This is a genomic window from Gardnerella sp. c12Ub_1 (assembly GCF_055804375.1).
On sequence record NZ_JANUZC010000001.1, the window covers coordinates 115,343 to 230,685 of the forward strand.

The following is a 115,343-nucleotide window of genomic DNA, read 5'->3' on the forward strand; positions in this document are numbered from 1 at the left end:
AGGTAACCTTGGTTTAATTCGTGCAGTAGAAAAGTTCGATTGGAAGAAGGGCTTTAAGTTCTCAACCTACGCAACTTGGTGGATTCGTCAGGCGATTACGCGTGCTATGGCAGATCAGGCTCGTACAATTCGAGTTCCAGTGCATATGGTGGAAGTTATTAATAAGCTTTCTAGAGTTCAGCGTCAAATGCTTCAAGACTTGGGTCGCGAGCCTACGCCAGATGAGCTTGCACGCGAGCTTGATATGCCTGTAGAAAAGGTGCAAGAAGTGCAAAAGTATGGTCGTGAGCCTATTTCTTTGCACACTCCTTTGGGTGAAGACGGCGATTCTGAGTTTGGTGATTTGATTGAAGATACCGATGCAATCGCACCTTCGGATGCAGTAGCATTCTCGCTTCTTCAAGAGCAGTTTAGGCAAGTTTTGGAAACTCTGGCTCCTAGAGAAGCTGGTGTTATTAAAATGCGCTACGGCTTGGAAGATGGCCAGCCTAAGACTTTGGACGATATTGGTCGCGTGTATGGCGTTACTCGCGAACGCATTCGTCAAATCGAGTCTAAAACAATGTCTAAGTTGCGTCATCCTTCTAGGTCGCAAACCTTGCGCGACTTCTTAGATCAGTGATTTGTTATTAGATACGCTCTAGTAGCTTTAATTGTTGTTGTATAAGGAGTAAAAGTGGCTTCTCTTAAAGAGCAAGAGCAATATGATGCCGACAGTTTGACTGTGCTAGAAGGCTTGGATGCTGTACGAAAGCGCCCAGGCATGTATATTGGCACTACAGACAGTCAAGGCTTAATGCATTGCCTTTGGGAGATTATTGATAATGCGGTTGATGAGGCTTTAGCTGGTGCTTGCAATCATATTATTGTTACTCTTCACAACGATGGTTCTATTGAAGTTGCGGATAATGGTCGCGGTATTCCAGTAGACGTGGAGCCAAAAACAAAGCTTACTGGCGTTGAAGTTGTTCTAACTAAGCTTCACGCTGGAGCAAAGTTTGGTAACGCTTCGTACAATGCTGCAGGCGGATTGCATGGTGTTGGCTCTTCTGTTGTAAATGCGTTGAGCTTGCGATTAGACGTAGAAGTAGATAGAGACGGAAAAACGCATCATATGGCTTTCCATCAGGGGCATCCTGGTGTGTATAGCGATGCAGATCCAGCAAATCCGTCTCCTGCTTCTCCTTTTAAGCGCACGCGCAAGAACAAGCCTACTGAGCTTGAGATTATTGGTACGGTTTCGCCAAAAACTACTGGTACTCGAGTTCGTTATTGGGCGGATCCTGAGATTTTTAATTCAACAGCTCGCTTTAGTTACGAACAGTTGATTGACAGAGTTCGTCAAACCAGTTTTTTGGTTCCAGGATTGCGCATTACTGTTATTGATGAGCATGTTCCAGAAGGCGAATTTAGCGATATTCAAGAGATTGATGTTAGCGCTAGTGATGATGCGAATGCTAATACTAGTGATTTAACAGATGATTTGGCTTTTAAGGATGAATCGCAAGCAACCGTAGATAATGAATCTAATGAGCTAAATCAATCTGAATATGAATCAGAAGAATCTGAATCTGATGGCGAATCGGAAGTTGAATCCGATGGCGAAATTGATAGCGAATCCGAAGAATCCGAAGAATCAGAAGAATCCACCGAACAATCTGTTGCAAATAGTGAGTCTGCTAGAGAATTGCAAAATAATCATCATCCTAGAGTTGTTGAATTTTTGCATAATGGCGGAGTAAAAGATTTCGTTGACTTTCTTTCAAAAGGTCAAGCAATCTCCGATATTTGGCGTATTTCTGGCGAAGATACGTATGTAGAAGAAACGCAAGCTGTTGATTCTGCTGGAGATTTGCATGCTCAACAAGTGACGCGTAAGTGCGGTGTTGACATTGCAATGCGATGGGTAAACGGCTACGATTCAACGATTGTTAGCTTTGTGAACGTTGTTGAAACTCCTGGCGGAGGCATGCACGTAGACGGATTCTTGCAAGGATTGACTAAGCAAATCCGCAAGGCTGTTGAAGACAATGCTAGAAAACTTAAAGTCAATCTTAAAGATTCAAACACTAAGATTGAGCGAGACGATATTCTAGCTGGAATGGTTGCTGTTGTAACAGTTCGCATAGCAGAGCCTCAATTCCAGGGTCAAACTAAAGATGTTCTTGGAACTGCTCAAGTTAAGCCAATCGTTACAAAAATGACGGATGCTCAATTCGGCGAGATGATTAGTGGGTCTAAGCGAGGATTCAAAGAGCAGTCTGCTAGAGTTTTAGAGAAAATTGTTTCCGAGATGCATGCGCGTATTCAAGCGCGTAAAACTAAGGAAGTTACTCGCAGAAAGAATGCGCTTGAGTCTGCTTCTATGCCGCCGAAGCTTTCTGATTGCCAGCCTGGAAACGACGATGTTGCAGAACTTTTCATCGTTGAGGGCGATTCTGCGCTTGGTACTGCAAAAGCTGCTAGAAACTCTGCTTTCCAAGCGCTTTTGCCAATACGCGGTAAGATTTTGAACGTTCAAAAAGCAAGTCTTGCTCAAATGCTCTCTAACAAAGAGTGTGCTGCAATTATTCAGGTTGTTGGAGCAGGGTCGGGCGCAAGTTTTGATATTTCGCAAGCGCGTTATAACAAGATTGTTATGATGACAGATGCTGATGTTGATGGTGCGCACATTCGTATTTTGTTGCTAACGCTGTTCTATCGTTATATGCGTCCGCTTATTGAGCACGGGCACGTTTATGCTGCAGTGCCTCCGCTTCACAGGATTGCGCTCGCTGGAAAGCGCAAAGGCGAGTATATTTACACGTATTCCGATGACGAATTGGCTGGAAAGCTTGATGACTTGCAAGCTAAGGGCATTGATTTTAACAGCGATATTCAGCGCTACAAGGGCTTGGGTGAGATGGATGCGGATCAGCTTGCAGACACCACTATGGACCCTAGAACTCGCATGTTAAGAAGGATTCGTATGGAAGATGCTCAGCAGGCGAGCGAAGTATTCGATTTGCTGATGGGCGATGATGTTCCTCCGCGCAAGCAGTTTATTGTTGATAACGCAGACGACTTTGATCGTTCCAAAATCGATACCTGATTTTGTTTTACTTGCGCGTTAAGTTACTTAATATTTGTAATTTTCTTCGCATTGCATGATGTGTATGACAAATTTTGAATTGTAATTACATTATGACATTTAGTTAAGTTATAATGATTTTATGATATAATTGCGAATGCAGGTTTGCTTCAATAGTGGAAGTGAGTCTGGGATTTTGCATTTACTGATTTTCTTAAAATTTGTTTTATAAGAGGGAAAAATGAACAAGAAAACTGTGATTTTATTATCGACTACGATGATGAGTATTGCTACTGCGGCTTGCGCTTTTTGCATGGCGCAGACCGCGAATGCTGCTGATACTTACGTGGATTCTGGCACTTCCACTGCAAAAGTTACTACCCCCCCCCCAATTGAAAATACTTCTTCTCAAGAAACCAATTCTTCTGAGACAAATGGCATAAAGTCTTCTGATCCTTCTGATTCTTCTGATAAAGATAATATAAAACCTGAAACGAATTCGAAACCAAATTCTAATACAAAAACTGAATCCAAGCTTGAAACTAAGAGTAGCGTAAAGTCTGATGCAAAGTCTGATGTCAAGCTTGATACAAAGACTAATGTAAACACTGTCGTTAAGACTACCGCTAAATCTAATGTAGATTCTGTTGAAAATACTGATACAAAAGCTGAATCAAACATTGATTCAAAGTCTAAAGTTAATGAAAACTCAGTTTCTCCAACAATTTTTAATCAAGCGCTTTTTGCTAGTAGTAAGCCAGCTCCTAATCAAAAAAAGCAAGAAAAAACCGAGCTTAAAGTAAGCCTTTGCTGGGAAACCATGAACAGCGATAATAACAAAGCATTTATTAAGAGCGATAGTGATTTTGGTCAATTGAATTTTGAGAATTGGGACTTTGGTTCCACGCTAGATTCTTCTAGGAAAGACGTAAAGGATGCGTTTGCTAAAATTGAATTTCAGATAAAAGATACAACTGATAACAAGGTAGTAGCAACAACTACTGGCACTTATGATCCTGATACTGCTACTAGTGCAACCAAAAGCTTGGGCAGCTATGATTCAAGCCATACGTACGAAGTGTCAGTGGTAAACAGCACAGTTCCAAGCCCGTATTATGTGACGTATAACAATGTTTCAGTCAATGAGGGAAACGAATTTGAAGGCGATATATACCACTTTACGTGGAATCCGTCTAAAGGGTCTAATAAAACGTATCAAAACAAATATTTCCGCCTGAATGTTTTGGAAGTTGTTTATGCCAAAGATGAATCGGTGGCAGACAAGTGCTTCTCGTACACGCAGCCTCAAAATACTGACGGAAGCTATCGCTCTGATGGTAACTGGAAGTTTACTTACACCACGGACAATATATTTGAACGTCTTCGTGTAAAAGATAATGTTATTCAGTTCCCGACAACTAATCCTACAAAAGCAGGTTACAAGTTTGTTGGTTGGCAGTTCTATGTTGCTAAAAAGAAAAACGGCAAACCGTATACGTCGTATGACCGTATGTTTGATGACGATAAAAAGATAATAGATAACACAACTGTTGACTATGTACCATTTAACGAACAAACTACTACCTACCCATATTTATTTGCTGTGATTAGAGATAGCAAGGGTGTAAATACGTTTGGAAGTAAACTAGGTACACAATATTGCACTACAAACCACACATTCGTTGTGTTCCCAAAGTGGATAAAAGAAGCTGATCATACAGTTACTTTTATGAATGAGGGCAGTGAGTATGCGAAAGTAAAAGTGCAAGAAGGTAAATCTATTAATAGCGATGAGTGGACTGATCAGTCTATGCCTGCTGATCCTTCTAAAACGGGTTATACATTTAGAGGTTGGAGCACGGACGAAACTGGTAAAGATAAAACCAAGGAATTTAGTGCTGCCACACCAGTAACAGGCGATATGACAGTTTATGCTATTTATGATTTGAATGCGACTGTTATGAATGTTGCTCCAACGCTTACTTTGCAAGATAAAACGATTACTGAAGGCGATTCGATTGATTTGAATAGTCTTATAGTGTCTGCTAAAGATCCGGAAGATGGTGATATAACCAGTAATGTAAAGCTAACCGATAACGGTGGTTTTGATAATACTAAAGTTGGCTCCTATAAGATTACGTTTAGTGTAACAGATAATGGTGGCGCTACTGCAACAGCATCTGCCACAGTAACTGTTACTAAGAAGCCAACGCCACCGACACCACCAGAGCCAGAGCCAACACCGGTTCCTGTTCCTGAGCCTGAGCAGGAACTTGAGCCAGCGCCAGCTCTTGATCAGCCTGAGCAGTCGGAACAGCAAAAGCAGCCTGAAGCTAAGCATGCTGCCAAGCATTTGCCTGATACTGGTGTTGGTGTTGCACCATTGTTTGAGTCTTTGTTTGAGTTTTTGTTTGCTGGTTTTGGTTTGTCTATGTTCAAGTCTCGCCGCAAGCATTAAATGCGAAACTCGAATATAATCGCGTATAAGAATTAAGAATATTGGAATAAGGCTTCTGATTAATGTTTTATAGCATCAAGTTAGAAGCCTTATTGCATGTGTAATTTTTGATGTAAACTGTATTAAAAGCTTGTTTTAAGAATTATTACTTTGTAGTCAGTGTTCTATTGTACTTTATCTTAAAAAGGAGGGTTTTATGGTTGGTAATAAGCAGGAAGTCTTTGACAAGGATAAGCTTGATTTTGCAATATTTTGTATTGAAAATGTTGCTAAGAAGCTTAATCAAAACCCTCGCGATACGTATGATGCTTTGACTAAGAAGAGTAATATTCTTATGTCTTATATTATTCCATCTTATGACGTTTTGCACACTCAAGGCAAAGAGTATATTACAAACGATATTATTTCCTTCATGCGCGAAAAAGGTGTAAAAGTATGATTGTTTATCACGGTTCTTTTATGCCTGTTGAATTTCCAGATGTATTGCATTCGCGTAAAGATGTTGATTTTGGCGCAGGATTCTACGTTACATCAATACGTAGCCAGGCTGATAATTGGGCGAAGAAATTTATTCGCAAAGGCAATGATGCGTTTGTTTCTTCTTATAATTTTGACGATGATGTGCTTAGTGAATTATCTGTTCTTAAGTTTGATTCATATTCTGAAGAATGGCTTAATTTCATACTTAGTGCTCGTACTGGAAATGATACAAGTAGTTTTGAAGTGGTAATTGGCGGTGTGGCAAACGATAAGGTTTATAACACACTTGAATTGTTGTTTGATGATTTAATTACTAAGTCTGAAGCTTTAGGCAGACTAAAATATGAAAAGACTAATAATCAAATATGTTTTAGAAGTCAGAAAGCTATTGATTTGTGTCTTACATACATAAAAAGCGAGTGTGTAAATAGTAAGTTTTTAGGGGAGTGATGGATTTTGATGGCGAATCCTATTTTGTTGCAAAAGAAGTATGCTAGGGTTGTAAGTCTTCTGGCTGAGCGTGCTGGGTTGAGTTATGAGCAGGCGCTTGACGTGTTTTACCATTCTGTTACTTACGATTTGATGCGTAATGGTATTTCGGATATGCATTGTATGAGCGACGGATATTTGGTTCAAGATTTGCTTGATGAGATGCACGAATCTAGTGAGAAAAACAATTTGTAAATGTTATAGTGCTGGCGTTTTTTAATCCTACCTAAATCCTAATACAAAAACTTATAACTCGTTTGATGAATTGATATGTGAATATGATTAACCTTCTTCTTGCAATTATCTATTTAGCATTTATTAGCTTGGGTTTGCCAGATGCTCTTTTAGGATCTGCTTGGCCGACTATGAGCCACGATATTGGCGCGCAAATTTCTTGGGCTGGCGGAATATCAATGGTTATTTCTGCAGGAACTATTGTGTCTGCTCTATTGAGTGACAGAATAACTAAGCGATTTGGCGTAGGAAAAGTTACTTCTGTATCTGTTGCTTTAACTGCGTTGTCATTATTGGGTTTTTCTTTTGCGCCGAATTACCTTGTGCTTATTTTTCTGGCAATTCCGTACGGACTTGGTGCTGGAGGAGTAGACGCTGCTCTTAACAACTATGTTGCTTTGCACTACGAAAGCCGTCATATGAGCTGGCTTCACTGCATGTGGGGTATTGGAGCTTCAGCTGGGCCTTACGTTATGGGTTTTGCGCTTTCTTGCGGATTTGGATGGTCTGCAGGGTATCAATATATTGCTATTGTTCAAGTTATATTAACTGTAATATTGTTTGCAAGTTTGCCATTGTGGAATAATCGTAAATCGCATAAATTACTAAAACCTATTCAGATATCTAAAGAATATTCTAAAACGCTATCTTTTGCAGAAGTTTTGCGCATTCCTGGAGCTAAAAATATTTTTATAATGTTTTTCTGCTACTGCGCTATTGAACAAACTGCAGGATTATGGGCTAGTAGTTACATGGTTTTGCACGGGGGAGTTAGCCGCGTTGTTGCAGCGGGTTGGGCAAGTTTATTTTATGTTGGTATTACAGCAGGACGATTTATAAGCGGATTTTTGACAATGCGTTTTAATGATGAAACCATGATTCGTCTTGGGCAACTAGTGATGATTTTAGGCGTTATTGTATTGTTATTGCCATTGCCAAATCATATAGCATTGGTTGCAGGATTTGTGATTATTGGTTTAGGTTGTGCGCCTATTTATCCATGCATTATTCATTCCACACCGCATTATTTTGGAGCTGATAAATCGCAAGCGATTGTTGGCGTGCAAATGGCTAGCGCATATATTGGATCAATGCTAATGCCTGCAATCTTTGGGTTTATTGGTCAAAACGTGTCTATGTCTTTGCTGCCAGCATATTTGATTATTTTGCTATCTGCAATGGCGTTTATGCATATGAAATTGATTCGGACTTGCAAAAGTTTAGTATGAAAATATTTTTGTGTGATTGTTTGCTGGTTTTGGTTTAAGATTTATTAAGATTATTGTGAGTTTGGTTACATTTGATTGCTATTGAAAGTGTAAGTTGTAGAATATGTGAAGATTCAAACTAATACTGTTAAGCTATGTATTATATTTGTTTTAATCGCTAATAATTTTAGAAGAGTTGGTTTTGCAAGAGGAAAAAATGAGTAAGAGAACTAATATAATTTTGACTAGCGCTATGATGGGTATTGCTACTGCTGCGTGTGCTTTTTGCGTAGCGCAAAGTGCTAATGCTGTTGAAACTTCAACTGCTTCTGGTGTTAATACGTCTGTAAATTCTTCTGCCGTAGATTCTAAAACATCCAATGGGGTGAGGGGAGCTTTAGATAGCACTTCCGTAAAACCTTCTGAAAGTATTAACTCTTCAAATTCTAACGAAACTGAAAAAACTAACGAAACTACAAAATCTGCTAAATCTGCTAAAACTTCTGAATCTGTAACTGATACTGAAAATTTTGAAACTAATAAGATTACGCAAACTCTTATAGATGTAAGCAATACTAATCTTCCAACAAATAATCATGAAGATAGAAGCGTAACTGCATCTGAAGAATCCAGAGCAGCATCAACTGATTCAACTGCTGCAAATGATGAATCTTTAACTTGGACGAAGGACGACTTTAATATTTCTGCCGATGGTAAAACTGTTGGTGGCAGGAAAGATGTTTATCATCCTGAAACGAATGAAACAGTAAATGAATATGTGGATGGACTTAGCGCCAAAGGCAAGGAAAAGCTTAAGAAAAATCATCACATAGTTATTCCTGAAGGTATTGAAGTTATTCATGAATGTGCTTTTACTGGAAGTGCAAAGCAGGTTGGGAATAAGCATGAACACATTGATGGCGAAACTTATATTGAGGGTGTAACTCTTCCGCAGTCTCTTAAGATTATAGAATATGGCGCTTTCGGTTGGAATAAAATTAAGGGAACTGTTGTTATTCCAAAAAATGTTATTTCAGTAAGCAATGCAGCCTTTGTTGCTAATGAAATTGAAAAAGTTGTGTTTGAAGGTGTAATTGATGGAACTGGCAAAGAGCATGATACGGATGCTGACCCGTATTATCTTGCTGGAGTTGGTAGTGTTGCTTTCCAAGGTAATAAAATTTCTGAAATTGTTGTAAAAGGTAATTTAGGACAATATAAGTTTCGCTCAGGGGAAAATGATTCACCGTTTGACAATCAAAATCCTGGACCTTTTACTATTGAGGTAGGAGAGGAATATAAGCGCCCTATTACAATTACTCAAGAAAGCTCTGGTCATACAATCAGTGTTATGGAGGGTTTTGAGGAGAATGGGAATCCCGTAACGATTGACCGCTCGCCATATTTTAAGAAAAACTCTGATGGCAAATATGTAGCAGTGAAGACTGGCACCCTTGAAGGTCAGTGTATATTTTATGATTTTGTTAATAATATGCCTAGGATGATTGGTAGATCGCACTTTACCTACAACATTATTCCTAAGGCTAAGATCTACACTGTTACTTTTGTAAATGGCAATAATTCTAATTATGCTTCTGTGCAAGTTAAGGAAGGCAAAAGCATAAGTGAAAACAGTGTTGCAGGTCAGATGATGCCATCGGCACCATCTAAAGAAGGTTATACTTTTGTAGAGTGGAATGCCGACTCTACAGGTAAGGATAAAAGCAAAATATTTACTGATCAAACTCCAGTAAAAAGTGATATGACGGTTTATGCTATTTATACACCTAAGCCAGCTCCTGCTCCGATTCCAACGCCTGTGCCAAAGCCAACGCCAACGCCAGATACGACGCCAGATACAGATGAAGAGCAAACTCCAGCTCCAGATTCTACGCCTATTACAGATTTTGTTCCTTCGCATGTGCAAGAATATACAAAGAATCAAGATTATTCGTTTGATGTAAAGAAACAAGATGAAGCGCCATTGAAAATGCAGATTCAAGCTAATTCTGCTAAGCATTTGCCTGAAACTGGCTCTTCAGTGACTATGGCCATGAATTCTTTGTTTGCATCTGTGTTTGCAGGAATTTTCGTACTTGTAGGAGCTAGAAAATCACTTCGTAGCTATTCCAAGCATGCTCGCAAAAACTAGTTACGAAAATTGCAGCTATAGCATACGTTGAAACAATGGCATAAATGGCGTAACTACACAACGTAACTAACCAATATGCGCAATAGGGGAGACTAGTTCGGTTCCCGAAGCATCCCTTCGCATATCTGGCTTAGGTAGCTCTACATTTGCTCCACGTTGTGTAGTCGCGTAAAGCGGATAGTTTCCAACGTATGCATGCAAAAGTGTATTTTGCCCCTTAAGGAATCGCTGCGATCGCACGCCTCCCGTGCCTCTGCCCTTTGTAGGGTACATTTCTAACGGTGTAATCTTTGCTGCTCCGTTTTCTGTTCCAGCAAGCGCGTCGCTGTCTCCAGCAAGAGTGAAAACTACGCTTCCAGAAGCAGAAAATAGTCCGTTTTGCCCTTCTTCGTAGTTCCATTCAACGTCATTTTTAGCAACTACAGCAAAAGCAGAAACAACGCATCCTTCGTTAAGCCTAATTCCTGCCATTCCAGCAGAGCTTCGTCCTTGTGCGCGCACTTGCTTTGCGTCGAAAGTAAGTAGGGAAGAGTCGCTGCTTATAAACACAATCCTGTCTTCGTCTTTTGCAAGTGCTGCTCCGATTACTGAATCATTATCTTTTAAGTCAATAATGCTCCAAGAATCCATTGTTGTTGGCGATTCAAAATTCCATCGTTTTACAACGCCATTATTTGTTCCGATTGCAAGAGGAGTTTTAGAAGATGTAGGAGTTTTAGAATCATCGCTTAGTGCAATAGCAGCTACGACTTTTTCTCCTCTAATCGGGTCTGTGCTTTGAGTAGAAGTTAGCAATTCGTTTGCGTTAACGCCATTAGAAATCGATTCTAAAACGTCTTCGTTACCTTGATTTAAGTGTGGTAAATCTGCAACATGCGCTATTACTAATCGCCCTGCGGATGTTATTAAAGCGTAGTTTGCGCGCGTTGTTGTTTCAAACACGCTTAAGCATGGAGTATCAAAAACATTTGAAGAATGTGATTGCCATCTATTAAACGTTTCAACGCTTGTTCTTGCTATAAGTCCAGACGTGCTCAAAGCTACAGCGCACGGATCGTCGCTTAATTGCAAAGCTATTGCAGAAGCATCACTGCTCCCAGACTTTTTGGCGGCCAGAGCGGCTGCTGCAACGTCTGCTTGAGTGCTTGTAATCTTATTCGCTGCAATAACTGCATCCATTGCTAAATCATTGTTTGCAACTTTAGTGTTTTTAGTGCAAACAGGCGTAAAACTGCCGTCTTCTTGCTCGTCTAAAAGAATCGTTCTGCGAGGAGTATCCCACTGTTTTACAGCGTAATCCATCTCTGCAATCACAACTTTGTCTAACTGATTTGCAGAGCTCAGAATCTCGTTAAGCTCATCTATTTTTTGCAATAAGTCGTTTTTTTCGCCTTCTAGCTCGATTCGACTCATTTTTGTAAGTCTTCTAAGCCTTAAGTCAAGAATGTATTGCGCTTGAATCTCGTCTAAATCAAATACGCTAATAAGCTTTGATTTAGCGGTTTCTGCATCTTCGGAAGACCTAATTACTTGAATTACTTCGTCAATGTCTAGCATTGCAAGAAGCAAGCCTTCTACAAGATGCAATCTTTCTTTGGCTTTGTTTAGTCTAAATTCGCTGCGCCTTCTAATAACGGTTCTTCTGTGCGAAATCCACACGTCTAGAAGCTCTCGAAGTCCCATTGTGTGAGGTCTTCCATCAACTAGTGCAACGTTGTTAATTGTAAAGCTTTCTTGCAGCGGAGTGTGCTTAAAAAGTTGCGCAAGAACAGCGTTTGGGTCGAATCCTGTTTTTATTTCGATTACGATTCGCGTTCCATTGTGCCTATCTGTTAAGTCGATTGCTCCAGATATTCCGTCTAGTTTGCGCGCTTTTATACCTTGAGATATGCGTTCGAGCACGCGCTCTGGGCCAACCATAAATGGCAATTCTGTAACAATAATCGCTTTTTTGCGTGCTGTAACGTTTTCAATATGCGTTTTTGATCTAGTTGTAAAAGCGCCTCTTCCAGTTTCGTATGCTTCGCGGATTCCGCTGCGCCCAATAATTATGCCGCCGCCCGGCCAGTCTGGTCCTGGAACTATTTGCATTAAATCGTCTAGAGTTGCATTTGGATGCTTCATAACGTATTTCGCTGCAGCTACAACTTCTCCAAGATTGTGAGTAGCCATGTTTGTAGCCATTCCAACTGCGATTCCAGAAGCTCCGTTTACAAGCAAGTTTGGTATAGCAGCAGGCAAAACCGTTGGCTCTTTTAGCTTATTGTCGTAGTTTGGCGCAAAGTCAACAGTATCTTCGTTTATGTCTGCATTCATTCCAAGCGCTGCTGGAGCTAGTCGTGCTTCTGTGTACCTGGATGCTGCAGGGCCGTCGTCTAAGGAACCAAAGTTTCCATGACCGTCAACCAATGGGAGTATAAGAGAAAACGGCTGAGCCAAGCGCACCATTGCTTCGTAAATCGCGGAATCTCCATGCGGATGCAGCTTTCCCATAACTTCGCCCACAACGCGAGCAGACTTCATATAAGCGTGCTCTGGCGTAAGATTCATGTTTCCCATTTGGTACACGATTCTGCGCTGTACGGGCTTCATTCCGTCTCTTGCGTCTGGCAATGCGCGTGCGTAAATCACAGAGTATGCGTATTCCAGAAAAGATTTGCTCATCTCTTCGTTAAGCGGCGTTTCAACAATATTCTCTTTAACCTTTCTAGGGTCGAAGGCTGCTTTTGTCGACTTGCTGCGTGAAGGCATAATTTTGAACTCCTTGAAGTGACTTACAAGCCTTTATAATATCAATTTATATGCACAAATGTTTATTAAATGCTTATTTTCTTGCCATTTTAGTGGTGATTTTTCTGGTGATTTTAGTTGCGTTTTTCCTTGCGATTTTTCTTGCGATTTGAATCTAACTTTAGCGCTAACTCGAATTTAACTTTATATGTAGTCTTTTTTAACTACAATGTAGCTTATGACTATTGAGATTCCACAATTGGATGACTTGTTGAAGTTTGTTGAAAATAGCAAAATCCGTGACGCATACAATAATCCTAAATCTGCTCTTCATCTATCTTCGATTCTTCCAGCTCTTAGTGCTTCTATAGGATCGCCAATTTGCACACAAATCCATAAAAATCCTGATTCTTTGCGAGATTTGTTTGGGTTTCCTAAAGTAAAAAGTGCTGTTGTTGTGCTTGTGGATGGTCTTGGATATTGGAATCTTGCTATTAGAAAAGGTCATGCTCCATATTTGCGTGCTCTTCTTAACAACAGCGCAAATCAGCGCCCTATAACAACTTGCGTTCCTAGCACTACGGTTGCAGCAATGGCCACTTTTGGCACTGGGACTTGCCCTGGTCTTACTGCAATGACAGGATACACTCAAAAAAATCCTAAAACTGGCGCATTATCTCAATTAATCCAATTTAGGGATGCTCCAAATCCATTAGATTTGCAGCGCCAGCCTACAATATTCGAGTCTCTTTCTAGCTTGGGTGTTAGAGCGAATCATGTAAGTCTTTCAAAATTTGAGGATTCTCCTTTAACTCAAGCAGCTTTTAGAGGAGCTAAATTTATAAGCGGAACAACTGCTAGAGCGAGAATTATGAACGCTGCAAACAGCACTAAAACGCCTGGTTTAACGTATTTGTATCTTAGGGATATTGACAAAATCGGGCATAATTATGGTTGGGAATCCGAGAATTGGGTTTCTATTTTTGAGCAGATAGACGCACAATTAAATCTTTTAAGAAAAAATTGTCAAAAAGGCACTCTAATCGTTATTACGGCAGATCATGGAATGATTGAGTCAAATCCAGATTTGAAAATAGATATTGCAAAAGATAGTCGTCTTACTAAAGGAGTTAAGCTTGTTGGGGGAGAGCCTAGGTCTGTTATGCTTTATGCGCAAGACGGCGAAAATCCAGAAGATATTGCGTTAAGGTGGACTAATGTTTTGCAAGATAAAGCGCGTGTTAGAACTAAAGAGCAAGCTGTTAAAGATGGCGTTTTTGGAGAAGTCAGCTCGCTTGCGATAAGCGTTATTGGAGATGTTCTTGTTCAAGCAAAGTCATCTGTAACAATCGTTGATTCTAGAATCGAAACAGAAAAAGCCATGAACTTGCCGAGTGTTCATGGCTCTATGAGCGCAATGGAAATGGATATTCCGTGCTTAGTTGATATAGCTTAATTTACGCTAAATCATCCTTATCATCCTTCGCCAAAAAGAATCTCATCCCAGCTAGGAACAGCTGCACGGCTGCTCTTTTTGGCTTTAGAATGTTCGTTTGCGCGCGCTTTAGCAGACTTTGGCGTTTGCGCAGACTTTGGCGTTTCTATCGAAACAGTTTTGTCTGCTTGAATGTGATTATCTTCTTGTTTTGCTTTTTCGATACTCGAGTCATTGTTAGAACTAGAGTCGTCACTAAAAAGCGCATCTGAATTGTTGCTAGATTTGCTCAAATCGGAATTGGACGAGTTTGCTATATTCGATGCGATTTGTACGGCATTTATACTGTTAGATACAGCATTTGCATCCACTTGGTTCTCGCTATTTGCAACTAAAGTACTTAGATTATTGTTTTGCTCGTAGCTTTGCAAAGAATCTAAAGGATTTGCGTTATTTTGGTCTAGTGATTTATTCGCATTGTATTGTTCTTGTGCGTTTTGTGCGTTTGCGTTTTGCGCATTTTGGTCTTGCTCATTTTTTGCATTTTGCGCTTGCATTGCAACATTTGCAACATTTGCAAGGTTCTCACTATTCCTCGATTCCCATTGAGAAACAGCGCGCTCTATTCTTGCAGAACGAATTGAGTTTCCTGGAAGATCTTCGTTTGCAAATGGGAAGCTAATGCTTACAGTATCTCTATAAGTTCCGCCAAATTGCGACTTTTTGGAAGAATCATTATTCATAACTTCTTCGCCAAGTAACAATCTTGCAGAAGGATTAGCGCAAGCAACGGAGTTATCGTGCATGTTCCAAGTCCACTCGGCTTTTATTGTGCGAGTAGCAGTGTTGAATTCTGCTGTTATAAGCCATGGCTCAAGTCCGCGTCTTGTAGCGCGCCACTTTACTGTTTCCATTCCAATATGCGCTTTTGCAAGAGTGCGTTCAATCAAATCCGAAAGAGTTCGCATATTGCTTTGCTTAGGTGCTGGAACAGTCAAGAATTGCTCAATAGCATATTGCTTTTCGGTTTCTACTCCGCTTGAGAATCGTCTAACTTGAGATTCGCTTACGTTGTAGCGCTTTGCAACATGTTCTGGTTCTAATCCAGCGCGTATTAAAGCTTGAATTTGAGATATAGGCAGAGTTGCTGTAGTTGCATTTGGCGAATCGTCCGATTTGCCAGTCGAGTTAACTGTATTTTGATTATTCACATCAACATTTGTTAGTTTTTTCGACTCGGCGATTGCGCGCTCCAGCGTGTCGTCAACATGAATTTTTAACGGCGTGTTTTCAAAAATAAAAATTAAATCGCCATTATTATCCACATGATCGAAACTCGCCTCTTTTGGCGGATTTTCAAGCATTGCGCACCACTTTCCTCGCTTTTAACGATACTTATAACATACTTTAGTCCATAGTATGCCTTCTTTGCCATTTTCTATTAATAAAAAAGCGAGTATTCTATGCGGGGTAGCTTTCATGTATGCTATGCGCGTAGGTAGATTTAGACTAATTGCTATAAATAGTGCTAATCGCTATAAATAAAGTAGAAAAGTAGTTTTAAGCAATAAGTAATCTTAAAAACGAAAGGACCATAATGGCACAGGATTATGATTCTCCTCGTAGTAAAGACGAAGACGAGGAGTCGTTGGAAGCATTGAGCAAAGGCTCTCAAAGTTCTGCAAACGATATAGACGATGACGAAAACGCTATTGCAGAAGATTACGAGTTGCCAGGCGCAGATCTTAGCAACGAAGATGCATCTGTCACAGTAATACCAATGCAAGGTGATGAGTTCATTTGCTCCGAATGCTTCCTTGTAAAGCACAGAAGCCAGCTCGCTCAAATGTCTCAAGACGGTCAACCAATTTGCAAGGAGTGCGCAGCTTAATGGCTTACGATGATACCTATACGGGCCCAGAGCAGGTGGAAGTTCTTATTAAATATTTGAACGATGGAACAGATAGCCAGGCTGCAATGGAGCATCTTTCTTACGCCCATGCTGGAGATGCTGGAGCGGATTTGCGAACTACGCAAGACGTTACATTGCGTCCATTTGAGCGTGCTCTAGTGCCGACTGGCGTTGCAATCGCCTTGCCTGCTGGATACGTGGCTTTGGTTCATCCGCGTTCTGGTTTAGCTGTAAAACAGGGTGTTACTGTTCTTAATGCTCCAGGAACGATTGATGCTGGGTATCGTGGAGAGATTAAGGTTCCATTAATCAATATGGATCCAAATAATACTGTGCAATTTAATCGTGGAGATCGCATAGCTCAGCTTGTTATTCAACGTTATGTTGAAGCTAGGTTTGTTGAAGCAAGTCAGCTTCCAGGCTCCGATAGATCCACTAAAGGATTTGGCTCTACTGGCGTGCAATGAGGTGACATTCAATGGGAGAATCTCAAGAAGATATTAAAGGCGCTAATATGCTCGGGTGTGAAATTAGCGAAGATATGCGAGACCCATTGCGTCCTATATTGCAAATGTGCAAGTGGCATCATCCCGATGAAAACATGGATATTTTGCATAAGGCGTATAAAAGAGCCGTAAAGCAGCATACTGGTCAAAGGCGTAAATCGGGAGAGCCGTACATTATTCACCCTCTTGCTGTAGCTCAAATTTTAGCTGATCTTGGAATGGGTCCTATTGTTGTTGCTGCAGGATTATTGCACGACACTGTAGAAGACACAGATTACACGCTAGAAGAGTGCAGAGCAGACTTTGGAGACACGGTTGCTGGCCTTGTAGATGGCGTTACAAAAATATCCAATATGGAGTACGGCGAAAGCGCTCAAGCAGAAACAATCCGCAAAATGGTTGTTGCAATGAGCCGAGATGTGCGAGTGTTAGTAGTAAAACTTGCAGATCGATTACATAATGCGCGTACGTGGAGGTACGTTAAGGCGTCTAGCTCGCATAAAAAAGCTCGAGAAACTCTAGATGTTTACGCTCCTCTTGCAAATCGACTCGGCATGAATGCCATTAAAACGGAGCTTGAAGAGCTAAGCTTTAAGGTTTTATACCCTAAGATTTACAACGAAATCGTAGTGTTAGTTGCTAGAAGAGCTGGCCAGCGAGAAGTCTACTTGCGTCAAATCCTAGAAGAAATCAACGAAGATTTAAATCAGCAGCGAGTAAAAGCTTCTGTTAAGGGGCGACCAAAAGATTACTTCTCAATTTACCAAAAGATGATTGTTCGCGGTCACGATTTTGAAAATATCTACGACCTTGTAGGCGTTAGAATAATCGTTGATTCTATTCGAGACTGTTATGCGGCTCTTGGCGCAGTTCACGCGCGTTGGAGCCCTGTTCCAGGCCGATTTAAGGACTACATTGCTACTCCTAAGCTAAATATGTATCAAAGCTTGCACACTACTGTTGTAGGCCCTGGTGGAAAGCCTGTTGAGATTCAAATTCGCACATGGGATATGCATAGGCGTGCTGAGTTTGGTATTGCTGCACACTGGAAGTACAAAGCGAACGGCCAAGCTGGTCGAGCTTTAAGCAAGCCAGATAAGGGTGATGTTAAGCGCGAGCAAGAAGAGAACAAAGAGCTTAGCGAATTAGATAACTTAAAGTGGATTCAGCAGCTTGCAGATTGGACCAGCGAAACGCCAGATTCCGACGAATTTCTAGGATCCTTAAAGCAAGATCTTGGAGCTTCAGAAGTCTACGTGTTTACTCCAAAGGGGAGTATTGTTGCTCTTCCGCAAGATGCAACGCCAGTTGACTTTGCTTATTCTGTGCATACAGAAGTTGGACACAGAATGATGGGCGCTCGCGTAAATGGAAAGCTTGTTCCGCTAGATACAAAGCTTAACAACGGAGACACTGTAGAAGTTCTTACGTCTAAGTCCGATACTGCTGGCCCTTCTAGAGATTGGCTCAGCTTTGTAAAAAGTCCTAGAGCTAGAAATAAGATTAGGCAATGGTTTAGCAAGGAACGCCGTTCAGAGGCCATTGAAGAGGGTAAAGACGAGCTTACGCGCGCTATGCGTAAACGTAACTTGCCTTTGTCTACTTTGCTCACTCCGCAGGCGTTAATAGGCGTTGCAGAAGAGCTTAATATTACTGCTAACGTAGAAGCTGTTTATGCTGCGATTGGCGAAGGTCAAGTTTCTACGCAAAATGTTATTTCTCGTCTTGTTAAAGATGCGGGAAGTGAAGAAGTAGCAGAAGAAGCGCAAGAAGAGGCGCTTCCGCTTAGAAGGGCAGAGCGTAATCGCAAGTCTAACGGCGTTCTTGGCGTTTCTGTAAAGGGTGTTGGAGACGTTTGGGTTAAGCTTGCGCGCTGTTGCATGCCTGTTCCAGGAGATGACATTGTTGGCTTTATAACAAGAAATCAGGGTGTTTCTGTTCATAGAACGGATTGCCAGAATATGATTGATTTGCAAAAGTCGCAATCGGAGCGTGTTATTCCTGTGCAATGGACTAGTGATAAAGGCTTGTTCCTTGTTAAAGTTCAAGTAGAGGCTTTGGATCGTCAGCATTTGCTTTCGGATGTTACACGAGTTCTTTCGGATCATGGCGTAAATATTCTTTCGGGAACGATTGCTACTGGAGACGATCGCGTTGCTACAAGCCAATTTACGTTCGAAATGGCAGATCCTCAACATTTGAACACTCTTCTTGCTGCAATTCGTAAGATTGATGGCGTTTTTGACGTTTATAGAATTACGGGTGCAAAAGATAGTGCGGAACCGCGACTTAGAAAAATGGAACGCGATTAAGCTGCGACTAAACAGTAACTAAATCGTAGCTAAAGCGCAACTAAACAATAAAACTTCCAGTCAAATAATGCTTTGGCTGGAAGTTTTATTATTGCAATTTTTATACTATTTTTGCTTTATTTTAGCTAATGTTTTTACTTAATAACATCAATGGATACGATTCCAACTGGCTCTAGTGGAGCGTCAGACCTATCTGTTGGAACAGATTCTAGCTTGTCTACAACAGCTTTAGACTCATCATCTACGACTTCTCCAAAAATTGTATGATGGCCATCAAGCCAAGGAGTTGGAACAGTTGTTATAAAGAATTGAGATCCATTAGTGCCATGCAAGCGACCGTCGCGTCCGCGTTGCTTTCCAGCATTTGCCATTGCGAGCAAATATGGCTTATCGAACTTTAGCGATGGGTCAATCTCGTCGTCAAATTCGTAGCCAGGGCCGCCCATTCCGTTTCCAAGAGGGCATCCGCCTTGAATCATAAAGTCTTTAATAATTCTGTGGAAAGTTAAGCCATTGTAGAAAGGCTCATTAGACTTTTCGCCGCTAAAAGGATCTACCCATTCTTTTGCGCCAGTTGCCAAGTCAACGAAATTTTTTACTGTAATAGGCGCTTTATCGTCAAAAAGATTAATCTTTATATCGCCTTCAGACGTATGCATATTAATAAGTGTCATATTGCGATTCTCCCATACATTAAAGACTGTTTATTGTTTATTTTGATTAATATCAGCGCTCGTGATGGTTGATTTTGTTGGATATTAAATCTCCAATGCTTTGCACTAATTGCACAAGAATAATGCACAAAATTACTGCTGCGCTCATAACGTCGTATTGGTAGCGTTGGTAACCGTAGCGAATCGCAATATCTCCAAGTCCGCCTGCGCCAACTGTTCCAGCCATTGCAGAGAATCCAAAAAGCGTAATAAAAGTCAATGCTGCTCCGCGAATTAGCGAAGGTAAGCTTTCAAAAAGCAATACTTTGAATACGATTTGTGTGTTGCTTGCTCCAAAACTTTGAGCAGCTTCTATAAGACTTCCGTCAACTTCTGCCAAAGATTGCTCAACAATTCTCGCTACAAATGGTGCAGCTGTTATAACAAGCGGAACAATTGCTCCTGGAACACCTAAAGATGTTCCAACAATAAGTCTTGTAAGTGGAATTATAGCAACAAGCAAAATTATAAACGGAACAGATCGAACAACGTTTACAATGCTTCCTAAAACAGTGTTAAGCAGCGCGTTTTTGCAAATTCCTTGCTTTGCGCTTGTTATAAGAAGAACTCCTATTGGAAGTCCTATTACGTATGCAAATAGTGTAGATATTGAAGTCATAACAATTGTGTCTTTTGTGCCTTCAATAATTAGTTCTCCATATTCGTCTATAAATTGTGAAATATTTTCTGGCATTTTATTTCACCTCGCTGTTTTTGCTGTTTTCGATGTTATCGCTGTTGTTTGTGTTATTGCTGATGTTTTTGCTGTTATCTCTATGATTTTCAACATTTTCGTTTGCAATAAGTGTTTTTAGAATATTGCTTTGCGGATTCTTAAAAAGCGTTGAAGTATCGCCGATTTCTACGATTTTTCCGCCATCAATCATTGCAACTCTATCGCAAATATTGCGTGCAACTGCAAGAGAGTGAGTAATAATAACCAATGTAACGTTAAGATCTCGGTTAATTCTTCTAAGCAAGTCAAGTATTTGCGCTGTAGTTGTTGAATCCAACGCGCTTGTAGCTTCGTCACAAAGCATTATCGAAGGATTGTTAGCAAGCGCTCGCGCAATAGCAACACGTTGCTGCTGGCCGCCAGAAAGCTGAATAGGGTAGCGGTTTGCTAAATCTTTTAATCCAACTAAGTCAAGCAAATATTTTGCTCGCTCTTCTCGTTCGTTCTTATTCGTGTGGTTTAGTTCCAAAGGAAAAGTCACATTTTGCAATACAGTTCGCTGCTGAAAAAGACTAAAGTTTTGGAAAATCATGCCAATATTTGACCTGATATTAGATAAATCGCGATTTTTAGCGTCTGTAATATCTTTTCCGTCTATTACAACTTTTCCGCTCGTAGGTCTTTCTAGAAGGTTTATGCATCTAACTAGCGAAGACTTTCCAGCTCCCGAAGAACCTAAAATTCCAAAGACTTCTCCCGATTCAATAGTCAAATTAATGTCTTTAAGCGCTTCGTGTTTAGTTTTGCCGCTTGAATAAGTCTTATAAAGATGTTCAATCTGAATCATTTTTCCACCGATTGTAGAACGAATTGTAAAACGAATTATAAAACAAATATGAGGCACGTGCCTCTAGTTTTTTTAGAGGCACATGTCTCTTTTTTTTTATTTGCGATTAAACGCTGTAATCACGTTAAAACACTGGAAGAACAGCGCCGTTGTAGTTTTTATTTATAAAATCACGAACTGCGTCGGTTTTTAGTGCCTTAATAAGAGCCTTGATTTTAGCAAGTTTTTCGGAGCCCTTCTTAACAGCAATAATGTTTTCGTATGTCTTAGCGGCTACGCCTCCAACTTTTTCGCTTGTAAGAGGATCTTTAGTTGGGTTAAATCCAGCTTGAATAGCGTAGTTTCCGTTTAGAGCAGCTAAATCAACGTCTTTAACGACTGTTGGAACCAAAGAGGCGTCTATTTCCTTAAACTTTAGATTCTTTGGATTAGAAACAATATCCTTCTTGGTTGAGTTAACATCCTTTGGATTCTTTAGCTTAAGAAGACCTGCGTCTTGCAAAAGAAGAAGTGCGCGAGCTTCGTTGGTTGGATCGCTAGGAACAGCAACTGTTGCGCCATCTTTTAAGTCCTTAATTGTTTTAGTCTTTCCTGGGTAAAGTCCAAATGGCTCAAAGTGGATTCCAGCAATAGAAATAATATGCGTTCCTCTTTCTTTATTAAAGTTATCTAAGTATGGCAAATGCTGATGGTAGTTTGCGTCTGCTTCGCCTTCTTCTACAGCAGTATTTGGCTGAACGTAATCAGTAAATTCCTTAACAACCAACTTATAGCCTTGCTTTTGCAAAATCGGCTTAACTACTTTATTCAAAATATCGCTGTGAGGAGTTGGGGAAGCTGCAACCTTAATCACCTTATCGTCTTTAGTTGCTCCATTTGCAGAAGATCCGCATGCGCTTAGCGAAAGACCCAAAATCGCAGTTAGTGCTGTAAAAGCTGCAATAATCTTTGTGTTCTTTTTTGTGATTTTCATGTTTTTCCCCTTGTCCTTTAATGTTTTTTGCTAGTTGATTATTTTGTTTCTTAGCAACGGAATATCAATATATGCGATTTTGCAGCCTCTTCGCTACCTATTTTCTATTTGTATAATTTATGACGAGTTAGTAAAGCTAATAAAATCAATAAGATAATCAACAATTATTTTTTGCATTTAGGGCTTGATTTTTTGTTTTTTGCGATTTTTCTACGATTGGCGTTTTGCGATTGTTCTATTTGCAAAGCTAAAACGTTTTATTGCAACATGGCTTATTCAACATGGCTTATTCAACATGGCTTATTCAACATGGCTTATAATAAAAACATGACTTCTTTGCGTTTAGCTTTAGCTCAAATTGACACTTGCGTTGGAAACATAAGCAAAAATACGGATGAAATATTGCGATTTTGCAAAGACGCAAGTAGGGGAAACGCCGATATTGTTGTGTTTCCAGAAATGACACTAACTGGGTATCCAATCGAAGACCTTGCTTTGCGTGCAACATTTAGAAAAGCAGCTAATAATGCCGCTTATAGTCTTGCAAAAAGCTTAAAAGATAGCGGATTAGGTGACTTATACGTTGTTGTTGGAACGGTTGGTGTAGACGATGAGTTAGGTAAGCCAAGAAATCGCTTGCTTGTTATTAACAACGGAAAAGTGGCACTTGTTTACGACAAACATTTTTTGCCAAATTATGGCGTTTTTGACGAATTTAGAATTTTCTCTTCTGGAAACGATTGCGGAATTCTAAACGTTAAAGGCGCAAAATTAGGATTTGCGATTTGCGAAGATATTTGGCAAGATGGCGGCCCAGTTGCGCGTCTTTCTAAAGAGGGTATTGATGTTCTAGTAACAATCAACGGTTCTCCATACGAAGAAGGCAAAACGGATATTCGATTAAAACTGGCTCAAAAGCGTGCAAAAGAGGTTGATGCTCCGCTTGTTTATGTAAATCAAGTTGGTGCTCAAGACGATCTTGTTTTTGATGGCGGCAGCTTTGTAGTAAATGCAGACGGGTCTTTGATTGAGCGTTCTAAGATGTTTGATCAAGACTTAAGTTTTGTTGATTTTAATACAGATTTAGATGTGCAAAAGTGCTCGACGATTGCTCAAAAATTAGACCCAGACGAAGAAGTTTATTGCGCATGCGTTTTAGGACTTAGAGATTACATGCGTAAAAATGGCTTTAAGGGAGTTTGCTTAGGACTTTCTGGCGGAATCGACTCTGCGCTAGTTGCAACTATGGCGGCGGATGCTTGCGGAGGGCAAAACGTTTGGGGAATTTCAATGCCAAGCATGTATTCTTCGCTTGGTTCTAAAGACGATGCTTGCGATTTAGCTAAGCGCCTTGGAGCACATTACGATATTCAGCCTATTGAGCCGCTTTTTAAGTCATTCCAAAATCAGCTTGATTTGCAAGGTGTTGCTGCAGAAAATTTGCAAGCGCGAGTTAGAGGCGTGATTGTTATGGCGTACTCTAATTCAAAAGGTTTGCTGGCTTTAGCTACTGGCAATAAGTCGGAGCTTGCATGTGGTTATTCTACGATTTATGGAGATGCGGTAGGTGGGTATGCTCCTATTAAAGATTTGTTTAAGACTCGCGTTTGGGCGCTTTCTAGATGGCGTAATCGCGCTGCTAAAAATGGCGTAGGTCTTGGAATGTTGCCTATTGCTGGCAGTGAAGATTTTTCTAAAGAAAATAATCCTAAAGAAAATGCTCCAAAAGATGGCATTCTTATACCTGTAAACTCTATTGTTAAGCCTCCAAGTGCCGAGCTTAGGCCAGGGCAAAAGGACTCGGATTCTTTGCCAGAATACGATTTGCTAGACAAAGTGTTAGAGGCTCATATCGAGCTTGCTCACGGCAGGGCGGATTTGCTTGCAGACGGTTTTGATGAGCGCACAGTTGATACAGTTATTCGGCTTGTAGACCGCGCAGAATGGAAGCGTAGGCAGTATCCGTTAGGGCCAAAAGTTAGTGCGATTGCGTTTGGCAGAGATAGGCGAATTCCAGTAACAACGGCGTTTAGGGAATAGGCGGAGGCTGGGAACGGATTGGTGAAGCTTGGGAAAAGTCGCAAGCAACCGCCCGTTCGCTACGCGTTGTATATGTGCTAGTTTGAGGATTCAAACTAGCATTTTTATTAAAAATAAGCTAAAAAACAGTAAAATGTGAGGTAACTCACGTTAAAAATGCCAAAAATCGACGTGTACTGTTTAAACATTGCTCTAACATAGTAGAGAAGGCGACGTGAAGAAGCGTCGTGGATACGAAAGGAGTCAAATATGGCATCAGTGGATGCATCCGTTCTCAGCGAAGAGGATCTTCGTGCAAAAGCGTGGGATGGATTTACAAGCGGCAATTGGGAAAAAGATATTGACGTTCGTGACTTTATCCTAAAGAATTACACTCCATACGAGGGTGATGAGACTTTCTTGGCAGACGCCACCGAAAAAACTAAGCATATGTGGAAGTACCTCGACGACAACTACTTGGCTGTCGAGCGCGAGCGCCGCGTATACGACGTTGAAACACATATTCCAGCAGGAATTGACGCAATGCCAGCAGGCTACATTGAAAGCCCAGAAGTAGATAACGTAATCGTAGGTCTTCAAACCGACGAACCTTGCAAGCGTGCTATGATGCCAAACGGCGGTTGGCGAATGGTTGAGCAGGCCATTAAGGAAGCTGGCAAGGAAGTAGATCCAGAAATCAAGAAGATTTTCACCGTTTATCGCAAGACTCATAACGATGGCGTGTTTGGTGTTTACACCAAGAATATTAAGATTGCTCGCCACAACAAGATTTTGACTGGTTTGCCAGACGCTTATGGCCGTGGTCGTATTATCGGTGATTATCGTCGTGTGGCTCTTTACGGCGTAAACATGCTTATTGAGTTCAAGAAGCGCGATAAGGATTCGATTCCATACCGCAACGACTTTACTGAGACCGAGATTGAGCATTGGATTCGCTTCCGCGAAGAGCACGATGAGCAAATCAAGGCTTTGAAGCAGCTTATTAACTTGGGCAACGAGTATGGCTTGGATTTGAGCCGCCCAGCTCAAACCGCTAAGGAAGCTGTTCAGTGGACTTACATGGGCTATCTTGCTTCTGTTAAGAGCCAGGATGGCGCTGCAATGAGCTTCGGCCGTGTTTCCGCATTCTTCGATTGCTACTTTGAGCGCGATTTGAAGGCTGGATTAATCAACGAAACCGACGCTCAGGAAATCATTGATGCATTGGTTATGAAGCTTCGTATTGTGCGCTTCTTGCGTACTAAGGATTACGACGCAATCTTCTCTGGAGATCCATACTGGGCAACTTGGTCCGATGCAGGCTTCAGCGATGATGGCCGTACCTTTGTTACTAAGACTTCGTTCCGTTTGCTCAACACTTTGACTCTTGAGCATCTAGGTCCTGGTCCAGAGCCAAACATCACTATTTTCTGGGATCCAAAGCTTCCAGAAGCCTACAAGCGTTTCTGCGCACGAATCTCTATCGACACTTCTGCAATTCAGTACGAGTCCGATAAAGATATTCGTGAGCACTGGGGCGATGACGCTGCTATTGCTTGCTGCGTTTCCCCAATGCGCGTTGGTAAGCAAATGCAGTTCTTCGCTGCACGCGTTAACTCCGCAAAGGCTTTGCTCTACGCGATTAACGGTGGCCGCGATGAAATGACTGGCATGCAGGTTATTGATAAGGGTGTTATTGACCCAATCAAGCCAGAAGCTGATGGAACTCTTGACTACGAGAAGGTTAAGGCCAACTACGAGAAGGCTTTGGAATGGCTTTCCGAAACCTACATTGAGGCTTTGAACATAATCCACTACATGCACGATAAGTACGCGTACGAGTCCATTGAGATGGCTTTGCACGATAGGGAAGTCTATCGTACACTCGGATGCGGTATGTCTGGCTTGTCTATTGCTGCAGATTCCTTGGCTGCTCTAAAGTATGCAAAGGTTTACCCAATCTACAACAAGGATGCTAAGACCACTGAAGGTCATGAGTATGAGTACATCGAAGGCGCAGACGACGACTTAATCGTTGGCTACAAGACGGTTGGCGAGTTCCCAATCTACGGTAACGATGATGATCGTGCTGATGACTTGGCAAAGTGGGTTGTAAGCACTGTTATGGGTCAGGTAAAGCGTTTGCCTGTATACCGTAATGCTGTTCCAACTCAGTCCATCTTGACTATTACTTCTAACGTTGAGTACGGCAAGAACACTGGTTCCTTCCCATCTGGCCACAAGAAGGGCACTCCTTACGCTCCAGGTGCAAACCCAGAAAATGGTATGGATTCGCACGGCATGCTTCCATCCATGTTCTCTGTTGGCAAGATTGACTATGACGATGCTCTCGATGGCATCTCTTTGACTAACACCATTACTCCAGATGGTTTGGGTAGAGATGAAGGCGAGCGCATTAGCAACCTTGTTGGTATTTTGGACGCTGGCAACGGCCACGGCTTGTACCACGCAAACATCAACGTTTTGCGTAAGGAACAGCTTGAAGACGCTGTTGAGCACCCAGAAAAGTACCCACATCTTACGGTTCGTGTTTCTGGCTACGCAGTGAACTTTGTAAAGCTCACTAAGGAGCAGCAGCTCGACGTTATTTCTCGTACATTCCACCAGGGTTCAGTTACTGACTGATTCTGATTGATTTATGAGTGCCGCCGGGAGTGAGCATGGTTTTGCTCCTGGCGGCTTTTCAAATAAAATAGACTTAAAGATTACCAAAGACGGTTATAGGAGGGCATGTAAATGGTTGAAAACACAGCTTTTCGCACTACGACTCAGCACATGTTAAAGGAGTCAAAAGAGTATGCCCGACAAACTTTAATGGGTGGTCTTTCTGGTTTTGAATCTCCAATTGGATTAGACAGAAAAGACCGCTTAGTCGCTCTTAAAACTGGCGATATTGGATTTGTGCATTCTTGGGATATCAATACTTCTGTTGATGGCCCTGGCACTCGTATGACAGTGTTTATGAGTGGTTGCCCGCTTCGTTGCCAATATTGCCAAAATCCTGATACTTGGAAAATGCGCGACGGCAAGCCAGTCTACTTAGATGCAATGATTAAAAAAGTAGACCGTTATCAAAGTCTTTTTAAGGCAACAGGCGGCGGAATCACATTTTCTGGCGGAGAATCTATGATGCAACCAGCTTTTGTATCTAGGGTTTTTCGTGCAGCAAAAGAGATGGGCGTGCATACTTGCTTAGATACTTCTGGCTTTTTGAATCGCAATTATACAGACGAAATGATTGACGACATTGATCTTTGCCTTCTTGACGTTAAATCCGGAACTGAAGAAACGTATAAAAAAGTAACTGGCGGCTTGCTTCAGCCAACTATTGACTTTGGTCAGCGCTTGGCGAAGGCTGGTAAGAAGATTTGGGTGCGTTTTGTGCTTGTTCCAGGTCTTACAGACAGTGAAGAAAATGTTGAAAAAGTTGCTGAGATTTGCGATTCGTTTGGTGATGCTGTTGAGCATATTGACGTGCTTGGCTTCCATCAACTAGGCCGCCCAAAGTGGCATGAGCTTAGGATTCCGTACCCTCTTGAGAATCAAAAAGGACCTTCTAAGGCGCTTAAAGAGCGAGTTGTAAACCAGTTCAAAGACCACGGTTTTGTAGTGTACTAGACTGCATTTAGACTGCGTCAAAGCTGTAATTGTAATTTAGGGAAATTTTGCGTATTTTATTGTTTTTTTTTTTAAAGGATTTTGTATAATTATACAAATAACCTTTTTTAGAGAAAGGATACGCAATGAAGCGCAGAATAGGTTGTTGGATTGCATTAGCTTTTGCATTAGCGTTAGCTATTTTTGCACGGTGTAACGATCAGTTTGGCTTTGGCACAGCGATTATTATTTTAATTGTTTTGCCGATAATCTTGCTGCCGGTAAATATAGTTGCAGCTTTCGATGAAAAACCTCTTATTGAAGTGCCAATAATATCTGTTGCTATAACCATTGCTACAGAACTTGCCACTTTCCCAATAAGAGATTTAGGTTTACATGCTCTCTACGTTATCCCAACAGTTTTAGTTTCGGCAGTCGCATTTACTCTTACTAGATTCCTTAAAACTAAACTTGTTAAGCGCATAACTCAATAAGAATCAAACAATAAAACAGAATGATTATTTAATTGATTATTTATTTTTGATTAGTCGTAGTTGTGTGCGAAAGTTGAAGCCGTGTTAAAAGATGCATAATCTATAACACGGCTTAAATATATCTTGCGCAATATTCTATAGAATGTTTTACGGATGTTTTGCAAAATAATATTCAAGCATTACAAAGTAAGATGCAAAAAGCGTAAGAATTTGGCTAAAGCGTACAATCGGGAGGCGTTCTTGAATAAGGAACCAAAGCTTTTAAAAGAGCCTAGAGAAGGAGTTCCAGAAGTCATTGATACGCTTGAAGCATATAAAGAATATTGTAATTTGTTGGCAGCAGGGTCGGGGCCTTTGGCTGCAGATGCAGAGCGCGCATCTGGTTTTAGATATGGTCACGAAGATTGGCTGATTCAGTTCAAACGCAAAGGTGCAGGAATTGGATTGCTGGACCCAATAGCTTTAGGAAAACTTGGCGTTGATTGGCATGAATTTAATGAGGCAGTAGGAGACGCGCCTTGGATTATTCACGATTCTATGCAAGATTTGCCAGGATTTTTCGATATTGGTTTGCGTCCGCGTGCTTTATTTGATACAGAAATCGCAGCTAAATTGCTTGGTAGAAAGCGCTTTGGATTAAGCTCTGTAACTGAATATTATTTGGGATTGACTCTTGCAAAAGAACATTCTGCAGCGGATTGGTCATATAGACCTCTTCCTAGAGATTGGCGAAATTACGCGGCTTTAGACGTTGAATTGCTAATCGAATTAGAAGAAGTAATGAGCGGTGAGTTAAAGAAGCAAGGCAAGCTTTTATGGGCAAATCAAGAGTTTGCACACTTATTAAGTAAAGGTGCGCAAAAGAAGGCTCCTCACCCAAATCCTTGGCTTAGAATATCTCATATAAGCGTTCTTATGCACGATAAAATCGGCTTAATGATTGCAAAAGAGCTTTGGCAAAAGCGAGATGAGCTTGCTTGTCAATACGATATTGCGCCAACTCTATTGCTTTCGGATGCTGCGATTATTGAAGCAGGAAAGCGAAAACCAAGTAATTCTAGGGAGTTTCGCTCAATTCGCATTCTTAACGAACGTGTTAGGATTCACACGGGCAGCGAGCAAGACAAGATGTTTGAACGCTATGCTCCGATTCAGCGCAAAATCAAGCCAAATGTGTGGAAAGCTGTTATAGAAGACGCGATTAGTCGCGCTAAAAGTGGGGAAGTTGCTATTGTTTCTAAGCTTGATGATTCAAGTAGTAAATATGGCAATTACAACGATGCTGGCGATTTTGGCGATACTGGCAATTCTGCGGATGCTGGCGATTCTGTTGATTCTAGCGACGCACAAGAATCGCAAGCAGCTCCACGATCTATGAAGTATTGGCGTGATCATCATCCCAAAAGATATGAGCGCTTACAAAATGTAAAGCAGTCTTTAATCAAGATTGCAGAAGATACGCACACGCCTACGGAAATCATTATTAAACCGCAAATTATTCGCAATCTTTGTTGGCAAGATAATATTGAGCATATTGATGTTAAGGAGTTTCTTGTAGAGCAGGGTGCAAGAACGTGGCAAAGCGATTTAATTGCTGAGTCCGTAACTCGCGCTATTATGTAACGGTTGTGCCATATGGCAGAAGCTAGAAAACGTAATTTCAGGAGCGCAAGCGTGAAAATCAGCGTCAGGAATCTTGAGCCAACTAAGGTTAAGCTCACCATTACCGCAGATCTCGAAGATTTTGAGCCATTTATGGATCAGGCTCGTAAAGAGATCGCAAAGCAAATCAACGTGCCAGGTTTCCGTAAGGGACACGTACCAGGCAAGATTGTAGATCAGCGAGTTGGCTTCGGAGCTGTTGCCGGTGAAGCTGTAAATTCTGCTGTTCCAGAGCTTTATTCTAAGGCTTTGGAAGAAAAGAAGATTCGCCCAATGGATCAGCCAGAATTTGATGTTCAGGAAGTCCCAGAATCTGCTAAAGACGAACTTAAGCTTAAGTTTGTTGCAACTGTTGAGCGTCGCCCAGAGTTCAAGCTTAACAAGTTTAAGGGTGTAGAAATCGAAGTAGAGAAGCCAGAAGTTAAAGATAGCGATGTTAAGGCTCGTCTTGAGGCTTTGCGCGCACGTTTTGGCACTCTTGTTGGTGTTGATCGCCCAGCTAAGAAGGGTGATTTTGCAAACATCGATTTGGAAGCTAAGATTAACGACGAAGTTGCCGATTCTCAAAATGGCGTAAGCTACGAGCTTGGTTCCAACACCATGCTTGATGGTTTGGATGAGGCTTTGGAAGGTCTTTCCGCTGGAGAAGAAACCACTTTTGAAGGCACTCTTGAGGCTGGAAAGAACCAAGGCAAGAAGGCTCAGGTTAAGGTAAAGGTTAACTCCGTTAAGGCTCAAGAATTGCCAAAGCTTGACGATGAGTTTGCTAAGGAAGCATCTGAGTTCGACACCTTGAAGGAACTTAAGGAAGACGTTCGTAAGTCTTTGGAGCAAGCAAATGAAGGTCGCCAGGCAACTCTTGCTCGCGATGCCTTTATTGCTAAGATTCAGGAAGAAGTTGAAATTCCTGTGCCAAAGGGTGTTAAAGATAAGGCTGTTGCCGAGCATCTTAAGGGCATGACTCCAGACCCAGAAAAGGCTACTAAAGAGCAAAAGGACGAGGCTGAAAAGGCTGCAGAAAAGGAGCTTCGCGACCAAATGGTTCTCGACGCTTTGGCAGAAAGCCTCGACGTTTCTGTTTCTCAAGCAGACGTTACCAACTTCTTGGTTTCTGTTGCTCAACAGTACGGAATGGATCCAAGCCAGTTTATTAACGCTATTGTTCGCAATGGTCAGCTTGGTTCTGCTGTTCAAGAAGTTGCTCGCTCTAAGGGCTTGCTTGCTGGTATGCGTGCTGTAAAGTTTGTTGCTGGCGGAGAAGCTCTTGATTTAAGTGCTTTCTTGTCGGAAGATGAAGAGCCAGAAGACGAAAGCGTTAAGGCTGCTTCTGCTGCTGCAGCTGTTGCCGACGAGCTTGCTGCTGAAAAGTAGTTAGAATCTTCTAAATTAGAATCTTCTAATAATCTTGTTATTTAAGACCTAGTAGAGCATAACTCTGCTGGGTCTTACTTATATTTAATTAAGCTGGGTCTTACCTATATCTAATTAAATAATTACGATAATTACAGGGTTATAGAATTACAGGACTACAAGGTTACAGAGAAATCTTAAGAATTGCGAGACATTATGGATAGTAGTGCTAAAACTAAGCATGAATCTTGTTGCAAGTTTGGCAAGTTTGACAAGTTTGGCAAATTCTGCAAATCTTGCAAATTATTTAGTTTTGCAATTCTAGTAGCGCGTTTTATTGCATCTTCGGTTGTTCTTGGCGTTCTTGTTGCCCTAGGAGCAACAGTTCTTACGCTTATTTTTTACGCTGTACAATACCTTGCTTTTGGCTCAATTGAATCTGCTGAAAATACTGTATTTTTAGGTCTTCCTTGGTATCGCTACGTGCTATCTTGCACAATTGCTATGACTATTGCTTCACTAGCTTGGTATTTTTTGCGAAAGAAGGAGAATCCTCCTCGAATCTTTACTATTCCACAAGCCGTTAGTGGCAGTAGAATGCCAATTTTTTCTACTATTGCACATGTTTTATTACAAATCGGCATTGTTGGCTCTGGAATTTCAATCGGAAGGGAAGTAGCTCCTAGAGAATTAGCTGCAATGATTGCTCAGCGTTGCAGCAGTATTTTTAATGTGTCTGTTAAAACTCAGCGTATACTAGTTGCGTCTGCTGCAGGTGCTGGCTTGGCTGCAGTGTACCACGCGCCTTTAGCTGGCACCGTGCTTTCTTTAGGTTTGCTTAGTAAAACTCAAGGTTTTGGTTTTTATGCGTGGCTAAATCGCGAAAATGGCTCTGTAATAGTTAATGCACTTAAAAATATTGCGCGCTCGGAGCGTTTGCATTGCTTGCCTTTTGCTCTTGTTATGAATTATGTTGCTGCGTTTGTTGTTGAGTTTTTATTGCATCATTCTAGATATTACAATATTTCGCAATTTTCTTGCGTGATTTCTTGGCAAATTTGCGTTTTAACTGTTGTTGTTGGTGCAGTGTGCGGCTTAGTTGGTTACGTTTTTCGCTTGGGTATTATTTGGTGTAGAACTCATGCTTTGCGTGGTATACAAATGCTGTGTTTTATGCCTGTAGCTGGCTTAGTTATTGGTGTTGCAGCTTGTTGGTTTCCGCATATTATGGGGAATGGTAGGTCGCTTTGCCAACTTGCGTTTTCTGTAGCTAGCTTTCCGTATATGGCAGAAAACTCGCATATTATGATTATTTTGTTGCTTCTTGCGCTAATTAAAATGGCTGCTACTTTGCTTGTTTTGCGCTATGGTGCTTCTGGAGGCGTTTTGCAACCGAGTATTTCAACTGGCGCTTGCTTTGGCGTGATTTTATACGCTATTTTTTCAACAACGGCGCTTTCGCAAGTTTTTGACATTTCGCAAGTTTCCGCAATTTCTGTATCTATTATTGGTGCTGCTTCTTTACTTGCGTCTTCTAGAAAAGCTCCGATTATGGCGTGGCTTTTAGTTGCGGAATTAGTAAACGCACCGTTTACATTACTTTGTCTTATGCTATTTGCAGTGATTGTGTCTAATTGTGTATCTAGTTGTGTGTCTAATTGCGTTAAGCGTTTTACTTCGCATTCTTGTTTTGCGGTCACACGCACACGATAGTCTAGATATATTCAAAATGTTTGTAAGGAGATAAGGTGACTGATCTGTTTACGGCTTCTCCCGTTATGCAAGAAGGGGAGCCACAAAATCCAACGGATTCGATTTTTAATCAACTCTTAAAAGATCGTATTATTTGGCTTGGCTCTGAAGTCAAGGATGAAAATGCCAATATTATTTGCGCTCAGATGCTTATGCTAGCTGCGCAAGATCCTAAGAAAGATATTTGGCTTTATATTAATTCGCCAGGTGGTTCTATTACCGCTGGAATGGCTATTTACGACACTATGCAGCTTATTGAGCCAGATGTTGCTACGATTGCTGTTGGCATGGCTGCTTCTATGGGTCAGTTCTTGCTGAGTTCTGGCACGCCTGGTAAGCGTTTTATTACGTCTCACGCTCGCGTGCTAATGCACCAGCCTTCTGGCGGTGTTGGTGGCACTGCTACAGACGTGCGTATTAATGCTGAACTTATTATGGATATGAAGAAAACTCTCGCTGAGCTAACGGCTCAGCAGACTGGTCATACGGTTGAAGAGATCTACCGAGACAACGAGTATGATCATTGGTTTACTGCTCAGCAGGCTTTGGAGTATGGCTTTGTAGATAAGATTGTTACCACTCCAGCTTCTATGCGTGGGGAGGAGTGATTTTAATGGCAAGTGAAGAAGCAAAGTTTGTTGCTCGCGCTAAGCGTTTGGGTGGATTCGGTCAGACCAGTGGTGTGTTTACGAATCGTTATGTTTTGCCTCAATTTGGCGAGCAGACTCCTTATGGTATGAAAACGCAAGATCCATACACTAAGCTTTTTGAAGATCGCATTATTTTTATGGGTGTTCAGGTTGACGACACTTCTGCTGATGACATTATGGCTCAGCTTTTGGTTCTCGAAAGCATGGATCCAAGCAGAGATGTAATGATGTACATTAACTCTCCAGGCGGTTCTATGACGGCTATGACGGCCATTTACGATACCATGCAATACATTAAGCCAGATGTTCAGACGGTGTGTTTGGGTCAAGCTGCTTCGGCTGCTGCGATTTTGCTTGCTGCTGGCGCTGCTGGTAAGCGTATGATTTTGCCAAATGCTCGCGTGCTTATTCATCAGCCTGCAATGGGTCAAGATTTTGGCAAGGCTACAGAGATAGAGCTTCAGGCTAAGGAAATGTTGCGTTTGCGTGAATGGTTGGAATCCACTCTTGCAAAGCACACTGGCCAAAGTGTTGATCGTATTCGTAAAGATATTGAGGTAGATACTATTCTTACAGCTCCTCAAGCTAAAGAATACGGTATGGTAGACGAGGTTCTGGAGCATAGGTCTTAAGGATTTTATGTTTTAGATTCTTGTGTTTTAGATGCAGACCCTGGCGATGGCGACACGCCAGGGTTTGTATTTTTGTAAAGATGGTTGTATATTAGTCAAGTTGCCAAAAACAACGGAAAGTTAAAGTTCCAAGTTTTTGGAGAACATGCGCCAGTAGCCCAACGGATTAGAGCATCTGACTACGGATCAGAAGGTTGCAGGTTCGAATCCTGTCTGGCGCACGATACACGCGGCTTATGCCGCGTTTTTTTTTATAATGGTTGTTATCAAAAGTGATTGATTAATTAATTGAGAAAAAGAGGCTATCTTATGCAACCTGAGAAAGTTAATCGTTATAGTTTGCGTAAGTTCGGACAACATTTCGTTTCTGCTGTGGTGGTAGTTGTGGTGGTTGGAATTTTGTTCTCTGGAATGGCTCTATCTCAAGCGACACTTGCTCACGCTGACATGGTGGGTAAAGATAATGATTTAAGGAATGGCTCAGAAAGTAGCCGTACCGCAGGTTCTGCAAACAAAACTAATCCTTTAACTAAAGATGATGATGGATATTATGATTTAATGACTGAAAAAACATCAGAAAATCTCTATCCAGAAGTTTTTTCAAATGAAGAATTGCAAAAAGCTGAAGCAGAAAAAGACGATAAAGTAAAAATTTATTTCACTCCAAAAGGAAAAGACTTTAACCCAAAAGGAAAAGATACCAAACAATTAACATTAATAGGATGGAGATTTGTAGATTGGTATCCACAAGATGGAACAGTTGATTACTTTATATTTTTACCAAAAAGAAATGTAGAGAGTGCAAGAGCACAAGTTGGAGCAGTTTATCACGCTTTTAACACCTTAGAAGAAGGCAATAAAATTTCTTTTAATGACGGTAAATATGCCGAAACGCCATTTTCTCTTTCGGTAAATAAAAAAGTCCTTGGAGAAAATTTAACAGAGGAAACTAAATTTAAAGTAAATCCAAAGCAAACTCGTGCATTTGTTAGAGTTAGCTATCAAACAACTAAAAATGACGATGCACTCTCACAAGTTTTTTATGTAGATAGATATGGAGAAGGAAATACTATATTTAAATTTTTTGTAACTTCTGTAGATGCAGATTTTCACTTTGTAGATGATAGTAGTTATAGAAAATTAACAAACCAAAAATTATCTTCACCTCTAAAAGAAAGAAGTGAAAGAGATAAAAATTCTTTTTCTAATGAAGCTTTTAAAAAGCTTGATCTAAAAGATATGCTTAACATTGTTAAAACAGATAAAGCTTTCTTTGGAAATAATCCAGTCTATAGTGCCGATTTGTCCACTCCTTTATTGTCATATGATGGTGATGAAAAAAGTTCAATAAAAAGACCTACTTTAGATCAGTTAAAAGCAAAAACAATTCCGGGATATATTTACTGTGATAATGATATAGATAAGCCAAAAACAAAAGAATTTAAAAAAGATGACGCTACAACGAAAGAAAAAGGCAATCATTATTTAACTTATGGCTATGATAACGATAGAAATATGTTGACTACAAAACATTATTATGTCACTTATCGCGCCATGCCAACAGAAATTGTTGTTCGTCAATTTAAAGAAGATAAAAAAACATCTTTAGATAATAGTTTTGATCTTTACCGTGTGGAAGATAATAAAGAGGTTTTAGTTAAATCTGCTATTAAACCTAATTATTCTCGTGCGAATGAAAAAGAAGATACTATAAATTCTATAGAAAAAATGATGAAAAAAAATACAATAAACGATCAAGGCTATTACGAAACAAATAATCTTCTTTATTTAGAACCAGGTAGTTATGTTTTAAAAGCAAAAAAATTAACAGAGCCATACTATAACGAAAAAGAAAATCAGGAATTTACAGTTAGTCTTTTGGATAGTAATGATAAAAAAACAAGAATAACTGTAGACTTTAATGCTTTATTAAAACATAAAGTAAGCTATAATTTCAACTCAAAAGATGACAAAAAATTACCAGACAAAGTTACAAACTTACTGCCAAAAAATGAAAATACATATAAAAAAGGCGAAAAAATAACTCCAGCTGACCCAACGCAAAAAGAAATATCAGTAGACGGAGGGAAATGGACATTCCTAGGATATGATACTGAAGAGCAAACAGTAGAAGATAAAGATTTAACATTCACAGGAACATGGAAATTTACTAGCATAAAACCTCTATCTACCCTAGACGAAGCACCTCAATTAGAAGTAGCTGACAAAGAAATAATGGTAGGAGAAGATTTAGATCTAAAAACACTAATAATAAGTGCAACAGACAAAGAAGACGGCGACTTAAAAGAAAAAGTAGAAATAGTAGATAAAGGTGGTTTTGACAATAACAAAGTCGGCACATATAAAATTACATATAAAGTAGCAGATAGCAAAGGAGCAACTGCAACAAAACAAGCGACAGTAACAGTAAAAGAAAAAACAAAATCAAATCCACAGCAAGAGTCACAGCCGCAGCCAAAGTCGCAGCCACAGCACAAAGCCACTTTACCGCGGACAGGAACGACCGTTAGTAGCTTAGTATTGATTGGAAGTGTATTAGTTGCGATTGGTGTTTTGCTTCAAGTAAGTAAACGAAAAGATTAATGTTTAATAGTTGAACCCCTCTATCCACAGATAGAGTGGTTATAGGCCGAAAAGTGTGTAAAGCTAAGCTGATGAATATTCTGGAAATAGAATTAGTCAGCTTGGCTTTTTGATAATTACTTGTACTACAGATTTACGTCCTAAATGAATACCATCAACGTGAATGTAATCATAAACTTTGTCTACAAATGGTACTTGCGGCCATAAGTCCCATAAAAGCTTATTCTTACGTCTTAAGGTACGGGCTGAGAAATCGTATGAATACTTATCCTGAGTCTTATTAGATAAAAGCCAATTTAAGCCAACTGTTAAATCGTTTGATTGTTTATCATACGCCCTACTTTTAGAAGCCCCACAGTTAGTACAACGGTATCTAGTAGTGCCAGCATTGGTGTGACCATTCTTGCTCATTTTATGATGACAGTTATTGCATAGTGGGTTATTCATACAAATGAAGAATAACCCACATTCGATATACCACGAGCCCTACTGCCATAAGGCTTATGAGCTTATTTTTTACACACTTTTTGTCCAGGTGGCGAATGCGCAGAAAACAGATTCGATTACCGCAAAACGCTTGTATTGCAAGGTCTAAGGCATGATTTCTTACACACTTTTTGGCCTATAACCCCTAATCCGAATAACCAGTACAAGAACCACAATAACAATGTTGTTGATGTATAATCGCTTTTGATAGTCTTTCCCGCATGCGCGGGTGTGATCCTTCTGTGTTTCGTGTTCTATCGTCTTTCTCGCATTGGCGAGGCATTATCTGAGCTTCAAATGCATGTAATATGTTTGAAGCTCAGATAATTATAAATAAATATTCAATACAATCTTCCTTAAAACTTTTATTAAGAGTATATTTACCATTATTTAGTAATCATTGTAGATTAAGGGGATAGTAGGTATGAGATGTAATCATATTGTTAATCCTGCATTATGGGGTAAAAAGAGAGAAGTTAATGGAGTAATGCAATGGCTTCCTCTTGCTCAACATCTTGAAGATACTGGAAATATTATTGGCCAATTATGGAATCATTGGCTTAGTGATGGTCAGCGAAGATTGATTGAATCCTCATTAAGTAAACATGTTGATGCAAAAAAATTATCTCAATTTTTAGGTTGCATACATGATATTGGTAAAGCTACTCCTGTTTTTCAGTTTCGCAAATCGTATTCAAATTCAAAAGATTTAGATATTGCGTTAAAAAATAAGTTAGCTGCTGTTGGTTTCACAAATATTGATGATTTTATTCTTAAGACAACAGATTGGTCAAGTAGTCATCACACTATAACAGGTCAAGCTATTCTTTCTAATGCTGGAGTTCCTGAAGGGATTTGTGGAATCGTTGGCGCTCATCATGGTAAGCCTTTAGATAATAATTACGTTTATGAACATAATGAGTCTTCATATGCTGACCATTACTATCAAAGTGAAACTGAAAGTGAGAATAGTAAATTATGGAAAAAAATGCAGAATGATATTTTGGATTGGGCTTTAGAAAGGAATGATTTTTCTAATGTAGATAATCTTCCTGAAATAAGTGAGCCAGCACAAGTTTTATTGTGTGGATTAGTTATTATGGCTGATTGGATTGCTAGTAATGAAAACTATTTTCCGCTTATTTCAATAGAAAAAGATTTAATAGAAAATCATGAAGAAAGATATAGAAGAGGCTGGGACAAGTGGTTACAACATGGTTCTAAAGATGTATGGGAATCATTAAATTGTTATAGCGATATTTCGCAAATATATAAACATCGTTTTGGTTTCTTGCCGAATGATGTTCAGATAGCGTTGCACGACGTTATTTCTAATTGCGAAGAACCTGGAATTTTTATTCTTGAATCAGCGATGGGTTCAGGTAAAACAGAAGCTTCTTTGATTGCTGCTGAGCAATTGGCAAATCTAACTGGAAGAAGCGGAGTATTTTTCGGTCTTCCTACTCAAGCCACTTCTAACGGAATGTTTAGGCGAGTTGAGAATTGGCTTAAAAGTGTGAATTGTGATTTTCAGGGTGAAATTGGTTTACGTTTAGTTCATGGTAAATCTGAACTGAATGCAGATTATGCGCATTTGCCGCGTGGAATGCAAAATATGAATGATGGTTGTGAGAGTAGTTCTAGTAATAATGATGCGAATAATAATGGAGTAATACTTAATGATTGGTTTACTGGGCGAAAAACAGCAATGTTGGATGATTTTGTAGTTGGTACAGTAGATCAATTTTTGTTAGCTTCGCTAAAACAAAAACATCTTATGCTTCGTCATTTGGGTTTAAGTAAAAAAGTTGTAATTATTGACGAAGTGCACGCGTATGACGCTTATATGAATAAGTATCTTGAAGAATCTCTTATTTGGATGGCAGCATATGGTGTTCCTGTAGTATTGCTTTCTGCCACCTTGCCTGCAAAGCGTAGAAAAGAACTTATAAAATCTTATCTGTTGCGCGGGTTGGGATTTAAATGGAGTGAATGTGATAAGTCTAATGTTGATTTTGAAACAAATGGTTATCCTTTAATCACATACAGTGATAAAAACTGTGTAAAACAAAAATTTATTGAAAATGATGCTAGTGACAATAAATCTGTTTCTGTAAGAAAAATAACAGACGATAACTTACATGAATCACTTGTTAGTGAGCTTAAATCTTTATTAAATAATGGAGGTATTGCTGGGATTATAGTAAACACCGTTAAGAGAGCTCAAGAAATTTATAATGCTTGCGTTGATGAGTTTAGTGATGAAGAAGTGATAGTTATTCATTCGCAATTTATTGCTACGGATAGAGTTAGAAAAGAACAACAGATTTGCAATATGATTGGCAAGAATGCCCATAGACCTGCTCGTGCAATAATTATTGGTACGCAAGTATTAGAACAGTCACTTGATATTGATTTTGATGTTTTGTTTACTGATCTTGCTCCTATAGATTTATTACTTCAACGTGCTGGCAGATTACAAAGGCATACTATAGAGCGCCCAGATTCTCTTAAAGAACCAATTTTATATGTGTTGGGAACCAGTGAGCGGTATGAATTTGATAAAGGCTCTGAGTCTATTTACAGTAAATATTTACTTATGAGGACTCAATACTATTTGCCAGATGTTATAAACATGCCTCAAGATATTTCTCGATTAGTACAAATAGTTTATGGTGATAATCCTTTAGAGTTACAAGAAGATTTGACAGATGCTTATGTTGCTGCAAAAAGAGAATATGATTCAGACAGAAATAACAATGAAAGTAATGCTGAAACATATAGAATTGAAAATCCAAAAACAGAAATCGGTAAAAAATCTATTGTTGGCTTGTTGGAGAATCCAATTGTAAAAGAGTCTGATGAATTTGCACATGCTCAAGTTCGTAATAGCGGTGAATCTATAGAAGTTATTGCTGTTAAAAGAGTTGGATCCGGCTATGGAACTTTCCATGATTGTAAAGATATTTCACAAAATATTGATGATGTGGAAGTTGCAATGAAACTTGCTCAAGAGACAGTAGGATTGCCGTGGATGTTTACGATAAACAGCAATCGTGTTGAAGAAACAATTGCAGAATTGGAAAGAATGCGAAAACAAAAGCAATTCCAAAATTGGGATGATCAGCCTTGGCTGCGAGGCTCTTTGGTGCTTCTATTCGATGAAAATAATATTTGCGAATTATCGAAATACAGAGTTGCGTATTCTGAAAAAAGTGGTATTGTATGTATTAAGAGTTCAGAAGAAGACAGAAAGGAATTAAAAGGTGAGCAGATTTAATTTATTGGATGAGCCTTGGATTTCCGTCATTGTAGACGAAAAAGGCCACAATAAACTCGTATCAATAACAGATGTGTTTAAGAATGCATCTGAATATAAAGCTCTTGCTGGCGATATGAAAACTCAAGATTTTGCATTACTTCGTATTCTTCTAGCTGTACTTCATACTGTTTTTTCTCGATATGACATTCAAGGAAATTCTCGTGAATTTGATTCAGATGAAGAGGATAAAGAGGATTTTAATGAAGAAACAATGAATATTTGGCGCGAAGTTTGGAATTCAAAAAAATTTCCAGATGTAGTCTTCAAATATTTAGAACAATGGCATGATCGTTTCTATCTTTTTGATGACAAATATCCTTTTTTACAAGTACTTAAACAAGATATCGATAGTAAAAAGCTTGGTGGTAAATCTCCTAGCGAGATATCTGGTAAAAATATAAATCGATTGATTTCTGAAAGCAATAATAAAATTGCAGTATTTTCTCCAAAAGATAATGTTGATAATAATAAATCGTCACTTACTGAAGCACAATTAGCAAGATGGATTATTACCTTACAGTCATATGCTGGATTGGCAGATAAGACCATTTTTGGTACGGAAAAATATAAAGCTTCTAAAGGTTGGCTTTTTGATCTCGGCGGTATTGAGATAGTAGGGGCCAATTTATTTGAAACTCTTATGCTCAACTGCGTGCTTGTTGGTGAAATACAATCTCCTGAGAAAAGACAAAAGCCATGCTGGGAATATTCAGGAACAGAAAATGTTGAAAATTCATTTTACGAAACATTTATCGACAATATTTCTCAGCTTTACACTCGATGGAGTAGGGCAATATATATAAATCCTGATACCAGCATTGACAAGCCTATATCGGTCTCTATAGTGAAACTTCCTGATATTAATCATAAAAATGCTTTTATTGAGCCAATGACAGTATGGCAGTATAACAAGGAAGGTGAAAGTAAGGACAAATACACTCCCAGGAAGCATAGAGCAGAAGAATCTATGTGGAGATCGTTCGGGTTACTTACGTTGCAAGAATCAGATGATGGGATCCTAAAAAATCACAAACCGGGAATTATGGAATGGCTTAACAAAATTAAACATGATATTGCTGGTTCTTCTATTTCACTGCAAGCCATAAGTATGAAAGATGACGGCAATGCTACATCTTGGGTCCCTACAGATGAAATATGCGATACTTTGCATATTGATGAAGTTGTAGTAACTGATAATGCTGACAATGGATGGGTATACAGAATTAACAATGAAGTCGAGTATACAAGATCTGCCATAGGATTTATTTACAGGCAATTTCTTCTCGACATATGTGAAATACGCAATAGAAATAAAGATGATGCAACTAAATATTCTGCTAAGTACATTAGTCAGGCTTATTTCTTAGTTGATCAACCGTTTAGAGAATGGTTAGCAAATATTAAACCAAAAGATTTAATGAATGAACGATGTACTCAATGGAGAAATACTTTGCATAGCATACTTATAAATGAAGCAAAAGGCATGTTGGAAAATGCTACATTGCGTGATTTTACAGGTAGGCCTGCTATGCAAAGTGAGAAAGAAACTACAAAAAATATAGTTACGGCTTACAGCATTTTTACTAGTCGATTAAAAAAATTATCAAAAAAATAAAGACATAGAAAGGAGGCTATTATGGCTGAAAATCAAAGCAAATCTGTTGAAGTATCTAATGCTGTTAGAAAAATTATCAATCAATTTTTGAATGGCTCAGATATTGCATCAAGGCGAGCTATGCTTGCTCAACTACGCAACACAATTGGTAAGCCATTAAGTCAGTCTGTAGAAATATGGCCATGGATACTAAGCAATGTTCCAGAAAGCTTTATCAATAAATATGGTGAAGTTAGCTATCAAATGCGATCTGTTATAAACACTTTGCAAATATACGCATTGTATGAACAAGGTAGTGTAGAAAAATCAAGTTATAAGTATTTGAACAAATCTGAAGATTCAGAAAATGAAAAATCTTATAACAATATGGGAACAGCTTTAAGAGCACTAAGATGTGACGAAGGTGTGCGTGGAGCGATGGATAGACGCTTTAGTGTTATGATTACTGCAAGCGATTACGAAAGTTTTTACTATTACCTTCGTCAACTAGTTCGACTACTAAAAAGCAGAACAAAAGAAAATCAACAAGCGATTGATTATTCTAAACTAGCACGCGATTTATATTTACTTCAGTTTGAAGATTCAGAAAAAGTAAGACTTTCCTGGGCGCAAGAATATTATCGCTTAAGCAAGTAGCAATAACTTTTTAGCAATATCACATATTTTAAAAATTACATATTTCAAAAACAACGTTATTAAACAATTAACTAAAATTTAGAAAGGCAAAACAATGGACGCTCATTTATTCTTAGATATTCAAGCAATCCAAGCTGTTCCACCATGCAATATTAATCGCGATGATGCAGGTAGTCCAAAAACTGCTCAATATGGCGGTGTAACTAGAGCTAGAGTAAGCTCTCAATGCTGGAAGCACTCAATGCGCGAATATTTCAAAGAACACAGCGGAGATTCTAATGTTGGAATACGAAGCAAAAACATTGTTAAGTACGTTGCAGATAAAATTGTTGCATTAAAACCAGAATTATCTGAGCAAGAAGCATTAGATTTAGCAAATAAAACGTTAAATAATGCTGGCGTTAAAACTAAAAAAGATAATGATGAAATAGTTCCTACAGCAAAAGCTTTATTCTTCTTAGGAGAGACTCAAGCAAATTCTCTAGCGCAAGCAGCAATCAATAATGTTACTGACAAGAAGCAACTGCAAGAAATCTTGAAAGATAATCCACCTATTGATATTGCTTTATTTGGTCGCATGCTTGCAGACGATCCATCGCTTAATGAGGATGCTTCTTCTCAAGTTGCTCACGCAATTTCCACTCACGCTGTTCGTGCTGAATTTGATTACTATACTGCTGTTGATGATTTATCTACTGAGGATAATGCTGGAGCTGGAATGCTTGGAACAATAGAATTTAATTCTTCAACGCTTTATCGTTATGCAAATGTGGCAGTACATGAGTTTAGCCATCAGTTGAGCGATAACAAAGAATCTACAATTAATGCTCTTAGACTTTTTATTGAAGCTTTCGCTAACGCTATGCCTACTGGAAAAGCAAATACTTTTGCGAATCAAACTTTGCCGCAAATGCTGGTGGTAACTTTAAGAGATGACAGACCAGTGAATTTAGTGAGCGCATTTGAAGATCCAGTAAAAGCAAAAGACGGATATGTTTCAAAATCTATTGAGAAACTATCTCAAGAATACGAAAAAGTTCAAAAATTCGTCAATAAGCCACTTGCATCATTCTATGTAACAATGGATTCTTCAAATGAGAATCTTAAATTAGGAGTGGAAGAGCAAAGTATGCAGCAATTATTGGATGATTTTTCTTCTAAAGTCTCCGAATTTCTTCAGTAAATTCCTTAATAAATAACACTTATTAGTTGATATTTAGTGTTTAATAGTTAGGAAGCTTATGAAAAGTTTATTACTGAAGTTTTCTGGACCGTTGCAATCATGGGGTACGGATTCGCATTTTGAGACTCGTCACACAGACTACTATCCATCTAAAAGTGCGGTAGTAGGTATGATTGCTGCAGCTTTTGGATATAGAAGAAGCACAGATTGTGATGAAGAGATTGCAAAGCTTAATGATTTAGATTTTGCAGTACGAATAGATCAGCAAGGAAATTTGCTTAGAGATTATCATATTGCTGCAAAATATAAGCCTAACGGTGACTTTGAAAAAAATTACGTTACAAATCGTTACTATCTAGAAGATGCCATATTCCTAGTTGCAATAGGATCCGATAATGAGCAACTTATTTACAGTATTAACGATGCGTTGCGCTCGCCGTATTTTCAATCTAGTTTAGGCAGAAGATCATTGCCTCCTACAGCTGATTTTATTCTAGGCGTAGAAGATTGCGGAGTAATTCAAGCATTATTAACGTATGAGTGGCTTGCAAACAAGTGGTCTAAAAAAAGATTTAATACTTCTAGACTATCTGAAGCATCAGAGTCTTCTATTGAATCGTGCAATGAAGTATTTATATCCTTATACGCTGATTCTGATTTAGTAGATAAAGCTGCAGCAGAATTAGTCAAAGACGATACTAGTACTTATAAAATTCAGGAATCAGTTCGTAGATTACGCAAGGATTTCGTTAATTCTTTCTCTAACAAGGAAAGAAAATTCGGATTTCGTTACGAGTCAAAAATGGGAATACCTATTAAGAGAATTCTCCACAATAATTCGGATTCGGAAGGTATTTCATCAGATAGTAAGCATGTGAAATCTACTGGAGATTTTATTGCTGAGCATGATGCTTTTTCTGGATTGGAGTCTTAAATGTCTTATTTAAGCAGAGTTGAAATTGATTATAAAAAGCCCTCATCATTGAGAGATCTTAAATCTGTTGGTGCCTTTCATAACTGGGTTGAGCAAAGTTTTCCCTACGAATGGGAGAATCATGAAAGAATCAGAAAGCTATGGAGAGTTGATGTTTTGCATGGAAAACATTACTTGCTTATCGTAAGTGATTCTAAACCAGATTTGCAACGTCTAGAGATGTATGGTGTTGCAGGAACAGCGTCAAGTAAAACTTATGATAAGTTTTTAGACTCACTAATGAATGGCATGAGAATGCAATTTCGTGTGACGCTTAACCCTGTTGTTTCTATTTCTGATAATGCTGAAACTCGCACTACTAGAGGTAGAGTAGTACCACATGTTACTTATGATCAGCAGATGAATTTTTTGTTTAATCGCGCACAAAAATTAGGTTTTTCGTTGAACGAAAATGAATTCGCTATTGTTGAACGTGGATATAGCTTATTTACAAAGTCAGAAAAACCTATTCGATTAAGTAAAGCTGTTTATCAAGGTATTTTAACAATTAACGATGCAGACACTATGCGTAAAACACTGCTAGAAGGAATTGGCAAAAAGAAAGCGTATGGCTTTGGAATGATGACAGTAATTCCTTTAGGTAATTAAATAAATGACGCTATTTTATTAAAGGCTGTAACAGTATGAAAAAGAAATTCGGTGCTCAAAAAGCTGAAATATCAGAGCTTCCACGTATAAGCGACAGAGTGAGTTTTATATACGTAGAGCATGCGAAAATTAATCGTCTTGATAGTGCTGTTACAGTCTTTGATGCAAATGGAACTATAAGAGTTCCTGCTGCAATGATTGGCGTTTTACTTTTAGGTCCTGGCACGGAGATTACTCATAGGGCAATGGAATTACTTGGAGATGTTGGCGCAAGCATAGTTTGGGTTGGTGAGCATGGGGTTCGCAATTATGCTCATGGTAGAGCATTGTCAAGAAGCTCAAGATTGTTGGAAAAACAGGCAAAACTTGTTACGAATAATAGGTCTAGATTGAGTGTTGCGAGAAAAATGTATCAAATGCGTTTCCCTAATGAAAATATATCGTCATATACTATGCAACAATTAAGAGGTCGAGAAGGAGCTCGTGTAAGAAGCATATATAGGGAGATGTCTAATAAATACAATGTTCAATGGAATGGCCGCGATTATAAAGTCGATGATTTTGAAAGTGGTACTGTTGTTAATCAAGCATTGTCTGTAGGTAACGTATGCCTATACGGTTTAGTGCATAGCATAATATCTGCTTTAGGTTTAGCGCCTGGATTAGGTTTCGTGCATACTGGCCATGATCTTTCTCTAGTATACGATATTGCAGACTTATATAAAGCTGAATTAACTATTCCTGCATCTTTTGAAATTGCTTCTCAGTGTGAATTCGACGATGATATTGAACGGTTAATGCGTTTGAAAATGCGTGATTGCTTCGCAAATTGCAACATAATGTCTCGTATTGTTAATGACATACAAAATCTTCTTGAAATACCGATTGACGATCAAATTACTGTTGATGTAATACATCTTTGGGACGATAAGGAAATTCTAGTAGCTTCTGGCGTAAATTACAGTGAGGTGAATTGATATGCCGTTAACTGTGATTACGATGACTAACTGCCCACTATCTTTAAGAGGTGATTTAACCAAGTGGATGCAAGAAATAGCTACAGGCGTTTATGTCGGCAATTTTAACAGTAGAATCCGTGAAGAATTATGGAAGCGTATAGAAAACAGTGTTGGAAATGGTGTTGCAACAATGAGTTTTTCTTCCAGAAATGAAATTGGCTACGATTTTAAGACTATCCATTCGCATCGTGAAGTGGTTTATTCGGATGGATTACCTCTGGTACGTATTCCAACAGTTGATACATTAGAAAACGCTATTAAACATGGATTTAGCGATGCAGCACATTTTCATAACGCAAGGAAATTTTCAAATGCTAGGCGTAAAAGTATTAATACTACTTCTAATAAAATTGAAGATAATCTTACAAATGAGAATATTAGTAATCTAAGTTACGATAATATTTCTCGAACTGCAAACTTTACTACGAATAATGAAGAAATAACTTGTACAGATTACTGGAAAGATTTTATTGGTAAAATAAGTAAGAATTTTGTTGTAATAGATTGCGAAACTACGGGTTTAAATAGCAAAGTTGATAAAATCATTGAAATTGGAGCCGTTAAGTTCATTGATGGGAAAATTGAAGAATTCCAAAAACTAATAAAGATTAATTGCGATAGCGTTAGTAATTTTAATAAAAATAATTTTATTCCTAATAAAATTATTGAGCTAACTGGTATTACAACTAATATGCTTGAGTCTTATGGTGTAGGATTAGATTTAGCATTAAGAGAATTCATTGATTTTATCGGAAAATTACCGATACTTGGATACAATATACAGTTTGATATGTCATTTTTGAATTCTGCTTTATCTTCATTAGGTGAAAGATTTGACGATTCTCTTTTAATTAATAAAATTTTTGATATCTCTCGTTTTGTAAAGAAAGAAAAGAAATTTTTAAAAAATTACCAGCTAAAGACGGTGCTGCACGAATACAACATTTCTGAATCCGTTCCGCATAGAGCTCTTCTGGACGCTAGACTAACAGCGCATCTTGTTTTTAATTTGAAAGGATTGTTAAAATTTATTTCATAAAAATAAAATACTGTTGTACCATGTTCTGTGATAGGTTGAATTTGAAAAGTAAATGAAATTTGACTGTTTCTGTTATGGAAATGGCCATTTTTATTGGGATTTTAAGTGTCTTTCCCGCATACGCGGGGGTGATCCTTTCCTAGTTTTTTTATTAGAAAGGTTAAAAAGTCTTTCCCGCATACGCGGGGGTGATCCCTATTACGCCTGTTGAAACACAAAATGTTGAAAGTCTTTCCCGCATACGCGGGGGTGATCCCGGTACGATATGAAACTTTAGCCAAATCAACATGTCTTTCCCGCATACGCGGGGGTGATCCTTGGAAACTCTGGAATAATAACGGTACGATATGGTCTTTCCCGCATACGCGGGGGTGATCCCATCTGGTACATTCTTTGATTGTATGCAGCACTGTCTTTCCCGCATACGCGGGGGTGATCCCGATAACCAGCCAGAATAAAAAGACAATAAGGAGTCTTTCTCGCATACGCGGGGGGGATCCCACGTCAATTTTCATATTTTCCAAGCCATTTGTGTCTTTCCCGCATACGCGGGGGTGATCCCCAGTAGACTTGCAATCGCAACAAGTATTTCCAGTCTTTCTCGCATACGCGGGGGTGATCCTAATACATCGCGCGTAGAAGTGACGCGAATCGAGTCTTTCCCGCATACGCGGGGGTGATACTATATAAATATTGTGATACAGTATAACCAGCGTGGGGACCTCGGCAACCAGCTTTCAAGACTGGAACATCAGTCTGAGGAGCACCCCACGTTTTTCAGTTTTTTGCAACGATTGAGCGAGAAAAGAAAAAAGGGTGGCGCGTTAATACCTTGTTCTCAGTTGTGGAAAATAAGAGAGGAGTGAAAAGCTAATGGATATGATGAAAATTTGTTATGACATGGTTGAGAAACTCCGTCCATATGCAGAACCTAACATGGATAAGCTCTCTAAAGAAGCAGCCAATAGTGCTATTCGAGCGGGCGAACCGTCTATTGCAATTGATTATTATTTAGTAGAAGCATGGATGCACAAGAGCGCACCTAAAGAGTTGCTAATAGAAGCCTATAACCTGCTAGATCCTTATGAATGCGGCGATGATTATGACGATATAGCAGACGATTTAGGTGTACCGCGTAAAGTTCATTCACCAGATGAATAAAGAATAAATTTTATATTAAATTAACAACTATCAGATTTTAGCTACCTTGCAAAAGGTGGTAAGCAATTAAAAGTATGCGCGTTAATACCTTGTTCTCAGTTGTGGAAGATAAGAGAGGGGTGAAAAGCTAATGGATATGATGAAACTTTGTTATGACATGGCTGAAAAACTTCGTCCCTATGCTGAGCCATATATGAGTGAATTTTCCAAAGAATTTGCTAATGATGCTATTGACGCAGGAGAACCGTCAGTTGCAATTGATATTTATTTAGTAGACGCGTGGCTGCACAAGAGTGCGCCTAAAGAGTTGTTAATCGAAGCATATAACCTGCTAGAGCCTTATGAGTGCGGCGATATACATGACGATATAGCAGACGATTTAGGGTTGCCGCGTAAAGTTGATCCATTAGACGAATAAAAAATAAATTTTGGTCTATAACCCTAGAACCTATAACCCTAGAAAATATGCTTAGAATGAAAATTGCGAGGAACCCCTCGACTAACAATCTGACGTAAACGGCAGCTGCGAGGCCCTCGCGTTACATTCATTATAGCGTTATTTTTTAGAATATCCAATGTAACAGGGGCTTCAATAAATACTATTCTTCAAAAACGTTTATCTAGAGAAGATACGAAACTAAATTGCGTTTGCATAATAGAAAACGGGAAAATTAACTATTACAAAAGAGCTGGTCATTTCCCCAAACCCACCCCGTGAAGGGTCAAGGGTAAGGGGGAGCCCCAGCTCTCAATTCGATTCTATCATATGGTTTTTTTACATCTTTCTAGTGCTAGATGGTAAATCCCTCAATAGTTCGAATCCCACAGGGGGCACATGCAATCATTCTCACATTCGTGTTAATGACCCAAAATAAGGGCTAATTGCAAAATCTGTAGCTATGCTAACAAAGTTCTACGCACAGTTTTATCGCACAGTGCTACGCGTAGCTTCATTACGCAGTTTTGTTACGTAGCCGTCTACTTAGCTCTATTTATAACCTGATACCCGTGTTTAATTAGCACAGATTCGAGTTGAGAAAGATACGCAAGTGCTGCAGGAGAAAGATTCGTGCGCTCATTCTTAATCCACCCAACGAGCATTGTTTCTTCGCAATCCAGCGGAATGGTCACGATTTTCTCGTTGTTCAAATCGCCATTGTCGATTCCAGTGCAAATCGTAAAACCATTAAGGCCAATAATAAAGTTCAAAATGGTTGCGCGGTCTGTAACATTAATCTTTTTAGGCGGATGTTGAGGCCATACCGCTTCCTCTGTAAAGAAGAAGCTCCCGTCTTCTCCTTGCTCGTACTGAATAAACGGATATGGTCGCAAATCCTCCAAAGTAAGCTTCTTGCGATTTGCGAGCGGATTATTCCTAGAAATAAAAACGTGCAAATTAGCGCGGAAAAGCGGATGAAACTCAAGATGCTTTTCTCGAAGCATTTTTCCAATAACGTCTTTGTTGTAGTCGGAAAGATAAAGCAAACCAAGATCTGCGCGCATTGAAGTCACTTGATTAATAATGTTTTTTGTGCGCGTTTCCCTGAGCGAAAACTCGTACTCGTTAGAATCAATGCTGCGAATCATGTCTACAAAAGCCTCAACGGCAAACATGTAGTGCTGAGTCGCAACGCTGCAAAGCTGTTTTCTAGGCTTAGTGCTGTTGTATCGCTCTTCTAGCAGATCTGCTTGGTCTAAAACTTGGCGCGCGTATGTTAAAAACTCAGCTCCGTCAACCGTTAATGCAATTCCTTGAGAAGACCTTGTAAAAATCTCAATTCCAAGCTCTCGCTCTAGCTCTTTTACGGAAGAGCTTAACGCTGGTTGTGAAACAAAGAGTTCATGCGAAGCTTCGTTCATAGATCCGCACTCTACGATTTTCACAATGTACTTTAATTGCAGCAGCGTCATTATTAAGAGCCTTCCGATTTTTGGGATTTATACTTGACTATTTTTTATACTTGACTATTTCCAACTATTACAACTATAACAACTATAAACTAACGCCTATAATCTTGCGATTAATGCCTATATTTAACGCCTATAATCTTGCGATTAATGCCTATATTTAACGCCTATAATCTTGCGACTTTGGCTTAGCGCTTATAATCTAACGCTTATAATCTAACGCCCAGCGATGCCAAATCTTCTCTAGCTTTTTGCGCTGTAGTAAAAACAAACCCATGCATTCCAACGTTATGCGCGCCATCGATATTTACTGGCTTATCGTCGAAGAAAACAGTTGTTTGCGGTTTTAACCCAAATCTGCTCATAGCAAGCTCAAAAATTTCGGGCTGTGGCTTATGCAATTTTTCAACGCCAGAAATAACCGTACCCTGTAAAAGTGTGTTCAATTCTGGGAATTTACGCAATGCTAGTGGGAAAGTTTCTTTAGACCAGTTAGTCAATCCCCAAACGCCGTAGCCAGCTTTGCGCAAATCGTGCAATAAATCAACCATTCCAGGCATCATGCGTGTAAGAACTTGATCGTAGTGTGCGCAATACCATTGAAAAGCGTTGCTAAGATCCTTGCCAAATCGCCTATCGTATTCTGGCAAAAGGTCTTTTAGTAGTTCGCCGCCGTCCATTCGGTCTTCAAACTCATAAAATCCAGCCAAATCGTCTTTTCCAAAAGTGCCATTAGGGCAAATCGTGTCTACCAAATCTGGGAACTGTTTTTGCAAGCAATTTCTGCAATTCCACTCGAGCAAAACTTTGCAATAATCGAACATTACGTCGTGAATTTCAACAGATTCTGCATTTTTATTTGTGTTGATATTTTCGCTTGTCATTTTTCTTCTTTCACTAATCAAGATTCATTAAAAATCCAAGAGCATAAGGCAATGCATCAATAATATCGCTTGCGACTATTGGATGCTCAATATTTTCGTAATTTTTGTAATTTTCGTAATTTTCGCAATTGTAAACACTTTTTGCATACGACTTTGCGTCTAACTTTTCATACGACTTTGCAGCCAACTTTGCAGCCAATCCATGGATTACAGCCGCGCTCGCTGCGATTAATGCGTAGTTTGCGTTTTGATTTAGTTCGCAATTGTTCTGTGCAAGAAGCGCGCCTAAAAGTCCAGCAAGAACATCTCCAGACCCTGCGGTTGCAAGCCAAGATGGCCCATATTTGCAAGTAAATATTGGCAAGTTCAAGTTCTTTGCAGACGCAACAACAGTTGTAGAGCCTTTAAGAAGAACAGTTGCTCCAGTAAGATTTGCCGCTTTTTGAGCGAATTCTACAGGATTTTTTGCAATATTTTCCGCGCTAAAATCAAGGTTATAACGTTTTAATAGCTTGCTTAATTCTAAAGCATGAGGAGTTAAAACAACTTTTTCACAAACTTTTTTAGGCAGTAAATCAAGCGCTCCAGCGTCTACGCATACAGGCGGTAGGTTTGTGTTTTCTTGATTTTGTGCGCTACATGCGCTATGTGCGCTATATGGTTTAAGCAAGTCTAAAATATAGTCTCGTTGCGATTTTGTTGAATCATCATTGCAATGCTCATAATCTGGGATTCCAGATCCAACAGTTATAGCATTGACTTTTCCTTGCAAGCAGTCTGAAACAACGGCTTCTGGAACTGCTTGTAAAACAAGATTTTGCGCTCTAAATGGCCCCGCGTAGCGAACCATGCCAATGTTGCTGCGTGATGCAGATTTTGTGCTTAAAACAGCCGCTCCTGGGTATGCGTTTGATCCTGTTATTAATCCAAGAACGCCTCTAGAGTACTTATTGCTCGATTCGTTTGGTTTTTTTAAGCATTTGCTAGCATCTTTTACATCTATACTGGCTGTGTTTAGAAGTGGAGTCATATTTACGATTCTAGTGAATATATGCGATTGTTGATTGTGTGCGATTGTTGATTATGTGTGATTATTGCTTGATAGTAGTGACAATTTTGCGTTCCTATACATCATTTATTGGCAAATCGCAAGAAAGGTCGCAAGAAAAATCGCAATTATATCAAACAAAAAAATTGCGACACGCTGTTTTATAAAAAATTCCGATAATTTTTTGTGATTTTATTGACCAAGCTTTTTATTTTCTCTATGCTTAAAGCGTTATTGCTAACGATAATCTTTCCTAATTACAAGATTAAAAAAGATAGCACAAGTTAAAGTGCATAGGAAAACACAAGAAAAATTGCAATAATGTGAATTTCAATAATGTGAATTCATAGATTCCGGAAAGGAAAATAGTGAAAACTGCACGAATTTTTGCCACCGCAGCCACCGCCGCTTTGCTAACTGTTGGCTTGTGCGCATGTGGATCAACAGCTAAGACAGCAGATCAAAAGACTAACGGCAATCAAGTAAACGTAGTTGCAACAACCACGCAAATCTGCGATTACGTAACTCAAATCGCATCCACTGCAGATGCAAAATCTGGATTAAGCCTTAATAAAACCGATTCTCAAGGCAAAAAGTCTGTGATTGGCGCGCCAGCAAACAAAGCAAAGTCAACAATCAACCTTACATGCTTGCTTGCTCCAAACGCATCTGCTCACGAGCACGAGATGACTCCAGCCCAATCCAAAGCGCTTTCTAAAGCAGATTTAATGCTTGTTTCTGGAGTAGATCTTGAGCACTTCTTAGATCAGGCTGTAAAAGCTACTGGATTTAAGGGCACAATGGGTGTAACTTCGGGCATTCTTACCGCAGACGAAATCAAGGATTCCAAAGCGCAAGCTGCTAAAGAAAAGAATCTTCCTTACAAGATTGACCGCGGTGTTGAAAAGGTTCATGCCGAAAAGTGGCCATTCCCACCAGAAGAAGGCGAGAAGGAGCCAGAATTCCAGTATGATCCACATATTTGGACCAGCACTAAGAACACTATGATTCAAGTCAAGAATATTGGTAACTTCCTTGGCAAGGCTCTTCCAGAAAGCAAGTCAATCTTCGACGAGCATGTTGAAAAGTTTGTTAAGTCGCTTACTGATTTGGATTCTTGGGCTACGGAAGCTTTGAACAGTGTGCCGCAGGAACATCGCGTACTCTTTACTTCGCACGACGCATTCGGATACTTCTCGCGCGACTACAACGTTAAGTTTATTGGCGCAGCGCTTTCTGACTTTAACAGCCAGCAAGACGCAACCGCAGACCATATTAAGGAAGCTGCAGAAGCTGTTAAAAAGTCTGGTGCTGTAGCAATCTTTGCCGAAAACTCCAACAATTCCAAGTCAATTAAGGCCGTTGCTGCTGCTGCAGGAGTAAAGGCGATTATTGGAGACGATGCGCTTTACGGCGATTCGCTTGGTCCAGTTGGCTCGGCTGGCGAGACATATATTGGTTCTATTGTTCACAACGTTCAGACTCTTGTTAAGGCTTGGGATGGTAAAATTCCAGACCTTCCAGAATCTGTAAAAGATGCGCTAAAAAAGTAGTTAATATGTAGCTACAGAAGTAGCTGAAAATAATAAATCACTACAAAAGTAGTTACAAGAAGTAGTTACAAAAGTAGTTAAAAGAAGGCTAATTTATAGTGAATAAGAGCGTTCTCGCAATGAAAGATTGCGACTTAGCGTACGGTTATAAAACTGTTGTTACTGGTCTTAACGGAAGTGTAGAAGCTGGAGAGGCTTTAGCTTTGATTGGGCCTAATGGTTCTGGAAAAACAACGTTTTTGCAGGCGATTATTGGTATTGTGCGAGTGAGTAATGGAAGCTTAACAATGCCAAAAACGGTTTCTATAGGCTACGTTCCTCAACAAGTTGATTTGGATTTGACTTTTCCAATCACCGCTCGTCAAGTTGTAGCAATGGGCTTAAGCAGGCAAACTGGATTCCTGGGTTTGCTTAAAAAAAGCCAGAAAAAAGCTGTTGAGAGCGCTCTTAATCATGTTGGTTTGCTAAATAGGGCAGATGTTAGATTTGGTGATCTTTCTGGAGGACAGCGTCAGCGAATATTGCTTGCACGCGCTATTGTTGCGCGACCTACGTTGATTCTTTTAGACGAGCCTTTTAATGGATTAGACGAGCCGAATCGAAAAGAGTTGCTCAATATTATGAAGTCCGCTAAAGAAGATGGGATTTCGTTTATTGTGTCTACTCACGACTTGGTAATCGCGGACGCGATTTGCGAAAAAGCTCTGCTTTTGGCTGGTCGTCAAGTGGCTTTTGGACCTCTTAGAAAAGTCATGACTAAAGAAAACATATCTTTGGCTTATGGCGGAAGTATGCCAGCTGCAAGTGCGGGTCTTACTTTGAATCAATTAGCAAACAAAGATGATTCGTTAAATGATTCGTTAGATTCTGCTTTAGGAGACGAATCCAATGCTAGCTGAATTGGTTGAGTCTTTGCGCAAAATCCTCGAGCCTATACCAGGATTTGACTTTATTGCGTCCGCTCCCTACATTTTTAGGCCTTTCTGCCTTCTTATTGTTCTTGCGGTTGCTAGCGGAATAGTTGGCGTGTTTGTTAACTTAAGATGCGCCGAGTTTAATGCGGAGGCTTTGGTTCATGGGATTTTTCCTGGAATCGTAGTTGGAGCGTTGTATGGAGGAATTGGGCAAATCATTCCAGGAGCTTCGATTTGCGCAATTTTTCTGGTCGCAGCTCTTGTGTGGGCATCTAGGTCTCAAAAAATCAACGAGTCAATAATTGCAACAGTTTTAACAACATTTTTTGCGCTTGGAATCGTAATATCTCTTAAAAAGGGAGATATGTCTGGTCAGCTTGAATCACTTATGTTTGGACGTTTGCTAGATGTTACAGACGATAGAATGACTCAAGCAATGCTTATTTGTTTATTTGCAATCGCATTGCTTGCGCTAACTTGGAAGAAGCAGATTGTTGTTGCGTTTGACCGCGCTAGTGCTCCTTTAATGGGTGTTAATACTTTACTTGTAGATATTGTTCTAAACGTTGCAATTGCAGCTGTTGTAGTTTCTGCATCTTCGGCTGTTGGCGTACTTCTTGTTATTGGATACCTTGTTATTCCTGGAGCCAGTGCAAGATTGGTTGCGCGCACTGTTGGGCGTATGGTGGCTGTTGGAGTTGCGGTTGGTATTGCTGGCGTTTTATTGGGCATGTACGTTATGAACTTGGAACTTGATCATCCAGTTTCTCCGCAAGCTTCAGTGGCACTAAGTATTTGCGCAATGTTCGTAGTTGTTTTGATTTTAAGATTCTTATACAGAGTTACATGCGCACTAGTGTTTTCTAAAAAGAAAAAGTCTAGCGCAATAGAGGCTGGTGGAAAGTAATAATGGTAAGTATTTGGCAAATTATTGCTCTTCCGATTGTAGAAGCAATCGCCGTTGGAGCATTATGCGGTTTTGTTGGATCTTTGGCTTTGCTTAATCAGCGTATTTTCTTCACCGAGTCTATAACTCACGCTGCTTTCCCAGGAGCTGTTATCGGAGTTGTAGTTACATCTGTTTATACGATTGACCAAAACGTTTTATCTATTGGTCTTTTTATCGGCGCTGCTTTGGCTTGCATTGTTTTGTCTTTTATGATGCATGTGCTTTCTAAATTAAAGGGCATATCTTCTCAAGCTTCTGCTGGAATAACTCTTACTGTTGGTTTTGCTAGCGGCTACTTTTTGAACAAGTGGTTTGCTCCTCTTCCATTGCGAATTGAAGGATTTTTAACAGGGTCATTGCTTAATTGCACTCCTGCAGACGTGATTTTTGCGATTATTGCATTCGCTCTTGCACTAGGATTGTGGAGTTTTAACAGTGCTAATTTGATTCATTGCTCTTTTGATCCAACAAATTACAAAGCTTTAGGTGGCAGAAGTGGATTAATGCAAGGAATTGTTCTTGCGCTAATAATCATTACGGTTTCGGTGATTATTCCAGCTGTTGGAACTGTTGTTTCGGTATCTTTAATCGCAGCTCCTGCAGCAGCACTTAAAAGCAGAATGCGTTCCATTAACAAATTTGTGTTTGCGTGCGTATTGTCTTCTATTTTTATAGCGCTTTTAGGACTTGCCTTAGCGGTGATTTTAAGACTTTCTGCTGGTGGAACTATCGCGATTTGCGCTGGCTGCTTCTTTTTAGTTGTAAAGCTTAGCGAAAGCATCTTTTTGAAGATTCATGAGATTTATTCTAGTTTTTGCAAAAAATCGTTGTTAAAAAGTCGCTCTGTTGTTCTAGAGTAACAGAGAATTGCGCGTGAAAAATGCGTGCGATTGACGTCGTTTTTGCGCGTTTTATTTATGTTTAATCGCGTAAGTTTATCGACGCCACACAAGTCCAGGTCTGCACATTAGTAACGCAAGACCCCGATAGAAAAGGACAATTATGGCTGAAAATACCATCTCCATCACCGTAAATGAGGAACGCAAGGAGGTGGATGCAAGCTTCACTGGCGTTGAACTTTTCGCGGAAGATAAGAATATTATTGCCGTGCGTTTAAATGGCGAGTTGCGTGATTTGTACACGCCTCTTCATAACGGCGATACCGTGGAATCAGTAGCCCTTGATAGTGAAGATGGCATCGCAATCATGCGTCATTCCGCTACTCACGTGATGGCTCAAGCTGTTCAAGAAATTCGACCAGACGCAAAGTTGGGCGTAGGTCCTGTAATTAAAGACGGCTTCTACTATGATTTCGATGTTGATACTCCATTTACGCCAGACGATTTGAAGCAAATCGAAAAGCATATGCAGCGCATTATTAAAGAGTCTCAGAGCTTCCGCCGCCGCGTTGTAACAGAGGATGAAGCGCGCGAAGAAGAAGCAAATCAACCTTATAAGTTGGAGTTGATTGGAGATAAGGAAGCGGCTCTTGATCCTGCGGCTGCTGGCGAAATCAGCAAGCATGAGCTTAGCATGTACGACAATTTGGATCGCGAAGGAAACAAGGTCTGGAGCGATTTGTGCCGTGGACCTCATTTGCCAAATACGCGTTATATTAAGGCTTTTAAGCTTGAGCGTGTAGCTGCAGCTTACTGGCGTGGTTCGGAGCATAATCCTATGCTTCAGCGCATTTACGGAACTGCATGGCCTAGCAAGGAAGAGCTTAAGGCTTACACATCTCGCATGGAAGAGGCTGCTAAGCGCGATCATCGTAAGCTTGGTCAAGAGATGGATTTGTTCTCATTCCCAGACGAGATTGGCCCAGGCTTGGCAGTGTTCCATCCAAAGGGTGCTGCGATTATTAACGCGATGGAAGATTATTCCCGTGAGCAGCACAGAAAGCATCATTACAGCTTTGTGCAAACTCCGCACATTACTAAGGGCGGATTGTACGAGACTTCTGGCCACTTGCAGTGGTACAAGGATGGCATGTATCCTCCAATGAAGCTTGACGAAGAGCGCGACGAAAACGGTAACGTAACTCGCCAGGGTGCTGACTACTACTTGAAGCCAATGAACTGCCCAATGCATAATTTGATCTTTAAGTCTCGCCAGCGTTCGTACCGCGAGCTTCCTTTGCGCTTGTTTGAGTTTGGTACTGTGTATCGCTACGAAAAGTCTGGCGTTGTGCATGGCTTAACTCGCGTGCGTGGCTTGACTCAAGATGATTCGCATATTTACTGCACTCGCGAGCAAATGCGCGATGAGTTAAAGAGCTTGCTTAACTTTGTGCTTGGTCTTCTTAAAGACTTCGGTTTGAACGACTTCTACTTGGAGCTTTCCACTAAGGATGAGCACAAGTTTGTTGGTTCCGACGAGATTTGGGAAGAAGCAACAAACACTTTGGCAGAAGTTGCTAAAGAGTCTGGTTTGGAACTCGTTGACGATCCAGGTGGAGCTGCATTCTACGGACCTAAGATTTCTGTGCAAGCTCGCGATGCAATCGGCCGCACTTGGCAGGTTTCTACTATTCAGCTCGACTTCAACTTGCCTGAGCGCTTTAAGTTGGAGTACATTGCAGCTGATGGTAGTCACCAGCGCCCTGTAATGATTCACCGCGCACTCTTTGGCTCTATTGAGCGCTTCTTTGCTATTTTGCTTGAGCATTATGCAGGCGCGTTCCCAGCATGGTTGGCTCCAGTTCAAGTGACTGGCGTTCCTGTTGCAGACGAGTTTGCTCCGCACTTGCAAAAGTTTATTAGCGATTTGGAAGAGAATATGGTTCGTTGCGAAATGGACAGCTCCGACGATCGCTTTGGCAAGAAGATTCGTAACGCTTCCAAGTCTAAAGTGCCATTCACTTTGATTGCTGGCGAAGAGGATGTGAACAACAATGCTGTGAGCTTCCGCTTCCGCGATGGTAGCCAATTAAACGGTGTTCCAGCCCAGCAAGCTAAAGAGTGGATTTTGTCCATTATTAAGCAGCGCGTTCAAGTGAATACTGCAGAAGATTTCGAGCGCTACACAAAGTAGCATTCGCGATGCAACTTACGTAGCGTAAATCAACGCAAAACAACGTAAGTCAACGCAAAACATAAACCCGCACTTCTTAACGTTGTGCGGGTTTATGTTTATTCTTGATTTATTGCGAGTGACTTAGTTACTTAAGCAGCGCGCGAATTACTTCGACTTGCTCGCTATTAACTTGACTTGCTGGCTCGCGAACAAGCGTGCTAATCGGCAATCCCTTAAGATTTACAGCAGCTTTAATCGCAGAAATAAACAAGTCAGTAGTGTTGTAAACTGCCATCAAATGACTGATTCTTTTAGCGCATTCAATAAGATGCGCAAAGTCGCCAGCCTCATACGCTTTATGCAAAGATGCAAAAGTCTCTGGCTCTACATTAGTAAGTCCACAAATCACGCCATTTCCTCCAGCAATCCTGTTAGGAGTGTAATACTCATCAAAGCCAGAGAAAACAACAAAATCTGGGTTTACGCGTCTAGTTGCTTCAATCATTGCGCGCGTATGGCTTATAGTATCTACCGTATCTTTAATACCAACAATATTCGGGTATTTTTCAGCAAGATTTGCAACTAAGCTTGGTGTTAAATCGCTGCCAGTTCGAGCAGGGAAGTTGTATAGAATAACAGGCAAGCTAGTTGCGCTCGCAATTGCGCCAAAGTAGCGTTCTGCGGTTTGTGCAGTTGGTCCAAAGTAATATGGAGACACAGCTACAACAGCGTCTGCTCCGCAATTTTGCGCAAACTTAGTAAAGTCAAGTACTTCGTTAAGATTTGTGTTTCCAACGCCTATAAGAACTGGAACTCTGTGATTAACGTGTTCAATAGCAAACTTAGCAGCTTCCTTTTTTACGCTAAGCGGATATGCGTAGAACTCGCCAATGCTGCCAAAAATTAATATGCCATTAATCCCAGCATAAATCAGATGGTCTAAGTGCTTTGCCCATAAGTCGTAGTCAATGCTTCCATCATCTTTGCTTACAGTTATTGATGGGCAAAAAACGCCCTTAAAAGCATGCAAGTCGAGCTTTGCGCTATTAGAAGTAGTCATAAAATTCGTCCTTTTATTTAATTATTTTGTGTATTTAATTATTCTATGTATTGAATTATGGGGTATAAGACTTTAACTTGCAAAATCTTATACCCCATAAGCAATGATTGCTAAAATCGACTATTAAAATCGACTATTCAAATAACTTAATTAATTACAGTTTAATACCATACGCCTTCTTTGCATTATTCATAAAGAAATCTTCGTCGTCGCCGAAAAGCTCCACCATTAAGTCAAGATGCTGCTTAAGTGAAGAATTCAACTTAACAACTGGCCAATTAGAGCTAAAGAGTAGGCGATCAGGGCTAAATGTGTCTTTTACAAACTTAACAATATCTGGATTTACTGGATTATCTCCAGAAATCTTAATATAGCTGTGTGGAAGCTTTGCAAACGCACGCAAAGCAGCGCAGGAATCATCGTCTAATCCTGGAACATTGCCCAAATGGTTTAGAACAACAGTCACTTCTGGAACTTGCTCAAAAGCTTTAGCCATATCTGAAAGCTCTTCGCCACGATTGCAAAGCTCAAAAGGCATGCCCTTCTTTGCCATTGCCTTAAGGCCGCCAATAAACGAAGGCTCTAGGCAGCGTCCGCGTGGCTCGCTTGGAATATGAAGAGGCTCGCGAATACCAGTTGCGTGAATTGGCACGCGCATAAATGGATCCAATGTAACCCTAAGCATTTTAGCTAGAATCTTAGGATTAGGATTTTCGCCAATAAGCCTATCTTCTAGCTCGTGGTCTGCAGCGTCAACCTCAACGTATACGCCGCCAAGGAAGTCAACACCCAAGTCTGCATACTCTTTTTCTAGCTGCTCTAGAGTAAAAGTGTGGTTTAGCTTGTCTAAGCCATCAAGCCAAGGCAAGACTTGCTTTGTTGGATCCCAAATATGAAAATGGGAATCTAAAATACGAAGTTGAGACATAATAAATTTTCCTTTCTAAAGTCTTTCTAAAGACTTTCAAATAAAGACTTTGTAGTTATTCGCGAATTACTTAGCTTCTACAAGACCAATCTTGGAGCCCCAAAGAGCGTACCAAGCAACATACAAGAATCCTGGAACGGTGAGCAGCACTGCAACCTCAATGCCAGCAAAATCTTGTACAAATCCAAGGAATAGTGGGATTATAGCTGCGCCAACAACGCTCATAATCAAAGCGGAAGAGCCAGTCTTTGCAGCAGAGCCATGAATTCCCTTTAAGGTAAGTGAGAACACAGTTGGGAATCCAATAGACACAAACAGGTAGGAGATAATGTAGGCCACTACAGAAATCTTGCCGAGTCCAAGGAATGCAACAAACATTAGCACTGCGCTCAAAACCATGTAGATTCCAAGAATCTTATCGCTATCAAACTTTGTCATAAGAGGCGTTGTAATAAAGCGACCAAGAGTAAACATTAAGGAAACGATTGCAAGCATAGACGCCGCAATACCAGTTGTTACTCCAGCACCCCAATGCTTAAGAGCAAACGATGAGAACATTGCCATTCCAACAACCTGAAGGCCTACAAATACAAATTCTGCAATAACGCCAAGTGTAAAGTATGGCTTCTTAACAAGATGCAAGAATGAAGAATCGCCCTTATTTCCTTGATCTGCCTCAACATCTCCTGGAGGTGTAGGAAGCTTAAAGCAGAAGAAGATTGCAATAACCGCAATAAGAACAATGCCAATAACAATGTAAATCATGCGAGTATCGCTAAGGAACTTCGACTTAGCAAATTCAAATCCTGGTTCGCCTTGCTTAACGGTTTTACCAATAATGTTGCCAAGAATAAGCGGGCCAACAATGCTGCCAACGCCGTTAAAGCTTTGTGCCATGTTGATTCTAAAGGATTCGCCCTTTTCGTCGCCAAGCTTTGTAATGTATGGGTTGCAGTTTGTTTCCAAAGTTGCAGCACCAAGAGCAATAATAAACATTGCTATAAGGAACATAACATAGCTTGCTGTAGCGGTTGCAGGAATTACAGCAAATGCGCCGATTGCAAAGAGTGCAAGACCGCTAATTACGCCGCCCTTGTACCCAAAGCGCTTTGCGATTAAACCTGCAGGAATAGCCATTACAAAGTATGCGCCAAAGTATGCAACCTGAAGCAGCGCTGCTTCTGTGTTGTTTAGATTTAAGTAATGTCCAAATGGGGAATTAAGAGCATTGACCAAATTCATGGTCAAACCCCATACGAAGAACAAAGATGTTACCAATACGATGGCAATTATAGTTTTTGAGCTACTTTTGTTATTGTTAACAACCACGTTGTCGTTTTCTTTTGTAGTCATCGTCACTCCAGTGTGAGAATAATTCAAAGAGTTTAAGATTTTAAGTTCTTAAATGATTTTGTGCAATGGTGCGCAAGCACACATTTTGCATTGCGCACCATCGACTAGTTAAATTGCACCGAATCTTAAATTTGCATTTGTGATTTAAGACAAAGCGCGATCAAGATGCACGTAGCCGCCATCAACGAATACCCACTGACCAGTGGTGTGCGAAGAGCGATCCGAAAGCAGGAATGCAGCTTCGTTTCCAATTTCTTCCGTGGTAGTCATACGGTTTTCCAGAGGAATCTTGTCGGTAATAACCTTCAAGCGAGCCTGCTGAGCGGCTTCATCGCCAAAGGTCTTAATCCAATCTGCATACAGTGGGGTCCAGCATTCAGAGACAACAATTGCGTTTACGCGCACGCGGTCATGAACAAGTGCTGCAGCCCATTCGCGAGTCAAGCCTAAGATTCCGCCCTTTGCAGCAGCATAAGCACTAGTCTTACCCTGGCCAGTTAGAGCAGTCTTAGAAGAAATATTCACAACAGCTCCGTGGCTTTCCTTTAAGTACTTTACAGCAGCATGAACAGTCTCGTAGTAGTGGGTAAGGTTTCCGTGAATCGACTTCTCGAAGTCGCGCCAAGAAGTGGATTCCAAATCCTTGTTGTCGTTAACGCCAGCGTTGTTTACAATGCCGTCAATATGACCATACTTCTTGTAGGTTTCTTCAATAATTGGTGCAATCTCGTCCGTGTCGTTTAAGTCGAGAAGATAAACATCGTAGTTCTTTGTATATTGCTCAATATCCTTGCGGAATGTCTCTTCTGCAGGGTCTGCGCGGTTAATAACTACTGGAATTGCGCCCTCTTGTGCAAGCTGAAGCGTAATGCCCTTACCAATGCCCTTGAATCCACCTGTTACGATGAAAACTTTGCCTTCCAAATGCAAATCCATAATGAACTCCTTTGTTAAATGATGTGGTTTGCTTTTTGAATCTTAAATTATGAATCTTGATTGTTTAATTAATAATTGCTTAATCAAATAATTGCTTGATTAAAGTGGCTAGCAATTTAAAATAAACAGCTTAATGTAAACTGCTAGCCACAATTGCATAACTATCCGCGATAAAGATACTTTTCAGCCGTTTCCAGCGTCATTTCAGTGCCATTACCTGGGGCAGTTGGTGCAACATAATTACCATTCTTGATTTGTGTTGGATGTACAAAGTGCTCGTGCTGATTGTCTACGTATTCAATCATGCGGCCTTCCTTTGTGCCAGAAACTGCAACGTAATCAAACATTGCAAAGTGGCACACGGCTTCGCACAATCCAACGCCACCTGCGTGTGGGCAAACTGGCTTGTTAAACTTACGCGCAAGCAAGTATTCGAGAACAACTTCTTGTGGACCTGCAACTCGAGTTGCGTCGATTTGCATGATTCCAAATGCGTTTGCTTGCAAGTATTGCTTGAACATGATTCTGCTTTGCATTTGCTCGCCAGTTGCCACAGGTATTGGGTTGATTGCGCGAGCAATTGTTGCGTGGCCAATAACGTCGTCTGGGCTTGTTGGCTCTTCTACCCAAGCTAAGTCGAAGTCGTGGAAGCGATTAATCCAAGTGATTGCTGTTGGAACATCCCACACTTGGTTTGCGTCTACTGCAAGACGAACGTCTGGGCCAATTGCTTCGCGAGCAAGTGCGAGTCTTCTCAAATCGTCATCTACATTTTGACCAACCTTAAGCTTAATTTGCTTAAAGCCTTTAACTTGCGATTCTTCCTTAGCGATTGCAACCATTTTCTCGTCGCTGTAACCGAGCCAGCCTGCAGCAGTGGAGTAGCCTGGGTATCCGTTTACAAGCAAATCAGCAATGCGCTCTTCCTTGCCTTTTTGACCATCTTGCAAGAATTCGATTGCTTCTTCTGGCCTTAAAGCGTCTGTCATATAGCGGAAGTCGAGCGTAGAGACTAATTCCTTTGGATCCATCTCGGCAAGCAAGCGCCACAATGGCTTTCCAGCTCGCTTTGCTTTAATATCCCACAATGCGCTCAAAATAGCGCCAATTGCCATGTGTTCTACGCCTTTTTCTGGGCCTAGCCAGCGAAGTTGTGAGTCGTGAACAAAAAGATCCCATGCAAGACGCATGTTGTCTAGTAATTCTTCTACGTTTCTGCCAATAAGCACTTGAGACATGGAGTCGATTGCTGCGCAAACAACATCGTTGCCGCGGCCAATTGTAAATACAAATCCAACGCCTTTAATGCCATCGTCTAGGCTGGTTTTGATTTCTACGTATGCGGATGAATAATCTGGATCTTTGTTCATTGCGTCGGATCCAGAAAGCGTTTGCGACGTAGGGAATCTAAAATCATAGGTTTTTACTGATGTAATTGTACTCATAACGATTTGTGCTCCTTTGCTTTAAGATCGTTGTGACCTACATTTGTAATTTTATATCAAAAGAATGGAAAAATGTTGTAGTATGAGCAGAAATTTTCGTAAAGCGATTTTTGCGAATATTTCGACAATGGCACAATGTGATAAATGTCATATTTTTGATTTTTTGATTATTGAAAAATTGAGCTTTTTAGTAAGGAAAATCGCGTATTTGGTCAGCGTTTTGCTTGCGACTAATGGCAAATAATTTTATTATTCGGCGTGTCGTAAGAAATTTTCGCATTTTTTGCGCGTTAAATGCGAAATAGTGTATTATGGAACCTGTAATAGCCTTGATAAATCAAGCAATAATTCTATTTTTCAGTTTTTCTGGCAGCTTGTATTATTGCGGATAATCTTAAGTATGTATGCGAATTTTTCTTTAAGATTAGGATTTAGATAGAAAATGATTTAGATGGAAAATGCGTTAAGCAAAAACGCGTAGAATCTAGAAAGGGAGAAAATGGCCATAAATAGCAAACAAAGTGGTTTAGAAGAATCTGAATCGTCGAAGCCTAGAATTACAGAACTTGCTAAAGAAGCTGGTGTTTCTCCGTCTACAATATCGAAGGTAATAAACGGTAGGTCGGGAGTGTCGGAAGAAACTCGAAGACGCGTAGAAAAAGTTCTAGCTAAAAGTGGGCGCGATTATTCTCTTGTTAGCACTAAAATTTCTCCAACAGTTGAGCTACTCGTAGATTACGTTGCAAATAATGGCACGATTGAGATGATTACTTACGCGTCTCACTGGGCGCAAAAAGAAGGATTAGCGCTTACGGTTGCTCAAACTAACAATGGCAAAAAGCGCGAGGAATGCTTGCGTGGAATAGTAGATAGAAATCCTTTGGGTGTTATATCGCAAATGTCTGATCTAGAAGAAAAAGATAAAGATTTTTTGCGTATGCGCAATATTCCGCTTGTGATTATTGACCCAGTTTCTATAGGAAGCGGCAACGATCACACGATTTCTATTGATAATTGGACAGGTTCCTACGAGCTTACTCGGCATTTGATTAGTTTGGGTCATAAGCGAATTGGCGTTATTACAGGTCCGTTAAACGTTCAATCTGGTGTTGCTCGCTTTGCTGGATACAGTGCTGCTATGGAACAAGCTGGTTTGAGTGTTGATAAAGACTTAGTAAAAGAGGGCGATTATCTTCCAGAGCTTGGATACAAAATGGCTTGTAGTCTTTTGGATTTGCCTAAAGCCAAGCGTCCAACTGCGATTTTTGCTTGCAACGATATTACTGCTGTAAATGTGTATCGTGCAGCTCGCGAGCGCGGAATTAAGTTAGGAACAGAGCTTTCGGTTGCAGGCTTTGATGACGTTTATCCTGCGCAATATTTGATGCCTTCTTTAACAACTGTTAATCAGCCTTTTGATATTATGGCAAAAAATGCTGTTAGTATGATTCTTGCAATTAGAGAAGGCAAGGAGATTGAAAGTCAACTAGTTCTTCCTGCTCATGTTGTTATTCGAGACAGCACTCAGCCAGTTATTGATTAATAGAAAACTTGTAGATATAGGCTTTATGACTTGTTACATACAAAATGTGGACGCAACTTAAATCAAGATAAATCAAGATAAATCAAGATAAATTGCGTCCACAAATTGTTTGTTCTAAATATTGCGTATTTATTTATTGTTTGCTTATTTTTAGAAGACTACGCAAAGAGACTACATCAAGCTTGTGTAAATCTTGCGAATATCTTCCAAAGTGGCCTTGCGTGGGTTTCCTGGAGTGCAAACATCTGCCAAAGCGTCGTGGCTTAAGCCTTCAATATCTGCCTCACTAGCTCCAACTTCGCTAATCTTAGTAGGATTTCCAAGCTTAACCGTTAAGTCGTGAACTGCCTTTACAGCAGCATTACGCACGGTTTCGAGGTCATCGGTGTATGCGTTTGGAACGTCGAATGCTGCAGCAATATCGCGATACTTTTCGCCAGTGTAATCCTTGTTATATTCCATAACAGGAGCGAGTAAAATTCCGTTTGCAACGCCATGAGCAACGCCAAGGCGACCACCGAGTGGGTGAGCCATGCCGTGAACCAAGCCCAAACCAACGTTGGAGTATGCCATGCCAGTTATATAGCTTGCGTAAGCCATTTGTTCGCCTGCTGGAACATCTCCGTCTGCGCTCTTTGCAAGGTTTTGTGCAATCATGCGAATTGTTTGCAAAGACAAGCAATCCGAAAGGCTCCATGCGCCTGGAGTAATGAAACCTTCGATTGCGTGTGTGAGTGCGTCCAAACCAGTTGCAACCTTAAGCGAGCGTGGCATGGAATCGGTTAAGTCTGGGTCTACGAATGCAACGATTGGAATATCGTGAGGATCTACTGCAACGAACTTGCGAAGCTTTGCGGTATCGGTAACAACATAGTTGATTGTTGTTTCGGACGCAGTTCCTGCGGTTGTTGGTACGCCAAAGATTGGTACAGAAGGATTCTTTGTATCTGCAACGCCTTCTAGAGAAAGAACATCGCCAAACTCTGGGTTAGCTACAATAATTCCAATGCCCTTGCAGGTATCTTGCGGAGAGCCGCCGCCGAGTCCAATAAGGAAGTCTGCGCCAGATGCCTTGAACTTTTCTACACCGTCTTGAATGCATTCAACAGGTGGATTTGGCTTTACGTTGTCGAATACTTCGTATGGAAGACCAGCGGATTCTAGAACGTCGGTAACTCTTTTAACGGTTCCAGTCTTTACAAGAACAGGATCTGTTACAACAAATGCTTTTTTGAATCCATGTGCTTTAGCAACGTTTGGAATCTCTTTGATTGCTCCACGACCAAAGTAAGCAGTCTGATTAAAAATCATTCTATAGACCATGCGAAAATCTCCTTTGAGTTTCTTGTTGGCTTATGCCAAATTTTTGGTAGTCGATTAATATTTTACAATATTGCATGACATTTGGCGAGTGTGTAAATAAGCGTTTTGTTACTAAAATTAACAAATAAACAATTAAAATGAACATAAACTAACTAATTTTATGCATTTTTATTTATTTTAGATATAAATAAGCACATTTATAAAAATTCGAGCACATGATTTGTAATGCTTATTTTGAAGGAAAAATATTAAACATGTTAAGAAAAATTCTTTAATTGATGGTGTTGTAGTTGCCAAATTGACTTATTTTGCATTAAAAATTGACTTATTTTGCATTGACTAATCGCGTGAAATGCAAATTTGAGCTTGTAGCATTAACAATCTTATGCAAGCTTCTCATACTAAAGTATGACGATTTTACATAAGAGCATTTTTATATCAAAATTTAATATCAAAATCCCTATTATTCCAATGAAAATATCAGCCTTACGCACTATAGAGAATGCGTTTTTAATCACGTAAATTGTAATTGTAAGGTAATCACAGAAGTATGTGAGGTGCAAAATGAGTGTTGAAAATAGTCAAGATACGCGTTTTACGCAAATGAATTATTCCGCTCAAGAAGGTTTGATTGGCGAGACTGCGGTTGCAGCTTTGCATGTTGTTAAAGATTTTGGCAAGGGCGCAGGCATTGTTCACGCTTTGCGAGATGTTAGCGTTAGCTTCGAGCGCGGCAAGTTTACGGCGATTATGGGTCCTTCTGGTTCTGGAAAGTCAACTTTAATGCATTCTTTGGCTGGTCTTGACAGCGTTAATTCTGGAAAAGTTTTGGTAGATGGCCTAGATATTACAGGTATGAGCGATAATCAGCTTACGCTTATGCGCCGCGAAATGGTTGGGTTTATTTTCCAAAGTTTTAATCTTCTTCCAATGTTTAGCGCTGAGCAAAATATTCTTATGCCTCTTACTTTGGCAGGCAAAAAGCCAGATAAGCAATGGTTTAATACTTTGATTAATACTCTTGGCTTGCAAGATCGCTTAAAGCATAGGCCTGCTGAGCTTTCTGGTGGTCAGCGCCAACGCGTTGCAATCGCTCGAGCTTTAATCTCTAAGCCTTCCGTAGTTTTTGCAGACGAGCCTACTGGCAATCTCGATTCTGCTTCCAGTTTGGAAGTTTTGCATTTTTTGAAGAAGTCTGTAACGGAACTTGGTCAAACTGTGATTATGGTTACTCACGACGCTGTTGCAGCGTCTTATGCAGATAGAGCAATCGTGTTTGCAGATGGTCAAATCGTTGAAGACGTGCAAAATCCTACTGCAGAAGGAATGAGCAAGATGCTTATGGAACGCAGCGAGGCTGGCGTTAATAATCAGCCTGCTCAATTGCAATAAAAGGGGTGAAGTTAGAATGTGGAAAATCGCACTAAAACTTATGCGTAAAAGCGTGCGCATGTTAATCGCCTCTGGAATTGCAATTCTTATAGGCAGCATGTTTATGAGCGCTACTTTGCTTTTTGCAAACAGCGTTGATGACTTGATGGTTCGTAACGCAACAAATGAATTCGGTAGCGCAAATTATGCAATCTCATTTAGGAATCCTAACAGTTCTCCGAGTAGTAAAATTCATTATAAAGACCTTCATTTAGACGAAATATCGAAGATGCCTGGTGTTAATGGCATTCGTAGTGATGATGCGACTGCTCTTGTAAGAGTGGAAAAAGGTGATAAATCAGTTACGAGTATTGCTTGGTCTAATGGTTTGTATGGAAATCTTCCTGTGTATAAATCAACAGAAGGTAGAGAACCGCAAAAAATAGGTGAAATAACTCTTATTAAAAGTATTGCTAAATCAATACATGCAAATATTGGCGATACTATAACTTTGGTTAAAGTAGATGACACTGGCGGAGATAAAGAAAAATCGTACGATGTTCGTGTGGTTGGTCTTGTTGATGATGGAGAGCATTCTCAAATACCATTTTCAAATCGCGGCACATATCTTGGTGGCGTAACGAATGATTTTTGTGCAAAACTCAACAATCTTAAGAATTTTGACAATGAAGTTGTGCAAAGCAAAGTGTACATGAGTATTGATGAATCTAAAATAAACGATTTATCTCCTAAGATTAACTCTTTGCTTCCTTCGAGATTCTCTCTTATGTCTAGGCATGAAGTTGGCGTAAGAGCTGTTCGAAATGTGTCTAACGGTACCAATTTTGTAACCATGTTCTTGCTATCTTTTGGTATTCTAGCGTTGCTTATTTCTTCGCTCGTTATAGCAAACACATTCCAAGTTTTGGTTGCTCAACGCAGACGCACTCTTGCACTTTTGCGCGTAATCGGTGCACAATCGCACCAGCTTTATGCAGCAGTTTTGCTTGAAGCTGCAATACTTGGAGTTATTTCTGCGGCTGTTGGCGTGCTTTGTGCAATCGGATTTATGGGCGCAATTAGTAACGTGAATATTAATTCTGGACCGTTATCTAAGATTCCTTTGATTGTTTCGCTTCCAGCGGTTGTGTGGCCAATAGCAATTGGCACGATTGTAACAGTTCTTGCATCTATGGGTGCTGCGAGGTCGGCTACAAAAGTAACGCCTATGGAAGCGCTACGACCAATGGATTTGATTAAAGATAAGCGTGCAAGCATTATTCGCGCTGTTTTTGGTGTTGTGTTTATTGTTGTAGGCATTTTAGCTACGGCTTTAAGTGCTACTTCTTTAGCAAGCATGATTGCGAGGAGGTCTCCTACTGCTGGTTCTGACTCTTGGATGACTTTGCTTGGAGCAATGTTTGGTTGCGCGCTTGTTTTTATTGGTATTGTTATGACATCCATATTCTGGATGCCGTTTGCTATGAAGGCAACTGGCGCAATCATGGCACTTTGTGGTCCTGCATCTAAAGTTGCTAACGCAAACGTGCAAAGAAATCCTAGAAGAGTTGCGGCAACTGGAACAGCTTTGCTTATTGGCGTAACGCTTGTTTCTACAGTAGTAACGGGCGCAATGTGCGGTAAAGCAACTCTTAAAGGTGTTGTTGATGATCATTACAGTGTTGACATTATTATTCAAGGCAAGAATGTTGATGAATCTCTAGCTGCCGACATTTCAAAGATTAGTGGAATAAAGCATACTGAGTTGCTTCCTGCAGTTCCTATGACTTTTAAGAACGCTAAGGGCAAAACTGAGTATGCTATGGCAGCTGGAGTTGATAATGTAAATCAACTTAAAAATGTAATGCACACTGACCTTGATGGCGTTAACATAAACAAAGATTCTATACTTTTGCCTAAGTTTAATAACGAAGGCGGCGAACCTTTTGACCTTAAAAAAGGAAACCTTAATCTGCAAGCTTACGTAGAAAAGTATAGTTCTGGTGAAACAGACAGTAATAATATTACGCCATTTACTGGCATGAATACAGACTCGAGTAATAACGATAAGAGCATTACTGTAAAGCAAGTTCAGTTTAAGAAGTATAGAAATGTTAATATATACTCAAGGAATACTGCTTTTGTTAGCAAATCTTACTTCAATAACTACCTTAAGCCTACAACGCATATTTTGCTTATTTCGGTAGACTCTAGCAAAGCTAATCTTGTAGATATTGTTAAAAATATTAGAAATATTACATCTAGCTATGCGGAGGTTATGGCTGGTGGAAGCGTGTTCCAACGAGCGCAGTGGGAGAGTGCTATCGACATAATGATGATGTTGCTTGTTGGCTTAATAGCAGTAGCTGTTGTGATTGCTTTAATAGGCGTTGCAAACACATTAAGCTTGTCTGTTATTGAGCGAACCAAAGAATCTGCAACTTTGCGCGCAATCGGCATGACAAGAGGACAGGTTAGAAGATCTCTTGCGTTGGAAGCAACGTTGATCTCCCTAACAAGCACTGTTTCTGGCTTGATTGTTGGAACAGCGTTTGGGTGGATTGGATCCTACATGGTATTTAGCGCAATTGGCAAAGTTCCGTTTGTAGTTGATTGGGCTATTTACGCGGTTCTCGCTCTAATCGCTTTGCTTGCAGCGCTTCTTTCCAGCGTTCTTCCAGCTCGTAGAGCAGTGAAGTCTTCGCCAGTAGTTGCGCTTGCGGAGGACTAATCGCTAGAAACGCAAAACAAAATGCGGTTGCAATTTTAATCATTCAATTAAGAATTGATTAATTTGCAGCCGCATTATTTTTATAGAAAAGATTTATTGTCTATAAGAACATTCGCATTGTTTTTTATTTTTATAAAAATAGTTAAACAAGACTGTTTTCGTAAGCAAACACAACAGCTTGGACTCTGTCTCTTGCATTGATTTTTCCCAAAATATGCGCAACATGCGTTTTAACTGTTGGCAAGCTAATAAACAGTTTATTAGCAATCTCTTGGTTAGATAGTCCGTGAGCAATCTCTACAAGAACTTCGCGCTCGCGATCTGTTAAATCATTTAAGCAAGAATCGTACGTGTTTGCGCTTTGCTCGTTTTTAGTCGCAATCTCTTCTTTTGATTTTTCTTCATCGTTAGGCTTAGAGATCATTGACTCAATTAAGCGCTTTGTAGCAGTTGGAGCAATAATTGCGTTTCCTTGATACACAGTTCGTATTGAATTAAGCAATGTTTCTGGCTCTGTATCTTTAAGCAAAAATCCCGATGCGCCCGTATGAATCGCAGCCATAACGTATTCGTCTAAATCAAAAGTTGTTAAAATAATAATGTGCGTATTGCTATTAGCATCTTCTTGCAAGATTTTGCGCGTAGCTTCCAAACCGTCCATGTTAGGCATGCGCACGTCCATCAAAATAACGTCTGGATTTTCCTTTGACGCAACTTCTACAATTTCATTTCCATTCGCTGCTTGCGCAACAACTTGCATATCTTTTTGCGAGTTGATTACCATAGCAAATCCTGCGCGCACAAGCTCTTGATCGTCTGCTATTGCGACTCGAATTACTCCATTGTTTTCCATATTTTCCATGTTTTCCATACTATCAATTTATTCGTGCTTGTTGGCAAGTCTGTGTTGAATTTGTTCATCAAGCGAAGGAGCGGGGCGAACCGCAATCTCAGTTATATTTGCACTATTATTTGATGAATTAACACTTGAACCTGTTTCTCGCAAAATTCCAAGTAGTTTTCGCATGTACCTAAGTGCTGAGCGACCTTCATCTCCAATGTTTTTAAAAGCTTTACTAATTGCTTCAATTTGTTCCTGCTCTAGTTCTTGCTTTTTCTCTTGCTCTAGTTTTGTTGACTTTGGCTTTTCTGCATTGCTATTTGATTTTTCGTATTCATTTAGCATATATATTCCACTATTTGCAGCATCAATTACTTTATGCAATGTAACTGCAACTTTTTGCTGAATGTTTGCACTAATACGCTGCCTTTCGGCATTTGCTGCAAGTACTTCTAGCTGTTTTTGCTCTTGCTCTAATTCTGTTCTGCGCGCTTTTAGAATCAGCAAATTATTGTCATCGTTTCTGCGGTAATAAGCAAATGCAATGGCAATAAAACAAATTAACGCAACTATAAAACCAAAAATTAATCCTACGGACGCCATTTGCATAATGTCATAAAAATTAGTTGTGTACGCATTAGAAGTAAAAAATCGTATTGGAGTTTCATTTTGCGGAATATTTCTTGATGCAACACCAATTTTTACAGCAAAAATAGCAGATTCGGCGAGTACTACAGCACTAACCCACTGCCATGCGTGCTTTTTACCATAGAGCACAGCAGCATAAACAATGGCTGGTATAAAGAAATTAGCGAATAAAATATTAGGTAAGCATATAAGCTGTATTGCAGAAAATACTGCTGCAATAATTGCGCACATAGTTGGAGCTTTTCTGCGAAACATGAATGGCACCATGGTTGTAAGAGTAAATACTATATAAAGTATTTGTACTAAAAGTGAGCTGGAATATTGTGAATGCATTACATTTCCAACAATAAAATCGTAAGTTGGTATAAAAAGCATTAGAACAGTCCAAGGCGATGCATAAATAACATCTCCAATAAGCCAATGTTGTTCAAACCATTGCGATACTTTTTCAATCCTATTTTGTGAATCATTTGCTTCTGGCAAAACTTTTGATGAGGTTTTATCGCTTGTATTTGCTGGTTTTTCTTGCACTGATAATGGATTATTAGCTTTTGCGTTTTTATAAGTAGCGTTAGGAATACTGTTTAATACAGAAGCAGTAGTGTTTGATTGGTCTGTGCTGTAAGAGTATGGAATAAAAGCAGCAATACTAAATGTTCCATCGTTTTGTATTCCATAATCAAGTGTTCCATGAAGATTTTCAATGCGTTCTTTCATGCCAATCAAACCATAACCATTTTTATGTTGCGCATTGCTATTTTGCGTTTGGTTAACTTCAAGCTTGTGTACTTCGTTTGTGATTTTTAGTGTTAATCCTTGTTCGTTCCATTCTTCGTGAATGTCTATTTTGATGCCATTTCCTGCGTGCTTTCGAATATTAGTAAGAGACTCCTGAACAACGCGGTATGCAACGGTTTGTGCATCTTTGTTGAGTTTATTAGAAGAATTTATGCCATCAACAGTGTGCCAAAAAATATTTTTAGGAGATGCGATTTTTGCTTGCTCAATAAGCGAAGGTATGTGATTGAAATCCAATTGAGCGGATGGAGCGTCTGTTAAAGCTTCTAGCAGTCGACGCATGTCGTGAACGGCGCGCTCTGATTCGTTTTTAATAATATGCATTGTTTTTTTAGCAAGAGAAATATCTTGTGTTGCTGCATAGCGACCACCGTCTGCTTGAACAATAATAATAGAAAGCGTGTGAGCAACAATATCGTGCATATCCCTAGCGATTCTAGCGCGCTCTGCAGTAACAGCAATATGCTGAGCTTTTTTTCGGTACGCGCGAATAGCGTTATTGTTCTCTTGTAAAAGTTGAATAGTGTGCACGTGAGTGCGCTGCCAGTAGCCAATAATAACCGTAATTGTAGTAATAATAATCGCAAAAATTATAGTAGGAATTGCAAAATCAAGTATAATTGAAACGCAATTTTTTATGTTACTACTATTTATATTTTTTACGCTGCAAGAATAACTAGCTTTTGAATGATTGTTGCCATATATTGGCCCCATTACAATATTCCACGATATTACTGCGCAAGATAATACGGTTGTTACGTAAGCTGCAATAACAAAAGCTTTTGAATGCTCTGGATTTCCGCGTGCAATAGCATTAACAAGTAGCACAAAGCCAAAGAAATCAGCAAGAAGTTGAGTAGGGCCAAATATTACTTGCAAAATGCATGCAACAATAAAAATAACAGCTGTGTGTTCGGGCCATATTCTTCGTACTGAAAGTAATGATGCAACAACAATATTTATAAGCAAGGTTGTAATTAGCGAACTTTGCGTCAAGAATCCGTCAACATTGCTTATAATAGTATACCGATTGTTTGAAAGTGTAAAAAGAATAAGTGGAATAATGCCCCACAATATATCGTTTAGCGTAAGCTCAGTGCGTAAGCGTTGTATGGCTTTGTTAAACGTGTGAGATATTTTCATACCTACTAGGCTAGTACACGGTACTTTATAGAACAATCGAACTTTAGTATGATTTATATAAGAGTGCGAGTTTGCGTATGTGATTTGTTGTTGCAATGTTGCATGCGAGTGCAGAAAGGAATGTTTACAATGGCACTGCTAACAAAGTATTACGTACCAGGATTGTATGTAGAAGAGCGCGCAATCGATGTTCCTTTAGACTGGGAGCAAAATACTCCAGGCGATTCTATTAAAGGGGAGACGATTCGCCTATTTTGCAGAGTTATTTGCGCTCCAGAACATGTGCATGACGATTTGCCTTTGCTAGTGTTTTTGCAAGGAGGTCCAGGCGGCCAGTGCCCTCGTCCGCTTTCGCCGTCTAGCGATGGTTGGATTCAAGAGGCAATTAAGCATTTTCGTGTTGTTCTTCCAGACCAGCGTGGTGTTGGGCGCTCTTCTAGGGTAGATGCTTCTACGATTAAGCGCATGGCAGACGACGGCGTGAGTGTAGAGAGGCAAGCATGGTACTTAAAGCGATTCTTAGCAGATTCCATTATTCGCGATTTTGAGCATTTGCGCTTAACTGAATTCAATGCAAAGCCGTGGGTTTCTTTGGGTCAAAGTTATGGTGGATTCTTAACGCTTACGTATTTGTCTCTTTTCCCACAGGGCTTACTTGCAAGCTTTACAACGGGCGGTATTCCTCATGTTCCAGCTAGTGCGCGTGAAGTTTACGAGCACACATTCCCACGTATGGCTAGAAAAACTGAGCAATTCTACGAGCGTTATCCGCAAGATGTTGCGCGCGCTGCAGCTATTGCAGATAGGATTTCTCAAGGAGATGTTTTCTTACCTAATGGCGAAAAGTTAACGGTTGAGCGATTCCAGACTCTTGGTTCGTCTTTTGGCATGAAGCCAAGCTTTGAAAGGGTTCATTGGCTGATTGACTCCGCTTTTTCGGATGGAGATGGCTCTCTTAAGGCGTTTAAGCATGGTGGTGGAACAGCAGATGGCTATTTAAGTGATGAGTTTCTTTATGGTGTTATGGATGCAACATCTTCTAGTCCGCTATATTGGCCGCTGCAAGAATTTATTTATGCTGATGGTGAATTAGAGCACCCGATTTTGTGGGCAGCTCAGCAGGTTAGGGAAACAATGCCAGAGTTTTCTGGTAGCGCGCGTCCGCTTTTGTTTACTGGAGAAGCTGTGTTTCCGTGGATGTTTGATCAGCAAAAAGCTTTGCAACCATTCTTGCCAGCAGTTGATTGCATAATGAACGATATGCAATTTGGCAAGATTTACGATTTAGATCAGCTTGCAAATAACGAAGTTCCTTTGCAAGCAGCGGTTTACTTCGACGACTTGTATGTTGATTCTGGTCTTCAGCTAGACACTTTGTCTCATATTTCTAACTCTCATTATTGGACAACTAACGAGTTTGAGCACGATGGAGTTCATGGCGACTTTGTGTTCCGTCATTTGTTGGAAGAAGCAAGGAATCGTGGAGATTTAGAGTCTATATATAAGTGATATAAGTGATAAGTAACTTTTGATTAAAGTACCTAACAAATGATTAGATATACAAGTTATATATACAAATGATTAGATACTTAATAAAAAGTTAGTGTTTATTTTAGTGTTTATTTATTAAGGGGATTTGTTAATGAGTTCTAACTCAATTGGAACCGTTGGATTTATTGGCTTTGGAAACATGGCTCAAGCGATTGCGCAAGGCTTGATTCGCGCTAATGTTTTACAAGGCAAAGATATGGTTGCAAGCGCGGCGCACTTTGAAAAACTTGCTAATAATGCAAGCAAATTTGGCGTAAAAGCGTTAAAAAGCGCGTGTGAAGTTTGCGATTCTAGCAATGTTTTAATTTTGGCTGTAAAACCAAATCAAATAGAAGAAGTTTTGCAACCTATTGCAAAAACTATTGTAGAAAGAAAAATCGCAATTATTTCCGTTGCAGCAGGCTGGACTCTTAAGCGTTACCAGAATCTACTTGGCAAAGATGCTAACGTGCAATGCATTATTCCAAATACGCCAATCGCAGTTTGCCAAGGAGTCACTCTAGCAGAAAGTGAAAATACGCTAACAGATAGTCAACTAGAAGCTTTTAACGCGATTTTTGAGCCTATATCTTTAGTTGAACGAGTAGATAGCGAGCACATGAATATTGCAATGTGTGTTTCTAGTTGCGCTCCAGCTTTTACTGCTATGTACATGGAAGCTTTAGCAGATGCTGGCGTAAAGTATGGTCTAAAGAGAGATTGTGCATATCGCTTGGCTGCAAAGATGATTGAGGGAGTAGGCGCGTTGTATATGGATACTCGCGTTCACCCAGGGGCTATGAAGGACGCAGTATGCTCTCCTGGTGGAACTACGATTCGAGGTGTTGCAAAGCTAGAATCGTGTGGTTTTAGGGGAGATGTTATTAGCGCTGTTGACGCAATTCAACAAAAATAAAACAGTACGAGTATAGTAGTGTAGTCACTTCCGCTAGCTGGTCTAAAGTAGGTAATATGTCTTTAACTATTGGAATCGTAGGTTTGCCTAACGTTGGTAAATCAACTATGTTTAATGCGCTAACACGAAACAACGTTTTAGCGGAAAATTATCCGTTTGCAACAATCGAGCCAAATACTGGTATTGTTCCTTTGCCAGACAAACGTTTGCCTGTTTTAGCAAAGCTTGTTAAAACCGAGAAAATCGTTCCAGCAACCGTTACATTTGTTGATATTGCAGGAATCGTTAAGGGTGCAAGCGAAGGCGAAGGCTTGGGAAACAAGTTCCTTGCTAATATTCGCGAAGCGGATGCTATTTGTGAAGTTGTTCGCGCGTTTAACGATGATGACATTGTGCACGTTAATGGCAAGGTAGATCCTGCAGACGACATTGACACAATCAACACGGAACTTATTCTTGCGGATTTGCAAACAATCGAGAATGCTTTGCCAAAGTTAGAAAAAGATTTACGCGGCAAAAAAGTTACTCAAGAATACGTTGGCGCAGTGAACAAAGCTAAAGAGATTCTTGAATCTGGAAAGACGATTGATCAGGCTCATAATGAGAAGTTGATTAATAAAGACGACGTTTACGATTTGCACTTGCTTACCGCTAAGCCTTTTATTTACGTGTTTAACGTTGACGATTCAGAGCTTTCGGATGATTCTTTGAAGTCTAAGCTAGCGGAGTCTGTAGCTCCTGCAAAGGCGATTTTCCTTAACGCGCAATTTGAGTCGGAGCTTACTGAGCTTGATGAAGAAGATGCTAGAGAGATGCTTGCAGATGCTGGATTGCAAGAATCTGGATTGGATCAGCTTGCGCGCGTTGGCTTTGATATTCTAGGGCTTCAAACCTATTTGACTGCTGGCGTTAAAGAAGTTCACGCATGGCAAATTCATAAAGGTTGGACAGCTCCGCAAGCTGCAGGCGTTATTCACACAGATTTTGAGCGTGGATTTATTAAAGCAGAAGTTGTTTCTTACAATGATTTTGTTGAAGCTCAAGGTTCTATGGCAAAAATCAAGGAAGAAGGAAAGCTTCGTCTTGAAGGCCGCGATTATGTTATGCAAGACGGAGATATTGTTGAATTTAAGTTTAATGTGTGATTAGTTAAACAATAATCATATTAATGTGTAACGGCGCTGCTTAGGTACTATAGTATAGTATCAAAGCAGCGCCTTTATCTTGTTTATTATGGAGATTTTATGAAAATATTTTATGCTTTCAAAAGCGTTCTAAAGTCGCTTATTGCGCGATTAGTGAAATATGTTATTAGCTTAAATCTCCAAAAAATCGCAAAATTTTCTACAAGCGTGCGCTCGCTTTTCTAATTGTTTTGGTCTTCTTTAGTTTTGTTGGATTCCAAGTATCGCATGTTGTTCAAGAAGCTAATAAGCGTATTTTTGTAAATCTTAAAGCACAATATTTTAAGTCGCATAATCTTGATTCCGCTTTGAGTAATGTAAAAAGTAAAAAAGGCGATAATTTTGGCGCAAAGTCGAAAGCAAAAAAGACGCCATTAGAGCATAATGATAAGTCTAAAGATGAGTCTAAAGATAGCTCTAATGTGCAAAATCAAAATGCGAATGCAATTGATTTTTCTAACTTATGGAAGATTTCTACAGGTGGTCAATATCCAAATCTTTCTGGGATAGATGCAAATCATTTGCAAGTAAATGTAGACCTTAAAAAACAACGTGTTTATATTTATGCGAATAATAATATTGTTTACACAATGATTGTTAGCTCTGGAATGAATAACTCCACACCTAAAGGCGATTTTAGAATAGGCCGTAGGGGATACCACTTTTACAATAGAATCGAAGGAATGGGTGGAGACTATTGGGTTGGTTTTATAGGAACAACGTATTTGTTCCACTCTGTTCCAACTCGCGCTAATTTTGGCGATTATATTGTAGAGGAAGCGCAAAAACTTGGGGCTCCTGCATCGCACGGATGTGTGCGACTAAGTGTTCCAGATGCTAATTGGTTTTATACGAATATTCCAGACGGAACAGCAGTACATATTGAATAATCTGTTTTAGAGTTATGTGAAGCATTTACGCAAGTAAGAAATATAAAAAATCAGGAGATTTCAAAATGGAATCCCCTGATTTTTGTTTGTGTTGGTTTTATCTTCTCTTGTTTATTAGAAGAACAAAACGCTAGCTGCACAGGCCAATGCAGTTAGAACTATAGATGCCAGGAAGCTTGCTAAGAATGCTGCTTTTCCTTGCTTGAATATAACTCTAAAGTTTACGTTGATTCCAAGAGCAGCCATAGCCATTCCAAGGAAGACGTATCCTGCGTCAACAAGGAGGGATGCGTAAGACGAAACAAAAGGCACATACGTACCAATAACGGATGCTGCAATAAATCCAAGCATAAACCATGGGAAGTTGATTTTGCGCTTTCCGTTATCTTCTACTTGGCTGTGGCGAGCATTCCACCAAATTGCAATAAAGATTGATGTAGGAACAAGCATAAGAACTCGTGTAAGCTTCATGATTGTTGCAATATCGATGCTTCCAAAAGCTCCGCCTGCTGCAACAGCGTGTGCGATTTCGTGAAGCGATGCGCCGGCAGCAATTCCAAGTTGCTGTTTAGTCATTCCAAAGTGAGGAAGAATAAAGATTTCTGCCAAAGCGTAGATTGTGCCCATTATTGCAACTGTTGCAACAGCCATAACTTCGTTTTGTTCTTTTTCGTCCTCTTCTTGTTGAGGAACGGGCATAGATCCCGAAAGACCCATAACAGCTGCAGCTCCGCAAATGCTTGTGCCTCCTGCGGTTAGCATTGCAAGTTGAGGGCTTACTTTAAGAAGTTTTGCAATATTATATGTAACGCAAACCATAACAGCAACGAGTACAGCTGCGATTGGCAAGCACTTTAATCCTTGAGTAAATAGAACGTGCAAATTTAGCTTAAAGCCAAGCAAAATAATGCCAAGTCGAAGTAGCTTATTTGCGATTAGGCCAGCAGATGCTTTAACGCCTGCTCGTCTAGAATCATTGTTCAACTTGTATACGTGCAAAGGCAGCTGCAGAGCCATACCAATAAGCAACGCAATAATAAGAGCTCCCAAAAGGCTTAGGCCTGGGAACTGCTTGAGCCAGCTGCCGATTAAGGAAGCTAGAAGTGTAAGCACAGCTATAAGAGCCATGTTTGTTGTGCAGATTTTCTTTTTCCATGTATCAAAGAAATTAACCATTTAGCCAATTATTCTCTCATAATCGGACAAAAACGAACAAAAAATCAAAAATATTTACACATTTTCTAGCATTTTGTTGTAATGGCAAGCGACACGCCTATATAAAAATCACATAATAAAACATATTCGATAAAAATCTATCGTAGTTTTGTATTAGTTCCATTTACATTGTGATTAATTAAATCTTGTTGAAAAAAATCATAATTGTGTAATCATTATATGTAGTTAAAGAGGTAATTATGTGCAATATTAATATTCAAATTAAACGCATTTATGAATCGTTTGATGAACATGATGGCTTGCGGGTATTAGTAGATAGATTGTGGCCTAGAGGAATAAGTAAAGAAAAGGCAAATCTTGATTTGTGGTGTAAAGATATTGCTCCATCAAGTGATTTGCGAAAATGGTTTAGCCATAAGCCTGAGCGCTTTAACGAATTTTCTAATCGTTATATTGAGGAGCTAGACGAGAATCAAGATTGTGTAAACCAAATCGTAGATATATGTAGAAAAAGTAAAAAAGTAACGTTTTTATATGGAGCGAAAGATCCGCGTATAAATCATGCAATTGTGTTAAAAGATTACATTCAAAATGTTTTGCAAAATTAAGATTGTAATAAGCGAATCTAATACATAAGCAAAAGTTTATGTTTATAAACTTTTATGAGTAATAATTAGTGGTGTTTGATGCGTTTTCGACACACCGATTTTCCTTGATATTTCAACAAAACAAATTTATAAATTTATTATTTTTCAAATTGTCTCGACACTTTGTGATTAGTACATTAGAATGACCACTTGGCTAGGGGGCGGCGGTTGGTATAGCCTCTGCAAAATCTGCCAAACCTGCGCACAAGTAGTGCTTGTTTTTTTTTAAGCTGGCGCTTGTTTTGGTGGTTGTTTTTCAATCACAAACGTATATATAAACTTGTTTTATGCAAGGAGAAAACGATGAAATCGTTGTTTACATGGCAGCTTCATGGAGACGGAAAAACTTTGAAGCCAGGAGAAGTAGTAGAGCCAGATGAGCGTTTAACTTGGACTCGTACTGCTGGTATTGGCGCTCAGCATGTTATTGCTATGTTTGGCGCAACATTCTTAGTGCCAATTCTTACAGGCTTTGATCCGTCTACTACTTTAATGTTCACGGCTCTTTCCACGGCACTGTTCTTACTTATTAACGCAAATAAGCTTCCTAGTTATTTAGGAAGCTCTTTTGGTCTTATAGCACCTGTTATGGCTGTAACTGCAGCCCATAAGGGCATTGCTGTAGCAAGCTTTGGCATTATGTGCACTGGTTTGCTTCTTGCTTTAATCGGTGTGCTTGTGCATTTTGCAGGAGCAAAGTGGATTGACATTATTATGCCTCCTGTTGTTAACGGTGCAATTGTTGCAATCATTGGCTTTAACTTGGGTCCAGCTGTTTGGGGTAACTTCCAAAAGGCTCCAGACACTGCTTTGGTAACTTTGGTTGCAGTTATGCTTATTGCAGTGATTTTCCGCGGTCTTCTTGGACGATTGAACATTTTGCTTGGTGTTCTTGTTGGCTACGCGTATGCATGCTTCCAGGGTCAAGTTGACTTTAGTAAGATTGAGCAAGCAGCTTGGATTGGATTCCCTAAGTTCCACACTCCGCAAGTTGACTTCTCTGTTTTGCTTATGTTCTTGCCAGTTGTGCTGGTTCTTATTGCAGAAAACGTTGGTCACGTTAAGTCTGTAGCTCAAATGACTGGACGCGACTACGATTCCAAGATTGGTACAGCTTTGTTTGCAGACGGCTTAGGAACTGCAATCGCTGGCTGCTTTGGTGGTTGCGGTACTACAACTTATGGCGAAAACATTGGCGTTATGGCTGCAACAAAAGTGTATTCTACGGCTGCTTATTGGTGCGCTGCATTCTTTGCATTCGTATTAAGCCTTTGCCCAAAGTTTGGTGCAATTGTAAACTCCATTCCAGCAGGCGTTTTGGGCGGTGTAACCACTTTGCTTTACGGCATGATTGGCATGATTGGCGTGCGCATTTGGGTAGAGAACAAAGTGAACTTCGATAAGCCAGTTAACATTATGATTGCTGCAATCGTTATGATTATTGGCATTGCTAACTTCCAATTTGCTGTTTCTGGAATTCAGTTCAACGGGATTGCAATCGGCACAGTTGTTGTGTTGGTTGTGTACCACATTATGAAAGCTATTGGAAAGCTTACTGGAACAATCGCTAAAGACGATCCAGATGTTGCTTAGCTTAAATGCTTATATGATTTAATTTAATCAAATTAGGCGCGTTCGCTACTTTGTGAGCGCGCTTTTTGTAATTACTTTTGACTACATAACAAACACAACGAACACAACACGTAGATTGGGAATAATTAGTATAGTATTATTAACCTTATGTTGAAAGTCATCATAGAAATAATCATTGGCGTTGCATGGGCTGCTTTTGGCGCTTATATGGCTAAAAAACCTAAAAACACTAAAGTGCATAAGCGTTCCGATTATACAAGCGATGGAAAGAAAAAGAGCAATCAAAATAATGATTCTGCCAATACTTCTGCCGATACTTCTGCAGATGATTCTATTGACCAAGATGTAGTTATAGAAAGCATTGATGAAGATAATAGCAATGCAAATGTTGTTGCTAAAGATGCTTCTAAAGATGAGTCTAATAGTGAAAACAAAGATAAGACTTCTTCAAAGTTTGCAAAAAAAATAAAAGATTTGGCAGACTATTATAGTGACGATGATGACCTTGGTGACCTCTTTAGCGATATATTAGAAGCTAAGAAAAAATTAGAAAACGAAGGCGACTCGCCAAAAAATAGCGATACTAGCGATGCTAGCGAAGATAGTAAAGATAGTAAAAGCAATAAAAGCGATATAAAAAACTCAAATAGTAAGGAGAATAATCGCTATATGAGAATAGATTTTGATGTAAATAAGTTTGTTGGAAAATCAAGAAAATGGCGTTGGATTATTGTTGCAATAGTAGTAGCAATAGCGTTTATATGCTCAATTATTTTTGGTTTTTCTACTTTTATTACAGATTGCATGTGGTATGCGCAACTTGGATTTGAGAGCGTAATCTGGATTCAACTAGCCGCTAAAATCGGCGTTTGGGCTTTGTATGCTCTGCTTATGGCTGCGTTTGGGTATTTGTCTGCATATATTGCGATTAAAAAACGCCCTGGAAGCGAAGATGGCGTATATGTTAAAGAAAAAGGCAATATTTTAGACACTAAAAAGGGAATAAGCTCTAAGCTTGCAATGCATGTTGCAGGAGTTGTGTCTTTGATTGTAGGCGCTGTGTTTGGAATGCAATTCTACAATCATTGGGTGCAAATTTTGCTTATGTTTAACTACCAATCATTTGGTATTAAAGATCCGCAATTTGGATTTGATAACGGTTTTTATGTGTTTACTTTGCCAGGCTTGCGACTTTTTACAAGAGCGTTTATTGTTCTTCTTGCTGTTTCTTTGCTATTTAGCGTTATAACAAACGCTTTGATGGGAGCTGTAAGAATTACGCTTCCTGTAGATGGAAAGGGCATTTTTAGCATAACTAAAAGCGCAAGGCGTCAAATTTCTGCGTGGTTTATGCTTGTTATTATTTTCTGGTCCGTTTTGCAAATATTAGATGTGTTTGCGATTGTAAATTTGGATGGTTCTAAGATTACTGGCGGATCTTACACAGATATGAATGCTGGTGTGCCTTCCAGCATTGCAATGGCTGTAATAACACTAATTGTTGGAATTGTTATAACAGCGTGGTTGCTAAAATCTCACGCTCTTAATGGAAATGTAAAAATTGGCACGCGATTTGTTGTAGCTGTTAAAGCTTGGCGCACGCCTGCTATAGCTGTTGCATCTTTAGTTGTATGCGCTATGGTGTTGTCTTTTGCTTGGCCTGCTCTTTTGCAACGTTTTAAGGTAGCGCCGAATGCACAAGAATTAGAAGCCACTTATATTCAGCGAAATATTGATGCAACTAAGTTTGCGTATGGCTTAAATAATGTTAAAAAAGAATCGTATAACGCTACTTCGGAAGGAAAGTCGGGAGCGCTAGCAAAAGAAGCGGAGTCTACTGCACAAATCAGGCTTTTAGACCCTCAAGTCACTTCTCCAACATTCCGCCAATTGCAGCAATCTAAGCAATACTATACTTTTGCAGATACTCTTTCTGTAGATAAGTACGACATTGATGGCGTGAGTCAAGACACGGTTATTGCTGCGCGCGAGCTTGATTTAGCTGGAAACGATAATCGAAATTGGGTTAATGACCACACTGTTTATACGCACGGGTATGGCGTTGTTGCAGCTTACGGAAATAAGGTTACTGCAGATGGTCAGCCGCAATTTATGGAGTATGGAATTCCAACTCAAGGAAAGCTTACAAAGTTGAAGAAGTATGAGCCGCGTATCTACTTCTCGCCAAATGCTCCAAAGTATTCGATTGTTGGTTCTCCAAAAGGCTCTGCTCCTTGGGAATTTGATTATCCAACTGGCTCAAATGGTGCTTTAACAACGTTTAAGGGAAATGGTGGACCAAGTGTAGGTAACTTCTTCTCTAAGCTGCTGCACGCTATTCGTTTTGAATCAGATCAAATCTTATTCTCGGATAGAGTTACTGCAAATTCTCAGATTTTGTATGATCGCGATCCTAAGACTCGCGTTTCTAAAGTCGCTCCATACTTGACATTAGATGGGCGCGTTTACCCAGCAGTTGTTGACGGACGAGTTAAGTGGATTGTTGACGGATATACAACGTCCGACTCTTACCCATATTCGCAAATGACTGATTTTGGGCAGGTGACTCAAGATTCTACAACAACAACATCTCGTTCGATTAAAGGTTTGACTAATCAGCGAGCAAACTATATTCGCAATTCAGTTAAAGCTACTGTTGATGCGTACGACGGTTCTGTTGACTTGTATGTGTGGGATAAAAAAGACCCTGTGATTAAAGCTTGGAGATCAATATTCCCAGGGCATTATCACGATATTTCTAAGATTTCTGGCGATTTGATGAGTCATATTAGATACCCAGAAAGCTTGTTCAAAGTACAAAGGCATTTGCTTGCAAAGTATCATGTTGACAGCGCAAGCCAGTTCTTCTCGGGAGAAGACTTCTGGCAGACTCCAGTAGATCCTACAGAATCTCAAAGTCTTCAGAGAGAAGATATTTTGCAACCTCCATACTATTTGACTTTGCAAACTAGAGGAGCAAACAAGCCAGTATTTTCGCTTGTTTCTACATACATTCCTGCTGGAAGATCTACTCGAGAGATCCTAACTGGATTCTTGTCTGTAAATTCAGATGCTGGAAATGTTGCTGGAAAAGTAAGCGAAAATTATGGCCAACTAAGACTTCAAGAGTTACCTAAAGTTTCCAATGTTCCAGGACCTGGTCAAGCTCAAAACAACTTTAATGCTAATGCAAATGTTTCTAAAGAGTTGAATTTGCTTGAATCTGGATCAACTAAAGTTAAGCGTGGAAACTTGCTTACATTGCCACTTGGCGGTGGATTGGTTTACGTAGAGCCTGTTTATGTACAATCTAGCGGATCTACTAGCTACCCATTGCTTAAGAAAGTATTGGTTGCTTTTGGAGATCAAGTTGGATTTGCAGACACTTTGGATGAAGCATTAAACCAAGTATTTGGAGGAAACTCTGGCGCAAATGCTGGAGATGCTTCCAATAATTCTGGCGTAAACAATATTGCTTCTAATCCTAAGCAAAAAGATTCGGCTAAGAATAACGAAAATGGCAATAAAAATGCCAATGCTAAGGCAGACGCTGATTTTAGTGCAAAAGCAAAAATGGCTCTTAAACGAGCAGCTCAAGCGCTAAAGGATTCGGATGTTGCAATGAAATCTGGAGATTGGCAAGCGTATGGCAAAGCTCAAAAAGAGTTAAGCGATGCGATTAACGATGCTATTAAAGAAGACTCTGGAAAGTAAAAGCAAAAGTCAAAGAAGCGCATAAAGCAGCTTTAGATTAATAAAAATAATGCCGAGCATAGTTTAGATTATGTTCGGCATTATTTTATGTGTTGGCTTTATGCGTTTTTACATTTGATTATCTGGGTCTTCGTCGTCTTCTACAGGACCGAGCAATAATCGCTCGCTTATATTAACTACGCCCATCAATATTGCTGTAAACGCAATAATTACGAATGTTGCAGAAAAAATAAGCGGAGTGCGGAAAGAATTATATGCAGCTTGCAGCCAAATACCTAATCCTTGACGAGCGCCAAGATACTCTGCAGTAGTAGCTGCGCCAAAAACGTAGGCTGTGCTAATGCGAATTCCACCAAAAATTTGTCGAGCTGCAATCCTTAATTTTACGTGCCAAAGCGTCCAAACTCGTCCCGCTCCGCATGTTAGAGCTACATCGCTATAAAAACTTGGAACTGCATCAAGACCTCTAATTGTTTGAACAGCAATAGGGAACATGCTAAAAATAGCTACGATAACAATTTTTCCAGACATTTCGAAACCGAACCATATAAGAAATAGCGGGGCAATCGAAATAAGTGGTAACGTTTGTGCAGCACAAAGAAGGGGGAACAAAGCTGCGTGAACCAGCTTGCATACGTGAAAAAGTACGCCCAGTAAAATGCCGCACACAATGGCAAGACTAAAACCAACAATTGTCTCTTCAATAGTTGCAAGGGTTGCAGGCCATAATTGTGGCCACACTTCACAAGTTGCTTTAGCAATATCTGTAGGAGTTGGAATAGAATTTTCTGGAATTTTATAGAATTCGCAAGAAAGCTGCCAAAAAATTAGTAATGTAATAGTAGAAATTATTGTTGGCAGATAATTGTGCAGTAGTGTTTTCCAGCGCGCGCGCGTCATGGAATATCGTTCCTTTCAGTACACAAGCCATAATGCTTGTTGTAGCTGCTTGACTGCTGCCCCAATCAAACAACGTAAAATTTTACAAACTTTCTTGTATGAAAATATCACATAGCTAGTATGTAGTTCGCAAGCGTGTATTTTATGCGTATTTGTCTTTCGATTAGTGCATAATTTAGTCGTTTCGTGAGTCAATGTGTGGCAAACCAAAAGTTCTAATTTTTTGGGGGCATTGAACGGCGCGGGCTAGGCCCTTGATACCGTTTTCTGCCAAGTTCGTGTCACATTCCCAGAAAGCGGTTATTTATAAGAAAGCTAGGGAATTCATGATATGCGAATTATGGCGCAATGTGCGAGCTTTTTGTTTGAAATTTAATAAAAATATTATGCGTGCAATAGCAGTTTTTATAAGCTCATGCTGTATTCTGTCTTTGTGCGCGTGCGGATCAAACAATAGTAAGCAGAATAGTAAATCTGGTCTTCAAAACGTTTCGTTTATGCTTTCGTGGATACCTGATACTAATCATATTGGCATATACGTGGCAAAGCATATGGGATGGTTTAAGCAAGCTGGTTTACACGTGAATATTTTGGCTGTGTCTCAAACTGGTGCCGAGCATGCTGTTGACTCTGGTGCTGCGGATTTTGCTTTAAGTAATATTACTAGTCTTGCAGATTTCAGTACAAAAGGCACTAAATTGAAGGAAGTTTTGCAAGTTCAGCAAAAGCCTAGCGCAATTTGGTGCTCTCTTTATAAAAATACTAAAATTCATTCTCCTAAAGACTTTGATGGTAAAACTTTTGCAACCTTTGGATCTGCAGAAGGTGATGCTGTGATTCGTAGAATGATTCAGCATGATGGTGGCAAAGGTAAGTTCGATAAGGTTACTGTTGGTACTTCTACGTTCCGTACGCTTGAATCTGGAAAAGCTGATTTTGGTGGTTTTTATGGTACTTGGGAAGGTGTGCAGGCGGAAATGTATGGTCCAAAGTTGCGTTGCTTTAAGACAGCGGATTATGGAGTCCCTGGTCAGCCAGATACGATTGGTGTTATTACTAACGCAAACACAGTTAAGCGCAATCCGAAGCTTGTTCGCGCTTTTGTTAAAGCCGTTAAGCACGGTTATGAATACGCTTACAATCATCCAGATGAAGCTGCGAACATTTTAGTAAAAGAAGCTCCTGAATCTAATCTTGATGTGAAATTCGTTAAGCGAAGCATGAAGATGATTGTTGACGGGCAATATTGGGGTAATCGTGCAGACATAAAAAGCGGCAAGTTTGTGTTCGGCACAAATGATGTTAAGGGTGCTCAAGAATACTTCGACTTCCTAAGCAAGGAAGGTGCGTATACGGATTCTAAAGGCAAAGTAACATATAAAACTCCTCAAGCAAAAGAATTAACTACGGACGAATTTTTGAAGTAGTTTACGCAATGACTTGAGTCTTGCTAAAATAAAGTACAGTATATGAGGGCGTATCGGGTAGTTGTATAATCCAGCTTCAATCGGTACGCCCGTTTTGTTGTTGAGTTTATAAGATTGGGTGTGAATTATGGCTTCGGATTTTTGGCTTATTGCTGGCCTTGGCAATCCTGGATCTAAGTACGAAGGTACTCGTCATAATATGGGATTCATGGTTGCGGATTTGCTCGCTGAGCGATGGTCAATATCTTTTTCTGATCATAAAGGCTTGTCTAAACTTGGCAAGGGAGTTATGAATTTAGACGGTAAGTCCGCAAAGTTCTTCCTTGCTAAGCCGCTTACTTTTATGAACGATTCTGGAGCTGCAATATCTTCTATAAGTTCTTATTATCAAATTGAGACTGACCATATTGTGATTGTTCACGACGATATGGATTTGGATTTTGGGCGCATTAAAGTAAAAGCTGGAGGTTCTGCTGGAGGCCATAACGGTATTCGTTCTATTGATCGCAGTCTTGGAACTCCGCAATATGCGCGCGTAAGAATGGGTGTTGGGCATGCTCAGCGTGGTGCTCATGCTCACGATAATACTGTTAATTGGGTTTTGGGCGGATTTGCTGGTGCGCAAAAATCTGAACTTCCTAATTTTTTGACAGATGGCGCAGATGCTGTAGAAAGTGTGATTTTCCGCGGGCTTGCAGCCACTCAGGAGCATTTTAATGGCAGATAAGTATGATTCTTTTGCTAACAAAATGCTAGATTCTAAAGATTTTAATATTTCTGATGCTTCTTTTGAAAGCATACTTAAAGATATTTTTAAGAAAAATGATTCGTTTAAGTCTTTAGCTTTGCTTGAAGAAGATTTTTCTAATCCTCTTAATGTGTATTGTCCAAGTGGAGCTAGATCTGCTGTAGCTGCTGCAATGGCTACTAAAAAGCCTGTTGTTTTAGTAGTTCCATCTGGTAGAGATGCTTTGGAATCACTTGAATCAATACGAGATTTTTATAATGGGAACCCTAAAGATATTGCTAATCTTGAAGCTTGGGAAACTCTTCCGCACGAGCGTCTTTCTCCTAGAGCAGATACTGTAGCAAGCAGAATGGCGGTTTTTAGGCGATTAAAGCATCCGCAAAGTGGGGAAGATAGCAAAAGTGGCAAAAGCGGCAAAAGTGGCATGTTTAGCCCAATTCGCGTTCTTGTTATGCCAGTTCGATCCCTTATTCAGCCAGTTGTTAAGGGTCTTTGCAACGTAGAGCCGCTTGTTTTTGAATGTGGCAATGAGATTTCTATTGAGGTTGCTACAAAGCGACTTGTTGAAAACTCGTATAATCGCGTGGAACTTGTTATGAATCGCGCTGAATTTGCTGTTCGAGGCGGAATTATAGACGTTTTTCCTCCAACAATGGATCATCCTGTGCGTATTGAGTTTTTTGGAGATGAGATTGACGCAATCAAACAATTCCACGCATCTGATCAGCGCACTTATGGGAAGAATATTAATAGTGTTTGGGCTACACCTTGCCGAGAATTGCAACTTACAAAAGATATTCAAAAACGAGCGAAGTCTTTGATTGGTAAGATTCCAAATGCTCAAGATATGCTTGAATCAATCGCAAATGCAATACCCGTAGAGGGTATGGAGTCTTTGATTCCAGCATTAGTTGACAACATGGAACCAGTGGAAAATTTGCTTGATAAAAACGCAATAATTTTGGTTTCCGACTTAGAAAAATGCAAGCGCGCAGCTAATGATTTAGTTAAAACAGCAAACGAGTTTTTGGCTGCAAGTTGGCATGTTGCTGCGTCTGGTAAGGGTGCTGGCGCTCCAATAACATTCGATAAAGCGAGTTTTCTTGATTTTGGCAGTGTTTTAGAAAATCTTGAAAATAACAATCATCAAGTAATTAACTTAAACAGTTTTGCAATGGATTCAACGAGTAAATCGCAAGCAACCGTTGATTCTAAAGAAGAAAACGAAAATAAAGTCGTAAAAAATAACTATTTAGACTTGTGCATTAAATCTCCTCAAGAATTTAGAGGAGATAGTGAGAAGATTTCTAGCGGAATATCTGGTCTTATTTCTAACGGATACAAGGTTTATATTAGCGCTGCTTCAAGTGGAATTTTATCAAGGCTTGCGCGAGCTGTACGTGCAAGTGGCGTATTTGATTTTTCGGCAGTTCAAACGAAAATAGTTGATGGTTTTATAGATACGCAAAGTAAAATCGCAATTCTTAGCGAAAGAGATTTAACGGGAAAGTCTTCTTCTGCAAGTGGTTTTAAGTCGCCAAAGCGTAGAAAAAAAGAAATCGACCTTCTAGACCTTAAGCCAGGAGATTTTGTTGTTCACGAACAGCACGGAATTGGCAAATTTATAGGCATGAGGCAGAGGAATGTAAAAACCTCAAACGGAGAAGCTACGCGCGAATATTTGGAAATTGAGTATGCTCCAAGTAAACGCAATGCTCCTGCAGATAAGCTTTTTATTCCAACAGATCAGCTTGATTTGGTTAGCAAATATATTGGCGCAGAGATTCCAAAGCTAAATAAGCTTGGAGGTGCGGACTGGGCTGCTACAAAAGAAAAAGCGAGAAAAGCTGTTCAAGAAGTTGCTCAAGACTTGATTAAACTTTATTCTGCACGAGCGTCTAGCAGCGGATTTGCTTTTAGTGCAGACACTCCATGGCAAAAAGAGCTTGAAGATGATTTTCCATACCAAGAAACTCCAGATCAGCTTACGACTATTGACGAAGTCAAGCAAGATATGCAAAAGCCAATTCCAATGGATAGGCTGATTTGCGGAGACGTTGGTTTTGGCAAAACTGAGATTGCTGTGCGTGCTGCTTTTAAGGCAGTTCAAGACGGCAAGCAAGTGGTTGTTCTAGCGCCAACAACTCTTTTAGTTCAACAACATTACGAGACTTTTACTAATCGTTTTTCTGGATTCCCCGTAACTGTTGCTGCAATGAGTAGATTCCAAAGCGAAAAAGAGGTTAACAATACTATTCAAGGCCTTGAATCAGGAGAAGTTGATGTTGTTATTGGCACGCATAAGCTTTTGAATCCAAACATAAAATTCAAGGATTTAGGTTTGGTGATTATAGACGAAGAGCAGCGTTTTGGTGTTGAGCACAAGGAGACTTTGAAAGCTTTGCGTACAAATGTAGACGTTCTTAGTCTTTCTGCAACGCCAATTCCTCGAACGCTTGAAATGGCTGTTACAGGTATTCGCGAAATGTCTACTCTTGCTACGCCTCCGGAAGACCGTTTGCCAGTCTTGACTTATGTTGGAGCTTACGAAGACGCGCAAGTGGCAGCTTGCGTTAAGCGAGAGTTGCTTAGAGGTGGCCAAGTATTTTATGTGCACAATCGAGTAGAAGATATTAGTAAAGTTGCGACTAATATTCAAAAACTTGTTCCAGATGCTAGAGTTGCGATTGCGCACGGAAAAATGGGTGAGAAGCAGCTTGACACTATTATTCGTGATTTTTGGCATAGAGATATTGACGTTCTTGTTTGCACTACGATTATTGAAACGGGATTAGATATTTCTAACGCTAATACGCTTATTGTGGATCATGCAGACAGATTCGGCTTAAGCCAGCTTCACCAATTGCGCGGGCGCGTTGGCAGAGGTCGTGAGAGAGCGTACGCATACTTTTTGTACGATCCTACTAAGCCGATGACTCAACAAGCGCATGATCGCCTTGCAACAATTGCTCAATATACTGCTCTTGGATCTGGATTCGATGTTGCTATGAAGGATTTGGAGCTTAGAGGCACTGGAAATTTGCTTGGCAATGCGCAAAGTGGCCACATTGAAGGCGTTGGATTTGATTTATACGTGCGAATGGTTTGTGAAGCTGTTGAAAAATACAAAGAGCCAGAGCATAAAGAAACTGTTTCCACGTCTATTGATTTGCCTGTTGAAGCTTCTCTTCCAGTTGATTATATTGCTTCCGACAAGCTTCGTTTAGAAGCGTACCGTAAGCTTGCTTCCGCTAACAATAATAAGGATTTGCAAGAGTTGCGAGATGAGTTGCTTGATCGTTTTGGTGAGCCGCCTGAAGCGTTTAGCATATTGTGCGATGTTGCTCGCTTGCGTTTTAAGGCTCGTGATCTTGGTATTACGCAAATTAGCTCTCAAGGTAAATCGGTTCGTGTTATTGGTTTAGATCCAAAAGAATCATTGTGGATGCGTTTGCAAAGGATTTACCGCGGAGTTAAGTATCGTCCGCTTACTCATACGCTTATTATTCCATCGCCTTTTGAATCTTTACTTGGAACTAGCGCAATGAGTGAGCGCGAAATACTTGATTGGGTGCGCCAACTTCTTGAAGATTTAGCTTGGTAAGGTAAATCTTGCACTGTTTATAAATAAAGGCGGCCGCTATTTTTGCAGTCGCCTTTATTCACATTATTTTTGCGTTACTTATTGCAAAGCTTCTCTAAGCTCATCTTCTATTTCACTATGATTTACAGGGCGATTTTGAGCGTCAAGATGCTCGCGATCAATGTTCCATTGCTTAGCAATCTTGCCATTTTTTATCATAAGAATGCGGTTAGAAAGTCTTACAGCTTCCGCAATATCATGCGTAACCATAAGTGTAGTCCAGCCATATTTAGCTTGAAGATTATTAAGCAAATCTTGCATATCGAAGCGCGTAAGAGCATCCAAAGCTCCAAAAGGCTCGTCAAGCAACAATAATTCAGGACTTCTAACTAAAGCTCTCGCTAAAGATACGCGCTGCTGCTGGCCTCCAGAAAGCTCAGAAGGCCACTTGTTATCGTAGCCTTCAAGGCGCATTTGGCAAAGCGCTAAATGCGCAATATTCTTAAGATCTTGCTTGCTTCCTTCCATGCCGAAAACAACATTTTTGTTTACAGAAAGCCACGGTATTAGTCGTGCATCTTGAAAACCAATAGCCTGACGGCTTGTTGCATGAATGCTGCCTTCGCTAGGAGTAAGAAGTCCTGAAATTATTTTCAAAAGCGTAGTTTTTCCGCATCCCGATCTACCAATAAGCGAAACAAATTCGCCCTTTTTAATTCTCATCGTAATGTTTTCCAATACAAAAGAAGAATTATTTGCAAAATCGTTTTCTGTATTTTTATCTTTTGCACTTGCGAAAGAAATGCCCAGATTCTCTATACTAACGCAGTAATCGCTATCGTTAATATTTGATTTGCAAGTAGATTCTTTGGAAACTTCTACATTGCTACGCTTATGAAAAATGCTATTAAACATAGTCGTATTCTAAAGTCGTATTCTAATTACAATTAGTAATCGTTTACTTGCTGCAGTCGATTACAGCTTTAGAGAAATCAGGAACTTCTTTAATGAATCCGTATTTAACATATTCCTTAGCTTGTTGTTTAAGCATTTTCATAGTTTCTGCATTCATTGGTCGAATTTGCGGAATGTCAAACTTAGCTAATTCTTTCATTGTTTCATCGGATGCACCAAACTTCTTATACATATCAAGAATAATCGAATGCTTCTTCTTAACTCTTTTACCTTCTTCTACTAAAGCACGATACATTTTCTTTAATAGCTGTGGGTGCTTTTTAGCAAATTCAGCAGATGCAACTTGGATTCCGAAGTTAATATTTCCATAATCTTTTGCAGTGACTAGAAGTTTTGATCCTGGAGTTGCAAGAGCTGCAGCAAAGTTCTGATCGAAGGTTGCTAATGCGTCAACTTGACCAGTTGTGAATGCTGCATGGAAGTTCTTTGGACTCATCTCTACTTCTTGAACTTTAGATGGGTCAAGTCCTGCTTTTTCAAAGGCTTTGTGAATTATATAATCTCCACTTCCACCTTTAGCAATAATTCCAATCTTCTTTCCGTACAAGTCTTTAAGCGATTTGATTCCGCTATTTGGTGCTGCTACGATTCCTTGAGCGTTTCCATTGTAATGGTTAATAGCATAAGCAACCCATGGCTGGCCTTTGGAGATAAAATGAATAAAATGGCCAGATCCTGTGGTTGTTACGTCTGCGTTTCCAGAAGTTACTGCAGTGTTTGCTTCTGGAGGAACATATGGCCCGCTAAATGTAACCTTTGCCTTGCCAAAGATCTTATCTGCCATCTTTGTGTTATTTGAAAGAGTTGTTAAATAATTTGCAGAAGTCAAGTATGCTACTCTTAAAGTTCCAGTATCTTCTTTTACTTGCTTAGTAGTATTTGTGGAAGATTTTGCGGATGATGCTTGTGTTTTATTGTTCGAGCTTCCGCATGATGCTAGGGTGATTGCTGCGCAAAGCGCGCAGAAAGCTGCTAATGCTCGCTTACTTGTTGTAGATAATGCGAATTTAGCCATTTTATTCTCCTAATTATTTTGCTAATATTCTTAGTTTTGTTTGAGTTTAACGATGGATGAACGTCGCTCAGGCATGCAAATTTTTTCTAAAAGTGTTGCAATTCCTTCAGAAAGTAGGCCTGCAATCGCGTATAAAACTATGCATAGCAGCATTTGATCTGGTCTGTAAAATTCTTGTGATCTTGCAAGAACATATCCAATTCCTTTTGAAGCGTTGACTGTTTCACACGTTACCAATGCCACCCAAGACACTGATATTGCAAAGCGTAAAGCAGTCATAAAGTTAGGTAGCGCTCCTCGAAGAAGAATTGTGAAAAATACTGTTTTGCTATTTACTTTGTATGCGCGAGCTAATTCCAAGAGTTTGGGATCAATATTACGAACTCCATCCCTCATATTTACGTAGAACGTTCCAAATACGCCTATAGCAATAAGAGCTATTTTCATAGTCTCACCAATGCCTAATAAAATAATAAGCAAAGGTGCTAGTGCAGTAAAAGGAACAGACCGTAGCATGTGGCCAGGCTTGTTAATAATAATGTCGCCCAGCTTTGTGCTACCAGAAATAACTCCTGCTGGAACTGCTATTATCATTCCTAAACATAATCCTGCAATAACTCTTGCAAAACTAATTCCCAACGAAGGCCAAATTAAACCTTCTGAGTTTAATTCTTGAAAAGCGTTAATTACTTCTGCAGGTGATGGAATGTGCCTAGTCTCTTTAGGCCCAAGTGTAGCTAAAAACCATCCAATAAGTATGACAAGTGTGGAAAGCCATGGCACACATAAACGTAGTGAAGAAGATGCATTTTTTAGCATGCTCTTACAATGGCTAACCATTCGACATTCCCTTCGATAGTACTAGCTATATCAGGTTCGACGGGTATGATCTCAGCAATTACAATCAAGCAAATAATTGCACCCCGTGCCAGTTTGTTATTATTGTACAAAGGTGTGGACAAATTAACAAAAGCTTAGATTATATAGTCTTGTATGCTTAACGACTTACGTTGCGAAATAACGTCCATAAAACGCATTAATCTTAAATATGTTACACAACCAACAGATAAATAAGGAGTAGTTGTGGCAGCTATTGAAAGCGTATATGCACGCGAAATTTTGGATTCTCGTGGAAATCCTACTGTTCAGGTTTATTTGGAGACCGAAGATGGCGCTCAAGGAATTGGTTTAGTTCCTTCTGGTGCTTCAACTGGTGAGGCAGAAGCTTGGGAGCGTCGCGATGGTGACAAGTCCCGCTACCAGGGCAAGGGTACTTTGGAAGCAGTTAAGGCTGTTAACGAAGTAATCGCTCCAAAGGTTATTGGCATGGATGCCTCTGATCAGCGCGCTCTTGATGAAACAATGATCGAGCTTGATGGCACTCCAAACAAGGGCAAGCTTGGCGCAAACGCTATTCTTGGCGTTTCTCTTGCTGCTCTTTATGCTGCTGCTGAGTCTGCTGAGCTTCCTTTGTATCGCTACATTGGCGGTACAAATGGCCACATTCTTCCAGTTCCAAACATGAACATTATGAACGGTGGTGCTCACGCTGATTTTGCAACCGATATTCAGGAATACATGATTTCTCCATACGGCTTTGCTACTTATAGCGACGCTTTGCGCGCTGGCGTTGAGGTTTATCACACCTTAAAGAACGTTTTGAAGAAGGAAGGCTTGGCTACTGGTCTTGGCGACGAAGGTGGCTTCGCTCCAAAGATGAAGTCCAACGAAGATTCTTTGAAGTACATTATGGATGCAATCGAAGCTGCAGGTTACGAGCCAGGCAAGCAGATTGGTATTTCCCTCGACGTTGCTTCTTCTGAGTTCTACAACAAGGAAACTGGCAAGTATCGTTTCGACGGCGAAGAGCGCGAATCTGCTTACATGCTTGATTACTACGAGAAGCTCATTAACGAGTATCCAATCGTTTCTATCGAAGATCCATTCCAGGAAGAAGGCTGGGATGATTGGGCAGCAATCACCAAGCGTCTTGGCGATCGTTTGCAATTCGTTGGTGACGACTTGCTCGTTACTAATCCAAAGCGTTTGGCTAAGGGCATTGAGCTTGGAGCAGCTAACTCCTTGCTCGTAAAGTTGAACCAGATTGGTTCCGTTACCGAGACTCTCGACGCTATTGAGCTTGCAACCAAGAATGGCTTCACTTCCATGGTTTCCCACCGTTCTGGCGAAACCCCAGATACCACCATTTCTGATCTTGCTGTTGCTAAGAACACTGGCCAAATCAAGACTGGTGCTCCTGCTCGTGGCGAGCGTATTGCTAAGTACAACCGCTTGCTTGAGATTGAAGAAGAGCTTGGTTCTACTGCTCAGTATGCTGGTTACAGCGCATTCAAGGCTTGCAAGAAGTATATGAAGTAATATGCTAGAGCTTTTATAAGTTCTACGTAAGTCTTGTTTAAGATCTAGACTGTAGCATAATTCGGCCAGTCGCATTCGTGCGATTGGCCGTTTTTCGTATATTTTAGCGATTTTTTGAAAAAATATATAAATTTTTCTAAAATTACTTTTATTCTCTTCAAAATAGTGCTATTTTTTATGGAAAACTAAAAACGGAAGGAGATGTTTCATATGAGAAAAGTCGCAGTTATAGGCATGGGAAACGTTGGTGCAGCAGTAGCGCATCAACTTGTTGTTGGCGGTCATGCTGATGATTTGTATCTTTATGATACAAACGAGGCAAAGGTGAATGCCGACGCATTGGATTTTGAAGATTCAATGGATAATGTGCCTTTTAACGTTAATATTACTGTTAATGATTATGAAGCATTAAAAGACGTAGAGGTAATCGTAAGCGCCTTGGGTCACATAAAGCTTTTGGACGTTCCTCATCCAGATCGTTTTGCAGAGCTTAAGTATAATCGTAAGGAAGTTGCAGAAGTTGGTGCAAAGATTAAGGCTTCTGGATTCCACGGTGTTTTAATCGACATAACAAATCCTTGCGACGCTATTTGCCAGCTTTACAAGGAAGCTACTGGTCTTCCTTACGAAAAGATTATTGGAACTGGCACTTTGCTTGATTCTGCGCGCTTGCATCGTGCAGTAGGCAAGTTCTTTGGCGTGCATCCAAAGGCTGTTAAGGGATATAGCTTGGGAGAGCACGGTGATTCGCAATTCGTTGCGTGGTCTACTGTTAAAGTCTTTGAGCAGCCTATAACAGAACTTATTAAAGAAAAGAACATGGATTTAGACGCTATTGACGAGGAAACTCGCGAAGGCGGATTTACGGTGTTCTACGGAAAGAAGTACACAAACTACGGTATTGCTGCTGCTGCAGTTCGTTTAGTAGATGCAGTTCTTTCGGATTCTAAAGAGCAAATGCCTGTTTCTAACTATCGCGAAGAATACCATTCTTATCTTTCTTACCCAGCAATTGTTGGTAGAGAAGGAATTGTTAAGCAATGCCAGCTTGATTTGACTCAAGAAGAGTTGCAAAAATTGCAACATTCTGCGGATACGATTTTGAGCAAAGCTCAAATGGAGTAATCTAAAGTCAAAAGTATAAAGACTAAAGCTAAATAATAAGCTTAATAATAAAGCTAAGAGTTGATTGCGGTCAGTGGACTTGTGTTGCTGGCCGCAATCTTATAAGCGCGTGTGCGTCACGTCGAATATTCAAAGTAATTTAGAAGTATGATTTTAAGAAATCGCCGCATGACTGCAAATACAGTTGACGAATCAAATCAGCCTCAAACAAAGAAGCTGTTTTCTGGTTCAATCGTATTTGTTTCCATGATAGTTGTTGTATTTCTTTGCTGTATTGGTCTTATATCAACAATTCGTAACTATGCTTTAAGTTTGGCAGAATTGCACGCTTTGCAAAGGGATGAGTCTGCTTTGAAAGATAAAAAGCAAGCTCTTAATAACGATGTAGAGCGTTGGAAAGACAAGGCGTATGTTGCAGCTCAAGCAAGGGAAAGATTGGGGTTTATATTTCCAGGGGAGCAGGCTGTTAGAGTAGAGCATCCAGAGGCGATTACGGGTTCTGTTCCAGAATCGTTTAATAAGGATGATTCTTTGTACGAAGATAGAAAAGCGTTGCCGTGGTATAGTGACTTGTTTTACGCGCTTCACAAGGCAGACAAGCCAGACGATATGAGCTTTAAGGCTAAAGAAAATGATTCCAATAGCAAGTCTTCTAAGATTAATACCACTAAGCAAAGTGGCAAACAAAATAATCACTCCAATAGCACAAGCAAGTCTAATAAATCTAAAAGTAATAATGAAAAGTCAACAAACAAAAAACATAGTAATAATAGTAATAAAAGTAGATAGAATTAAAACTAGATAGAATTTAACAATAAGAGTTATATACGATTTTAAGATGCGCAATGCATATGGAGTGTAACATGGGCCTAAACGCAAAGTTATTAGTGAGTTCGCTACTAGAGAATCCTGCAAATAAAGCAGACAAAAACATTGTAAAGCGTCAATTAGGAAGATTTCCAAGGGGCATGGTTGCTGTTGGCGCTAGATGCGTTTGTGGTAGGCCACTTGCTGTTATTACGCGTCCATGCTTAGAAGACGGAACTCCTTTTCCTACAACATGCTATTTAACAAGTCCAGAGGCTGTTAAAGCTGCTTCGCACCTAGAAGCACAAGGCTTTATGAAGGAATGCAATGATTTGTTAAACACTAACGAAGAAGTTGCTAAAAAATACGAATATGCGCATAAAGCGTATTTAGAGTTTCGCAAAGAGTTAGCTGATCGATTAAACGATAGCGAAGAGCATATTAAAAACATGAGTGCAGGCGGAATGCCAGTTCGTGTTAAATGCTTGCATGCTTTGCTAGCTCAAAGTCTTGTTATGGGCAGAGGTGTTAATCCTATTGGAGATATTGTTTTAGACAAAATCGCAAGTGAGTTTAGTCCAAAAGTTTGCAAATGCACTACTCCTTGGGAAGATAATGACTATGCTCAAAATGAAGATGAAGAATCGCTCAATCTTGGTTGTAAAAAAGTTAATCGAGAAGGCGTATGTAGCAAGTCTGTTTGTGTTGCTGCAATCGATTGTGGAACTAATTCGATTCGTCTAAAAATTGCTAGAGTTGATGAAAATGGCATGAAAGATGTTGTTCCTAGAATGCTTAGGGTTGTACGCTTGGGGCAGGGAATTGACGAAACGCATATGTTTGCGCCCGATGCATTAGAGCGTGTAAAAGAAGCTGCTAAAGAGTTTGCTAAGGTTCTTAGCGAGCATAAGGTGGATGCTATTCGTTTTGTTGCAACTTCTGCAACAAGGGATGCTCTAAACAGAGATGTGTTTGAACAAATGATGTTTGAAGAACTTGGAGTGCATCCAGAGGTGATTAGTGGAACTGAAGAGGCTGCTTTGAGTTTTTTGGGAGCAACAAGTGTTGTTTCTAGAAAAGACTTGCAAGCGCCTTATCTTGTTATTGATTTAGGCGGAGGCTCCACAGAGCTTGTTTTAGGCGGAGATGGCGTAAATATTGCTGAAGATAAGGTTGATTCGGCATATTCTATGAACATTGGTTCTGTGCGCATGACTGAGCGTCATTTGCATACGGATCCGCCTACCGAAGAAGAGATATCTTGTGCAATTAAAGATATTGACAAGAATATAGATGAAGCGTTAAAGCATGTTGATGCTGGTAAAGCGCGCACGATTATTGGTGTTTCTGGTACTGTTACAACTATGGCGGCTCTTGCGATTGGCTTAAAGCATTATGACCATAAGGCTGTTGATGGAGTAAAAATCGCGTTAGATCAGGCATATACGGTTAACGATAGGTTCTTGCATATGTCTAGGGAGAGGCGCCGCACGTATGCAACGATTCATCCTGGAAGAGTTGACGTTGTTGGTGGAGGTGCAGTTGTGCTAAGTCGCGTTCTTGAGCGTCTTGCTAAAGAGGCTTATCAAGATCATGGTGGCGTCTTGGAAACTTTTGTTGCAAGTGAGCACGGCTTGCTGGATGGAATCACTCTAGATTTGGGTCGTAGAACACTCGCCACACGCTGAGTTGTTTTTAATTGTTTTATATGGCATAATTAATGACTGTTGCCTCCGTGGCGGAATTGGCATACGCATCAGACTTAAAATCTGACGCCCTTACGGGCTTGTGGGTTCGAGTCCCACCAGAGGCACAAATCTTACGCTGTGAATTTATTTTTTTCGTATATTATGTTAATTCTTTGTTGCAAATCGTAAATCTTTAGCCTAAATGCTTGTTTTTCTATAAAAAATATTTGTATACGGGCTTGCGTTAATTGAGAATCGTACTAATCTATACCATTAATTGCATTAAAAGCAATTGCAATGCATTAATTATAAAGCAATCACAAATACAGTAATTGCAAATAGGAAAAGAGACATAATGGCCGATTTAGAAGTCGCTCCAGAGTTTAAGGATGCCTACGGTTCTTACGATCATAGCGATCCTGCTCTGTTAAACAAATTAGCTGGCAACTTTACCGTTTTGCCTAACGACAACCCAGTTTCTAGCGCTAAGCGCAACGAACTTATTGATAAGCCAGCATTTGGTCAGATTTTCTCCGACAATATGGTTCATATGTCTTGGACCAAGGGAGAAGGCTGGTCCGATAGGCGTGTTGAGCCTTACGGTCCGTTGAAAATGGATCCAGGCGCATCTGTTCTTCATTACGCGCAAGAATGCTTTGAAGGATTAAAGGCTTATAAGCGTTCCGATGGTTCTGTTTGGCTTTTCCGCCCAGATATTAATGCTGCGCGATTCCAAAATTCTGCTAAGCGTTTGTATTTGCCAGATCTTTCTATTGACGATTTTATTGGGTCGGTTGCAGCTTTAGTTAAGCGAGATAAAGATTGGGTTCCAAGCAGGCGCGAATACACGCTTTATATGCGTCCGTTCATGTTTGCTTCCGAGCCTTTCCTTGGTGTTCGCGAAGCTCACGAGGTTGAGTATTGCGTAATTGCTTCTCCTTCTGGCCCATACTTTAAGGGCGGCTTAAAGCCTGTTAGCATTTGGGTAGAAGATCAATGGTTCCGTACTGGTCCTGGTGGAACTGGTTTTGCTAAGTGTGGCGGAAATTATGCTGCTTCTTTGCTTGGCGAATATAAGGGTATTGAGCACGGATGTGAGCAGGTTTGCTTTGTGGATGCTGCAACTAAGACTTATTTGGAAGAGCTTGGCGGCATGAACATGTTTGCGCTCCACAAGGATGGTCATTTGGAAACTCCATCTTTGACTGGTAGCATTCTTCCAGGCGTTACTCGCCGTTCTATTATTCAACTTGCAAAAGAGAAGGGTCATGATGTTGTTGAAACTATGATTCCTCTTAAAGGCTTGCTTGACGACATTCGCTCTGGAGAAGTTACGGAAGTTCTTGCTTGTGGAACTGCTGCAATCATTACTCCAATCGGCAGGTTTAAGTCGGAAGAGTTCGATCTTAAGGTTGCAGATGGTGGCGTTGGAGCCCTTACGCAAGAGCTTCGCGATGAGCTTCTTGGAATTCAGCTTGGAGATGTTGAAGACACTCACAACTGGATGTGGAAGGTGTGCGACTAGTTAAGAATTGAAATCGTTTAAAATTAGTCGTAAAAAACGTTAGTATATTTTATTTAGCGCGTCATTGTATGTTTATAACATTTTATGTTTATAACAAGTGGCGCGCTAATTGTATGCTTGGTTAGATATAGGTTAATTGTTGGTTAGATTTTGTTTTGAGTGTTTAGCGCATGGAAAGGAAGTATTGTGGAAGGGGCATTAGGTGACAACGTTTTCTTCCTTGTTGTTGAATACATAGCTGTGGGTTGTTGTGGAATGGTTGGCGGAATGTGGGCTATTCGCAAGAACTACGATATTTTTGCAATAATTACAACGTCTTGGCTTACAGCATTGGGTGGTGGAATTGTTAGAGATGTTTTGCTTGGCGCTTTGCCTCCTGTAGGAATTGCGGATAGGGGATTTGTTTTTACGGGTCTAGCTTCTGGTGTTATTGTTGCTTTCGCTCATCTAGAAATTGATGAGTGGAAGTGGTTTATGTTAACTCTGGACGCTTTAGCATTGGGTCTTTTTGCTGTAAATGGCACTGCTAAGGGGCTGGATTTTCACATGTCTGGAATGGCGTCTGTGTTTTTGGGCATGGCAACGGCGCTTGGTGGTGGATTAATTCGAGATATGGTTTTGAATCAAGTTCCTGTAATTGTTCGAGATAAGCATTGGTATGCGCTTCCTGCTGCAGTTGGGTGTGTTTTAACAGTATTTGTTGTAAAAGCGCAACGTGCAGGGTGTTTTGATGTTATTACAGAGATGATTTTAGATACTCTTATTGTTGTGCTAGTAGTTGCGATGCGATTAATGTCTGTAAAGTTTGATTTAACGCTTTTTGGCGCAATGAATCGCAAATCGCCAATAAAAATAAATAAATATCGCAGACATAATGCATATAGTCGTAAAATTTCCGATAAATCCATAAAAAATACAGAAAAAAATAATCAAAATAAGTAGAAAATCTAGTCTAATCTGAATAAATATCGGTTAGTGTCTAGAGTTTGTCTTTGCCTATCTTAATAATAAAACACATCGACCAGAGGTCGCGCTCAACAAGAGTAGCAATCATTAGCCAGAAAGAGGCGTTAAGTGGTTTGCAAAAGGGAAGAGCGCCGAAGTTTGTAGGTTATTCTTTCTAGCTTACAAGCTGGGACTTGGCTCAATAGGCCAAGGACTGTCGCAGCAATTTTGGCAATTTGCTGCGGAGTGCTATCGACATGCATACTGTTGCCTGTTTGCCTCTGTTTGAATATTGTCAAAAGGAGGAAACAATGAGTAACAACAGTTCATCAACTACAGAATCTCAAACCGTTCATCGCGGTCTAAAAACACGCCACATTTCCATGATTGCTTTGGGTGGAAGCATTGGAACAGGCTTATTTGTAGCTAGCGGTGCAACAATCCACATGGCAGGCCCAGGGGGAGCGCTTTTAGCGTATGCTGCAATCGGCATTATGGTTTATTTTCTTATGACATCTCTTGGCGAGATGGCAACTTATATGCCAATTAGTGGATCTTTTGCATCTTATTCTGGAAAGTTTATTGATCCAGCTTTAGGATTTGCAATGGGCTGGAATTACTGGTTTAACTGGGCAATTACAGTTGCTGTAGATATAAGCACTGCAGCAATCGTTTTGCAATATTGGCTTCCTAAGGTTCCAATATGGGTATTTTCGCTAACAGTTCTTGTTATTATTCTTTTGATTAACATTCTTACTGTTAAGTGCTTTGGAGAAACCGAGTATTGGCTTTCGATTATTAAAGTTGTAACCGTTATTATATTCCTTGCTATTGGTTTGCTTACGATTGTTGGAATTTTAGGCGGAAAAGCGCCATTGCTAAGCAACTTTACGCATAAGAATGCTCCATTTGCTGGCGGAATCCCAGCTGTTTTAGGCGCGTTTGCTATTGCAGGCTTCTCTTTCCAGGGAACAGAGCTTATTGGCATTACAGCAGGCGAATCTGCAACACCAGATAAGAGCATTCCAAAGGCTGTAAAGCAAGTGTTCTGGCGTATTGTTTTGTTCTACATTCTTGCAATCTTTGTAATCGCATGCATTATTCCATACACAAGCCCAAGTTTGCTTGGATCGGAAGCTAGCGATATTTCTATAAGCCCATTCACTCTTGTGTTCCAGCGTGCAGGATTGGCAGTTGCAGCAACAATTATGAACGCTGTTGTGCTTACATCTGTTATTTCGGCAGCAAACTCTGGAATGTACGCTTCTACTAGAATGCTTTACGCTCTTGCAAAAGATAATCACGCTCCAAAGATGTTTGGAAACGTAGATAGAAGAGGTGTTCCAATGCAATCTTTGGTTGCAACGTTTGTTGTAGCTCTTTTAACATTCTTGATGAGTATTTTTGGAACGCAAATTTACATGTTCTTAGTTGCTGCAAGTGGTTTGACTGGATTCATTGCCTGGGCAGGAATCGCAGCTGCGCACTATAGGTTCCGCAAGGCGTATATTGCTCAAGGAAAGTCTTTGGACGATCTTGTTTATAAAGCTAAGTGGTACCCATTCGGCCCTATTGTGGCTCTTGTATTGTGCATTTTGGTTATTGTTGGTCAAGATCTTGAATCGTTCCACACGCTTAATTGGCAAGCGATTGGCATAACTTATATGTCTGTTCCGCTGTTCATTGTGCTTTATGTGGGATACAAGATTAAGTACCACACCAAGGTTATTCCTTTAGATCAAGTTGATTTAACAAAGTGATTTAGAATATAAAAAATGCGCTCAGTGATTTGCTGAGCGCATTTTTTATTGATTAACAGAGGTTAGTTGGCGTTCGTTCCGCCGGTAGTAGCTGGTGGAGGTGTAGTCACGTTGCCACCTGTGCTGTCTCCAGGGGTAACTGGAGGGTTTTGTGTACCGCCAGTAGAACCGCCAGATCCAGGAGCAGGAGGTGTAGGTGTAGGAGGAGTAGTTTGCTTCTTCTTCTCCTCCTCTTCCTTTTTCTTTCTATCTTCTTCTGCCTTCTTTTCTGCAGCTTTCTTTTCTTCTTGTTCCTTCTTTAGCTGTTCTCTAAGCTCTTTTTCAATTTGCTTTCTTAATTCTTCTTCTTTCTTCTTTTCTGCCTCTTTCTTTTCTGCCTCTTTAATGGCTTCTTCTTGAGCTTTTCTCTTTGCTGTTTCTACAGGATCTGGAGGAATGTTAGGAATGTTAAGTCTTGGCCTACGGTTTACTCTAGGCGCTTTTCTAATAACAGGATCAGTAAGCTTTTGTAATTGCTTTTGGCTTTCTTCTTCCTTCTTTTTGTCTTCTTGAGTAGACTCGTCGCCTGCAGCTTTATCAATCATAATAGAAGTGATGCTGCGAATTCGTTGAGCGTTATCGGAATACCATTGCGCTGCTGCAACAGCTTGAGCATTTTGCGCGCCTAAAGCTTCTGGTGAATTTGCGTTGCACACAACTGTTTCTGGAATGCGCAACTTCATAAGCTTATTTAGTAGTTTGCCGTTTTCGGAATCTTCTTTAGCAAAAGACACAAGTAGAGAATTTTTAATAAGTTTGTTCCAAGATTTGTTTGCTTTAGTTACTTGCGCAACTTGAACTTCGCAAGCTTTACGAGCCTCTTTTACGCGAGCAGAATGCTGAGCGTTCCAGCATATTGCGCCTATGCAAATAACTAGCGCAAGTACTACAACGCCAGTTATAAGAACTATCATCTTCTTTTTATTGCCATTATTCATGACTTTGGAGATGTTTTCTAACATATTTATCCTCTGTTTATCAATATTTGCCAAGATTTGCTTTATGCAAACGACCTTTACAGTTTACGCCAAAGCAAGTACGTAATGCCTTGCAACTTATAGGTTTTTGAGAGTTTGACTTAGCTTTGATGTAGCTAAAATTTTTATAAAACAAAAAACCACCAGACGAACTGGTGGTTTATTTTGCTCCTGCGGCTGGGCTTGAACCAGCGACCATTCGATTAACAGTCGAACGCTCTGCCAACTGAGCTACGCAGGAATATCTTCCATGCTTGGCTTTGTGCCGTGCACAAGACATTTATATTACACGGAATTTGGCAATATGCAAATATATGCTCGTTTGGGCGTGTCGAAAATTGTTAAACGTTGAAATATCAAGGTTTTATAGCCTTTAACCACATTGCTTAAAAAATCTTTACTAAAAAAGAATCGTATGAAAAACTTTTAAGAACGCAAAATAAATTAGCAAAAACCCTTAAAATACGCCATTTTTAGTGTGAAATTCAAAGGAGAGAAAATATGTGGAAAATATTTAAGATGGAAGTCATTGATAAAAAAATGATGCAAAGAATCACCAAAAAAATTAATAGAATAAAAAAATATGTTTTGAAACATAAGATAATTTTTGTATACATAATAGCGTTTTTTGCTTTGATTGCATTTATTACACTAATTCGTGTTCTAGAAAATACGAGTATTAGCAAAAGCGTTGAATATGAGTACATTCAAGCGAATCAGCAAGATGCGTATACGCAATATGCGAATACTTGTAAAAATAATTCTAAAAAGCATGTTTTAGCTACAAGTATGAGTGAGGATTCTAAGGAGGAATATTGCAAGTCTAGGATGATATATCCAGTAAAAGAAGCAAATATTATTAAGGATTTTGATGCTCCAAGCAAGCCTTGGCTTGCAGGCCACAGAGGTGTTGATTTACAAGCTAAAGAAGGCGATGAGTTGCGCGCTCCACAAGACGGAATAATCGCCTTTGCGGGTCTAGTCGCTGGAAAGTCTGTTGTAACAATAAGTCATGGTGTTTTAACATCTACATTTGAGCCTGCATATACCGATTTGCCTGTTGGATCAATTGTTAAAAAAGGTCAAAATTTTGCATATGTAACAGTTGGATCGGATCATTGCGATAATCTTTGCGTTCAATGGGGATTAAAACGAAAAAACAGAACGTACGCAAACCCAAAAAAGATGGTTCAAAAACAAAAAATAGTGTTAAAGCCAAAAGAAGACTTAAAAGAAAAATAGTAAAATACGTATCGTATAGTGTGTATAGATTCTTGAGTAAAATGTTGAGAATCATTGCTTAAACAATATGCGCAATTTAAGGAGCGGTTATGCAAAAGTATTCTCGCAATCTTGATGAGAAGATTGATTATGACGCAAATGTTTTTTCGCTTCTTGAAGATCGCGTTAATCGCAAGCCAAACGACCCTTTGATTGAATACATTGCAAAAAGCGGAGAGTGGAATTCTTTTAGCGCTAAAGAGTTTAGAGATTTAGTTATAGCGGTTGCAAAAGGGTTTATAGCGCATGGCGTTATGCCAGGGGATTCAATATCTATAATTGCTCATACTTCTTGGCAGTGGACTTTGCTAGATATGGCAATAATGTCTATTGGAGCTTTAACTGTTCCAATCTACGAAACAAGCTCTGTGAGTCAAATAGAAAACATTGTTAACGATTCCAATGTGAGCATGATTTTTGTTGAAGACGAAGCAATTAGAGATAATGTATTGATTGCAAAAAAGTCGTGCAAATGTCTTGAAGAAATATTCGTATTGAGTTCAGATGCAATAGATGCGTTTATTGAATACGGAAAAACCGTTACGGATGCAGAATTTTACGAGAGAGAAAAAGCTGTTAGAGGTAAAGATTTAGCAACAATTGTTTATACTTCTGGATCTACTGGAGAGCCAAAAGGTATTGAGCTTTCACATGGCAATTTTGTTTTTATAGCAAAGTCTGGAATAGTTTCTATGCCAGATATAGCGTTAAAAAGTAAGAATGGTAGTCCACGACTTTTGCTGTTCCTTCCTCTAGCACACGTTTTTGCACGATATATGCAATTCTTTTGCTTTACTGGAAACGTTACACTTGGATTATCTAGTAATCTAAAAACAATACTTAGTGACTTCAAAAGCTTTAGGCCAACATTCGTGCTTGGTGTTCCTAGAATATTTGAAAAAATCTACAATGCGGCTTCTCAAAAAGCAGGCAGAGGATTAAAAGGCGTTATATTTGCGTTAAGCGTAAAAGTTGCTAAACAATGGTCAAAGGCGCAGCAAAATGGTGCAATGGTTTCGCCATTGATTGCAATAAGTCACGAATTCTTTAAAAACACTGTATATAAGTCGATTTTGCAAGTTTTTGGAGGATGTGTTGAATACGGTGTTTCTGGCGGTGCTCCTTTAGACACGTCTATATCTCACTTCTTTAATGGAATTGGGCTTCCAATCCTTGAAGGCTACGGAATGACAGAAACATGCGCTCCATCAATGGTAAACCCTACAAAGGGATACAGAATTGGAACAGTAGGTATTCCAGTTAAAGGCGTGTCTGTTGCAATAGATAATGAAGGTGAGCTTTGCATTAAAAGCCCTGCAGTATGCGTTGGATACCATAATCATCCAGAAATAACAGAAAAGCAAATAGTAAATGGTTGGCTGCATACGGGAGATTTTGGCACGCTAGAACCAGATGGATTTGTTAGGATTACAGGCAGAAAGAAAGATTTAATAATAACTGCTGGCGGTAAAAACGTTTCTCCAAGCATTCTAGAAGCTTCTGTTATAACTTGCCCAATCGTTTCTCAATGCGTTGTTGTAGGAGACAGAAGGCCGTTTATATCGGCAATTATTGCGCTTGATTTGGCAGAAGTAAACTCTTGGCTTATATCTAGAGGGGCAGGACCTGTGCGCTCGCTGGATGAAGCTCGAAAAAATTCGATTGTAAGGTCCGAAATTGAGCAAAGTGTTGTAAAAGCAAATTCTAAGGTTTCTAGAGCACAATCGATTAGAAAGTTTGAGATTGTTCCAGACGCGTTTACGCAAGAAAATGGATTGGTTACTCCAAGCCTTAAAGCAAAAAGAAGCGTTGTTTTAGAGCGTTATAAAGATCTTATTGAAAATAAGATTTATGCTCCAAGAGTTAAGAGATAATCGAATTAATCTCTGTTAATAGAGCACAAGCTCGGGCGTAAGCTTAAGTTGATTAGCGTAATGCGTTAGCGCAATCGTTAGAGCAATGTATTAGCGCAAATCAATTAAAGACCTGCGTCTGCAAGAGTCACATAGCCTGGGTCTATTAAAAGCGCTTTAAGATTAGTTGCGCTGATCGCAAGAATAGCTTCACTTGCAACTGGTACACCTTTTTGCGAATCACTATTGTTTACAAAAATGGTTACATCTTCTAGTTGCGTAATCTTTCCAGTAGTGTTTAACGAATTACACTGTTTTGCAACATCGCTAGAAATCTTTTGGATGTTTTCTATAGAAGTCATCCATTGCTTTCCGTTTACAAGATTAGGCAAAGCGTCTTTGTATGCTCCGTAGCCTGTAATAACAGGCCATTTTGAATCGTTTGCAATAGTGTTTGCATATTCACTTTGACTATCTTGGATGCTACTTTGATTGCTATCTTGTGAGTTTTTATTTTTGTTACTTTTTTCGTTTACTTTTTGTTTTTTGAGCTTATTATTTTTTACATTAGATGGCAAAGGTACGCGCTTTTTGCTTAAATTACGTTTTCCAATAAAGTTTCCAATAATGTCTGGAAGAGTAAACGAAGGATTAATGTCTGCAGAGCTGCCCTTATATCCAAGCTCTTCTAAAGCGCTTTCTGTTTGCATAGCAACTTGATCTTCTAACGCAATAATTCCATCTACGTGTTTTGTTGGAGTTGCTTTAGAATTATTTTTTTCAATAAGTCTAAATTCAAGTTCTGCTTTAACAGAATCAGAATTATCCGCATCTATAGCAACGTTTTCCCAATCGTTTTCAGTGGAATTTTTGTTAAGCTTTCCAGAAGGAGAAAACATTAGTCCAGATTCAAAATATGGCTTTAGAACTTTCCAGATTCCTTCAAACGCAAGTTTGGAAAATTCGTCATCAAAATCTGGAGTTTTATACAAAGAATCCTCGGAGTTTATTGTGCGTTTGTTTATTCCAACATGAAAATGAACATTTTGCTTTTGATTATGGCAAGGCAAAAGCACTTCCACGCTTTTTGGATTATCTTTAGATGCTTGATTTAGAGCCAATTTTTGTACAAGAGTGTAGGCTTGAATCTCTCCAATTCTTTGTGCGGAAGAAAGATTAAATAGAATATCTGGATTAAATCCCTTACTCAGTCTAGAAAGCATAACAACGTGCATTCCAGCTTTTTTAGCAAGCTCTAAAGCGTTAGAAAGTCTATTTTCTGCTTCTTCTTGATTCTTTAAATCATCGTCATTTAATTGATCACTATTTGAATCTGGTTGAGTTACATAATCTCCATAATTGTTGTGACCGTTTTTATTAGTCCAAGGAGCAACAACAATAGTCGTTTTTGAAAGCTGCTTTTTTGCGCTATCTTGAAGATTCTTAACATTTGTTTTTGCGCTTTTACTTTTAGTATTTTTAGCGCTGTTTTTAGGATTTAGTGACGTAATAGTGTTTACAACATAATCTTGAATATCTTGACTTTGATTATACAAGCTGTTAGAAGACTTAGTTGTGATTGCGTTGCTAGAAAATCCTTGCTTTTTTAACGATTTTACTATTTCTGGAACAAGATTATCCCATGTGCTTAATGGAGTTTTTCTACTTAAATTTAGGCCATCAGAGGGTGTAAAAACTATAACGTTGCCGTGGTCCACTTGAGCTTTTGCGCTAGGAGACGCGTTTTGTGCACTAGATCCGCATGCGCAAATCGCAAGAAGCATTGTGCTAGCTGCTATAACAGCAATAGTTTTGCGCAAAATATGCTTATGCGTGCGAATCATAGTTAAAACCTTTCGTAAATTTTAGTTTTGTACTTACTTGTCTATTAGTTTCTATTAAATTATCTAATGCAAATTTACCTATTAAGCAAATCCAAGCACATATCTCGATATTCGCTAACGTAGCCTCCACCGAAGAAAACACAATGACCAGCAATAGGGTAGAGTTGCCAAATTGTCATTCGATTTTCAAAACCAGATTTTAGTGGATGAACAGACTGGTAGCCGTCTAGAATCTGCTTAAAATAGCTGATTCCAAATAAGTGAAGCATTGATAAATCTTCTTCGCGGTGGCCGCCGTGAGCTGCAGGGTCAATTAAAACAGCTTCTGTGTGTTCTCCGTCTTCGCTTTTAGTCCAAAGAACATTACCGCTCCACAAGTCTCCATGAACGCGCGCTGGCTTATCTTCAGCGGCTTTTCCAAGCAAATCTGGCAAAGCGCCAATAACTTTATTTGTAAGATCTAAATCGCTTTTTGTAAGACTTCCTCTAGAAATACCAAGATTTACCATTGGCAAAAGTCTGCCTTCTGCCAAATAGTCAATAACGTTACTCCAAGTGCCGCAATCCATTTTTACAGGGTCGCTTAATGGTCCAAAATAGCATGTGCCATTATAGTCTGCAGGAGCTTCGCCAAAATATTTTGCACCAAAATCGTGCATGTGTGCCAAAGACGCTCCAAATTCAAACGATGCTAAAGGAGTAGGGCTTGTAGTTTCAATGCGTTCAATGTTTAAGTAGTCTTTTCCCCAATCAAAAACTTTAGCTACTTTAGGCCCGCCATAGTCGTAAGCTTCTCGAAGCCAGTTAAGGCCACGACCTTCGCATTCAAAGAATCGTTCTGGTGCGTATGATCTACTCTTTTTATACACGTTATTACTCATAGCAACCTTCTTAATGTAGTAGCATATGCGGCTTATAGTTACACACTTAACAAATATTTTATGAATAAACTAAATTATTCCTATCATTACTATTCTAATGAAGTATTAGCACAATGAGTGATGCTGCGTTTAATTTGCAATAATATGAGTACAATACTTACACCAAGTAGGATGTGTCCGATTCCTGCTAAACCAGTTATGGAAAAATCTATAGATGGACTGAGATGTAGACGCATTACTTGTGCAATTCCACGAGTAATCATCATTACTGCTGTTAGGTTGAGTCCAATATGATAAGTTATTAGGATTCTTGTAGTTTTTTCGTTACTAAAACTGAAGTTTTTCTCAAATAGTATGAGTAACAGAAAAACAACCATGCCAAGCATAAAGTAGTGTGTATGAACTACAGCAAGCACAGTTTTTGCATGGAAAGCATTAAATTTTGTAAATTCGCGATAAAAGACGCCGCCAATCATGGCGAGGACAGCATACAACAAAGACGTATTAATATAACGTTTCATAACATGGTTCATAGTAACTTCCTTACGTAGAGTGATAGTCAAATATTCCTTAGTAATGTTGATGTCGTTACAAGTGTTTGTAAGCGCTATTGCATAGTATGAGTGTTTTTGTAACGCGGACATACAGTTTTAGCAAAATGATATCCAAAAAGCAATCCTGCTAAGGCTAATGCAGAGCCTAATCCCGTATAAAACACGGCAATAAAGCGTTCTGGAGCTATATTTGTTGCACGAAGAACAATTCCAAAAGTCATCATAAAAGCCATGATTATAAAAGATTTAACGTCAAAGAATTTAAGGAAAAATTGCTTGTTTTCTTTGTAAGCGTTGATTCTAGACACATGCTTTTTAACAAGTTTTCCAAAAATAAACACTTGGAATATTACAAAAACAGCTAAAGATAAAGTGAAGTTAATAGGAGTTAAAAAGTTTGAGTATGCATTAACACCAATCTTAAGAATGTTAAATCCAGCAAATCCCCATACAAGGCATGCGATTAATAAAAGCGTGTTCTTTGATACCTTCATAACTAACCTCGTTAAATCATATTATTTCTAGTAAATTCTTATGTTAAACTCTTAAAACAATTGTAGTAATGATTTTTATAAAAAACGCTAAATAATAGTATTTTGTGAATTGTGCATTAAAACTTTCAAAAAACACAATAAAATATGCTTAAAAGTTGTAAAAAGTGTTGCAAATTGACGATATGAGTCGCTATAGTGCTTGTTTATGGAAGACAACGATCAACAATATTCAACAGCTGACAATAAAGCTACAATCGCTGAGCCAGCTTTTCGTTATAATGCGCAACTCGCACAAGATATTGAGCAGCGCTGGCAAAAAACCTGGGATGAGCAAGGCACATTCTGGGCTGCTAATGTTAAGGGCAATTTGCAGGATGGCGAAGGCAGGAATGCTGAAGGCCGCCCTTCTTTCTTTGCGATGGACATGTTCCCGTATCCTTCTGGTAAAGGCTTGCATGTTGGACATCCTCTTGGATATTTAGCAACAGATGTTGTAAGCCGATATCATCGCATGAAAGGCGAGAACGTTTTGCATGCTATGGGCTACGACGCTTTTGGACTTCCTGCAGAACAGTACGCCGTGCAAACTGGTCAGCATCCTCGCATTACTACCGAGGCAAATATTGCAAATATGCGCAGGCAGTTGCATCGTATGGGATTGAGTTTTGATGATCGTAGGTCTTTTGCAACTATTGATACAAACTACGTTCGTTGGACACAATGGATTTTCTCGAAGCTTTACGATGCTTGGTATAACCCTGATTTTGTAAGAAAAGATGGAGGAAAGGGTTCTGCTCGTCCAATTTGTGAGCTTGTTGATGAGTTTAAGAGCGCAAAGCGCGAAATTCCTGGTTTTGCAGGCAAAAAGTGGGAAGAACTTAGCAAAGTAGAACAAGCAGACGTTTTGAATGACTTCCGTATTGCTTACATTTCTAAATCTCCTGTAAATTGGTGCCCAGGATTGGGAACTGTGCTTGCAAACGAGGAAGTTACTGCAGAAGGAAAATCTGAGCGCGGAAACTTCCCAGTATTCCAGCGCAATCTTCGTCAGTGGTCAATGCGAATTACGGCTTACGCTCATCGCTTGATTGAAGATTTGAATACGATTGATTGGCCAGAAAAAGTTAAGCTTATGCAGCGAAACTGGATTGGCGAATCTCACGGTGCTTCCGTTCACTTTGATGTGCCTTGTGCAGATGGTGAAACGCGCGATTTGGAAGTGTACACAACTCGTCCAGACACGCTTTTTGGTACAACTTTTGCTGTTGTTTCTGTAGATCATCCGATTCTTGAGCATATTCCAGAAGCCTGGAGTGCAAACGTTCCAGAAAGTTGGAAGGGTGGCTACGCAAATCTTAAGGAAGGATTGGAAGAGTACCAAGCTCAAGCTCGTGCAAAGACTGCTAAAGATCGCACGGAAGATGCTGGAGCAAAAACTGGCTTGTTTACTGGTCTTTACGCGATTAATCCTGTAACTGGTGCA

At 39.8% G+C, this 115,343-nt stretch carries 87 protein-coding genes, 3 tRNA genes, 1 pseudogene, 1 CRISPR repeat array and 2 riboswitches (2 of these 94 running past the window's edge); of the genes and pseudogenes, 62 read left to right on the forward strand and 29 right to left on the reverse strand.

Annotation, left to right across the window (positions count from 1 at the left end):
• The 8 genes from NYP65_RS00485 to NYP65_RS00520 form a co-directional block, all read left to right on the forward strand.
• A protein-coding gene (locus NYP65_RS00485; protein ID WP_115757643.1) for an RNA polymerase sigma factor crosses the window boundary here: on the forward strand, positions 1-622 show its final stretch. 683 nt of this gene lie to the left of the window's left edge; the window shows 622 of its 1,305 coding nt (coding positions 684-1,305); the start codon falls outside the window, past its left edge; its stop codon occupies positions 620-622.
• A 54-nt stretch (positions 623-676) separates the two neighbouring features.
• Positions 677-3,091 carry a DNA gyrase/topoisomerase IV subunit B gene (locus NYP65_RS00490; RefSeq protein ID WP_473410455.1) on the forward strand — a complete coding sequence of 805 codons (2,415 nt, stop codon included), beginning with the start codon at positions 677-679 and terminating at the stop codon, positions 3,089-3,091.
• A 220-nt stretch (positions 3,092-3,311) separates the two neighbouring features.
• Positions 3,312-5,528: an InlB B-repeat-containing protein gene (locus NYP65_RS00495; RefSeq protein WP_473410456.1), complete on the forward strand. Its 2,217-nt coding sequence runs from the start codon at positions 3,312-3,314 to the stop codon at positions 5,526-5,528.
• A 196-nt stretch (positions 5,529-5,724) separates the two neighbouring features.
• Positions 5,725-5,967, forward strand: coding sequence for a DUF3791 domain-containing protein (locus NYP65_RS00500; protein ID WP_004132102.1), 243 nt, complete (start codon positions 5,725-5,727; stop codon positions 5,965-5,967).
• Positions 5,964-6,458, forward strand: a complete 495-nt coding sequence (locus NYP65_RS00505; RefSeq protein ID WP_473410457.1) for a DUF3990 domain-containing protein — start codon at positions 5,964-5,966, stop codon at positions 6,456-6,458. The genes NYP65_RS00500 and NYP65_RS00505 overlap by 4 nt, the downstream gene beginning before the upstream one ends.
• 9 nt (positions 6,459-6,467) lie before the next feature.
• Positions 6,468-6,692 carry a DUF3791 domain-containing protein gene (locus tag NYP65_RS00510; RefSeq protein WP_004132107.1) on the forward strand — a complete coding sequence of 75 codons (225 nt, stop codon included), beginning with the start codon at positions 6,468-6,470 and terminating at the stop codon, positions 6,690-6,692.
• Positions 6,693-6,775: 83 nt separating this feature from the next.
• Entirely contained in the window at positions 6,776-7,960 is a 1,185-nt protein-coding gene (locus NYP65_RS00515; RefSeq protein ID WP_473410770.1) for an MFS transporter, read from the forward strand.
• A gap of 196 nt (positions 7,961-8,156) precedes the next feature.
• Entirely contained in the window at positions 8,157-10,091 is a 1,935-nt protein-coding gene (locus NYP65_RS00520) for an InlB B-repeat-containing protein (RefSeq protein WP_473410458.1), read from the forward strand.
• A 66-nt stretch (positions 10,092-10,157) separates the two neighbouring features.
• On the opposite strand, the gene NYP65_RS00525 is transcribed toward NYP65_RS00520, so the two are convergent.
• The gene (locus tag NYP65_RS00525) at positions 10,158-12,842 is read right to left on the reverse strand and encodes a DNA gyrase/topoisomerase IV subunit A (RefSeq protein WP_473410459.1); all 2,685 of its coding nucleotides are present in this window, start codon (positions 12,840-12,842) and stop codon (positions 10,158-10,160) included.
• 217 nt (positions 12,843-13,059) lie between these two features.
• Here NYP65_RS00525 and NYP65_RS00530 point away from each other — a divergent pair, with 217 nt between their 5' ends.
• Positions 13,060-14,277, forward strand: coding sequence for an alkaline phosphatase family protein (locus NYP65_RS00530; RefSeq protein WP_473410460.1), 1,218 nt, complete (start codon positions 13,060-13,062; stop codon positions 14,275-14,277).
• 20 nt (positions 14,278-14,297) lie between these two features.
• Here NYP65_RS00530 and sepH read toward each other — a convergent pair whose 3' ends face one another.
• Positions 14,298-15,620, reverse strand: coding sequence for a septation protein SepH (sepH, locus tag NYP65_RS00535; RefSeq protein ID WP_473410461.1), 1,323 nt, complete (start codon positions 15,618-15,620; stop codon positions 14,298-14,300).
• A 233-nt stretch (positions 15,621-15,853) separates the two neighbouring features.
• Here sepH and NYP65_RS00540 point away from each other — a divergent pair, with 233 nt between their 5' ends.
• Genes NYP65_RS00540 through NYP65_RS00550 form a run of 3 tightly spaced genes read left to right on the forward strand, consistent with a single transcriptional unit; the run spans position 15,854 to position 18,986 of the window.
• Positions 15,854-16,147, forward strand: coding sequence for a DUF4193 domain-containing protein (locus NYP65_RS00540; protein WP_004574584.1), 294 nt, complete (start codon positions 15,854-15,856; stop codon positions 16,145-16,147).
• Positions 16,147-16,635 carry a dUTP diphosphatase gene (gene dut / locus NYP65_RS00545; protein ID WP_004132127.1) on the forward strand — a complete coding sequence of 163 codons (489 nt, stop codon included), beginning with the start codon at positions 16,147-16,149 and terminating at the stop codon, positions 16,633-16,635. Before NYP65_RS00540 ends, dut begins: the two co-directional genes overlap by 1 nt.
• 11 nt (positions 16,636-16,646) lie before the next feature.
• Positions 16,647-18,986: a RelA/SpoT family protein gene (locus NYP65_RS00550; protein WP_353938736.1), complete on the forward strand. Its 2,340-nt coding sequence runs from the start codon at positions 16,647-16,649 to the stop codon at positions 18,984-18,986.
• Positions 18,987-19,120: 134 nt separating this feature from the next.
• Here NYP65_RS00550 and NYP65_RS00555 read toward each other — a convergent pair whose 3' ends face one another.
• The 4 genes from NYP65_RS00555 to NYP65_RS00570 all read right to left on the reverse strand — a co-directional run bounded on the left by NYP65_RS00555 (position 19,121) and on the right by NYP65_RS00570 (position 22,195).
• A complete protein-coding gene (locus tag NYP65_RS00555; RefSeq protein WP_004132129.1) occupies positions 19,121-19,660 on the reverse strand; it encodes a peptidylprolyl isomerase in 540 nt (179 codons plus the stop codon).
• Positions 19,661-19,712: 52 nt separating this feature from the next.
• Positions 19,713-20,393: a methionine ABC transporter permease gene (locus tag NYP65_RS00560; RefSeq protein ID WP_016805765.1), complete on the reverse strand. Its 681-nt coding sequence runs from the start codon at positions 20,391-20,393 to the stop codon at positions 19,713-19,715.
• A 1-nt stretch (position 20,394) separates the two neighbouring features.
• Positions 20,395-21,222 (reverse strand): methionine ABC transporter ATP-binding protein, encoded by an 828-nt coding sequence (locus NYP65_RS00565; RefSeq protein ID WP_004574580.1) that lies wholly within the window; start codon positions 21,220-21,222, stop codon positions 20,395-20,397.
• 124 nt (positions 21,223-21,346) lie between these two features.
• Complete coding sequence (locus NYP65_RS00570) at positions 21,347-22,195, reverse strand: MetQ/NlpA family ABC transporter substrate-binding protein (RefSeq protein ID WP_004132134.1); 849 nt, start codon at positions 22,193-22,195, stop codon at positions 21,347-21,349.
• Positions 22,196-22,522: 327 nt separating this feature from the next.
• Between NYP65_RS00570 and NYP65_RS00575 the strand changes: the two genes are divergently transcribed.
• From NYP65_RS00575 to NYP65_RS00625, 11 genes are all read left to right on the forward strand, one after another.
• Positions 22,523-24,235: an NAD+ synthase gene (locus NYP65_RS00575; protein ID WP_004132135.1), complete on the forward strand. Its 1,713-nt coding sequence runs from the start codon at positions 22,523-22,525 to the stop codon at positions 24,233-24,235.
• Positions 24,236-24,484: 249 nt separating this feature from the next.
• Complete coding sequence (locus NYP65_RS00580) at positions 24,485-26,860, forward strand: formate acetyltransferase (RefSeq protein ID WP_020757917.1); 2,376 nt, start codon at positions 24,485-24,487, stop codon at positions 26,858-26,860.
• 111 nt (positions 26,861-26,971) lie between these two features.
• Positions 26,972-27,853, forward strand: a complete 882-nt coding sequence (gene pflA / locus NYP65_RS00585) for a pyruvate formate-lyase-activating protein (RefSeq protein WP_473410462.1) — start codon at positions 26,972-26,974, stop codon at positions 27,851-27,853.
• Between the two features lie 125 nt (positions 27,854-27,978).
• Complete coding sequence (locus NYP65_RS00590; protein WP_473410463.1) at positions 27,979-28,326, forward strand: hypothetical protein; 348 nt, start codon at positions 27,979-27,981, stop codon at positions 28,324-28,326.
• 240 nt (positions 28,327-28,566) lie between these two features.
• Positions 28,567-29,949: an HRDC domain-containing protein gene (locus NYP65_RS00595; RefSeq protein ID WP_473410464.1), complete on the forward strand. Its 1,383-nt coding sequence runs from the start codon at positions 28,567-28,569 to the stop codon at positions 29,947-29,949.
• Between the two features lie 51 nt (positions 29,950-30,000).
• A complete protein-coding gene (gene tig / locus NYP65_RS00600; RefSeq protein WP_032819412.1) occupies positions 30,001-31,359 on the forward strand; it encodes a trigger factor in 1,359 nt (452 codons plus the stop codon).
• Positions 31,360-31,554: 195 nt separating this feature from the next.
• Positions 31,555-33,051: a chloride channel protein gene (locus tag NYP65_RS00605; protein WP_473410465.1), complete on the forward strand. Its 1,497-nt coding sequence runs from the start codon at positions 31,555-31,557 to the stop codon at positions 33,049-33,051.
• Positions 33,052-33,086: 35 nt separating this feature from the next.
• Positions 33,087-33,698 (forward strand): ATP-dependent Clp protease proteolytic subunit, encoded by a 612-nt coding sequence (locus tag NYP65_RS00610; RefSeq protein WP_032813113.1) that lies wholly within the window; start codon positions 33,087-33,089, stop codon positions 33,696-33,698.
• Between the two features lie 5 nt (positions 33,699-33,703).
• Positions 33,704-34,372, forward strand: coding sequence for an ATP-dependent Clp protease proteolytic subunit (locus tag NYP65_RS00615; RefSeq protein ID WP_004132142.1), 669 nt, complete (start codon positions 33,704-33,706; stop codon positions 34,370-34,372).
• Between the two features lie 147 nt (positions 34,373-34,519).
• Positions 34,520-34,593, forward strand: a tRNA-Arg gene (locus NYP65_RS00620).
• Positions 34,594-34,681: 88 nt separating this feature from the next.
• Entirely contained in the window at positions 34,682-36,976 is a 2,295-nt protein-coding gene (locus NYP65_RS00625; RefSeq protein WP_473410466.1) for an SHIRT domain-containing protein, read from the forward strand.
• Positions 36,977-37,093: 117 nt separating this feature from the next.
• On the opposite strand, the pseudogene NYP65_RS00630 reads toward NYP65_RS00625, so the two are convergent.
• Positions 37,094-37,423, reverse strand: a pseudogene (locus NYP65_RS00630) (transposase-like zinc-binding domain-containing protein); the annotation flags it as partial.
• A gap of 463 nt (positions 37,424-37,886) precedes the next feature.
• Here NYP65_RS00630 and cas3 point away from each other — a divergent pair.
• The 10 genes from cas3 to NYP65_RS00680 all read left to right on the forward strand — a co-directional run bounded on the left by cas3 (position 37,887) and on the right by NYP65_RS00680 (position 49,437).
• Complete coding sequence (gene cas3, locus NYP65_RS00635; RefSeq protein WP_115761638.1) at positions 37,887-40,742, forward strand: CRISPR-associated helicase Cas3'; 2,856 nt, start codon at positions 37,887-37,889, stop codon at positions 40,740-40,742.
• On the forward strand, positions 40,729-42,399 hold the full coding sequence (casA, locus tag NYP65_RS00640; RefSeq protein ID WP_004574565.1) for a type I-E CRISPR-associated protein Cse1/CasA: 1,671 nt from the start codon (positions 40,729-40,731) through the stop codon (positions 42,397-42,399). The genes cas3 and casA overlap by 14 nt, the downstream gene beginning before the upstream one ends.
• A gap of 21 nt (positions 42,400-42,420) precedes the next feature.
• The gene (gene casB, locus NYP65_RS00645; protein ID WP_004132148.1) at positions 42,421-43,035 is read left to right on the forward strand and encodes a type I-E CRISPR-associated protein Cse2/CasB; all 615 of its coding nucleotides are present in this window, start codon (positions 42,421-42,423) and stop codon (positions 43,033-43,035) included.
• 94 nt (positions 43,036-43,129) lie between these two features.
• Positions 43,130-44,218: a type I-E CRISPR-associated protein Cas7/Cse4/CasC gene (gene cas7e, locus NYP65_RS00650; protein WP_115761639.1), complete on the forward strand. Its 1,089-nt coding sequence runs from the start codon at positions 43,130-43,132 to the stop codon at positions 44,216-44,218.
• 58 nt (positions 44,219-44,276) lie between these two features.
• Positions 44,277-45,152, forward strand: a complete 876-nt coding sequence (gene cas5e, locus NYP65_RS00655; protein ID WP_018637825.1) for a type I-E CRISPR-associated protein Cas5/CasD — start codon at positions 44,277-44,279, stop codon at positions 45,150-45,152.
• Positions 45,153-45,800, forward strand: coding sequence for a type I-E CRISPR-associated protein Cas6/Cse3/CasE (cas6e, locus tag NYP65_RS00660; RefSeq protein ID WP_004574564.1), 648 nt, complete (start codon positions 45,153-45,155; stop codon positions 45,798-45,800).
• Between the two features lie 35 nt (positions 45,801-45,835).
• The gene (cas1e, locus tag NYP65_RS00665; protein WP_415697639.1) at positions 45,836-46,777 is read left to right on the forward strand and encodes a type I-E CRISPR-associated endonuclease Cas1e; all 942 of its coding nucleotides are present in this window, start codon (positions 45,836-45,838) and stop codon (positions 46,775-46,777) included.
• 1 nt (position 46,778) lies between these two features.
• The gene (cas2e, locus tag NYP65_RS00670) at positions 46,779-47,858 is read left to right on the forward strand and encodes a type I-E CRISPR-associated endoribonuclease Cas2e (protein WP_004132157.1); all 1,080 of its coding nucleotides are present in this window, start codon (positions 46,779-46,781) and stop codon (positions 47,856-47,858) included.
• A 107-nt stretch (positions 47,859-47,965) separates the two neighbouring features.
• A CRISPR array of direct repeats spans positions 47,966-48,541; the repeat unit is 28 nt; unit sequence GTCTTTCCCGCATACGCGGGGGTGATCC.
• Between the two features lie 190 nt (positions 48,542-48,731).
• Entirely contained in the window at positions 48,732-49,019 is a 288-nt protein-coding gene (locus tag NYP65_RS00675) for a hypothetical protein (RefSeq protein WP_346284388.1), read from the forward strand.
• 130 nt (positions 49,020-49,149) lie between these two features.
• On the forward strand, positions 49,150-49,437 hold the full coding sequence (locus tag NYP65_RS00680; protein ID WP_346284387.1) for a hypothetical protein: 288 nt from the start codon (positions 49,150-49,152) through the stop codon (positions 49,435-49,437).
• 560 nt (positions 49,438-49,997) lie between these two features.
• On the opposite strand, the gene NYP65_RS00685 is transcribed toward NYP65_RS00680, so the two are convergent.
• From NYP65_RS00685 to NYP65_RS00695, 3 genes are all read right to left on the reverse strand, one after another.
• Entirely contained in the window at positions 49,998-50,930 is a 933-nt protein-coding gene (locus tag NYP65_RS00685; protein WP_016784841.1) for a LysR family transcriptional regulator, read from the reverse strand.
• A gap of 206 nt (positions 50,931-51,136) precedes the next feature.
• On the reverse strand, positions 51,137-51,811 hold the full coding sequence (locus NYP65_RS00690; protein ID WP_004132454.1) for an HAD family hydrolase: 675 nt from the start codon (positions 51,809-51,811) through the stop codon (positions 51,137-51,139).
• A gap of 13 nt (positions 51,812-51,824) precedes the next feature.
• Positions 51,825-52,841: an ADP-dependent NAD(P)H-hydrate dehydratase gene (locus NYP65_RS00695; RefSeq protein WP_346284386.1), complete on the reverse strand. Its 1,017-nt coding sequence runs from the start codon at positions 52,839-52,841 to the stop codon at positions 51,825-51,827.
• Between the two features lie 386 nt (positions 52,842-53,227).
• On the opposite strand from NYP65_RS00695, the gene NYP65_RS00700 reads away from it, so the two are divergent.
• The 5 genes from NYP65_RS00700 (at position 53,228) to thrS (ending at position 59,308) form a co-directional block, all read left to right on the forward strand.
• Positions 53,228-54,412 carry a metal ABC transporter solute-binding protein, Zn/Mn family gene (locus tag NYP65_RS00700; RefSeq protein WP_018617515.1) on the forward strand — a complete coding sequence of 395 codons (1,185 nt, stop codon included), beginning with the start codon at positions 53,228-53,230 and terminating at the stop codon, positions 54,410-54,412.
• A 119-nt stretch (positions 54,413-54,531) separates the two neighbouring features.
• Positions 54,532-55,311: a metal ABC transporter ATP-binding protein gene (locus NYP65_RS00705; protein WP_248901566.1), complete on the forward strand. Its 780-nt coding sequence runs from the start codon at positions 54,532-54,534 to the stop codon at positions 55,309-55,311.
• Entirely contained in the window at positions 55,301-56,233 is a 933-nt protein-coding gene (locus tag NYP65_RS00710; RefSeq protein ID WP_473410467.1) for a metal ABC transporter permease, read from the forward strand. The genes NYP65_RS00705 and NYP65_RS00710 overlap by 11 nt, the downstream gene beginning before the upstream one ends.
• Positions 56,234-56,235: 2 nt before the next feature.
• Positions 56,236-57,135 carry a metal ABC transporter permease gene (locus NYP65_RS00715; RefSeq protein WP_101889359.1) on the forward strand — a complete coding sequence of 300 codons (900 nt, stop codon included), beginning with the start codon at positions 56,236-56,238 and terminating at the stop codon, positions 57,133-57,135.
• Positions 57,136-57,277: 142 nt separating this feature from the next.
• The gene (gene thrS / locus NYP65_RS00720) at positions 57,278-59,308 is read left to right on the forward strand and encodes a threonine--tRNA ligase (protein WP_473410468.1); all 2,031 of its coding nucleotides are present in this window, start codon (positions 57,278-57,280) and stop codon (positions 59,306-59,308) included.
• 127 nt (positions 59,309-59,435) lie between these two features.
• On the opposite strand, the gene NYP65_RS00725 is transcribed toward thrS, so the two are convergent.
• The 5 genes from NYP65_RS00725 to NYP65_RS00745 all read right to left on the reverse strand — a co-directional run bounded on the left by NYP65_RS00725 (position 59,436) and on the right by NYP65_RS00745 (position 65,012).
• Positions 59,436-60,350: a dihydrodipicolinate synthase family protein gene (locus NYP65_RS00725; protein ID WP_473410469.1), complete on the reverse strand. Its 915-nt coding sequence runs from the start codon at positions 60,348-60,350 to the stop codon at positions 59,436-59,438.
• Positions 60,351-60,504: 154 nt separating this feature from the next.
• Entirely contained in the window at positions 60,505-61,278 is a 774-nt protein-coding gene (locus NYP65_RS00730) for an amidohydrolase family protein (protein ID WP_128832094.1), read from the reverse strand.
• Positions 61,279-61,344: 66 nt separating this feature from the next.
• Entirely contained in the window at positions 61,345-62,631 is a 1,287-nt protein-coding gene (locus tag NYP65_RS00735; protein WP_004132838.1) for an MFS transporter, read from the reverse strand.
• Between the two features lie 144 nt (positions 62,632-62,775).
• A complete protein-coding gene (locus NYP65_RS00740; protein WP_004130434.1) occupies positions 62,776-63,567 on the reverse strand; it encodes an SDR family oxidoreductase in 792 nt (263 codons plus the stop codon).
• Positions 63,568-63,728: 161 nt separating this feature from the next.
• A complete protein-coding gene (locus tag NYP65_RS00745; RefSeq protein ID WP_004130435.1) occupies positions 63,729-65,012 on the reverse strand; it encodes an enolase C-terminal domain-like protein in 1,284 nt (427 codons plus the stop codon).
• Between the two features lie 499 nt (positions 65,013-65,511).
• On the opposite strand from NYP65_RS00745, the gene NYP65_RS00750 reads away from it, so the two are divergent.
• On the forward strand, positions 65,512-66,555 hold the full coding sequence (locus NYP65_RS00750; RefSeq protein WP_473410470.1) for a LacI family DNA-binding transcriptional regulator: 1,044 nt from the start codon (positions 65,512-65,514) through the stop codon (positions 66,553-66,555).
• A gap of 171 nt (positions 66,556-66,726) precedes the next feature.
• On the opposite strand, the gene fucO is transcribed toward NYP65_RS00750, so the two are convergent.
• Entirely contained in the window at positions 66,727-67,878 is a 1,152-nt protein-coding gene (gene fucO, locus NYP65_RS00755) for a lactaldehyde reductase (RefSeq protein ID WP_020757132.1), read from the reverse strand.
• A 564-nt stretch (positions 67,879-68,442) separates the two neighbouring features.
• Between fucO and NYP65_RS00760 the strand changes: the two genes are divergently transcribed.
• Positions 68,443-69,270, forward strand: a complete 828-nt coding sequence (locus NYP65_RS00760) for an ABC transporter ATP-binding protein (protein WP_004132833.1) — start codon at positions 68,443-68,445, stop codon at positions 69,268-69,270.
• A 16-nt stretch (positions 69,271-69,286) separates the two neighbouring features.
• On the forward strand, positions 69,287-71,980 hold the full coding sequence (locus NYP65_RS00765; protein WP_473410471.1) for an ABC transporter permease: 2,694 nt from the start codon (positions 69,287-69,289) through the stop codon (positions 71,978-71,980).
• 142 nt (positions 71,981-72,122) lie between these two features.
• Here the strand turns inward: NYP65_RS00765 and NYP65_RS00770 are convergent, their stop codons facing one another.
• Positions 72,123-72,842 carry a response regulator gene (locus tag NYP65_RS00770; protein WP_060785931.1) on the reverse strand — a complete coding sequence of 240 codons (720 nt, stop codon included), beginning with the start codon at positions 72,840-72,842 and terminating at the stop codon, positions 72,123-72,125.
• Between the two features lie 18 nt (positions 72,843-72,860).
• The gene (locus tag NYP65_RS00775) at positions 72,861-75,410 is read right to left on the reverse strand and encodes a DUF7134 domain-containing protein (protein WP_102704640.1); all 2,550 of its coding nucleotides are present in this window, start codon (positions 75,408-75,410) and stop codon (positions 72,861-72,863) included.
• Positions 75,411-75,539: 129 nt separating this feature from the next.
• On the opposite strand from NYP65_RS00775, the gene NYP65_RS00780 reads away from it, so the two are divergent.
• The 4 genes from NYP65_RS00780 (at position 75,540) to NYP65_RS00795 (ending at position 79,930) form a co-directional block, all read left to right on the forward strand.
• Positions 75,540-76,919, forward strand: a complete 1,380-nt coding sequence (locus NYP65_RS00780; RefSeq protein ID WP_473410473.1) for an alpha/beta fold hydrolase — start codon at positions 75,540-75,542, stop codon at positions 76,917-76,919.
• A 133-nt stretch (positions 76,920-77,052) separates the two neighbouring features.
• Positions 77,053-77,856, forward strand: a complete 804-nt coding sequence (proC, locus tag NYP65_RS00785) for a pyrroline-5-carboxylate reductase (protein WP_102704638.1) — start codon at positions 77,053-77,055, stop codon at positions 77,854-77,856.
• Between the two features lie 56 nt (positions 77,857-77,912).
• Positions 77,913-79,001 carry a redox-regulated ATPase YchF gene (ychF, locus tag NYP65_RS00790; protein ID WP_016635390.1) on the forward strand — a complete coding sequence of 363 codons (1,089 nt, stop codon included), beginning with the start codon at positions 77,913-77,915 and terminating at the stop codon, positions 78,999-79,001.
• Positions 79,002-79,231: 230 nt separating this feature from the next.
• A complete protein-coding gene (locus NYP65_RS00795; RefSeq protein WP_473410474.1) occupies positions 79,232-79,930 on the forward strand; it encodes a L,D-transpeptidase in 699 nt (232 codons plus the stop codon).
• Between the two features lie 114 nt (positions 79,931-80,044).
• On the opposite strand, the gene NYP65_RS00800 is transcribed toward NYP65_RS00795, so the two are convergent.
• Positions 80,045-81,106: a YeiH family protein gene (locus NYP65_RS00800; RefSeq protein ID WP_473410475.1), complete on the reverse strand. Its 1,062-nt coding sequence runs from the start codon at positions 81,104-81,106 to the stop codon at positions 80,045-80,047.
• A gap of 239 nt (positions 81,107-81,345) precedes the next feature.
• On the opposite strand from NYP65_RS00800, the gene NYP65_RS00805 reads away from it, so the two are divergent.
• The 3 genes from NYP65_RS00805 (at position 81,346) to NYP65_RS00815 (ending at position 87,060) form a co-directional block, all read left to right on the forward strand.
• Positions 81,346-81,714: a DUF488 domain-containing protein gene (locus NYP65_RS00805; protein ID WP_018642886.1), complete on the forward strand. Its 369-nt coding sequence runs from the start codon at positions 81,346-81,348 to the stop codon at positions 81,712-81,714.
• Positions 81,715-82,056: 342 nt separating this feature from the next.
• Complete coding sequence (locus tag NYP65_RS00810) at positions 82,057-83,346, forward strand: uracil-xanthine permease family protein (RefSeq protein WP_004117966.1); 1,290 nt, start codon at positions 82,057-82,059, stop codon at positions 83,344-83,346.
• A 147-nt stretch (positions 83,347-83,493) separates the two neighbouring features.
• Positions 83,494-87,060: a UPF0182 family membrane protein gene (locus tag NYP65_RS00815; RefSeq protein ID WP_473410476.1), complete on the forward strand. Its 3,567-nt coding sequence runs from the start codon at positions 83,494-83,496 to the stop codon at positions 87,058-87,060.
• A gap of 108 nt (positions 87,061-87,168) precedes the next feature.
• On the opposite strand, the gene NYP65_RS00820 is transcribed toward NYP65_RS00815, so the two are convergent.
• Positions 87,169-87,960 (reverse strand): ABC transporter permease, encoded by a 792-nt coding sequence (locus tag NYP65_RS00820; protein WP_016635396.1) that lies wholly within the window; start codon positions 87,958-87,960, stop codon positions 87,169-87,171.
• A 386-nt stretch (positions 87,961-88,346) separates the two neighbouring features.
• On the opposite strand from NYP65_RS00820, the gene NYP65_RS00825 reads away from it, so the two are divergent.
• From NYP65_RS00825 to mfd, 3 genes are all read left to right on the forward strand, one after another.
• Positions 88,347-89,387 carry an ABC transporter substrate-binding protein gene (locus NYP65_RS00825; protein ID WP_473410771.1) on the forward strand — a complete coding sequence of 347 codons (1,041 nt, stop codon included), beginning with the start codon at positions 88,347-88,349 and terminating at the stop codon, positions 89,385-89,387.
• Positions 89,388-89,514: 127 nt separating this feature from the next.
• Positions 89,515-90,114 (forward strand): aminoacyl-tRNA hydrolase, encoded by a 600-nt coding sequence (gene pth, locus NYP65_RS00830; protein WP_473410477.1) that lies wholly within the window; start codon positions 89,515-89,517, stop codon positions 90,112-90,114.
• Positions 90,104-93,739, forward strand: coding sequence for a transcription-repair coupling factor (gene mfd, locus NYP65_RS00835; RefSeq protein ID WP_473410478.1), 3,636 nt, complete (start codon positions 90,104-90,106; stop codon positions 93,737-93,739). The genes pth and mfd overlap by 11 nt, the downstream gene beginning before the upstream one ends.
• Before the next feature lie 78 nt (positions 93,740-93,817).
• Here the strand turns inward: mfd and NYP65_RS00840 are convergent, their stop codons facing one another.
• From NYP65_RS00840 to NYP65_RS00850, 3 genes are read right to left on the reverse strand one after another with little or no spacing between them, the layout of a single operon-like run.
• Entirely contained in the window at positions 93,818-94,633 is an 816-nt protein-coding gene (locus tag NYP65_RS00840; protein WP_473410479.1) for an ABC transporter ATP-binding protein, read from the reverse strand.
• A gap of 43 nt (positions 94,634-94,676) precedes the next feature.
• Positions 94,677-95,708, reverse strand: coding sequence for an ABC transporter substrate-binding protein (locus NYP65_RS00845; RefSeq protein WP_473410480.1), 1,032 nt, complete (start codon positions 95,706-95,708; stop codon positions 94,677-94,679).
• Between the two features lie 30 nt (positions 95,709-95,738).
• Positions 95,739-96,527 (reverse strand): ABC transporter permease, encoded by a 789-nt coding sequence (locus NYP65_RS00850; RefSeq protein ID WP_473410481.1) that lies wholly within the window; start codon positions 96,525-96,527, stop codon positions 95,739-95,741.
• Positions 96,528-96,537: 10 nt separating this feature from the next.
• Positions 96,538-96,644, reverse strand: a riboswitch (TPP riboswitch).
• Positions 96,645-96,791: 147 nt separating this feature from the next.
• Between NYP65_RS00850 and eno the strand changes: the two genes are divergently transcribed.
• From eno to NYP65_RS00890, 8 genes are all read left to right on the forward strand, one after another.
• Complete coding sequence (eno, locus tag NYP65_RS00855) at positions 96,792-98,087, forward strand: phosphopyruvate hydratase (RefSeq protein WP_004111823.1); 1,296 nt, start codon at positions 96,792-96,794, stop codon at positions 98,085-98,087.
• 210 nt (positions 98,088-98,297) lie between these two features.
• The gene (locus NYP65_RS00860) at positions 98,298-99,212 is read left to right on the forward strand and encodes an L-lactate dehydrogenase (protein WP_004130482.1); all 915 of its coding nucleotides are present in this window, start codon (positions 98,298-98,300) and stop codon (positions 99,210-99,212) included.
• A gap of 147 nt (positions 99,213-99,359) precedes the next feature.
• Complete coding sequence (locus tag NYP65_RS00865; RefSeq protein WP_032839234.1) at positions 99,360-100,001, forward strand: FtsB family cell division protein; 642 nt, start codon at positions 99,360-99,362, stop codon at positions 99,999-100,001.
• 74 nt (positions 100,002-100,075) lie between these two features.
• Complete coding sequence (locus tag NYP65_RS00870) at positions 100,076-101,707, forward strand: DUF501 domain-containing protein (protein ID WP_032839236.1); 1,632 nt, start codon at positions 100,076-100,078, stop codon at positions 101,705-101,707.
• Positions 101,708-101,748: 41 nt separating this feature from the next.
• Positions 101,749-101,832: transfer RNA gene (locus NYP65_RS00875), tRNA-Leu, on the forward strand.
• A 230-nt stretch (positions 101,833-102,062) separates the two neighbouring features.
• A complete protein-coding gene (locus NYP65_RS00880; protein ID WP_016829565.1) occupies positions 102,063-103,232 on the forward strand; it encodes a branched-chain amino acid aminotransferase in 1,170 nt (389 codons plus the stop codon).
• 186 nt (positions 103,233-103,418) lie between these two features.
• Positions 103,419-104,174: a trimeric intracellular cation channel family protein gene (locus NYP65_RS00885; RefSeq protein ID WP_032815160.1), complete on the forward strand. Its 756-nt coding sequence runs from the start codon at positions 103,419-103,421 to the stop codon at positions 104,172-104,174.
• A 71-nt stretch (positions 104,175-104,245) separates the two neighbouring features.
• Positions 104,246-104,437, forward strand: a riboswitch (Lysine riboswitch).
• A gap of 51 nt (positions 104,438-104,488) precedes the next feature.
• Positions 104,489-105,937, forward strand: a complete 1,449-nt coding sequence (locus NYP65_RS00890; RefSeq protein WP_032812801.1) for an amino acid permease — start codon at positions 104,489-104,491, stop codon at positions 105,935-105,937.
• A gap of 62 nt (positions 105,938-105,999) precedes the next feature.
• Here NYP65_RS00890 and NYP65_RS00895 read toward each other — a convergent pair whose 3' ends face one another.
• Positions 106,000-106,938, reverse strand: coding sequence for a hypothetical protein (locus tag NYP65_RS00895; RefSeq protein ID WP_346284434.1), 939 nt, complete (start codon positions 106,936-106,938; stop codon positions 106,000-106,002).
• A 183-nt stretch (positions 106,939-107,121) separates the two neighbouring features.
• Positions 107,122-107,194: transfer RNA gene (locus tag NYP65_RS00900), tRNA-Asn, on the reverse strand.
• A gap of 260 nt (positions 107,195-107,454) precedes the next feature.
• Here NYP65_RS00900 and NYP65_RS00905 point away from each other — a divergent pair.
• Positions 107,455-108,195, forward strand: a complete 741-nt coding sequence (locus tag NYP65_RS00905; protein ID WP_060785942.1) for a M23 family metallopeptidase — start codon at positions 107,455-107,457, stop codon at positions 108,193-108,195.
• Between the two features lie 89 nt (positions 108,196-108,284).
• Positions 108,285-110,108, forward strand: coding sequence for an AMP-dependent synthetase/ligase (locus tag NYP65_RS00910; RefSeq protein WP_473410482.1), 1,824 nt, complete (start codon positions 108,285-108,287; stop codon positions 110,106-110,108).
• A gap of 104 nt (positions 110,109-110,212) precedes the next feature.
• Here NYP65_RS00910 and NYP65_RS00915 read toward each other — a convergent pair whose 3' ends face one another.
• The 4 genes from NYP65_RS00915 to NYP65_RS00930 form a co-directional block, all read right to left on the reverse strand.
• A complete protein-coding gene (locus NYP65_RS00915; protein ID WP_004131048.1) occupies positions 110,213-111,931 on the reverse strand; it encodes a type 1 periplasmic-binding domain-containing protein in 1,719 nt (572 codons plus the stop codon).
• A 74-nt stretch (positions 111,932-112,005) separates the two neighbouring features.
• On the reverse strand, positions 112,006-112,812 hold the full coding sequence (locus tag NYP65_RS00920) for a fructosamine kinase family protein (RefSeq protein WP_004133024.1): 807 nt from the start codon (positions 112,810-112,812) through the stop codon (positions 112,006-112,008).
• An 89-nt stretch (positions 112,813-112,901) separates the two neighbouring features.
• Complete coding sequence (locus NYP65_RS00925) at positions 112,902-113,345, reverse strand: DUF2871 domain-containing protein (protein ID WP_346284436.1); 444 nt, start codon at positions 113,343-113,345, stop codon at positions 112,902-112,904.
• 74 nt (positions 113,346-113,419) lie between these two features.
• Positions 113,420-113,860 carry a hypothetical protein gene (locus tag NYP65_RS00930; protein WP_101889338.1) on the reverse strand — a complete coding sequence of 147 codons (441 nt, stop codon included), beginning with the start codon at positions 113,858-113,860 and terminating at the stop codon, positions 113,420-113,422.
• A 205-nt stretch (positions 113,861-114,065) separates the two neighbouring features.
• Here NYP65_RS00930 and leuS point away from each other — a divergent pair, with 205 nt between their 5' ends.
• Positions 114,066-115,343: the 5' end (the start) of a leucine--tRNA ligase gene (gene leuS, locus NYP65_RS00935; RefSeq protein ID WP_473410483.1), read on the forward strand. Its footprint extends 1,707 nt past the window's final position; 1,278 of the gene's 2,985 nt are visible here — the first part of the coding sequence; it begins with the start codon at positions 114,066-114,068; its stop codon lies beyond the right edge, outside the window.

What these genes read in the sequence shown, in the direction of transcription:
- NYP65_RS00495 (WP_473410456.1), top strand. Translation starts at nt 3,312, where the DNA reads ATGAACAAGAAAACTGTGATTTTATTATCGACTACGATGATGAGTATT.
- NYP65_RS00500 (WP_004132102.1), top strand. Translation starts at nt 5,725, where the DNA reads ATGGTTGGTAATAAGCAGGAAGTCTTTGACAAGGATAAGCTTGATTTT.
- NYP65_RS00505 (WP_473410457.1), top strand. Translation starts at nt 5,964, where the DNA reads ATGATTGTTTATCACGGTTCTTTTATGCCTGTTGAATTTCCAGATGTA.
- NYP65_RS00510 (WP_004132107.1), top strand. Translation starts at nt 6,468, where the DNA reads ATGGCGAATCCTATTTTGTTGCAAAAGAAGTATGCTAGGGTTGTAAGT.
- NYP65_RS00515 (WP_473410770.1), top strand. Translation starts at nt 6,776, where the DNA reads ATGATTAACCTTCTTCTTGCAATTATCTATTTAGCATTTATTAGCTTG.
- NYP65_RS00520 (WP_473410458.1), top strand. Translation starts at nt 8,157, where the DNA reads ATGAGTAAGAGAACTAATATAATTTTGACTAGCGCTATGATGGGTATT.
- NYP65_RS00525 (WP_473410459.1), bottom strand. Translation starts at nt 12,842, where the DNA reads ATGCCTTCACGCAGCAAGTCGACAAAAGCAGCCTTCGACCCTAGAAAG.
- NYP65_RS00530 (WP_473410460.1), top strand. Translation starts at nt 13,060, where the DNA reads ATGACTATTGAGATTCCACAATTGGATGACTTGTTGAAGTTTGTTGAA.
- sepH (WP_473410461.1), bottom strand. Translation starts at nt 15,620, where the DNA reads ATGCTTGAAAATCCGCCAAAAGAGGCGAGTTTCGATCATGTGGATAAT.
- NYP65_RS00540 (WP_004574584.1), top strand. Translation starts at nt 15,854, where the DNA reads ATGGCACAGGATTATGATTCTCCTCGTAGTAAAGACGAAGACGAGGAG.
- dut (WP_004132127.1), top strand. Translation starts at nt 16,147, where the DNA reads ATGGCTTACGATGATACCTATACGGGCCCAGAGCAGGTGGAAGTTCTT.
- NYP65_RS00550 (WP_353938736.1), top strand. Translation starts at nt 16,647, where the DNA reads ATGGGAGAATCTCAAGAAGATATTAAAGGCGCTAATATGCTCGGGTGT.
- NYP65_RS00555 (WP_004132129.1), bottom strand. Translation starts at nt 19,660, where the DNA reads ATGACACTTATTAATATGCATACGTCTGAAGGCGATATAAAGATTAAT.
- NYP65_RS00560 (WP_016805765.1), bottom strand. Translation starts at nt 20,393, where the DNA reads ATGCCAGAAAATATTTCACAATTTATAGACGAATATGGAGAACTAATT.
- NYP65_RS00565 (WP_004574580.1), bottom strand. Translation starts at nt 21,222, where the DNA reads ATGATTCAGATTGAACATCTTTATAAGACTTATTCAAGCGGCAAAACT.
- NYP65_RS00570 (WP_004132134.1), bottom strand. Translation starts at nt 22,195, where the DNA reads ATGAAAATCACAAAAAAGAACACAAAGATTATTGCAGCTTTTACAGCA.
- NYP65_RS00575 (WP_004132135.1), top strand. Translation starts at nt 22,523, where the DNA reads ATGACTTCTTTGCGTTTAGCTTTAGCTCAAATTGACACTTGCGTTGGA.
- NYP65_RS00580 (WP_020757917.1), top strand. Translation starts at nt 24,485, where the DNA reads ATGGCATCAGTGGATGCATCCGTTCTCAGCGAAGAGGATCTTCGTGCA.
- pflA (WP_473410462.1), top strand. Translation starts at nt 26,972, where the DNA reads ATGGTTGAAAACACAGCTTTTCGCACTACGACTCAGCACATGTTAAAG.
- NYP65_RS00590 (WP_473410463.1), top strand. Translation starts at nt 27,979, where the DNA reads ATGAAGCGCAGAATAGGTTGTTGGATTGCATTAGCTTTTGCATTAGCG.
- NYP65_RS00605 (WP_473410465.1), top strand. Translation starts at nt 31,555, where the DNA reads ATGGATAGTAGTGCTAAAACTAAGCATGAATCTTGTTGCAAGTTTGGC.
- NYP65_RS00615 (WP_004132142.1), top strand. Translation starts at nt 33,704, where the DNA reads ATGGCAAGTGAAGAAGCAAAGTTTGTTGCTCGCGCTAAGCGTTTGGGT.
- NYP65_RS00625 (WP_473410466.1), top strand. Translation starts at nt 34,682, where the DNA reads ATGCAACCTGAGAAAGTTAATCGTTATAGTTTGCGTAAGTTCGGACAA.
- cas3 (WP_115761638.1), top strand. Translation starts at nt 37,887, where the DNA reads ATGAGATGTAATCATATTGTTAATCCTGCATTATGGGGTAAAAAGAGA.
- casB (WP_004132148.1), top strand. Translation starts at nt 42,421, where the DNA reads ATGGCTGAAAATCAAAGCAAATCTGTTGAAGTATCTAATGCTGTTAGA.
- cas7e (WP_115761639.1), top strand. Translation starts at nt 43,130, where the DNA reads ATGGACGCTCATTTATTCTTAGATATTCAAGCAATCCAAGCTGTTCCA.
- cas5e (WP_018637825.1), top strand. Translation starts at nt 44,277, where the DNA reads ATGAAAAGTTTATTACTGAAGTTTTCTGGACCGTTGCAATCATGGGGT.
- cas6e (WP_004574564.1), top strand. Translation starts at nt 45,153, where the DNA reads ATGTCTTATTTAAGCAGAGTTGAAATTGATTATAAAAAGCCCTCATCA.
- cas1e (WP_415697639.1), top strand. Translation starts at nt 45,836, where the DNA reads ATGAAAAAGAAATTCGGTGCTCAAAAAGCTGAAATATCAGAGCTTCCA.
- cas2e (WP_004132157.1), top strand. Translation starts at nt 46,779, where the DNA reads ATGCCGTTAACTGTGATTACGATGACTAACTGCCCACTATCTTTAAGA.
- NYP65_RS00675 (WP_346284388.1), top strand. Translation starts at nt 48,732, where the DNA reads ATGGATATGATGAAAATTTGTTATGACATGGTTGAGAAACTCCGTCCA.
- NYP65_RS00680 (WP_346284387.1), top strand. Translation starts at nt 49,150, where the DNA reads ATGGATATGATGAAACTTTGTTATGACATGGCTGAAAAACTTCGTCCC.
- NYP65_RS00685 (WP_016784841.1), bottom strand. Translation starts at nt 50,930, where the DNA reads ATGACGCTGCTGCAATTAAAGTACATTGTGAAAATCGTAGAGTGCGGA.
- NYP65_RS00690 (WP_004132454.1), bottom strand. Translation starts at nt 51,811, where the DNA reads ATGACAAGCGAAAATATCAACACAAATAAAAATGCAGAATCTGTTGAA.
- NYP65_RS00695 (WP_346284386.1), bottom strand. Translation starts at nt 52,841, where the DNA reads ATGACTCCACTTCTAAACACAGCCAGTATAGATGTAAAAGATGCTAGC.
- NYP65_RS00705 (WP_248901566.1), top strand. Translation starts at nt 54,532, where the DNA reads ATGAAAGATTGCGACTTAGCGTACGGTTATAAAACTGTTGTTACTGGT.
- NYP65_RS00710 (WP_473410467.1), top strand. Translation starts at nt 55,301, where the DNA reads ATGCTAGCTGAATTGGTTGAGTCTTTGCGCAAAATCCTCGAGCCTATA.
- NYP65_RS00715 (WP_101889359.1), top strand. Translation starts at nt 56,236, where the DNA reads ATGGTAAGTATTTGGCAAATTATTGCTCTTCCGATTGTAGAAGCAATC.
- thrS (WP_473410468.1), top strand. Translation starts at nt 57,278, where the DNA reads ATGGCTGAAAATACCATCTCCATCACCGTAAATGAGGAACGCAAGGAG.
- NYP65_RS00725 (WP_473410469.1), bottom strand. Translation starts at nt 60,350, where the DNA reads ATGACTACTTCTAATAGCGCAAAGCTCGACTTGCATGCTTTTAAGGGC.
- NYP65_RS00730 (WP_128832094.1), bottom strand. Translation starts at nt 61,278, where the DNA reads ATGTCTCAACTTCGTATTTTAGATTCCCATTTTCATATTTGGGATCCA.
- NYP65_RS00735 (WP_004132838.1), bottom strand. Translation starts at nt 62,631, where the DNA reads ATGACTACAAAAGAAAACGACAACGTGGTTGTTAACAATAACAAAAGT.
- NYP65_RS00740 (WP_004130434.1), bottom strand. Translation starts at nt 63,567, where the DNA reads ATGGATTTGCATTTGGAAGGCAAAGTTTTCATCGTAACAGGTGGATTC.
- NYP65_RS00745 (WP_004130435.1), bottom strand. Translation starts at nt 65,012, where the DNA reads ATGAGTACAATTACATCAGTAAAAACCTATGATTTTAGATTCCCTACG.
- NYP65_RS00750 (WP_473410470.1), top strand. Translation starts at nt 65,512, where the DNA reads ATGGCCATAAATAGCAAACAAAGTGGTTTAGAAGAATCTGAATCGTCG.
- fucO (WP_020757132.1), bottom strand. Translation starts at nt 67,878, where the DNA reads ATGGTCTATAGAATGATTTTTAATCAGACTGCTTACTTTGGTCGTGGA.
- NYP65_RS00760 (WP_004132833.1), top strand. Translation starts at nt 68,443, where the DNA reads ATGAGTGTTGAAAATAGTCAAGATACGCGTTTTACGCAAATGAATTAT.
- NYP65_RS00765 (WP_473410471.1), top strand. Translation starts at nt 69,287, where the DNA reads ATGTGGAAAATCGCACTAAAACTTATGCGTAAAAGCGTGCGCATGTTA.
- NYP65_RS00770 (WP_060785931.1), bottom strand. Translation starts at nt 72,842, where the DNA reads ATGGAAAATATGGAAAACAATGGAGTAATTCGAGTCGCAATAGCAGAC.
- NYP65_RS00775 (WP_102704640.1), bottom strand. Translation starts at nt 75,410, where the DNA reads ATGAAAATATCTCACACGTTTAACAAAGCCATACAACGCTTACGCACT.
- NYP65_RS00780 (WP_473410473.1), top strand. Translation starts at nt 75,540, where the DNA reads ATGGCACTGCTAACAAAGTATTACGTACCAGGATTGTATGTAGAAGAG.
- proC (WP_102704638.1), top strand. Translation starts at nt 77,053, where the DNA reads ATGAGTTCTAACTCAATTGGAACCGTTGGATTTATTGGCTTTGGAAAC.
- ychF (WP_016635390.1), top strand. Translation starts at nt 77,913, where the DNA reads ATGTCTTTAACTATTGGAATCGTAGGTTTGCCTAACGTTGGTAAATCA.
- NYP65_RS00800 (WP_473410475.1), bottom strand. Translation starts at nt 81,106, where the DNA reads ATGGTTAATTTCTTTGATACATGGAAAAAGAAAATCTGCACAACAAAC.
- NYP65_RS00805 (WP_018642886.1), top strand. Translation starts at nt 81,346, where the DNA reads ATGTGCAATATTAATATTCAAATTAAACGCATTTATGAATCGTTTGAT.
- NYP65_RS00810 (WP_004117966.1), top strand. Translation starts at nt 82,057, where the DNA reads ATGAAATCGTTGTTTACATGGCAGCTTCATGGAGACGGAAAAACTTTG.
- NYP65_RS00815 (WP_473410476.1), top strand. Translation starts at nt 83,494, where the DNA reads ATGTTGAAAGTCATCATAGAAATAATCATTGGCGTTGCATGGGCTGCT.
- NYP65_RS00820 (WP_016635396.1), bottom strand. Translation starts at nt 87,960, where the DNA reads ATGACGCGCGCGCGCTGGAAAACACTACTGCACAATTATCTGCCAACA.
- NYP65_RS00825 (WP_473410771.1), top strand. Translation starts at nt 88,347, where the DNA reads ATGCGTGCAATAGCAGTTTTTATAAGCTCATGCTGTATTCTGTCTTTG.
- pth (WP_473410477.1), top strand. Translation starts at nt 89,515, where the DNA reads ATGGCTTCGGATTTTTGGCTTATTGCTGGCCTTGGCAATCCTGGATCT.
- mfd (WP_473410478.1), top strand. Translation starts at nt 90,104, where the DNA reads ATGGCAGATAAGTATGATTCTTTTGCTAACAAAATGCTAGATTCTAAA.
- NYP65_RS00840 (WP_473410479.1), bottom strand. Translation starts at nt 94,633, where the DNA reads ATGTTTAATAGCATTTTTCATAAGCGTAGCAATGTAGAAGTTTCCAAA.
- NYP65_RS00845 (WP_473410480.1), bottom strand. Translation starts at nt 95,708, where the DNA reads ATGGCTAAATTCGCATTATCTACAACAAGTAAGCGAGCATTAGCAGCT.
- NYP65_RS00850 (WP_473410481.1), bottom strand. Translation starts at nt 96,527, where the DNA reads ATGCTAAAAAATGCATCTTCTTCACTACGTTTATGTGTGCCATGGCTT.
- NYP65_RS00860 (WP_004130482.1), top strand. Translation starts at nt 98,298, where the DNA reads ATGAGAAAAGTCGCAGTTATAGGCATGGGAAACGTTGGTGCAGCAGTA.
- NYP65_RS00865 (WP_032839234.1), top strand. Translation starts at nt 99,360, where the DNA reads ATGATTTTAAGAAATCGCCGCATGACTGCAAATACAGTTGACGAATCA.
- NYP65_RS00870 (WP_032839236.1), top strand. Translation starts at nt 100,076, where the DNA reads ATGGGCCTAAACGCAAAGTTATTAGTGAGTTCGCTACTAGAGAATCCT.
- NYP65_RS00880 (WP_016829565.1), top strand. Translation starts at nt 102,063, where the DNA reads ATGGCCGATTTAGAAGTCGCTCCAGAGTTTAAGGATGCCTACGGTTCT.
- NYP65_RS00890 (WP_032812801.1), top strand. Translation starts at nt 104,489, where the DNA reads ATGAGTAACAACAGTTCATCAACTACAGAATCTCAAACCGTTCATCGC.
- NYP65_RS00895 (WP_346284434.1), bottom strand. Translation starts at nt 106,938, where the DNA reads ATGTTAGAAAACATCTCCAAAGTCATGAATAATGGCAATAAAAAGAAG.
- NYP65_RS00905 (WP_060785942.1), top strand. Translation starts at nt 107,455, where the DNA reads ATGTGGAAAATATTTAAGATGGAAGTCATTGATAAAAAAATGATGCAA.
- NYP65_RS00910 (WP_473410482.1), top strand. Translation starts at nt 108,285, where the DNA reads ATGCAAAAGTATTCTCGCAATCTTGATGAGAAGATTGATTATGACGCA.
- NYP65_RS00915 (WP_004131048.1), bottom strand. Translation starts at nt 111,931, where the DNA reads ATGATTCGCACGCATAAGCATATTTTGCGCAAAACTATTGCTGTTATA.
- NYP65_RS00920 (WP_004133024.1), bottom strand. Translation starts at nt 112,812, where the DNA reads ATGAGTAATAACGTGTATAAAAAGAGTAGATCATACGCACCAGAACGA.
- NYP65_RS00925 (WP_346284436.1), bottom strand. Translation starts at nt 113,345, where the DNA reads ATGAACCATGTTATGAAACGTTATATTAATACGTCTTTGTTGTATGCT.
- NYP65_RS00930 (WP_101889338.1), bottom strand. Translation starts at nt 113,860, where the DNA reads ATGAAGGTATCAAAGAACACGCTTTTATTAATCGCATGCCTTGTATGG.